Annotated in this window: 81 protein-coding genes and 3 pseudogenes (1 of these 84 running past the window's edge); 34 read left to right on the top strand and 50 right to left on the bottom strand. The window is 66.0% G+C overall.

Annotation, left to right across the window (positions count from 1 at the left end; all coding sequences use genetic code 11):
• Positions 1 to 1,623: the end of a protein kinase gene (locus tag ACFQ9R_RS08275; RefSeq protein ID WP_378989650.1), read on the top strand. Its footprint begins 1,680 nt before the window's first position; 1,623 of the gene's 3,303 nt are visible here — the last part of the coding sequence; its start codon lies beyond the left edge, outside the window; the stop codon is at positions 1,621 to 1,623.
• A gap of 187 nt (positions 1,624 to 1,810) precedes the next feature.
• Here ACFQ9R_RS08275 and ACFQ9R_RS08270 read toward each other — a convergent pair whose 3' ends face one another.
• Complete coding sequence (locus ACFQ9R_RS08270) at positions 1,811 to 2,440, bottom strand: TetR/AcrR family transcriptional regulator (protein ID WP_378989648.1); 630 nt, start codon at positions 2,438 to 2,440, stop codon at positions 1,811 to 1,813.
• Between the two features lie 203 nt (positions 2,441 to 2,643).
• Here ACFQ9R_RS08270 and ACFQ9R_RS08265 point away from each other — a divergent pair, with 203 nt between their 5' ends.
• On the top strand, positions 2,644 to 4,209 hold the full coding sequence (locus tag ACFQ9R_RS08265) for an FAD-dependent monooxygenase (RefSeq protein WP_378989647.1): 1,566 nt from the start codon (positions 2,644 to 2,646) through the stop codon (positions 4,207 to 4,209).
• A 101-nt stretch (positions 4,210 to 4,310) separates the two neighbouring features.
• Here the strand turns inward: ACFQ9R_RS08265 and ACFQ9R_RS08260 are convergent, their stop codons facing one another.
• Complete coding sequence (locus tag ACFQ9R_RS08260) at positions 4,311 to 4,721, bottom strand: MarR family winged helix-turn-helix transcriptional regulator (protein WP_378989646.1); 411 nt, start codon at positions 4,719 to 4,721, stop codon at positions 4,311 to 4,313.
• A 77-nt stretch (positions 4,722 to 4,798) separates the two neighbouring features.
• Here ACFQ9R_RS08260 and ACFQ9R_RS08255 point away from each other — a divergent pair, with 77 nt between their 5' ends.
• Positions 4,799 to 6,619, top strand: a complete 1,821-nt coding sequence (locus ACFQ9R_RS08255; protein ID WP_378989644.1) for an ABC transporter ATP-binding protein — start codon at positions 4,799 to 4,801, stop codon at positions 6,617 to 6,619.
• Between the two features lie 87 nt (positions 6,620 to 6,706).
• Here ACFQ9R_RS08255 and ACFQ9R_RS08250 read toward each other — a convergent pair whose 3' ends face one another.
• The 5 genes from ACFQ9R_RS08250 to ACFQ9R_RS08230 all read right to left on the bottom strand — a co-directional run bounded on the left by ACFQ9R_RS08250 (position 6,707) and on the right by ACFQ9R_RS08230 (position 14,771).
• Positions 6,707 to 7,783, bottom strand: coding sequence for a family 2 encapsulin nanocompartment cargo protein polyprenyl transferase (locus tag ACFQ9R_RS08250; RefSeq protein ID WP_378989642.1), 1,077 nt, complete (start codon positions 7,781 to 7,783; stop codon positions 6,707 to 6,709).
• Complete coding sequence (locus ACFQ9R_RS08245) at positions 7,780 to 9,171, bottom strand: family 2B encapsulin nanocompartment shell protein (RefSeq protein WP_378989641.1); 1,392 nt, start codon at positions 9,169 to 9,171, stop codon at positions 7,780 to 7,782. Before ACFQ9R_RS08245 ends, ACFQ9R_RS08250 begins: the two co-directional genes overlap by 4 nt.
• Positions 9,168 to 11,453, bottom strand: coding sequence for a germacradienol/geosmin synthase (locus ACFQ9R_RS08240; RefSeq protein ID WP_378989640.1), 2,286 nt, complete (start codon positions 11,451 to 11,453; stop codon positions 9,168 to 9,170). Before ACFQ9R_RS08240 ends, ACFQ9R_RS08245 begins: the two co-directional genes overlap by 4 nt.
• Before the next feature lie 4 nt (positions 11,454 to 11,457).
• Positions 11,458 to 12,879 carry a family 2B encapsulin nanocompartment shell protein gene (locus tag ACFQ9R_RS08235; protein WP_378989639.1) on the bottom strand — a complete coding sequence of 474 codons (1,422 nt, stop codon included), beginning with the start codon at positions 12,877 to 12,879 and terminating at the stop codon, positions 11,458 to 11,460.
• Positions 12,880 to 14,018: 1,139 nt separating this feature from the next.
• Entirely contained in the window at positions 14,019 to 14,771 is a 753-nt protein-coding gene (locus tag ACFQ9R_RS08230) for a hypothetical protein (protein ID WP_378989638.1), read from the bottom strand.
• Between the two features lie 638 nt (positions 14,772 to 15,409).
• Between ACFQ9R_RS08230 and ACFQ9R_RS08225 the strand changes: the two genes are divergently transcribed.
• Complete coding sequence (locus ACFQ9R_RS08225) at positions 15,410 to 16,366, top strand: helix-turn-helix domain-containing protein (protein ID WP_378989637.1); 957 nt, start codon at positions 15,410 to 15,412, stop codon at positions 16,364 to 16,366.
• A gap of 77 nt (positions 16,367 to 16,443) precedes the next feature.
• Here ACFQ9R_RS08225 and ACFQ9R_RS08220 read toward each other — a convergent pair whose 3' ends face one another.
• Positions 16,444 to 17,580, bottom strand: coding sequence for an acyl-CoA dehydrogenase family protein (locus ACFQ9R_RS08220; protein WP_378989636.1), 1,137 nt, complete (start codon positions 17,578 to 17,580; stop codon positions 16,444 to 16,446).
• Positions 17,581 to 18,189: 609 nt separating this feature from the next.
• Positions 18,190 to 18,861, bottom strand: coding sequence for a TetR/AcrR family transcriptional regulator (locus ACFQ9R_RS08215; RefSeq protein WP_378989634.1), 672 nt, complete (start codon positions 18,859 to 18,861; stop codon positions 18,190 to 18,192).
• Positions 18,862 to 18,983: 122 nt separating this feature from the next.
• On the opposite strand from ACFQ9R_RS08215, the gene ACFQ9R_RS08210 reads away from it, so the two are divergent.
• The 4 genes from ACFQ9R_RS08210 to ACFQ9R_RS08195 all read left to right on the top strand — a co-directional run bounded on the left by ACFQ9R_RS08210 (position 18,984) and on the right by ACFQ9R_RS08195 (position 23,787).
• The gene (locus ACFQ9R_RS08210; RefSeq protein ID WP_378989633.1) at positions 18,984 to 19,595 is read left to right on the top strand and encodes a malonic semialdehyde reductase; all 612 of its coding nucleotides are present in this window, start codon (positions 18,984 to 18,986) and stop codon (positions 19,593 to 19,595) included.
• Between the two features lie 69 nt (positions 19,596 to 19,664).
• A complete protein-coding gene (locus ACFQ9R_RS08205) occupies positions 19,665 to 22,430 on the top strand; it encodes an AMP-binding protein (protein WP_378989632.1) in 2,766 nt (921 codons plus the stop codon).
• An 11-nt stretch (positions 22,431 to 22,441) separates the two neighbouring features.
• Positions 22,442 to 23,377, top strand: coding sequence for an NAD-dependent epimerase/dehydratase family protein (locus ACFQ9R_RS08200; protein WP_378989631.1), 936 nt, complete (start codon positions 22,442 to 22,444; stop codon positions 23,375 to 23,377).
• A complete protein-coding gene (locus ACFQ9R_RS08195; protein ID WP_378989629.1) occupies positions 23,374 to 23,787 on the top strand; it encodes a nuclear transport factor 2 family protein in 414 nt (137 codons plus the stop codon). Before ACFQ9R_RS08200 ends, ACFQ9R_RS08195 begins: the two co-directional genes overlap by 4 nt.
• Positions 23,788 to 23,835: 48 nt before the next feature.
• On the opposite strand, the gene ACFQ9R_RS08190 is transcribed toward ACFQ9R_RS08195, so the two are convergent.
• The gene (locus ACFQ9R_RS08190; protein WP_378989628.1) at positions 23,836 to 24,870 is read right to left on the bottom strand and encodes an alpha/beta hydrolase family protein; all 1,035 of its coding nucleotides are present in this window, start codon (positions 24,868 to 24,870) and stop codon (positions 23,836 to 23,838) included.
• A gap of 439 nt (positions 24,871 to 25,309) precedes the next feature.
• Between ACFQ9R_RS08190 and ACFQ9R_RS08185 the strand changes: the two genes are divergently transcribed.
• Entirely contained in the window at positions 25,310 to 25,765 is a 456-nt protein-coding gene (locus ACFQ9R_RS08185; RefSeq protein ID WP_378989627.1) for an NUDIX hydrolase, read from the top strand.
• A 137-nt stretch (positions 25,766 to 25,902) separates the two neighbouring features.
• Here the strand turns inward: ACFQ9R_RS08185 and ACFQ9R_RS08180 are convergent, their stop codons facing one another.
• From ACFQ9R_RS08180 to ACFQ9R_RS08160, 5 genes are all read right to left on the bottom strand, one after another.
• Positions 25,903 to 27,807: an alkyl/aryl-sulfatase gene (locus ACFQ9R_RS08180; RefSeq protein WP_378989626.1), complete on the bottom strand. Its 1,905-nt coding sequence runs from the start codon at positions 27,805 to 27,807 to the stop codon at positions 25,903 to 25,905.
• 101 nt (positions 27,808 to 27,908) lie between these two features.
• Complete coding sequence (locus ACFQ9R_RS08175; RefSeq protein ID WP_378989625.1) at positions 27,909 to 29,351, bottom strand: NAD-dependent succinate-semialdehyde dehydrogenase; 1,443 nt, start codon at positions 29,349 to 29,351, stop codon at positions 27,909 to 27,911.
• The gene (locus ACFQ9R_RS08170) at positions 29,348 to 30,472 is read right to left on the bottom strand and encodes an alcohol dehydrogenase catalytic domain-containing protein (protein WP_378989624.1); all 1,125 of its coding nucleotides are present in this window, start codon (positions 30,470 to 30,472) and stop codon (positions 29,348 to 29,350) included. Before ACFQ9R_RS08170 ends, ACFQ9R_RS08175 begins: the two co-directional genes overlap by 4 nt.
• Positions 30,472 to 31,599: an acyl-CoA dehydrogenase family protein gene (locus ACFQ9R_RS08165; RefSeq protein ID WP_378989623.1), complete on the bottom strand. Its 1,128-nt coding sequence runs from the start codon at positions 31,597 to 31,599 to the stop codon at positions 30,472 to 30,474. Before ACFQ9R_RS08165 ends, ACFQ9R_RS08170 begins: the two co-directional genes overlap by 1 nt.
• Positions 31,600 to 31,608: 9 nt before the next feature.
• The gene (locus ACFQ9R_RS08160) at positions 31,609 to 32,772 is read right to left on the bottom strand and encodes an acyl-CoA dehydrogenase family protein (protein ID WP_378989622.1); all 1,164 of its coding nucleotides are present in this window, start codon (positions 32,770 to 32,772) and stop codon (positions 31,609 to 31,611) included.
• Positions 32,773 to 32,829: 57 nt separating this feature from the next.
• Between ACFQ9R_RS08160 and ACFQ9R_RS08155 the strand changes: the two genes are divergently transcribed.
• A complete protein-coding gene (locus ACFQ9R_RS08155) occupies positions 32,830 to 33,429 on the top strand; it encodes a TetR/AcrR family transcriptional regulator (RefSeq protein WP_378989621.1) in 600 nt (199 codons plus the stop codon).
• On the opposite strand, the gene ACFQ9R_RS08150 is transcribed toward ACFQ9R_RS08155, so the two are convergent.
• Together ACFQ9R_RS08150 and ACFQ9R_RS08145 are read right to left on the bottom strand one after the other, a co-directional pair.
• Positions 33,426 to 34,010 (bottom strand): QsdR family transcriptional regulator, encoded by a 585-nt coding sequence (locus ACFQ9R_RS08150; protein ID WP_378989620.1) that lies wholly within the window; start codon positions 34,008 to 34,010, stop codon positions 33,426 to 33,428. The two genes, ACFQ9R_RS08155 and ACFQ9R_RS08150, sit on opposite strands and share 4 nt — an antisense overlap.
• A gap of 31 nt (positions 34,011 to 34,041) precedes the next feature.
• Complete coding sequence (locus tag ACFQ9R_RS08145) at positions 34,042 to 34,494, bottom strand: MarR family winged helix-turn-helix transcriptional regulator (RefSeq protein WP_378989619.1); 453 nt, start codon at positions 34,492 to 34,494, stop codon at positions 34,042 to 34,044.
• A 62-nt stretch (positions 34,495 to 34,556) separates the two neighbouring features.
• Between ACFQ9R_RS08145 and ACFQ9R_RS08140 the strand changes: the two genes are divergently transcribed.
• Positions 34,557 to 34,925 (top strand): VOC family protein, encoded by a 369-nt coding sequence (locus ACFQ9R_RS08140; RefSeq protein ID WP_378989618.1) that lies wholly within the window; start codon positions 34,557 to 34,559, stop codon positions 34,923 to 34,925.
• A 51-nt stretch (positions 34,926 to 34,976) separates the two neighbouring features.
• Here the strand turns inward: ACFQ9R_RS08140 and ACFQ9R_RS08135 are convergent, their stop codons facing one another.
• A complete protein-coding gene (locus ACFQ9R_RS08135) occupies positions 34,977 to 36,194 on the bottom strand; it encodes a TerD family protein (protein WP_378989617.1) in 1,218 nt (405 codons plus the stop codon).
• Positions 36,195 to 36,321: 127 nt separating this feature from the next.
• Between ACFQ9R_RS08135 and ACFQ9R_RS08130 the strand changes: the two genes are divergently transcribed.
• The gene (locus ACFQ9R_RS08130; RefSeq protein ID WP_378989616.1) at positions 36,322 to 37,119 is read left to right on the top strand and encodes an EI24 domain-containing protein; all 798 of its coding nucleotides are present in this window, start codon (positions 36,322 to 36,324) and stop codon (positions 37,117 to 37,119) included.
• Positions 37,120 to 37,165: 46 nt separating this feature from the next.
• Here ACFQ9R_RS08130 and ACFQ9R_RS08125 read toward each other — a convergent pair whose 3' ends face one another.
• The 3 genes from ACFQ9R_RS08125 to ACFQ9R_RS08115 form a co-directional block, all read right to left on the bottom strand.
• A complete protein-coding gene (locus tag ACFQ9R_RS08125) occupies positions 37,166 to 37,816 on the bottom strand; it encodes a zinc ribbon domain-containing protein (RefSeq protein ID WP_378989615.1) in 651 nt (216 codons plus the stop codon).
• 99 nt (positions 37,817 to 37,915) lie between these two features.
• Complete coding sequence (locus ACFQ9R_RS08120) at positions 37,916 to 38,359, bottom strand: RDD family protein (RefSeq protein ID WP_378989614.1); 444 nt, start codon at positions 38,357 to 38,359, stop codon at positions 37,916 to 37,918.
• 150 nt (positions 38,360 to 38,509) lie between these two features.
• Positions 38,510 to 39,130 carry a hypothetical protein gene (locus ACFQ9R_RS08115; RefSeq protein ID WP_378989613.1) on the bottom strand — a complete coding sequence of 207 codons (621 nt, stop codon included), beginning with the start codon at positions 39,128 to 39,130 and terminating at the stop codon, positions 38,510 to 38,512.
• A 299-nt stretch (positions 39,131 to 39,429) separates the two neighbouring features.
• On the opposite strand from ACFQ9R_RS08115, the gene ACFQ9R_RS08110 reads away from it, so the two are divergent.
• Complete coding sequence (locus tag ACFQ9R_RS08110) at positions 39,430 to 40,041, top strand: hypothetical protein (protein WP_378989612.1); 612 nt, start codon at positions 39,430 to 39,432, stop codon at positions 40,039 to 40,041.
• Between the two features lie 333 nt (positions 40,042 to 40,374).
• On the opposite strand, the gene ACFQ9R_RS08105 is transcribed toward ACFQ9R_RS08110, so the two are convergent.
• Both ACFQ9R_RS08105 and ACFQ9R_RS08100 read right to left on the bottom strand, forming a co-directional pair.
• The gene (locus ACFQ9R_RS08105; RefSeq protein ID WP_378989611.1) at positions 40,375 to 40,935 is read right to left on the bottom strand and encodes a hypothetical protein; all 561 of its coding nucleotides are present in this window, start codon (positions 40,933 to 40,935) and stop codon (positions 40,375 to 40,377) included.
• A 143-nt stretch (positions 40,936 to 41,078) separates the two neighbouring features.
• Positions 41,079 to 41,669, bottom strand: coding sequence for a hypothetical protein (locus ACFQ9R_RS08100; protein ID WP_378989610.1), 591 nt, complete (start codon positions 41,667 to 41,669; stop codon positions 41,079 to 41,081).
• Between the two features lie 280 nt (positions 41,670 to 41,949).
• On the opposite strand from ACFQ9R_RS08100, the gene ACFQ9R_RS08095 reads away from it, so the two are divergent.
• Complete coding sequence (locus ACFQ9R_RS08095; RefSeq protein ID WP_378989609.1) at positions 41,950 to 44,061, top strand: acyltransferase family protein; 2,112 nt, start codon at positions 41,950 to 41,952, stop codon at positions 44,059 to 44,061.
• A gap of 86 nt (positions 44,062 to 44,147) precedes the next feature.
• Complete coding sequence (locus tag ACFQ9R_RS08090) at positions 44,148 to 45,059, top strand: alpha/beta hydrolase family protein (protein WP_378989607.1); 912 nt, start codon at positions 44,148 to 44,150, stop codon at positions 45,057 to 45,059.
• A gap of 44 nt (positions 45,060 to 45,103) precedes the next feature.
• On the opposite strand, the gene ACFQ9R_RS08085 is transcribed toward ACFQ9R_RS08090, so the two are convergent.
• On the bottom strand, positions 45,104 to 46,012 hold the full coding sequence (locus ACFQ9R_RS08085; protein WP_378989606.1) for a hypothetical protein: 909 nt from the start codon (positions 46,010 to 46,012) through the stop codon (positions 45,104 to 45,106).
• Between the two features lie 246 nt (positions 46,013 to 46,258).
• Between ACFQ9R_RS08085 and ACFQ9R_RS08080 the strand changes: the two genes are divergently transcribed.
• Positions 46,259 to 46,918, top strand: coding sequence for a hypothetical protein (locus ACFQ9R_RS08080; protein ID WP_378989605.1), 660 nt, complete (start codon positions 46,259 to 46,261; stop codon positions 46,916 to 46,918).
• A gap of 54 nt (positions 46,919 to 46,972) precedes the next feature.
• Here ACFQ9R_RS08080 and ACFQ9R_RS08075 read toward each other — a convergent pair whose 3' ends face one another.
• Positions 46,973 to 47,539: a TetR/AcrR family transcriptional regulator gene (locus ACFQ9R_RS08075; RefSeq protein ID WP_378989604.1), complete on the bottom strand. Its 567-nt coding sequence runs from the start codon at positions 47,537 to 47,539 to the stop codon at positions 46,973 to 46,975.
• A gap of 84 nt (positions 47,540 to 47,623) precedes the next feature.
• Between ACFQ9R_RS08075 and ACFQ9R_RS08070 the strand changes: the two genes are divergently transcribed.
• From ACFQ9R_RS08070 to ACFQ9R_RS08060, 3 genes are all read left to right on the top strand, one after another.
• Complete coding sequence (locus ACFQ9R_RS08070; RefSeq protein ID WP_378989603.1) at positions 47,624 to 48,193, top strand: hypothetical protein; 570 nt, start codon at positions 47,624 to 47,626, stop codon at positions 48,191 to 48,193.
• A gap of 33 nt (positions 48,194 to 48,226) precedes the next feature.
• Positions 48,227 to 49,024 carry an SDR family NAD(P)-dependent oxidoreductase gene (locus ACFQ9R_RS08065; protein WP_378989602.1) on the top strand — a complete coding sequence of 266 codons (798 nt, stop codon included), beginning with the start codon at positions 48,227 to 48,229 and terminating at the stop codon, positions 49,022 to 49,024.
• Between the two features lie 258 nt (positions 49,025 to 49,282).
• Positions 49,283 to 49,780, top strand: coding sequence for a DUF6764 family protein (locus tag ACFQ9R_RS08060; RefSeq protein ID WP_378989601.1), 498 nt, complete (start codon positions 49,283 to 49,285; stop codon positions 49,778 to 49,780).
• Positions 49,781 to 49,904: 124 nt separating this feature from the next.
• Here the strand turns inward: ACFQ9R_RS08060 and ACFQ9R_RS08055 are convergent, their stop codons facing one another.
• Both ACFQ9R_RS08055 and ACFQ9R_RS08050 read right to left on the bottom strand, forming a co-directional pair.
• Positions 49,905 to 50,840 carry an NADP-dependent oxidoreductase gene (locus tag ACFQ9R_RS08055; RefSeq protein ID WP_378989600.1) on the bottom strand — a complete coding sequence of 312 codons (936 nt, stop codon included), beginning with the start codon at positions 50,838 to 50,840 and terminating at the stop codon, positions 49,905 to 49,907.
• 76 nt (positions 50,841 to 50,916) lie between these two features.
• On the bottom strand, positions 50,917 to 51,798 hold the full coding sequence (locus ACFQ9R_RS08050; RefSeq protein ID WP_378989599.1) for a DODA-type extradiol aromatic ring-opening family dioxygenase: 882 nt from the start codon (positions 51,796 to 51,798) through the stop codon (positions 50,917 to 50,919).
• A gap of 119 nt (positions 51,799 to 51,917) precedes the next feature.
• Between ACFQ9R_RS08050 and ACFQ9R_RS08045 the strand changes: the two genes are divergently transcribed.
• From ACFQ9R_RS08045 to ACFQ9R_RS08025, 5 genes are all read left to right on the top strand, one after another.
• A complete protein-coding gene (locus tag ACFQ9R_RS08045; protein WP_378989598.1) occupies positions 51,918 to 52,391 on the top strand; it encodes a MarR family winged helix-turn-helix transcriptional regulator in 474 nt (157 codons plus the stop codon).
• Positions 52,392 to 52,648: 257 nt separating this feature from the next.
• The gene (locus ACFQ9R_RS08040) at positions 52,649 to 53,524 is read left to right on the top strand and encodes an LLM class F420-dependent oxidoreductase (protein ID WP_378989597.1); all 876 of its coding nucleotides are present in this window, start codon (positions 52,649 to 52,651) and stop codon (positions 53,522 to 53,524) included.
• Positions 53,525 to 53,731: 207 nt separating this feature from the next.
• Positions 53,732 to 54,892, top strand: coding sequence for an LLM class flavin-dependent oxidoreductase (locus ACFQ9R_RS08035; protein ID WP_378989596.1), 1,161 nt, complete (start codon positions 53,732 to 53,734; stop codon positions 54,890 to 54,892).
• 60 nt (positions 54,893 to 54,952) lie between these two features.
• The gene (locus tag ACFQ9R_RS08030) at positions 54,953 to 56,158 is read left to right on the top strand and encodes a cytochrome P450 (protein WP_378989595.1); all 1,206 of its coding nucleotides are present in this window, start codon (positions 54,953 to 54,955) and stop codon (positions 56,156 to 56,158) included.
• A 66-nt stretch (positions 56,159 to 56,224) separates the two neighbouring features.
• Complete coding sequence (locus ACFQ9R_RS08025) at positions 56,225 to 56,674, top strand: nuclear transport factor 2 family protein (RefSeq protein ID WP_378989592.1); 450 nt, start codon at positions 56,225 to 56,227, stop codon at positions 56,672 to 56,674.
• Between the two features lie 51 nt (positions 56,675 to 56,725).
• Here ACFQ9R_RS08025 and nocL read toward each other — a convergent pair whose 3' ends face one another.
• From nocL to ACFQ9R_RS08010, 3 genes are read right to left on the bottom strand one after another with little or no spacing between them, the layout of a single operon-like run.
• Positions 56,726 to 57,886, bottom strand: a complete 1,161-nt coding sequence (gene nocL, locus ACFQ9R_RS08020; protein WP_378989591.1) for a 3-methyl-2-indolic acid synthase — start codon at positions 57,884 to 57,886, stop codon at positions 56,726 to 56,728.
• Between the two features lie 44 nt (positions 57,887 to 57,930).
• Positions 57,931 to 58,974, bottom strand: a complete 1,044-nt coding sequence (locus ACFQ9R_RS08015) for a polyprenyl synthetase family protein (protein WP_378989590.1) — start codon at positions 58,972 to 58,974, stop codon at positions 57,931 to 57,933.
• A 14-nt stretch (positions 58,975 to 58,988) separates the two neighbouring features.
• On the bottom strand, positions 58,989 to 61,076 hold the full coding sequence (locus ACFQ9R_RS08010) for an amino acid adenylation domain-containing protein (RefSeq protein ID WP_378989589.1): 2,088 nt from the start codon (positions 61,074 to 61,076) through the stop codon (positions 58,989 to 58,991).
• 459 nt (positions 61,077 to 61,535) lie between these two features.
• Between ACFQ9R_RS08010 and ACFQ9R_RS08005 the strand changes: the two genes are divergently transcribed.
• Entirely contained in the window at positions 61,536 to 61,853 is a 318-nt protein-coding gene (locus tag ACFQ9R_RS08005; protein WP_378989587.1) for an acyl carrier protein, read from the top strand.
• A gap of 153 nt (positions 61,854 to 62,006) precedes the next feature.
• On the opposite strand, the gene ACFQ9R_RS08000 is transcribed toward ACFQ9R_RS08005, so the two are convergent.
• Positions 62,007 to 62,135, bottom strand: coding sequence for a hypothetical protein (locus ACFQ9R_RS08000; RefSeq protein ID WP_378989586.1), 129 nt, complete (start codon positions 62,133 to 62,135; stop codon positions 62,007 to 62,009).
• Between the two features lies 1 nt (position 62,136).
• Here ACFQ9R_RS08000 and ACFQ9R_RS07995 point away from each other — a divergent pair, with 1 nt between their 5' ends.
• A complete protein-coding gene (locus ACFQ9R_RS07995) occupies positions 62,137 to 63,087 on the top strand; it encodes a cytochrome P450 (protein ID WP_378989585.1) in 951 nt (316 codons plus the stop codon).
• Here ACFQ9R_RS07995 and ACFQ9R_RS07990 read toward each other — a convergent pair.
• The 3 genes from ACFQ9R_RS07990 to ACFQ9R_RS07980 all read right to left on the bottom strand — a co-directional run bounded on the left by ACFQ9R_RS07990 (position 63,022) and on the right by ACFQ9R_RS07980 (position 66,025).
• Positions 63,022 to 63,816 (bottom strand): thioesterase II family protein, encoded by a 795-nt coding sequence (locus tag ACFQ9R_RS07990; protein WP_378989583.1) that lies wholly within the window; start codon positions 63,814 to 63,816, stop codon positions 63,022 to 63,024. The two genes, ACFQ9R_RS07995 and ACFQ9R_RS07990, sit on opposite strands and share 66 nt — an antisense overlap.
• The gene (locus ACFQ9R_RS07985) at positions 63,813 to 64,874 is read right to left on the bottom strand and encodes a cytochrome P450 (protein ID WP_378989582.1); all 1,062 of its coding nucleotides are present in this window, start codon (positions 64,872 to 64,874) and stop codon (positions 63,813 to 63,815) included. Before ACFQ9R_RS07985 ends, ACFQ9R_RS07990 begins: the two co-directional genes overlap by 4 nt.
• 176 nt (positions 64,875 to 65,050) lie before the next feature.
• Positions 65,051 to 66,025, bottom strand: a complete 975-nt coding sequence (locus ACFQ9R_RS07980; protein WP_378990004.1) for an alpha/beta fold hydrolase — start codon at positions 66,023 to 66,025, stop codon at positions 65,051 to 65,053.
• A gap of 307 nt (positions 66,026 to 66,332) precedes the next feature.
• Between ACFQ9R_RS07980 and ACFQ9R_RS07975 the strand changes: the two are divergent.
• The 3 genes and pseudogenes from ACFQ9R_RS07975 to ACFQ9R_RS07965 form a co-directional block, all read left to right on the top strand.
• Positions 66,333 to 66,530 (top strand): annotated as a pseudogene (locus tag ACFQ9R_RS07975) (acyl carrier protein); the annotation flags it as partial.
• Positions 66,531 to 66,638: 108 nt separating this feature from the next.
• Positions 66,639 to 68,393, top strand: coding sequence for an AMP-binding protein (locus ACFQ9R_RS07970; RefSeq protein ID WP_378990003.1), 1,755 nt, complete (start codon positions 66,639 to 66,641; stop codon positions 68,391 to 68,393).
• Between the two features lie 13 nt (positions 68,394 to 68,406).
• On the top strand, positions 68,407 to 69,792 hold the full coding sequence (locus ACFQ9R_RS07965) for a hypothetical protein (RefSeq protein ID WP_378989581.1): 1,386 nt from the start codon (positions 68,407 to 68,409) through the stop codon (positions 69,790 to 69,792).
• On the opposite strand, the gene ACFQ9R_RS07960 is transcribed toward ACFQ9R_RS07965, so the two are convergent.
• Positions 69,776 to 70,819, bottom strand: coding sequence for a UbiA family prenyltransferase (locus tag ACFQ9R_RS07960; protein ID WP_378989580.1), 1,044 nt, complete (start codon positions 70,817 to 70,819; stop codon positions 69,776 to 69,778). The genes ACFQ9R_RS07965 and ACFQ9R_RS07960 overlap by 17 nt on opposite strands.
• Positions 70,786 to 71,898 carry a prenyltransferase/squalene oxidase repeat-containing protein gene (locus ACFQ9R_RS07955; RefSeq protein ID WP_378989579.1) on the bottom strand — a complete coding sequence of 371 codons (1,113 nt, stop codon included), beginning with the start codon at positions 71,896 to 71,898 and terminating at the stop codon, positions 70,786 to 70,788. Before ACFQ9R_RS07955 ends, ACFQ9R_RS07960 begins: the two co-directional genes overlap by 34 nt.
• A 306-nt stretch (positions 71,899 to 72,204) precedes the next feature.
• Between ACFQ9R_RS07955 and ACFQ9R_RS07950 the strand changes: the two genes are divergently transcribed.
• Both ACFQ9R_RS07950 and ACFQ9R_RS07945 read left to right on the top strand, forming a co-directional pair.
• On the top strand, positions 72,205 to 74,040 hold the full coding sequence (locus ACFQ9R_RS07950) for a 2-isopropylmalate synthase (protein ID WP_378989578.1): 1,836 nt from the start codon (positions 72,205 to 72,207) through the stop codon (positions 74,038 to 74,040).
• Between the two features lie 32 nt (positions 74,041 to 74,072).
• Complete coding sequence (locus tag ACFQ9R_RS07945) at positions 74,073 to 75,662, top strand: amino acid adenylation domain-containing protein (protein ID WP_378989577.1); 1,590 nt, start codon at positions 74,073 to 74,075, stop codon at positions 75,660 to 75,662.
• 8 nt (positions 75,663 to 75,670) lie between these two features.
• On the opposite strand, the pseudogene ACFQ9R_RS07940 reads toward ACFQ9R_RS07945, so the two are convergent.
• The 7 genes and pseudogenes from ACFQ9R_RS07940 to ACFQ9R_RS07910 all read right to left on the bottom strand — a co-directional run.
• Positions 75,671 to 78,592, bottom strand: a pseudogene (locus ACFQ9R_RS07940) (SDR family NAD(P)-dependent oxidoreductase); the annotation flags it as partial.
• Between the two features lie 180 nt (positions 78,593 to 78,772).
• Positions 78,773 to 85,027: pseudogene (locus ACFQ9R_RS07935) on the bottom strand (beta-ketoacyl synthase N-terminal-like domain-containing protein); the annotation flags it as partial.
• A gap of 71 nt (positions 85,028 to 85,098) precedes the next feature.
• Positions 85,099 to 85,482, bottom strand: coding sequence for an acyl carrier protein (locus ACFQ9R_RS07930; RefSeq protein WP_378989576.1), 384 nt, complete (start codon positions 85,480 to 85,482; stop codon positions 85,099 to 85,101).
• 38 nt (positions 85,483 to 85,520) lie between these two features.
• The gene (locus ACFQ9R_RS07925; RefSeq protein WP_378989575.1) at positions 85,521 to 87,815 is read right to left on the bottom strand and encodes a type I polyketide synthase; all 2,295 of its coding nucleotides are present in this window, start codon (positions 87,813 to 87,815) and stop codon (positions 85,521 to 85,523) included.
• Positions 87,816 to 87,833: 18 nt separating this feature from the next.
• Positions 87,834 to 92,951 (bottom strand): SDR family NAD(P)-dependent oxidoreductase, encoded by a 5,118-nt coding sequence (locus ACFQ9R_RS07920; RefSeq protein ID WP_378989574.1) that lies wholly within the window; start codon positions 92,949 to 92,951, stop codon positions 87,834 to 87,836.
• A gap of 22 nt (positions 92,952 to 92,973) precedes the next feature.
• On the bottom strand, positions 92,974 to 97,434 hold the full coding sequence (locus tag ACFQ9R_RS07915) for a type I polyketide synthase (protein WP_378989573.1): 4,461 nt from the start codon (positions 97,432 to 97,434) through the stop codon (positions 92,974 to 92,976).
• Positions 97,435 to 97,440: 6 nt separating this feature from the next.
• On the bottom strand, positions 97,441 to 102,888 hold the full coding sequence (locus ACFQ9R_RS07910; RefSeq protein WP_378989572.1) for a type I polyketide synthase: 5,448 nt from the start codon (positions 102,886 to 102,888) through the stop codon (positions 97,441 to 97,443).
• Between the two features lie 597 nt (positions 102,889 to 103,485).
• Between ACFQ9R_RS07910 and ACFQ9R_RS07905 the strand changes: the two genes are divergently transcribed.
• The 3 genes from ACFQ9R_RS07905 (at position 103,486) to ACFQ9R_RS07895 (ending at position 107,379) form a co-directional block, all read left to right on the top strand.
• Positions 103,486 to 104,148 carry a class I SAM-dependent methyltransferase gene (locus tag ACFQ9R_RS07905; protein ID WP_378989570.1) on the top strand — a complete coding sequence of 221 codons (663 nt, stop codon included), beginning with the start codon at positions 103,486 to 103,488 and terminating at the stop codon, positions 104,146 to 104,148.
• 46 nt (positions 104,149 to 104,194) lie between these two features.
• Positions 104,195 to 106,411, top strand: coding sequence for an MMPL family transporter (locus ACFQ9R_RS07900; RefSeq protein WP_378989569.1), 2,217 nt, complete (start codon positions 104,195 to 104,197; stop codon positions 106,409 to 106,411).
• Positions 106,412 to 106,980: 569 nt separating this feature from the next.
• The gene (locus tag ACFQ9R_RS07895) at positions 106,981 to 107,379 is read left to right on the top strand and encodes a hypothetical protein (RefSeq protein ID WP_378989567.1); all 399 of its coding nucleotides are present in this window, start codon (positions 106,981 to 106,983) and stop codon (positions 107,377 to 107,379) included.
• Between the two features lie 225 nt (positions 107,380 to 107,604).
• Here ACFQ9R_RS07895 and ACFQ9R_RS07890 read toward each other — a convergent pair whose 3' ends face one another.
• The 7 genes from ACFQ9R_RS07890 to ACFQ9R_RS07860 form a co-directional block, all read right to left on the bottom strand.
• Entirely contained in the window at positions 107,605 to 108,873 is a 1,269-nt protein-coding gene (locus ACFQ9R_RS07890; RefSeq protein ID WP_378989566.1) for a cytochrome P450, read from the bottom strand.
• A gap of 16 nt (positions 108,874 to 108,889) precedes the next feature.
• The gene (locus tag ACFQ9R_RS07885) at positions 108,890 to 110,014 is read right to left on the bottom strand and encodes a hypothetical protein (protein WP_378989565.1); all 1,125 of its coding nucleotides are present in this window, start codon (positions 110,012 to 110,014) and stop codon (positions 108,890 to 108,892) included.
• Positions 110,011 to 110,790, bottom strand: a complete 780-nt coding sequence (locus tag ACFQ9R_RS07880; protein ID WP_378989564.1) for an acetoacetate decarboxylase family protein — start codon at positions 110,788 to 110,790, stop codon at positions 110,011 to 110,013. Before ACFQ9R_RS07880 ends, ACFQ9R_RS07885 begins: the two co-directional genes overlap by 4 nt.
• 1 nt (position 110,791) lies before the next feature.
• Complete coding sequence (locus ACFQ9R_RS07875; RefSeq protein WP_378989563.1) at positions 110,792 to 111,592, bottom strand: SDR family NAD(P)-dependent oxidoreductase; 801 nt, start codon at positions 111,590 to 111,592, stop codon at positions 110,792 to 110,794.
• A 17-nt stretch (positions 111,593 to 111,609) separates the two neighbouring features.
• Positions 111,610 to 112,854 (bottom strand): NADH:flavin oxidoreductase/NADH oxidase family protein, encoded by a 1,245-nt coding sequence (locus tag ACFQ9R_RS07870; protein ID WP_378989562.1) that lies wholly within the window; start codon positions 112,852 to 112,854, stop codon positions 111,610 to 111,612.
• 30 nt (positions 112,855 to 112,884) lie between these two features.
• Positions 112,885 to 114,276: a flavin-containing monooxygenase gene (locus ACFQ9R_RS07865; RefSeq protein WP_378989561.1), complete on the bottom strand. Its 1,392-nt coding sequence runs from the start codon at positions 114,274 to 114,276 to the stop codon at positions 112,885 to 112,887.
• A gap of 249 nt (positions 114,277 to 114,525) precedes the next feature.
• Positions 114,526 to 115,116 carry a TetR/AcrR family transcriptional regulator gene (locus ACFQ9R_RS07860; protein WP_378989560.1) on the bottom strand — a complete coding sequence of 197 codons (591 nt, stop codon included), beginning with the start codon at positions 115,114 to 115,116 and terminating at the stop codon, positions 114,526 to 114,528.
• Positions 115,117 to 115,343: the final 227 nt, after the last annotated feature.

The following is a 115,343-nucleotide window of genomic DNA, read 5'->3' as shown; positions in this document are numbered from 1 at the left end:
CACTTGCTCGACAGCCTCGCCGCGCACCCCGACATCGGGGCGTTCCTGGCCGAGAACGTACTCGGCGCACTGGATCCGGACACCCTCGAATTCCTCATGACGACCTCGATCTGCGAGCGGATCTGCGGCGGACTGGCCACCGCCCTGACCGGCCGCACCGACGCCGCCGACCTCCTCGCCGATCTCGCCGACCGCGGTTTGTTCCTGCTGCCCACCGGCCCCGACCACCACTGGTACCGCTACCACCAGTTGTTCGCTGGTTATCTGTGCCGCAGGCTCGCCCAGGACCGCCCGGGCGAGATCGCGGGTCTGCGGCTGCGAGCCGCCGACTGGTTCGCGCACCATCACCTGCTCAACGACGCGGTCGACCAAGCGCTGGCCGCGCAGAACCCCGAACGCGCGGCCGATCTCGTCGAACAGGGCGCGGGTTACCTGCTGGAGCTGTCGAAAATGGTGATGCTGCAGGGCATTCTGGCAAAACTACCCGCCAGGGTGTGCCGGGCGAGGCCCCGTATCCAGCTGTTCGGCGTCTGGGTCAACCTGGTGCTGCGCAGACCCGCGGCCACCGCGTCCTCCCTCGCCCGCTTCGAGACCGCGCTGGCCGCGGCCCCACCCGCCGAGCCCGAGCGCACCGATCTGCGCGCGGAAGCGGACGTGGCGATCAGCGTCCGGGAGATGTTCGGTGACCGCGTATCCGAGCTCGACGGTCTGATCGGTGACGCGCTGGCCCGGCCCGACGACTTCTCCCCGAGGATCCCCGGAGTGGCGGCCAATATCGCCAGCTTCGCGGCGATCCAGCGCTTCGACTTCGCCGAGGCGCGCCGGTGGCAGCTCTGGGCAGCGCCGTATCACGAGGCGACCGGCCCGTTCCTGTCGGTGTACGGGCGCTGTTTCGCGGGTGTGGCCGCCCGCGAACAGCTCGACATCATCGGCGCCGACGACCTGTTCACGACCGCGCTCGACACCGCACGCACGACCATGGGCGCCGCCGCCCACGCGACTCGCCTCGCGTGCGCTTTGCTGGGCGAATTACGTTATGAGACCGGTGACTTCGATATCGCGGCGGATCTACTGGAGCAGAGCAGGGAACTGTCCGCCGAAGGCGGCGGCGGAGTGGACATCATGCTCGCCACCTACGCGACCGGTGCGCGGGTACGAGCCCTGCGCGGCGACCGGGACGGCGCGCTGGAACTCCTCGACGAGGGCATGTCCCACGCCGAACTCTTGGATCTGCCGCGCCTGGCCGCCCGGGTCCGCAACGAGCGGGTGCGTCTCGGCGTCGAACTCGATCCCACCGTGGCGGCGGCGCTGACGAGCGCGCGCACGATCCGGCGTGACAACGGAACCGCCACTACCATCGATGAATTCGATGAGGACTCCGCGATCCGAGTGTTGCTGGCGACGGGTCGGCCCCGGTCGGCGATCGAGCGCGCCGAGAACTTGGTCGCCGGGATAGATGTGCAGCGCAGGCCGCTGGCCGCGCTGCGTGCCGGGTTCCTGCTCGGCAGCGCCCTGCGCCGGGCCGACCGCGCGAGCGATGCCGATCGCATCCTCACACCGCTGATCCGCCGATGCGATCACCTCGGCCTGGTCCGCCTGCCAGCCGACGCGATGGCGACCTAGAGTTTTGCCCTGCTGCCCAGTTCAGGATCGATTTCTTTGCGCGACAAATCGACTCGGTAAACCATGACCGGGTAGTGCGGGTGGAGATCCGGGATGGGTCGGTGCCGGATGTTGCCGGCCCGCCATCGCAGCAGTCCGGTATCGGCGCAGATCAGGCCGCGGGCACGGGTTTCGCGGTGCACGAATGTCAGCGGTGTGGTCGTTTCTCGGCGGCATCGAGTGCGGGGGCGAGTGGTGCGAGTCCGGCGCGGAGCAGCTCCGGTAACGCGCCGGATGGCACGACGAGTCCACTGCTCACGGGGGCCGGTTGGAGCCATCGTTCGAGGGTGACGCGAACCGCGGCGGTCACGCTGGCCGCGAGCACGCGGGCGGTGTGCGGGTCGATGTCGCCGAGGCGGGCCGCGATCGCGTCGGCGAGAGGATGTTCCATCGCGGTGGAGGTATGGACGAAGGCGTCACGCAGCGCGGGATGGCCGGCGATCAGGAGCAGCGCGTCACGACCCGATTCGTCCTGAGCGGTGTACTGATCCACGATCGCGTCGATGACGGCGTCGGCGAGCCGGGCGGCGGGCCGAGCTGCCACTGCCGCCGCGACCCGTGTTTCCCGTTCCGTGGTGATGGCAGCGACGATCGCCTGTTCTCGACTGGAGAAGTAGTTGTTGTAGGTCCTGGGTGAGACGCCGGCGGCCTCGGCGATGTCGTCCACGCGCACGTTGTCCGGCCCGCGCTCGAGCGCCAGCCGAAGTGCCGCCTCGCACAGCGCCTCCCGGGTGGCCCGCTTCTTCTGCTCGCGCAACCCTGCCCGTCGTGTCGTCACCGCTTCAGTATTCCATCGACTTTGCGCACACGCAAAATTGCGTGCACGCACTTTTGTCCTCTAGTCTGGCCTCCTCATCCCCGACCGACAGGAACCAGGTCGATGAGAGGCAGGGGCGGCACGATCTCCCGTGCGCGCGTCGACCTGGACGAAGTCGAGCGCGAGCTGCGCGTCTTTCCATCCCGATGAAGGAGAAATCACCGATGACCGTCGACGTTGTGATCAGCGGAGCCGGCCCGAACGGGCTGATGCTGGCCTGCGAGCTGAGCCTGGCCGGGATCCGGCCGATCGTGCTGGAGCGCCTACCCGAACCGAGCGAGGAACCGAAAGCCAACGGGCTGCTCGGCCAGGTCGTGCAACTGGTCGACAGGCGGGGTTTGTACGAGCGGCTCAGCGGCAGCCCGGCGCCGCCGCAACCGAACTCCACCTACTTCATGTTCGCCGCGATGGCCCTGGACCTGAGCCTGCTCGACGACAGCCCGGTCTTCGGGCTGGCGGCGCCGCAGCACCACATCGCACAGGTCCTGGAACAGCGTGCTGTCGAACTCGGCGCGGCGATCCGGCGCGGACACGAGGTCGTCGGCCTGGCACAAGACGACGACATGGTCACCGTAGACGTCGCGGGCCCGGACGGAACCTACCGCCTGCGGGCCCGCTATCTCGTCGGCGCGGACGGGGCGCACAGCGTCACCCGCACGCTGTCCGGCATCGGATTCCCCGGTGTCACCTACGACCGCGCGACCAGCCGGGCGGCGCACGCCACCGTCCCGGCCGACTGGGTGGACCCCACAACCGGCGTCCTGACTGTGCCCGGCTACGGGTCCGTCCAACCATTCCTGCCACTGCGCACCGAGCACGGGGGGTTCTCCTACGCGCCGTTCCCCGGTCATTCGCCGCTCATCAGCACCATCGAGTGGGACCAGCCCGAGACCGACGCTCCCATGAGCCTCGACGAGCTTCGGGCCAGCGTCGACCGTGTGCTCGCCGCCGACATCCCACTCGGTGCGCCCTCCGGCCAGGAACCGCACGTGCTGCGCCGGCTCAGCGGTGGCAACACCCGAATCGCCGACCGATTCCGAGACCGCCGCGTGTTCCTGATCGGCGACGCCGCCCACATCTACACTGCAGGAGGCGGCCCTGGGCTCAATCTCGGCCTGCAGGACGCGGCCAACCTCGGCTGGAAACTCGCCGCCGACATCCGCGGCAACGCCCCGACCGACCTACTCGACAGCTACGAGGCCGAACGTTGGCAAGCCGCCTCCCGCATGGTCACCTACGCCCAAGCACAATCCGCGCTGATCGCCCCGGGCAGCGACGTCACCGCCCTGCGCGAACTGTTCACCGAACTACTACGCGACCAGGACACCGTGCAGCGTCTCGCCGCCCTCACCGCGGGCGCCGACATTCGCTACGACACGGGCGGACCCGATACCCACCCGCTCATCGGCCGGTTCGCGCCGGACATGGAATTGACCACCCCGAACGGGACCGTCCGGCTGGCCGAGCTGACCAGGACTGCACGGCCACTGCTGCTCGACCTGACCGGGAACACGGGGTTGGCGGAAACGCTGCCCGAGTGGCACGACCAACTCGACATCGTCACCGCACGCCCCCAACCCGGATTGCCCACCGCCCTGCTCCTGCGCCCGGACTGCTATGTCGCATGGGCAACCGCATCCCCGTGCCCGGACAGCGCGGACCGACAGGCGCTCCGCACGGCACTGCAGCGCTGTTTCCGCCCCACGAACCCGCCGGCATCTGACCGTTGACGGGTCGATAGTCCCTCATCCGTCACGACGACATGAAATCACCGGTAGGTCAACACCGCTCGACGTTCCGCGCTCAGCGCCGGATCGGGTGGATCTGCTCCTCACCCCCCGGCGACGAGCTTGCCGAGAATGTCGCGCAGCGAAGCGCGCTCATCGTCGGTGAGTCGTCCGAAGAAATCGTCGGCGTCCTTCGTCCGGGCGGCGGTCAAGGTTGCGAGAGTCCGCTTGCCCAGCGCGGTCACCGCCACGAGAATCGCGCGGCGGTCGGTCGGGTCGGGCCGTCGCGTGACCAGATCAGCTTCCTCGAGCGCGTCCACCACTTCCGTGGCCGACCGGGCGCTGATCCGCAACGCGTCCGCGATGGCCGACAGCCGGAGACCGTCGTGCTCGCCGGCCACGCGGAGCGCGCGGGCCTGGTGTGGCGTCAGACCCATCGGCGCGTACGCCGCCGACCAGCGCCGACGGAGCGTCCTGGCGACCTGCATCAGGAGATCGCTCTCGTTGTCGGGCATAAACCCGCCTCTCGCTTTGTTTCCCCTACCAGATAGTGAGGTAACCTCAGCATAAACACAACCCAAGGGGGTTGCAGATGGAAGTGAAAGTCTCCGCCGGCGGCGGCCGCGCCCGCCGACCCGACCCGGCCGATCGCGCACAACTGCGCGAGTCCCCCGTGTCCCTGCGCCGGATCGCCGCGCTCTTCGCGCCGTACCGGCTTCAGCTCACCCTGCTGACCGTCCTGATCGTGGCGGGTTCGACGATCGGCCTCGCCTCGCCGTTCCTGCTGCGACTGGTGATCGATGACGCGCTCCCCCAGCAGAACGTCCCACTCCTGCTCTGGGCCGTGGGCGGCATGCTCGCCGTCACCGTGCTCACCGCCGTGCTCGGCGTAGGCCAGACACTCATCTCCACCACGGTCGGGCAGCAGGTGATGCATGTCCTGCGTGCCGACGTGTTCCGCCACCTACAGCGGCAGTCGCTGGCGTTCTTCACCCGCACCCGTAGCGGTGAGGTCCAGTCGCGCCTGATCAACGATGTCGGCGGCATGCAATCCGTGGTCACCAGCACCGCGACCGCCATCGCGAGCAATGTCACCACCGTGGTCGGCACCGCCGTCGCGATGGCCGTGCTGTCGTGGCGGTTGTCGCTGCTGTCGCTGGTGGTGCTGCCGCCGGCAATCTGGCTGACCCGGCGCGTAGCGCTGCTGCGACGCGACATCACCGCCCAGCGCCAACGTCACCTCGCCGATCTACACGGCCAGGTCGAGGAAGGACTCTCGGTGAGCGGCGTCCAGCTGGGCAAGACCCTCGGCACCGGTCCTCTCGCGTCCGCGCAGTTCGAGCAGACCTCGCATGACCTGGTCGGCCTCGAAGTGCGCTCACAGCTCGCGGGCCGCTGGCGGATGGCCACTATGAGCATCCTCTTCGCGGCCATCCCGGCGCTGCTCTACCTCGCCGCCGGTCTTCCGGCGACCAGCAGCGGCATGACGATCGGCACCCTGGTCGCCTTCACCACGTTGCAGGCAGGGTTGTTCAGGCCGCTGATGGCTCTGCTCAATGTGGGTGTCGAAGTCACCAGCTCGATGGCCTTGTTCAGCCGGATCTTCGGCTACCTGGACCTTCCGGTCGAGATCGATGAACCCACCCAGCCGGTCGACCTCGACCCACGCGATGTCGTGGGCGAAGTCCGGTTCGAGCATGTCAGCTTCCGCTACGACGCCGCGGGCCCCGATGTGCTCGATGACGTCTCGCTCGTCGTACCTCCCGGGTCGACGCTCGCTCTGGTCGGCGAGACCGGTTCCGGCAAGACCACCCTCGCCTCGCTCGTCGCGCGACTGCACGACGCGACCGGTGGCCGGGTGACCATCGACGGCGTCGACGTCCGTGACCTGGAGCTCGGCACCCTCGCTCGCATCGTCGGCGTGGTGTCGCAGGAGTCGTACCTGCTGCACACGACCATTCGTGAGAACCTTCGCTATGCCAAGCCCGGTGCGACCGATGCGGAGATCGAGCGCGCGGCCCGTGCCGCCCAGATCCACGAGCTGATCGCCTCACTGCCCCAGGGCTACGACACTGTGGTCGGGTCGCGCGGTCATCGGTTCTCCGGCGGTGAGAAGCAGCGGATCGCGCTGGCGCGCACCCTGTTGCGCGACCCGCGTGTGCTGGTACTCGACGAGGCGACGAGCGCCCTCGACAACGAGACCGAGCGTGCGGTGCAGGCAGCCATCGACGTGGTCGCCCAGGGCCGCACGGTCATCACGATCGCGCACCGGCTGAGCACCATCCGCGATGCCGACCAGATCGCGGTCCTGCACCATGGCCGGGTCGCCGAGCGTGGAAACCATCGGTCCCTGGTCGACGACGGAGGACGCTATGCCCGGCTCAACGGCGCCGCCGACGTCGTGGCGGCCTGATCGGTGCTGTGCCGTGGAATCTCGAATCAGCCTCCGCCCGATCGGGACCGTGGCCGCGATCGGGCGGTGACATGAGAAGCACTCGGCTCAGCAGTCTCGGTTCGCGGCCAGCGCCGCGAGCAGGTCCAGGTCGGCCAGAGCTTCGGCGTTCGCCCCGACCTCGCTGATCGTCGACATGGCTTCCTCGTACAGTTGCCTGGCCTGCAGCCGACTCCATTCCCGCCCGCCTGCGGCTTCGACCAGCTCGGCGGCACGGACCAATTCGGCGTCGTCGAGCGGCTTCTCACGGAGATAGAGGTCGGCGAGGGCGCCCGCTTCCGGGGTGTTCGAGCGCAGTGCGAACACCACCGGCAACGACTTCTTGCGGCTGCGCAGGTCGGAGAACACCGATTTGCCGGTGACGCTGGGGTCGCCCCAGATGCCGAGCAGGTCGTCGGTGTGCTGGAAGGCACGGCCCAAGCGCCTGCCGAAGTCTTGCAGCCGCAACAGCTCACCGGAGTCCGCGTTTGCGAACAGGCCCCCGAGTGCGGCCGAACACCCGAACAGCGCCCCGGTCTTCTGGTCGACCATGGTGAAGCACTCCTCGAGCTCGACATCGGTGCGCCGCTCGAATCCAAGGTCCGCGCACTGCCCCTCGACGAGGTGCAGCACCGAGCGGCTCATCAGATTCGTCGCTTCGACGATCGGTGTGTCCGGCTCCGCGGCGAGCAGGGAATACGCCTGGGCCACCAGCGCGTCGCCGGCGAGGATGGCAGGCCCGATCCCGAACGCGGTCCACGCCGTCGGCCGGTGCCGTCGGGTGGTGTCTCGGTCCATCACGTCGTCGTGCAGCAACGAGAAGTTGTGCACCAGTTCGACCGCGACGGCCGCGCGCACGGCATCTCCCACGTCGCCGCCGGTCAACCGCGCGGCCGAGAGAACCAGGGCGGGGCGAATGGCCTTGCCGCCGTCGTGACGTTCCGGTCGCCCGGTCTTGTCCCACCAGCCGAAGTGGTAGCCAACGATCGTGCGGACCGTGGCAGGCATCATCTGCACGGTGGCATGCAGGGTGGCCGCGCAGGTCTCCCGACATTGATCGAGGACGTCGGCGGCCGTGCGCGAGCTGTGCGCAACAGCGGGTGTGGGCACCGGGATCGGTGTGGTCGCGACATCCGGGGTGCTCATCGATTCACCTGCACTTCGGTCAGCGCGCCGAGTGCGTCCGGAACGAGCACTGCCGCAGCATGATTGGCGCTGATGAGGTAGGAGGCGATGGCGCGGTCGTCGATGCCGGTGAAGCGGACGTTGACGCCCGGCTCGACTTCGTCGGGCAGACCGGTCTGGCGCAGGCCGATCACCCCGTCATCCGATTCACCGGTCCGCATCGCCAAGATCGTGCTGGTTCCGCTCGGTGAGATCGGGATCTTGTCCGAGGGCAGCAGCGGCACATTGCGCCACGCGTGCACCCGTCTTCCCTCGATTTCGGTGTGATCGGGATAGACGCCCTGGGCTGTACATTCGTGGCCGAACTGGGCGATGACGCGGGGGTGGGCGAGGAAGAACGCGGTCTTGCGACGGCGGGCCAGCAAGCGATCGAGGTCCTCGGGTGTCGGGCGGCCGGTGGCCGAACACAACCGCTGACTCGGGTCGACGTTGTGCAGCAGACCGTAGTCGTGGTGGGTCAGCAGGTCGCGTTCCTGGCGTTCCCGCAACGCCGCGATCGACAGGCGCAGCTGCTGGTCGAGCTGGTTCATCGGCTTGTTGTAGAGGTCGGTGACCCGGGTGTGCACGCGCAGCAGCAGTTGCGCGATGCTGAGCTCGAGTTCGCGTGGTTGCTGGTCGTAGTCGACGTAGGTCCCGGGCAGCGTCGGCTCACCCTGCTGGCCCGACAGCAGTCCGATCGCCGCCTGACCGTATTTGTCGGCACCGCTTCGTTCGGCGGCGACCGCGGCGCCGAGGCCGGCGACATGGGCGGCGAGGCGCGGTTCACGGGCACACAGGGCGTCGAACACGGCGCGCGGCAACGCCAGAACCGTGCAGGCGGTGTTCGCGGTCGCCGTGTGCTCCCAAATAGCCTGCCCGCCAAGGAGTGTGGAGGCACCGAGATGGCTGCCGTCGTCGAGCACGTCCAGCTGTACCTGCTGACCGTAGTCGCCGGGGCCGGAGAGCACGACCCGGCCGTGGGCGAGCACATAGGCCGCGTCGATTTCGTTGCCGAACTCGCAGATCGTCTCCCCCGCCGCGAACTCCTGCTGGGTGAACAGGTGGGCGATCTCGCGCAATGTGTCGTCGTCGTCGAAATCGCGCAGCGCTCGCAATTCGCGCAGTTCGGCGGGGACCACCTGGTACCGGCCGTTGGCCAGCGTGCAGGTGACGTAGCCGTCCCCGACGGTGTAGGTCAGGCGCCGGTTGACCCGGTAGGTTCCGCCGTCGACCTCGACCCAGGGCAGCATGCGCAGGAGCCAGCGGGACGTGATCCCCTGCATCTGCGGAACAGATTTGGTGGTGGTCGACAGTGTGCGGGCGGCGGCGACACCGAGCGCTGTCGGTGGGTTCTGGGCGGTGCTGGTCACAAGGAGGTCCTTCCCGGCGAGGTGGCATGGGTGGCGACGGATCCGACTCGGGGTCGAACCCGGGCGGCGGCGGTGCCGATGCCCGAGGGTCCCCACGTGTGGACCGGGCGGGCGGCGGTTCGCGGTTGCTGGCCGACCGGGCGGCGCAAGTTCTCGGGGCGGTAGCGGCTGGTGCCGCGATGCCAGTGCAGGATGCCCGCGATCCAATCACGCAGTTCGTCGATGTAGCTGGTCAGCGCCGCGCGAGCGGTGTCGTCGAGCCGGTGGTGTTCGAACAGGACGGGCAATTCGTCGTCGACGAGTCGCTGGAACTGCCGCATTCTGGCCCGCATCAGGTCATCGACGACGGTGGCGGCGACGTCGCGGTCGCAATCGAAGAACGACTCGACCACCAGAATCGCGTTGTGCAGTTCGGATTCGTATTCGATTTCCTTTTGGTAGGAGTAGAAGTCGTTGATCAAACAGCCGTAGTCCTGTGCGGCGTGTTCGATGCCGCGCATGGTGGTGGATTCGAACACCGCATCGGGGATCAGACCGCCGCGGGCGATCTTCGACAGGGCGATCGTCAGATCCGAGCCGAAGGTGCGGCGGCGCATCTCCAGGTAGTCGACGGGATCGGGGACGCGATGCTGGATGTGGTTGGCCAGCTCCCACAACCAGCTTTCGGTCATGGATTCCACCGCTTGCCGGAAGGTGCGCCGAGCCGTCGGCGACATCGGCCCCGCCGTGCGCGACCACAGGTCCACCAACGACCGTTCCAGCGGGTTGACCGGTGTATCAACAGGTTTCAGGTCCAGCGGCATGAACGTCGACAGTCTGGCATTGCAGGCTTTCGCGCCGGCCATCGCGGCGGAGCCCTGGGTGGGAGGGAAGACAGTAGGAAAATAGTCGTCGCCCCAGGTCCCCCAGGTGAGCCATTCGGCCGACAGCGTGAGCACGTCGACATCGGCGTCGGGGTCCAAACCAGCTGAGCACAGCGCGAAATCGAATCCGGCCGTATCCTCGCGAGTCCACAGCTGCCGCCCACCGAGCTCTGGCAGCGGATCGTGGAATCCGACCTGTTGCGCCCAGTCGATACTGGCCGAGCGTGCCACGGGCAGGTGCGGTGACAGACTCAACTCGAACGGCACGTCGAAGTCCGGCAGCGGCAATTGCCCGGTGCGGCGCAACGGAGTCCGGGTGTGGCTGCGCGCGCCGCCCGGCCCGGCGAGACCTTTCCAGAACCCGGGTCTGGCCAGTTCGGTGCCGATTCCCGCGGGACCGAACGACATCGGTCCCGTCGCCGCGGAGCCGTTCATGTACCGATTGGACCGCAGGTGCCATTCGTGGCCACCGGACTGCCAGTCCTGCAGACCGTGCGCGTACGACAGCGCAGCCGCGCACTGCACCGCGTCCAGCCCGTGCTCGTCGAACAGCAGCGGCAGCTCGGTGAGCACGGTGTTCTCGAACTGGTGGATCCGCGAGGTGAGCTGGTCGTTGACGATGTCGGCGGCCTGCTGTGGCGAACAGTCGAAGAACCGCTCTACCACCAGGACTCCGTTGTTCACCTCGCCTTCTTCCTCGGTCTCGCGCTGATACGAGAAGATGTCGTTGCGTAAGTGCACGGCATCGGAGAACGTGTCCTTGAGCACGCGCATCGGCCGGGTGCCGACGATGGCTTCGGGAATTTCGACGCCGCGGGCGTACTCCACCAGATCGGCCGACCACGGTGCGCCGCCGACCCTGCGACGCATCTCGATGTAGTCGATGGGGTTGGGAATCCGGGCGGTATTGATATTGCCGATCTCCCAGACACAGTCGAGCAGCAGGTTCCGGGTGCTTTCGCGGAACCGTTCGCGCCAGCATTCCGACATCGACGACACCGTCCGGGTCCAGAGGTCGGCGAGACCGCGTTCGTCGGGGTTGGTCGGCTCGGGCATCGCGGCACCGTCGGGCGGCATGAACGTGGCCAGACGGTCGAGATACCGCCGTGCACCGTCCATGTCACCGGTGCGTTTGAACGCGTCGAGGAAGTGGTCGTCGAAATAGAAGACCCAGGTGTACCAGTCGGTGACGGTGTCGAGCACCGGTGCGCCGGCTTCTGGATGCGTGTAGGCGCACAGACCGGCGTAGTCCATGCCGTCGAAACTCGGCTCGTCCCACACCACATCGCCACCGACGGTGTCGCCGAGCATTCCCATCTCGTAGGCCCACTGTTTGGTATGTGCCCGTGCTTGTTCCACGTGCGCGTTCAGCCGCGCGGGATGAGCGACGTAGAACTCGGGCAGCTCGAAGGGCTGCACGATGTCAGCCCTCGGCGCCGAGCTGCACGTTCTCGAGGATCGCGAGGGCATCGGGCACCAGCACCGCACCCGAGTAGTAGGTGCTGACCAGGTAGGAGATGATCGCTTTGTCGTCGATGCCCATGAAGCGCACGTTCAGTCCGGGCTCGTACTCGTCGGGAATTCCGGTCTGGCGCAAGCCGATCACGCCCTGTGACGATTCACCGGTGCGCATCAGCATGATCGAGGTGGTACGGCCGGCCGAGGTGCCGATCTTGTTGCACGGCAGGATCGGTACCCCGCGCCACGAGGGCACCCGATGTCCGTTCAGCTCAGTGCTCGTCGGATAGATGCCGCGGCGGTTGCATTCGGCGCCGAAGGCGGCGATGGCCTTCGGATTGGCCAGGAAGAACGCGGGCTCCTTCCAGACCAGGGCGAGCAATTCGTCCATGTCGTCCGGTGTCGGAGCCCCGGTGCGAGTACTGATCCGCTGCTGCGGTGCGGCATTGTGCAGCAATCCGAAGTCTCGGTTGTTGACCATCTCGTCTTCCTGCCGCTCGCGCAGGGCTTCGATGGTCAGCCGCAGCTGCTGTTCGATCTGGTCCATCGGCTTGTTGTAGAGGTCAGCGACGCGGCTGTGGACCCGCAGCACGGTCTGGGCGATGCTCAACTCGTATTCACGCGGGGACAGGTCGTAATCGACGAAGGTGCCCTGCAACTGCGGTTCGCCCTCGTGACCGGAGGCGAGCTCGATCGAACTCTCGCCGTAGGGGTTGGCCCGCTCGTCGGTGACGGCGCCGTCGAGCTGGGCCGCCCGCACGTGTTCGCGCAATCCTTCGATCCGTGCGCTGACCTCGGCCAGCGCACGGTCGGTGAGGACCAGGCAGGTACACGCGGTCACCGCTTTGACGGTGAAGTCCCACGGCTGCGCGTCGGCGCCGAGGATTCGTTCACCGATGAACCGGCCGTCGGTCATGATCTCGAGGACGGTCGACTCCCCGTAGGCACCGGTGCCGAGCTTGTCGGCCTTGCCGTGGGCGAGGACCACCAGCTCTTCGGCCGGTCGGCCTGCTTCGGCGATGATGTCGCCGGGCGCGTACTGGCGTTCGACAAAGGAGTCCGCCACCGTCTGCAGGGCGGCATCGTCGGTGTAGTCACGCAGATAGCGCAGTTCACGCAGGTCGGGTGCGAGGACCCGCGCCTGGCCCGCGGTGTCGTAGCAGGTGATCAAACCGTCGCCGACGGTGTAGGTGAGGCGGCGGTTGACGCGGTACACACCACCGTCGGCCTGCACCCAGGGCAGCAGTTTCAGCAGCCACCGCGAGGTGATGCCTTGCATCTGCGGCACGGATTTGGTGGTGGTTGCGAGGTTGCGCGCGGCGACGGTGCTGAGGCTCAGCTGGGCGGCGGCGATGGTTCCAGAGAATGGTTCAGCCAGTTCAGTCATGAGTTCTTCCTGCTTCGAGAGACATGGGAGAAACGAGATGACACACCACGGGGAGTGAACGAATCAGTTATCCACCGGCTATCGATTGTGGCAGAAGCGACTGTAGCGGATCGTGCGCGATCTACGGAGCAAAATGGCTCGAAATCTGTTGTGCGAGAAGTGCTTTCGTAGCTCCTTCACGATTCTCGCGCGTACCCGTAGCCAGGTTGGATCAGCCCTCGTGGCATTGCCACGAGGACGCTGCATGTCTACTTCAGTGACTCATGAGCGCCTCATCGCCGCCCTCCCCGCACCCGCGCTTCCGATGACCAGCAGCAGGGCGGTGAGCGCCCAGCGTCGCTGTTCGACCGCCACCGGCTGGGCAACCACCGCCTCCGGCTCCTTCTCCGGCGGCGAGACAAACCTCACCGGCGTGGGGACCGGGACGGGTGGACTCGGCGGCGGTTCCACGGGTGACGGAATCGGGGCCGGCGGGGGGCTGACCGACACGCTCGGCGGTGGCGGAGGAGGTTCCGGTGGAGGTGACGGTTCAGGGATAGGCGGCACAGTCGGCTGCGGGGCCGGGACCGAGGGAGGTGGCGGTGGTACAGGCAGCGGCTTCGGCGGCGCGGGAGCAGGTAACGGGAACGGCGGAGGTGCCGGAGCAGGCAACGGGAGCGGACGCGGGGCCTGCGGAACCGGCGCTTCCCGTCCATCGAACGGGCGGGCCGGAGCGGGCAATTCCAGACCACCGCGAGGCGGTACCGGCACCTGAACAGTCGGCCGCTCGAACGAAGGAACGGCCGGCTTCTCGAACGGCCTTCTCGGCGTGGTCGTCTCCGGTAGATCGGGCCGGTCGCCCTGACCGGGGAGCCTGGGTTCCACGAACGGCCGCCGGGTGACCTCCGGTTCCTCGTACCACGGCACCGACCGAGGAAGCTGGCCGGTCGTCGCGAGAGGCGGCGGTACGCGTAGCGTCTCCGCGGGTTCCGGTGGGGCGGTGATCAACGTCCCGATTCGCGGCATGTTTCGCGGTACGACGACGCTCGGTGGCTCGATCGACGGTGATACCGGACCTGGAACCGCACCGACCGATCCGGGCGCGAACAGGCCCACCCCCGCCAGTGCGGCAGCCCAGATCCCTCTCCGCACAGTCTTTTTCACCTCAGTTGCACCAGCACGGCATCGAAGGCCGTCGGTGCGACAGCCGCCGCTCTGCCATAGGGGTTCTGTAGCTCGAAGATGGTGAAGATCATGAACGTCACCACCGCCGCGAAGCTGGCCACCACCACGATGTGAATGCGCGCGCTGGTGCCCGAGAACAGCAGTGACAAACCCACCGACAGAATCGCGCCGAGCGCCAGCGCCAGCCACATCATCGGCGACAGCGCGCTGCCCGCGGCCTCGATCCTGGCTTGCCTTGCCTCGTAGACCTCCCACAGCCGATCGGCTGCCGCGATCTGACGCGAACGTTGCCATTCGTCGGTGGCGGGACTGGCCGCAATGCTGGTACGCACCGCCGACAACTGGTTCCACGCCCTGTCATCGACACTCCCACCGGAGCTCATGGCGGGCCATTCGACCTCGATCACCTGGCCGGTATAGGAGTGAACAGCCCTGGTGACGGTGCTGCGGGCCGGCTCGGACAACGCGTCGCCCGCCCACTGCAAGGCGAGCAGCCGGTCTGCCTCGTCCGATGCCGCCTTCGCCGCACCGGCGTTGGTGTCGAGCACGCCGATGAGCAGGAACGACGCGAGCACCACCTGCAGTCCGCCGACGAGCGTGAACACCTGCCCCACCGACTCGTTGGTGGCCTCTCCGTCGCGCCCCTTGCCGCGCCTGCGCAGCAGGTAGGCGGCGGTTCCGGCCAGTCCTGCGGCGACGATCACCCACAGCAGTGCTTCCCACAGCATGTCTCAGTAGTCCTTTGTCGTCGAGGTGAGCGAGGAATGCGCGCGAGCAGGGAGGACACGATGAGGAATCCTGCGACCGTTGAACGCGGAATAGCAAGGGAGCCAACGGTGTCGAGGTTAGGCCGCAGGCAGGAGTGCCGCAATAACCAGGCAAACCATCGACGAGCGCCCCCGATGGCTACCGGATGACCGAAATCGGCAGGCGGGAACCGCCTTCGAGGCAGTCGAGAGCACGGCCCGCGCAACCCGTCCTGGCACGACATCCCGGCGAACCTGGCACGGAATGCGAGTGTCGTCCACGAGGTGACACCGAGATCCGATAGACCGTACTATGTCAGCGAATTACGCTGTTATCCTTGGTTTTTCGAGAGCAACTCCCATTGTCGACAGGTGCAGGCAACCGGCGACGGATCCGCGTCCTACCCGTTTCCGGCGACCGCGCACCCCCAGCGCGGAGGTGGAATATGCACAGCGAGGCGGACGCGGACAGGATCGAGACCGGAGGGCGAACCGAGCGCGGCGAGCAGCACTCCGACCGAACGGAGGCCTTTCCGAGGGTCACAGTGCCAGAGAAGTCCGTTTTGTTCGAATTGGGGCAATCGGCGAGCGAATTGATTCGACCGGCAACTGTGTGCCCCTTGGAGCGACCGGGCCCCGCCGCCGACCAGGGTGTGGCCCTCCGCGGGACGCCCGATTTGCAGCGGGTGGCGTTCGGCTGCCGCCTGCGCGCCCGGGAGGATTTCGCTGCCACGCTGTGGACCTCGAGCACCGGGTCGGTGCTGGTCGCCCGGCTGCGATCCTCGGACATCACCGCCGAGCGCGGCGCCGGCGTCGGCGACGACCACTACAGCCAATACCTGCAACTGGGTTTGGTGCTGGCCGGGCGGGCCACGCTCGAGCAACGAGGCCACCGATCGACCGCGGTGGCCGGTGAGGCTTTCGCGGTGTGCCTCGACAGCCCGTTCCGGTCGACCCTCGCGCGCTGCGAGGCTCCGGCCACCGATGTGCTGTACCTCTACCTACCGGTCGATTCGCTGACCGCGTGGGGACTGGACGCGGCCGCGGCAGGCGGCTGGTCCTGGCCGCTGTCGCGCGCGGCGGTGTCGGCCTTGATGTTCGGCCGTGATATCGCCTGTGGTGCAACAAGTCCCGACCATCTGCGAATTGTGGCTCGCATCGACGAGATCTTGTTCCGGGCGGCGATAGTCGCGCTGCTCGAACGCGATCTCACGGATGCGACGAGGGAGCTGACAACCGAGGATGTGCTGCGTCGCCGCGCGGCCGACTTCATCGACCGGAATTTCGCGGACCCGGCAGTGAATCCCGATGCGGTCGCGGTCCGGCTGCACGTGAGCAGGCGGACCCTGTTCCGGGCGTTCGAACTCCAGGGCCTGTCCGTGGGGCGGCTCATCCGCACCCGCAGGCTGGCTGCCGCGGCGAGCGCGCTCAGCGATGACACCCGTGGCCTGCGCGACATTGCCGACAGCTGCGGTTTCCGCACGGTCGATCAACTCTCCCGAGCATTCCGCGCCAAGTACGGGGTCACCCCGGCCGCCTACCGCGCCGCGCGGCGCAAGGACGCCATGGCCGGATAGTGACTCCGGTAGCTCCACGTCCGACGACGGCTGTGGCACCTGAAGTATTGGAAGACAACCGATCTCGACCGAGGTGATCAAGAGCTCGGCGGCGGCACATCGGCGCCGAGCACCTCCCGGCCGATCTCACCGGCCAGCACCTCGGTCGAGTACGCCATGAGCTGCCCCGCTTCGGCGTCGCGCAGGTGCCGCTGAATGGGCGACTGACGCAGATACCCCGATGCTCCACCCACGCGCACACCCAACTGGGCGACGTCCACTGCCACCTTGTTCGCGAGATACTTCGCCCGCGACAGGGTGGAGAAGAAGGCGGGGCTCGCGCTGTCGGCCTCGCGCAGACCCTGGTCGTAGAGGGCGTGGGCGGCAGCGAGGCGTACCTGTACGTCGGCGACCTCGTGCTGCACCCACTGTTGCTCGGCCAGCGGATTGCCCAGGATCATCCGCGACCGGGCGTGCGCGACCAACGCGGCGAGCGCCGCGTCGGCGATGCCGAGGGAGATGGCGGGCAACCCGGCCGGGATCACCGCGAAATCACCCGGTCCCGGTGCACGACCACGGTATTCGGCGCGCAACACGGTGTTGTCGAAGGCCAGCAGTTGACTGCGGGTCGCGCGCAAACCGAGGGTGTCCCAGATCGGGATGATCGATACGGACTCGTCCGGTACCACCCCGAAGAACGTCGGTGCCCCCGAAACCAGCGCGTTCACGAGCAGGTAGTCCGCGATCTCGCTACCGGAGACGAACCGTTTCGCGCCGGTGAGCGACCAGCCGCCCACCACGGGTTCGGCCACCTGCTGTGGTTGCAGAAACCGGTTCCCGCTGCCCGGCTCGGACAACGCGTTGGCGAACCGTTTACCCGCGAGGAACTCCTCGGCGAAGAACGACCCCGCCGAATCCCCGGTCAACTCGGCCAGTGCGACGCCCGCACCAGCGTGCATCACCCAGATCGTCGCGATGGACGGATCGGCCTTCGCCAGAATCCGCACCACTGTCCCGAACGACTGATAGCTCGATCCGAGCCCACCCAGCCGCCGAGGCAACACCGCCCGATCAACCCCGGCATCGTGCAGTGCGGTCAGCTCGGCGACCGGAATCTCGGCCCGCTCGTCATAGCCGGCCGCGTCGGCGGCAAACCCCACCGCCAGTTCGGCCACCCGATCCAGGATCTCCTGTTCGCCCACCCCTCGCGACGACCCGACCTGCGCGCTGCTCACGAATTACCCTCCGCTCACAAGGAATTCGATCGCCGCTATACCTGCGGAGATCATCCGACCAGAATACGCAGCGCGCCGGGCTGGAAGAAGCCGCCGAAGGCATGTCCACGACCGTCCTCAACACCTCCGGTCGGCGCGAAGTGCCACGACGATGGGATTCTTGTCCAGTGTCAGATCAGAACGTGTCGGTGGACCGGAGTCCCATGGGAAAATGGGCACAACAATCGACGATCCGATAGCTCAGCTGCTCGGGCAAACGGCGATGGTCGCTGTCATGCTGTCTCTCTGATCGGATGGATTCCCTCCGACCTCCCTATGATCTGCGATCGCGCAGTAATCACTGACGCCCTCGGCGTTCGCAAGGCGGTGCGGCTCGCCTCGACCGGTTGACCGGTCGAGGCGAGCCTTCCCCGTGCACCCACGCGCCGCCGCCACGTCGCGGGGGCAGGATCCATCCTAGGCGCTGTAGCCTCTCGCACAGCGATGCCGCGCCCATTCCCGATCGCTCCGGGGATCGAATCCCCTGCGCACCTCAATGGCAAGTGACACAAGCCCTTTGCCTACATTCCGCACAACCGGGACCGCGATCTCGACAAAAGTCACGGTCCATCAGTCGGGATCCGCGGCCGGGCGGTAGGCGCGGACGACGAGGTGGGCGGCCTCGGTGCAGATCGTTGCGGCGTCGGCGGCACGCAGTGGGATCGTGCCGTACATCGAGGCGTGCAGACCCTGTTGGACGAGCAGTGAGACGAACTGCCGGGCGGCGGTCGACGAATCGTCGACATCGAGCTCACCTCGTTCACTGCGGCGACGCAGCAGGTCGGCGATCTGCGTGACGAGCTGTTTCGGTTCGCCGTCCGCGCAGGCAGGGCGCAGCGACGGGATGCGGGCGACCTCGCTGATGACCAGGCGGCGCAGCGCGGAGGCGCGCTCGTCGAGCAGGACGCGCAGGACGAGGTGGCCGATCTCGACGAGAGCGGTGGTGGCATCGAGATCGTCGGCCTGATCCGCGCCGGTGATGTCTGTGCCGAAGTTCGCGGCGACACGGCTGCGTTCGTCGTCCACGGCGGCCAGGAACAGGGTCTGTTTGTCGCCGAAGTGGTTGTAGGCGGTTTGTTTCGCCACGCCGGCCCGTTCAGCGATCACGTCGAGGGTCGCCCGCTCGTAGCCGTCTCGCAGGAACGTATCGATCGCGGCATCGAGGATTGCTCGACGTTTACCCGGGTCGCCGCCGGGTGGGCGGCCACCGGATCCACTCGAGCGTATGGCCGATGTCGACATGTCCGTCTGCGCCTTTCATGGTGAGTGACCCGCGTCACCAACAGTACGGGTGGACGAGTCAGTCTATCTACTATTTACTGGACTGGACCGACTAGTCTAATCAACTCACCCTGGAGGGTTTCATGGCGGCGACGGTATCGACCGAGCAGCTGGCACTGGACGCGGAAGCGCAGGACTTGTTGTTCCGCACCGCCCGCACGGCCAACACCTTCACCGACGAGCCGGTGACCGACGAACAGTTCCGCGCCATCTACGAACTCGTGAAATTCGGGCCGACCTCCATGAACCAGCAACCCCTTCGCGGCGTCCTCGTGCGCTCCTACCAGGCGAGGTCACGCCTGGTCGAGGCCATGACAGATCGCAACAAGGACAAGACCGCGCAGGCGCCACTGGCAGTCGTGCTCGGGGCCGACCTCGATTTCCACGACGAGCTGCCCAAACTGGTTCCCTTCATGGAGAACCCGCAGAACGTCTTCGCCGACCCGGCGGTGCGCGAGAAGTCGGCCACGTTCAACGCGGCGTTGCAGCTGGCGTACCTGATCATCGGAATCCGGGCCGCGGGTCTCGCGGCAGGCCCGATGGTCGGATTCGACGCCGACGCCATCGCCCGGGAGTTCTTCCCCGACGGCAGGCACGCACCGCTGTGCGTCATCAACATCGGCAAGCCAGGCCCGGACGCCTGGATGGGCCGCCTTCCCCGGCTGGAGTACGACGAGGTCTTCGGCACTGCCTGAACATCGCGGTTCGCCGCACGTCTGATCAGTGGTTAGGTGAAAATGACTGCTACATCGATTCTTTCGACGGTGCCTGTACCGCATGCGGTACGCGACGCCGAGTCGGTACCACAAATTCTCCTGCACGCCGCGCGCCATCATCCGACCAGCGGCACGACCTATTTGCAACGCACCGCCGACGCACCCGCGGTTCGGGTCCATCGTTCCCATCCACAACTGCTCGACGACGCCTTGCGGCTGACCGGCGCACTGCGCGACCAAGGGCTGCGACCACAGTCGAAAGTCGTTCTCCTGCTCGATGATCACGAAGACTTCGTCACCGTGCTGTGGGCTTGTTTCCTCGGCGGGTTCGTCCCGTGTCCCATGGTCGCCCAGCCCGCCGACCCGACGCGCTGGGCGAGCGCACTGCGCCATGTCGACGAACTGCTCGAAGGCCCACTGGTGGTGACATCGCTCGCGATGCGCGACACCATGCCCGCCGTGTCAGGACTGGCGCCGGTGACGGTGGAATTCCTGCGGACGGGCGAACACCCACCGTTTGTGCACCACGCGAGCAGCGACGACCTCGCGCTGCTGGTCCTCACCTCCGGATCCACCGGAAACGCCAAAGCGGTGTCACTCACCCATGCCAACCTGCTCAGCTCCATGGCCGGCAAGTCGGCGGTGCAGCACCTCACCCCGGCCGATACCACCTTCAACTGGATCTCGTTCGATCACGTCGCGGCGCTGCTGGAAACACATCTGCTTCCGCTGTATTCCGGAGCGCAGCAGATCCATGCTCCGAGCGAGATCGTCGCCGACGACCCGATGCAGTTCCTGCGGATCATCTCCCGCCACCGGGTGACCATGACCTTCACACCGAATTTCCTACTGGGCCAGTTGAATTCGTTGTTCGAACCAGAAAGCGACAGCGACCTGCTCGATCTGACCTGCCTGCGCCACATCGTGAGCGGTGGCGAAGCCAATGTGGTCGCGACGGGTCAGACGTTCTTGCAGACCTTCGCCGCCTGCGGCCTGCACGACGCCGCGTTGTGGCCCGCGTTCGGGATGACCGAGACCTGCGCGGGCAGCATCTACAATCGCGATTTCCCCAGTGCCGACACCGGGCAGGAGTTCGCCGCTGTCGGGCATCCGGTGCCCCGATTGCAGCTGCGGGTCGCCGACGACGAAGACCTGTCACTACCCGACGGTGCGACCGGCGAGGTGCAACTGCTCGGCCCGATGGTCACTCACGGCTACTTCAACAATGCGGACGCCACCCGCGAGGCTTTCACCGCCGACGGCTGGTTCCGCACGGGCGATCTCGGGCGGCTGGCCGACGGCAGGCTCACGCTCGTCGGGCGCAGCAAGGACAGCATCATCGTCAACGGCGTCAACTATTTCAGCCACGAGATCGAAACGGCGATCGAGGAACTCGACGGCATCTCCCCCGGCTATGTCGCCGCGTTCCCGACGCGGCGCCCCGGCAGCGACACCGAACAGCTCGTGATCGCCATCCACGCCGAGACCGGGGCCGACGAAGCCGGTCTGCATCGCCTGCTGACCGCGGTGCGTTCCACGGTCGTGTTGCTGTGCGGGTTCCGGCCCGGATTCATCCTGCCGCTGGACAAGGCGGACTTTCCCAAGACGAGTCTGGGTAAGACCTTGCGGCCACGCATGCGGCAACGGCTCGAATCGGGTGGCTACGACCAGGTCATCGCCGACACCGCGGCTGTCACAACCCGTCAGCTCGGCGGATATTCGGCACCGGAGGGCAACACCGAGTCGATCCTGACCGGTGTCTACGCGGAGCTGTTCGATCTTCCGGTCACCGAAATCAGTGTCACGGCCAGCTTTTTCGATCTGGGTGGCACCTCGCTCGACATCCTTCGATTGCAGCAGCAGATCGCGCGCCGCTTCGAGGTGGCGACCCTGCCGATCATCGCCATCCTGACCGCCCCGTCGGTGCGGGAGCTGGCCGCCATCGTCGACGGCGGCGGCGACGGACCGCGCCGATACGATCCGATCGTGGCGTTGCAGACCAGTGGCGACAAAACGCCGCTGTTCTGTGTCCACCCCGGCGTCGGCGAAGTCCTGGTCTTCGTCAACCTGGCGAAGTACTTCGTCGGCGATCGGCCGTTCTACGCGCTGCGCGCCCGCGGATTCAACAGCGGTGAGGAGCCGTTCCACACCTTCGACGAGATGGTCGATGTCTATCTCGATGCCATCCGCCGACGGCAACCGCACGGACCGTATGCCCTCGCCGGTTACTCCTTCGGTGCCGCGGTGGCTTTCGAGATCGCCAAGCGACTCGAGGCCGAGGGTGAGCGGGTCGATTTCCTCGGCAGCTTCAACCTGCCACCGCATATCAAGTACCGGATGGACGAGCTGGACTTCACCGAGACCGCGGCGAATCTGGCGATGTTCCTCGACCTGATCAGCAAGCGGCAGGCCGCCGAATTGCCCGCCGAGCTGCGCGCACTGCCCAAGAGCCGGCAGCTCGCACGCCTGATCGAGCTCGCCCCACCCGAACGGATCGCCGAACTCGATCTGGACCTGACGAAGTTCACGGCATGGGCCGAGCTCGCCGACGGTCTCACCGGCCTGGGCCGCACGTATTCGCCCAGTGGTGCCGTGCGCTCGATGAGCGTGTTCTGCGCGGTTCCCCTGCGCGGCACCAAACAAGACTGGATCGACAACGAACTCAGCCGGTGGGACGAGTTCACCACTGAACCCAACCGCTACATCGACGTCCCCGGCGAGCACTACACGCTGATGGGGCCACGGCACGTCACCGCGTTCCAGTCCGTTCTGCGCAAGGAACTCGACCGGGCACTCGCCGACGCCGACCGATAGGGAGAAACACGTTGCACGGCAAGAAGATTCTGATCACCGGCGGGACCGGGCAGGTCGCCAGACCTGTCGCCGAGGCGCTCGCCGCAGACAACGAGGTCTGGTGTCTCGGCCGCTTCGGGACACCGGGTGTCGAAGCCGAACTGCGCGAGGTCGGTGTGATCACTCGTCAGTGGGACATGAACGACACCACCACCGCGGGCTACGAACACCTGCCCACCGATTTCACCCACGTACTGCACTCCGCGGTCCATCGCGGTGACGGCAGCGATTTCGAGGACGCGCTCGGCATCAACGCCACCGCCTGTGCGCGGCTCATGACACACTGCCGCACCGCCGAGTCGTTCCTGTTCGTCTCGACCGGCGCGCTCTACAAACGGCAGACCCTCGACCACGCCTATCGCGAATCCGACCCGATCGACGGCGTCGCCGACTGGCTGCCCACCTACCCGGTCGGCAAGATCGCCGCCGAAGGCACCGTGCGGGCGATGGCCAACGTGCTCGAACTGCCGACCACGATCGCCCGGCTCAACATCGCCTACGGTCCCGGCGGATACGGCGGTGTGCCGATGCTGTATTTCCAGCGGATGCTGGCCGGGGAACCGATTCCGGTTCCGCTGGAGGGGCAGAACTGGTGTTCGCTGCTCTACACCGACGACCTCGTCGCCCATGTTCCCGACCTGTGGAACGCGGCGTCGGTGCCGGCCAGGCTCGTCAACTGGGGTGGTGACGAATCGGTGGGTATCACCGACTGTGTGCGATACCTCGAAGAGCTCAGCGGTATCGAGGCGAAACTCGTCCCCGCCGAGGTCACCCGTGAGACCTACCAGTTCGATCCCGAACTGCGCCGGTCCCTCACCGGCCCGTGCACGGTCGACTGGCGCGACGGCATTCGTCGCACACTCGCCGCGCACCACCCGGCGCACGTGCGTCAGGTGACGCCGTCATGAGCCGCGCACAGGTGACGACGCCGAACATCGAGGCCATCCGCACGTCCTACGACGGTTTCGCCACGCGCGATGTCGGCAAGATCCTGTCCGTCCTGCACGACGACGTGGAATGGGTCCACCCGGACGGCATGCACAAGTACGGCCTCGGCGGAACCAAGATCGGACACGACGGAATCAAGCAGTTCCTCGCCCATGTTCCGTCGGTACTCGGCGGCATGGCGCTCGATCCGGTCGAGTTCATCGAACAGAACGACCGCGTCATCGTCATGGGCACCCGCCGGGTCACCGCCCGCAGCGGGACGATCACCACCCTGCCGTTCCTGCATTCCTGGACCATGCGCCACGGCAAAGCCACCCGGATGGAAGACATCTTCGACACCGTGGCCTTCCACGCCGCCATCGAAAGCTGACACCGACCGCGCCGTGGGCTGCCCACGGCGCGGTCACGGCACGTGTAGCTATCGAGGTCCAGCGACTTCGGGTTGATCCAAGTTGTCGATCGCCTCGACGACGCCGCCAGCGCTGCGGCCGAACACTGCGTCGAAGAATGTGCGTAGCGAGGTGCGCTGCAGGTCGATGGATCGTTGTGGGTCGATCCCACCGACCGCCTTCGCTGTTGTGGTGGCGGGCAGTAGTCCTGCGGCGGTGAGTTGGGGCAGGATCGTTTGCTGATCGCTGAAGGACATGTGCTCGGTGTCCGCGACGCGCTGGGGAATCTTCACCCCGGAGTTGTTGGGCCAGTTCGGTTCCCAGCCTGCGTTTCCGTACCACGGCGAGGCGCCGCTGGCGAGCATCAGCACTGGCTGGGCTGTCCCGTCTGTAGCGACCGAGCCCAGAATCGGCCCGTCGAAGTTGACACCGGCGCGAATCCTGGGTTCGTCGTGCAGCGACTGCACTGTGGTCGATCCGCCGAGCGAATGCCCGAACATTCCGACATTGGACAGGTCGAGTCGCTCGGTCAGCCCGACGGGCAACCTTGCTGCCGACTGCCGGTCGGTCGTCGCAGCGGCGAGTTCGTCGAGGACGAAACGAGTGTCGGCCACCCGAGTGGGGACCAGAAGATCTCGCAGGACTTCCTGGGGCGAATCGAGAGGAACGACCGTGTGCTCGACCCGGCCATCAGGGAAGTGGACGGCGAAGGCCTCATGAGTGTGGTTGATCGCGGCAACGACGTAGCCGTGGCTGGCGAGATCCTCGGCTTGCGCGGTGCTCCAGCCGGTGGCGTCACCCATGCCGGGAGAGTTCAGCAGGACCGGGAACGGCCCACCAGCTTCGCGAGCCGGTCGGTTCGGGTAGCTGTGGCTCGGCCCCAGGGACCATCGAGCTTCGGGCACCCCGAGGCCGGCGAGGTAGGCCTCCTGTGCTGAGCGGCCGCCGGGCGCCATCCACGCCGCCGCGACCGCGTCACCGGCGGGCTGCGCCGGGTACCAGATCTGTACGAGGAGTTCGCGCGTGGCACCGGTCCAGGGATCGGCGCGGCGAGAGTCGCTCACGTGGAGTTCGGTGACGCCGACTGTGTTCGGCCCGGTCGGCGCCGGCAGTGACACCACGACAGGTGCGCCCGGCGCCACCGGTGGTATGGCGCAGGATGGCACGACGGCAGTGGCGGCCGCTGTGCACAGTGCCACTGCAATGGTCGCGAGACCTCGGGAACCTTTGCCTGTCAATACAACCCCCACCCCTGGATCCGGTATCGGTGCCCACCTTATTGGACACAGGCCCCCATGTGGCTCCCCGAAAGTCCCTCGCCCGCTCGACTGTTTCCAGCATCGACCGGACAGCGGTCAATTGTCCAGTTTCGCTGCAGCAGTGGCCAACTCAAGCTACCCTCCGGTTCGCCTCCATCTGCGGCGTCCGGCAAGTACCGTAATAGTCGGCTGTGTTCGTCGAACCCGGCCGTTGGTATCGAGTGGGTGTAGGAGTGAAGAGTCGGTGAGTCCTACGGTATCTGAGTCGGAGTTCGAAGATCTGTCCCGCCGGGCCGCGATCGACGGCACCGCACCGAGAGTCGGCGCGATCATCGATCGTGGCGGGCAGATACTACTTCTCGAGCGCCACGACACCGGTCCGATCAAGGCACCCTTGAAGCTGCCCGGTGCGACGGTGATGCCGGGAGAATCCCTCGCAGCGGCGGTCGCCCGCGGCGTGCTCGAGGAAACTGGGCTGATGGTCACCGGCATCCGCCACCACGTCGGGGATTTCGACTACCTGTCCCCCGACGCACACCCGGTTCGCCGTCTGCATTTCGCCGTCGATGTCGCCGCGACACACCCGATCCACCTCACCGCGCACGCCCGCTACATCTGGGCACCACTCGATGGTGAGCTGCCGGTGACATCGTCGATCCGCGGCATCCTCGATACCTACCGCAACCTCGTCCTCGGATGAAATCCAGGTCTCGGCGTCACTGAACGAGGTCCGGGAATTCGTCGCCCCCGGTCCGGTGGTGCCGACTCATCGACACCACCGGCAGCCGACTCCAGCAGCTCAGGGTCGGTACCAGTTCGCGGACCTCTCACGGCGGATCAGGGGGTGACGATCGGGAAAGCCGGATCGAACTCGTCGAGGAGCGTGCCGAAGGTGCTGAGGACCGCCGGATCGCCCGTGATCGTGATCTTGCCGCTGTCGGCGAGGGGGACCGCAGTCTCCGGCTTCAACAGTGTCGAGACCAGGAACGGCTTCGGTCCGGACACTGCTACCTGTGGGTTGTCGGACTTGCCTCGGCGTGCGTTGAGCACGCCGCGGCGAACCCACATCGTCCATTGCTCACCGGCATCGGTGAAGTCCAGATCGAGGCGCAGGTCCACCTCGGCGGCACGTTCGCCGATGATGTGCACCGCGACGAAGTCGAACAGGATGTCGATGGGCATGGCCAAGATGGTGTCCTGGCTGGCGACCACATACGGCGGTGGCTGAGTACCCTCACGCAGTTCGAGTGCGGCCGAGAGGAAGATCCCGCGCCACTGCGGACCCTCTGCCTGATAGCCCATCTGCTCGTAGGCGTCGGCTTGCAGGTCTTTGGCTCGCTGGTTGTCGGGCTGGGCGAACACCAATTTGTGCAGGATCTCGGCCGCCCAGCGGTAGTCGGCCGTCGCGATCGCGCGCTCGCCCTCGGCGAGAATGTTATCGGCGCCGGCGAATTCGACGAACCGAGTTGCCGCGTCCACGGGCGTGTGGGGGTGCAGCGAGACCGGATCGCCGTCCCACATTCCGAGTTCCTTGGTGTACACCGCGCGCACGTCGTGGTGCAGGGTGCCGTGGTAGCCGCGGTTGGCCCAGTTCCGGCCCAGCTCGTCGGGCAGTTCGATCACCTCGGCGGCCTCGAGCGGGGTGTAGCCCTTGTTGGCCAACCGCAGGGCCTGGTCGTGAATGAACTTGTAGGTGTCGCGCTGAGATTCCAGCAGGGTGGTGACGTTCTCGTTGCCCCAGACCGGCCAGGTGTGAGGGCCGTAGTGGACCTCGACGTCGTCGCCCCACCGCTCCAAGGTCTCGTCGAGATAGCGGGCGAAGTTTCGGGCGTCGCGGGTGCGGGCGCCGCGCAGCGTCTGGATGTTGTGCAGGGCATGGTTGGCATTCTCGGCGCAGGTCAATGCCTTCAACTGCGGAATCCAGATGTGCATCTCCTCCGGCGCCTCGGTGTCGGGGGTGTAGAGGAATTCGAACTCGACGCCCGCGATCTCGCGCCGCTGCCCGGATTCGGTGATGAGGTCGGTGGGTGAGATGTAGGAGATCGACGGCCCGTTCGTCGACGCGATGCCGATACCGCAGGTGACGAACCCACGTTCACCGGGCGGCAGCAGCGCGCCGAAAGCGTAGAAGCTTCTGCGCGCCATGGCATTACCGGCGACGACGTTCTCCCCGATCGCGAACTTGTCGAACTGCAGACCCGGGGCGATGATCGGCACTTTGCCCGACGCCACATCCTCTGCCGAGACCACCCCCTTCACACCGCCGTAGTGGTCGACATGGGTATGGGTGTAGATCACCGCCGCGACGGGTTTGTCGGTGACGTGTTCACGAATGAGGTCCATGCCCTGCCGCGCGGATTCGACACCGGCCATGCAGTCGATGACGATGATGCCGTCCTCGCCCTCGATCACCGTCAGGTTCGCGATGTCGTTGTCTCTGACCTGGTAGACACCCTTGGTCACCTCGAACAGCCCGCCCATGCTGATGAGCTGCGATTGCCGCCACAGGCTGGGGTTCACCGAGTCCGGGACCGGCGGGTCACCACGGAGGTAGTCGAACTCGGTGGGATCGAAGACCACCTGGTGGGGATCGGCGTCGGAGTAGACGGTGCCCGGAAGTGGAGCGATGAGCCCTCGCTGCGCATCGGCGAAGTCGGCCCGGTTCTCCAGGTCGTAGAGCTGCGTCGCGGCGTGGTTGATATCCGTTGTCGCGGCGCTCGCGGGCTTCGGCTTCTCGCACATGCAGCGCTCCTGTCGGGGTCCGGGAATCGTCGGGATCGACGATCGTCCGGCACCGCCGAGATCGCATCACACGAATTGGGTGAACCTCACCGATCGGCACGTCACCGGTCGATGGCCAGGTACTGCAGTTCCTGGTACTCCTCCAGCCCGGTGCTGCCACCCTCCCGTCCCAGGCCGGAGGACTTCATTCCACCGAAGGGCGCGGCCGGGTCGGAGATTGCGCCAGTGTTCACACCGACCATGCCGGTCTGCAGGCTCTCGGCGAATTCGAGGGTGTCGCTGAGGTTTTCGCCGAAGACGTACCCGGCCAGGCCAGAGTCGGTGTCGTTGGCCAGTTGCAGGGCCTCGGCCGGGTCTGTGAAGGTGCGGATCGCGGCGACGGGGCCGAATACCTCCGAATTCCAGAGCCGGGTTCGGGTGTCGACGTCTGTCAGGACCGCCGGTTGCACGAAGTAACCGGATCCTGCGGTGTCGGTTCCGACGGTGTGCAGGTGTGCGCCCCGGCTGACCGCTTCGTCGACGAGCGCGGTGATCCGCTGTACCGCCGCGTCGTCGATCACGGGTCCGATGCGGGTGGCTCGGTCGAGGCCGTCGCCCACCGGCAGCGCGGAAACGGCGGCGAGGAACCGGTCGGTGAACTCCGCTGCCCGCGATTCGTGGACCAGAAAGCGGTCGGCGGCGACACAGGTCTGGCCCGCATTGCGCAGTTTGGCGAGCACCGCGCCGTCGACGGCCTTGTCCAGGTCGGCGGACTCCAGGACGACGAAGGCAGCGTTGCCGCCGAGCTCCATCGAAACCCGCAGGACTCCTTGCGCGGCTTGGGTCAGCAGGGTGCGGCCGACGGCGGTGGAGCCGGTGAAGGTGAGCTTGCGCAGCCGCCGGTCGGTGAGAATCCGCGCCGACACCAGCGGCGCGCGCGAGGTGGTGACACAGTTGACGACCCCTGGTGGCACGCCTGCCTTCGCCAGGATCTGCATGAATGCCACTGCGGTGAGCGGGGTTTGGGGCGCGGGCTTGAGAACAACAGTGCAGCCGGCGGCGAGGGCGGGGGCCACCTTGCGGGTGACCATGGCCAGGGGGAAATTCCACGGTGTGATCGCGAAAACCGGGCCCACCGGCTGTGTGCGGACAGCGATGCGGCGGCCACCACTCGGTGCGCGGAAGTACGCTCCGCTGCCACGGGTGGCTTCCTCGGCGAACCAGCGCAGGAATTCGGCGCCGTAGGCGACTTCGCCGCGTGCCTCGGCGAGCGGTTTGCCCATTTCCAGGCTGATCGTGTGGGCGATGCGCTCGGTGTCGGCATGCAGCAGGTGGAACGCGCGCAGCAGGATGTCGCTGCGGTGGCGCGGATCGGTCGCCGCCCAGTCGTCCTGGGCGGCGACCGCGGCGTCCAACGCGGCCGAGGCAGTCCGGTCGTCACCATCGGCGACGGTGGCGACCTCTTCGCCGGTGGCGGGGTTGCGCACCGGCATCGTCGCCGCGCTGTGCACCCAGTCGCCGCCGATGAACTGGGCGACCGGGAGGTCGGAAAGGGTGGATGTCATCGTGGCTCCATGTCGGGTTCGAAGACGATCACCTGACGCACCGCCGCGCCGTCGGCGAGTTGATCCATCGCCTCGTTGAGGTCGTCGAGGCCGATGCGGGCGGAGATCAGTTTCTCGACCGGCAGCCTGCCCGCCCGCCACATCTGCTCGTAGCGCGGGATATCGCGCGCCGGCACCGCGGAGCCGAGGTAGCTACCGACCACGGTGCGGGCTTCCGCGGTGAACATCAGGGGTGACAGTGTCACAGTGGCCGACGGGGCGGGCAGACCGACGGTGACGGTGGTTCCACCGGGAGCGGTGGCCAGAAAGGCGGTTTCGAACGCGGCGGGGTGACCAGCGCACTCGATCACGTAGCGCGCCCGGATCCCCTGTGCCGCAACCTGTTCGGGTGTGCAGGTTTCGGTCGCACCGAGGTCGCGGGCGGCCGCGAGCTTGGCGGGCAGACGGTCGACCGCCACGATGCGCCGCACCCCGATCGCGGAGGCGGTGAGCAACGCGGCCATGCCGACGCCGCCCAGCCCCACCACCATCAGGTCGTCCTCCGGTCCCGGGTCGGCGACATTGAGCACGGCGCCGCCGCCGGTCAGGACGGCGCACCCCAACAGTGCCGCGACCTCGGGCGGCACGTCGCGGCCGACCGCGACGACCGAGGCCTGGTCGATCACCGCGTGCGTGGCGAACCCGGAGACGCCGAGGTGATGACGCACGGGCCTGCCGGCCCTGGTCAGTCTGCCGGGGTGGTGCAGGAGCTCGCCTGCCGTGTTCGACCGGGTTCCTTCGGTGCAGGGCAGCTCACCGCCGCGGGCACACGCCGCACAGCGCTCGCACCGCGGCAGGAACGACATCACCACCCGGTCACCCACTGTCAGATCGTCGACCTGGTCGCCGAGTGCCACCACGATGCCCGCCGCCTCGTGGCCGAGCAGCATGGGCAGCGGCCGCGCCCGATTGCCGTCGACCACACTGAGATCGGAATGGCACACACCGGCCGCTTCGATCCTGACAAGTACCTCGGTGGGGCCCGGCGCGTCGAGTTCGAGGTCGTAGACCCCGATCGGGCGCGACGACGCGAACGGCCGCGGCCGGTCGGGGTGGTCGAGAACCGCGCCACGGATACGCATCAGATCTTCGCTTTCCGGTGCTCGCCCAGCGGACCGGACAGGTAGCGCAGGTGATCGTTCGTGTCGCCCAGGGTGTGTTCGATGGTGGTGAGCCGGGCGGTGTAGTGCCCGACCGGGTATTCGGCGGTCATGCCGATTCCGCCGTGCAGCTGTATGGCCTCCTGGCCGATGTGTTTGCCGGAGAGGTCGATTCGCCGTTTCGCACGGGAAGCCACCGTCGGATCGATGACGCCGTCTGCCAAGGACATCGCCGCGTACAGGTTCATGCTGCGGGCCAGTTCCAGCGCGACGTACATGTCCGCCGCCCGGTGGGTGAGAGCCTGGAAGGTGCGCAGCGCGACACCGAACTGCTTGCGGGTCTTCAGATACTCGGTGGTGAGTCGCAACGCCTCGGCCATCGCACCGACCGCTTCGGCGCCCAGTGCGGCCTGCGTCGTGATCACGGCTTCGTCGATGATCGCACCGGCGTCGAGGTCGGCGCCGAGCAACTCGGCGGGCGCACCACGGAATTCGATCTCGGCGCCACTACCTCCGTCGTAGGTGCGGTAGGCGGTGCGCACGACCGCCGTCTCCTCGGCATCGACCAGGAACAACGCGGTCTCGCCGGTGGGTACCACGGCCGAGACGATCAACCGGTCGGCCCGATCTCCCGAGGGCACAGGACTTTTGCGACCGGTCAGCGTCCACCGGTCACCGTTGGCGACGGCCAGGGTTTCCGAACGCGTGTCCGGCCAGCGGACGCCGGGCTCGGCGTGGGCGAAGGCGAACAGCTGCTCGCCGTCGACGATTCCGGGCAGCAGAAACGCACGCTGGTCTGCCGTGCCCGCCCGGCCGATCACGAGGGCGGGGAGCAGGGCGCAGTCGAAGATCGGTTCCGGCGCCAGGGTGCGGCCGATTTCCTCCAGCGCGAGCATCGTTTCGATCGGGCCGCCGCCGACGCCGCCGTCCTCGACGGACACGGTCAGCCCGAGCAGACCGACCTCGGCGAAGTCCGCCCACACCTTCGGATCCCAGCCGGGAACATCGGCGATCACCTCCGCGCGGCGTCCGGGAGTGTAATGGCGGGTCAGCACGCTGCGCACCGTGTCGCGCAGCAGGGTCTGCTCAGGGGTGAAGGTGAAATCCATGGCGGTTACTCACAGTCCGAGGATCGTCGAGGCAATGATGGTGCGCTGCACTTCGTTCGATCCTCCGTAGATGGAAGTCTTGCGGTAGTTCAGGTATCCGGCGATGGTGCGACGCGCCCAGTCGTCGGTCTCCCCCACCCGGGCGACGGCAGCGGGGCCCGCGATATCGACGAGCAGTTCGGTGACGGCCTGCTGCAGTTCGGTGCCGCGCAGTTTGAGGATCGACGAGACGGGGTTGGGAGCGCCGCCACTCGAACTCGCCGCGACCCGCAGCTGCACCAGCTCGAGTGCCAGCAGCTCGTTGTCGAGATCGGCGATCCGGGCGGCGAAGGTCGCGTCGTCGAGGAGCGTGCCGGTGCCGAGCCTGGTCTGGGCGGCGTATTCCTTCGCCAGCTCCAGGCGGACCTCGGTCTGCCCGACCGCGGCAATGCCGGTGCGTTCGTTGCCGAGCAGGAATTTGGCGTAGGCCCAGCCGTGGTTCTCCTGGCCGACCAGCTGATCGGCCGGGACGCGTACGTTCTCCAAGAACACCTCGTTGACCTCGAAGCCGCCGTCGATCAGCTCGATCGGCCGCACGGTCACGCCGGGGGTGTCCATGGCAAACAGCAGCATCGAGATGCCAGCCTGTTTCTTGGGCGCGGTGGGATCGGTGCGGACCAGGCAGAACATCCAGTCCGCGCTCTGCGCGGCGGTGGTCCAGGTCTTCTGCCCGTTGACCACGTAGTGATCACCGTCGGGCACCGCGACGGTGCGCAGCGAGGCCAGGTCGGAGCCGGCGTCGGGCTCGGAAAAGCCCTGGCACCACCAGATGTCGAGATTCGCCGTCGCGGGCAGGAATCGGGCCTTGAGCTCGGGCGAGCCGAACTCGGCGAGTACCGGGCCGATCATGTTCGTGTTGAAGGTGAGTGGCTCGGGCACCGAGGCGAGCTGCATTTCGTGATGCCAGATGTGGTGCTGCACGGCCGACCAGTCCCGGCCACCCCACTCGACGGGCCAGTGGGGCACTGCCAGCCCGGCGGCGTTGAGGATGCGCTGAGTGGTGACGAAGTCGTCTTTGCTCAGCTCGTGCATGTGTCGGTTCCGCCCGCGGATGTCCGCGGGAATTTCACGGCGGAAGAAGGCTCGCAGCTCGTCGCGGAAGGCGAGCTCGTCCTCGGTGAAGGCCAGTTGCATGGTCCAGTATGTTACATAGAGTTCTGCGTGTATCAAATGGAGGTAGGGACCCGGCACATGAGCACTTCCTTCGCAACGTCTCGATCCAGCAGCGTGCAGCGCGGTCGGCTCATCACCGCCGCGCGGACGACGTTCACCGCGCACGGCTATCACGGCACCACGATGGACACCGTGAGCGCCGTCGCCGACGTCACCAAACCCGTTCTCTACCGCCACTTCTCCACCAAGAGCGAGCTCTATCTCGCGGTGATCCTGGAGTATCTGGACGACGTCACGGACAGGCTGCGCAACGCCCACGACGCGGCGACCTCAGACGTCGACCAGGTGCGGCACTGCGTGACGGTCCTCTTCGATCTCGTCGAGTCCGGCCCGCATTCCACATCCGAGCTGGTTTTCGGTGCAGGGGCAGTCGGCGACCACACCGTCGAGTCCCGAATCGCCAGGGCACTGGCGGATTTCGTCGACACGCTGGCCACTCACCTGCACCCGCACGTAAATCGGTCGCAGCGCACCCGCCTCCTCGCCGCCGGACTCATCGGCGCGACCCTGGCGGCGGCACACGAATGGCACCGCCTGCGGCAACCGATATCGCGACAGGCGGCGCTGGACACCCTTGCCGCGTGGTACTGCTCGCGCCTGCGCGACAGTGGCGACTAAGCCCGAAGCAGGGCAGCCTGGACGCGACTCAGCCGCTCCACGTCACCCTGGAATCCGGCCACCGCGTCGTTGTACAGGAACGCCTCCCACAGCCGGACCAAGGCATACGCGAGAGTGGCGCGATCGATCGGCGGCTGATAGCCCTGCTCCTCGGCGCGTTCGAGCAGACCTTCCACGATCGAGACCGCCGCCGGGTGCACCACCCCGTCGCTGCGGGTGATCACGCGCAGTGCCGACGTGGATTCCTGATCGAAGTAGGTGCGCAGCGAACCGTCTTCGACCAGCCAGTGAATGGCGCGGTCGAGGATCTCCACGAGCCGTTCCCCGCCGGTGGCGGTGCTGCGCCGTTCGGCGTAGGCGACCATGCGCTCGAGCTGGCGCGCCAAAGCGGCCCCGAGCAGCCCGTCCCGGGAACCGAACCACCGGTAGATACTGGTGCGACCCAGACCGAGTTGGGCGGCAATGGCATTCGCGTCGACTCGATTGCCCGCCAGGAAGACCTGCACGGCAGCATCCAGCACGTCGTCACGGCTCGCCGCGGCCGGGCGGCCGGGAGCTCGGGTTCCTTCGGTGCGTGCCACGCCGACAGCATAGAGCGCGCCGGGGAACGGACTATGCGCCGTCGCTGTCATCGCGCAGAGAACCGATCATGCTCCGCAGGATCCGGAACGCGCCCGACTGCTCGGCCTCGGTCATGCCGGCCAGCATTCTGACCTCGACGGACCGGACCGCCACGGTGGCCTGCTCGAGACTCCGTCGTCCGCGAGGTGTGAGCCGCGTGGGAAGAACCTTCCCGACGGGCGCCGCCGCGGGCCTGGTCACATAGCCGTCTCGTTCCAGGGTCTGGAGCAGCACGTTCATCGTCTGCCGGGTGACGAACGCGCCCCGCGCGAGCTCGGAGTTCGACAAGCCCGGTCGCTGAGCCAGCAGCTCGAGGCAGGAGTAGTGCGTCACGCTCATCCCGAGCGGGCGCAGCACTTCCTCCATGGCGATGCGGAGCGCGCTCGACGCCTCTTTCAGCAGGTAGCCCAGTGACGTCCCCAGATCTACGCCGTCTTGACTCATGTCAGTATTCTGACATAGATTGGTTCGTGTCAGGATACTGACACGACTAGAAGGAGTTCATCATGCCCGCCACCGGCCCCGACTTCCTCTCCCTGCAAACACGCGACCTCGACGCTTCCCAAGCGTTCTACGAGCAGTACCTCGGCCTCGTCCGCTCACCGACCGGTCCTCCGCACGCCGTCGTCTTCGAGACGAAACCGATCGCGTTCGCCCTGCGCGACATCGTTCCCGGCACCGATCTCGCCGCCGTTTCCCAGCCCGGCATCGGTGTCGCGATCTGGCTCCACGCCACAGATGTCCAGGCCGTTCACGATGCTCTCGCCGCCGACGGTCACACCATCGTCGCCGCACCGATCGACGGCCCCTTCGGCCGAACCTTCACCTTCGCCGACCCCGACGGCTATCACGTCACTCTCCACGACCGCACGTGACGGCCGGCCGATCACCGGCTCCCGCGGCCCTTGTCGACCCCAGCAGCTAGGTCATCCTCGTGTGACGAATCGCCCGAGCAGGGGCACCGCCTCACCGGGATGCTTGGCATCGAAGCCCTCGCCGAGGGCTTGCAGCTGCCAGTGTCCGTCGCCGCGAAAGACCTTCGCCATGGCCATCGCGGTGCACCGCATCCCACCGGTCAGCGAGTATCGGGCCAGTTCGGTGTCGGTCGTGTTGTCCACCAAGCGACAGAAGGCGTTGACGACCTTCTCGAAAGTATGTCCCTGGTACGAGGTCACGATGAACAGCAACGTGGTGACGTGAGCCGGGACGCGGGTCAGATCGACCAGGATCACCTCGTCGTCGCCCTCCCCCTCACCGGTGAGGTTGTCACCCTGGTGCCGGATCGAGCCGTCTTTGGACACGAGCTGCCCGTAATAGGCGACGTCGACCAGATTTCGGTCGGCGAACATCGCCACCCAGGCGTCGAGGTCGATCTCGATCGCACGGCGCCCGAACAGCCCGCCGCGCCGGATCGGATCCCAGCCCAACCCCATCCGAATGAAGGTCAACGCGACGCCACCGTCTTTGCGCAGCGTGACCCGCTGCCCTTTCGCCAGGCTGACGGGTCGATTCTTCGACAGCCTGACCTCACCGGCGGCGACCGGTGGCGTCGCGCGCGGCGGTGGCGGGTGACCGGCAGTCGCCGGAAGCGGCGGCGGATAGCTCGGGACCGGTGTGGCGGGGCGGGCCGGCGGCGGAGGGTCATCGACCGCGACGCCGTGGTCGGTGACCAAGGCGGCGAATCCGCCCGCGTATCCCTGTCCGACCGCGCGAACCTTCCAACTGCCCTGGCGACGGTAGAACTCGACCGCGATCACGATGGACTCGGTCGTCAACCCGTCGATCCGGTACTCGTGCAACCGAATGCCGGATGCGTCTGTCACGAACACCGACGGGGCCGCAATCCGTCCGAACGTGGCACGCGCGTCGTCGAGGGTGATCACCACCCGGATCTGGGCGACATCGGCCGGGACCTGATCCAGCGAAACCGTCAACCCTGACGGTCGCCCCGACGAGGTCGGCTGCAGGCGAACGCCGGGCCCTGTCGGCTGGTTGTAGAAGACGAAGTCCGCGTCCGAGCGAACCTTGCCCGCGTCGGTGACCAGTAGCGCCGACAGGTCCGCGGCCGCATCGATCTGCACCGCGACCACGACATCGTGGACGGTCAGCGGGCTGTTCTGCCCTTTCGACAGACTCGTCGACACCGTTGCGCCTCTCACCCCCGAGGAATGCTTGGTTCCACTGTACGAGAAATCATTTCGTACCAGGGCGTGAAAGCTCAACGCCCACAACACCACAGAGGGGTCGATCGATCGCGGATAGGCTACGGCCATGCATGAACTGGGGACAGGGTTCGGTTACTTGTGGAGCGGGCAGCGGTGGGTCGCGAGCCACGGTCGCTGGTTCGGCTTCGGGCTGTTGCCCGGCCTGGTCACGTTGATCCTCTACGTCGCGGTGTTCACCGCTGCGGCGTTCGGTGTCGGGGATTTCACCGCATGGATGTCGCCGTTCGCCGACGACTGGAACTCGCCGTGGCGCGGGCTGTTTCGTGGGTTGCTGGGCGTGGTGTTGTTCGGGTTCGGTGCCCTGGTCGCGGTCGTGGCGTTCACCGCGATCACCTTGGTGATCGGGCAGCCGTTCTACGAGCGACTGCCCGAGCAGGTCGACAGGTCGGAGTCGGCGGACGGCACCGCGCCGGAATCGGGCAACGGGTTCGGGCGGGATCTGTGGATATCGACCCGCGACAGTGTTCGCCTGCTGATCAGAGTGCTGGTCTGGGCTGTGCTGTTGTTCGTTCTCGGGTTCATCCCCGTCCTCGGCCAAACCGTCGTTCCGGTGATCGGGATCGGCGTGACCGCCTTCTTCCTCGCCCAAGAACTCACCGCGGTGGCATGGCAGCGTCGCGGCGTCGAATTGCGCGAACAACTGTCCGTCTTGCGCGGACGACGCATGCTCGCCTGGGGCTTCGGTGTTCCGCTCGCCCTAGTCTTCCTGATCCCGTTCGTGGCCGTGCTGCTGATGCCCGGCGCCGTCGCGGGTGCGACGCTGCTGGTGCGCAGCCTCGGCGAGGAGAACCGACCGGAGGGTAAACCACTGGTCAGCGAAGCGATGACGACACCGCCCCGATAACCGAGGGCGCTCATGCCGATGTCGTGAGCGCCCCCGATCGCCGCGCCTATCTGGCGCGACCGCAGTTCGAGCAGAACAGCGCGCCTGGACCTACAGGGGAACCGCAACCTTGGCAATCGATGCGGATGTCGAGTGCACTGCCACAGGATGGACAGAACCGGCCGCCGTCGGTGGTGGCGGCGCAGGTGGGGCAGGCGACGCGCGCGGGAGTACCGAGGTCGTGTTGTCCCGACCACTCCTGACGCTGAGCCGCCTGGTGGATCTGCGCGCCGCGGGCGGCTGCCTGCGCTTGCGCGATCTGGTGCCCCACCTGCGGCGAGCAGTTGGTGCACTGTCCGACATGGTCGTTCCAGCAGATCCGCGCACACGTCCACGAACCACAGCCCGCACACAGACGGAACTCGCGCGCTACCTCGTCGACAGCCTTGGCGAACGCAGCGTCCTTGGTGCTCGACGCGGAGCCGCCCCAACTGTTGGAGTAGCTGTCCGCGGCCGAAGATACTTTGTGGAGGAGAGGGATTCGGTCCCCGAGCAGATCACGCATCGAGCGCAGCACACCGCGACCCCGAGACAGGTAGTTCTGCTGGAACGCTGACCGGTGGACGGTGGTGCAGCGTTCGCAACGGAACTCCCACTGGAAACCGTTGTCGTTGGACTGGTCGGAACAGTTGCTGGTGAAGACCACCGGTACGGCCATGTGTGTTCGGTTCCTCTTCCGGCGCAGGAGTTTCGGCGTTCGCCGATTCCTTATCGCCGGGGGCCGCGAAGAACGCAACACAACCGCACCACGGCCGGATCAGTCCTTGACCACTTGGGTGCCACCCGCGAACTTGTCGTGCCAGCCCTGTTTGCTCGGGCTCGAACTCACCGTCACCGCGATGCCGATGGCCGCGACGAACCACAGCAGCCCGCCCAGCCAGGGAATCAGGTTCAGCAGCATGTAGGCGTTGCGTTTGGCCGATTCGACGAGATCGGGCTTGACCGCTCCGCCCGCGCCGTTCACGTGCAGACCGAGCAGCTTCTTGCCCGGGGTCGATCCGGTCGCCACTTCGAAGACGACGAAGTACAGGAACCCGAATCCGGCGCCGGGCAGGATCGCGATCCAGCTGGGGAGATCGGTGACTCGCTCGAGGATCCAGAACAGCACGGCGCCGACGATTCCGGCGATGATCCAGTCGATGAACCTGGCCCCTGCCCGACGTCCGATTCCAGCGGGAGTGATGCCGACTGCGTTGGTCATGGTTCCTCCTCGAATACACCAGTCACGGTGGTACACCGAGGATCTCACACACAGCGAATGGGCAGGAGCCGGTCAGTCGGATCGAGGCCACATCGAGTGCGGAGACGACCGCCGCGACCATCGGCACGGCAGACTGACGATCCCGGCGGGTCAGCGGGTGCTGACGCAGACCACGTAGCGGCGCTGGTCGTAGACGACACCGCGGTCGCCGATCGTGCAGACGTTCACATCCGTGGTGTCATGCCGGATCTCGAGGACGCGGACCCGACCGGGGATGTCGGCGGCGCAGTCCACGTGCCTCGCCGCGTCCCCCGCCATGTCGAGGCACTCCCCGACGGTCCAGTCGATGTCCAGGCAGAGGGTTTGGTCCACGCCGCCGGGCAGTGTCCGAGGTTGGGCGCGGTCGACGTCGCCCGGGCAGTGCCCGCCCACCGACGCCAATTCCGTCACCTTGTAGCGGGAGTTGATGTCGCCGCACGAGACCTGGCGAATATCGTCCGGACTCGCATTCAAATCCACACAATCGCCGGCACGCAGTTCCACCCAGGGAATCCGCGTCGCGGATTTGGTCAAAGTCGACACGACGCTGCCAGAAACATCGGTAATAGTTCCCAGCGGTTGAGTTGCCGAAACCTCGCTCGGCAAAGTTTTTTCAGCGGAGGCATTCTCAGGCCCGTCGGGCTCCTCGGCTGCGAACCCCACGACGACCGAAAGCGCCAGGTAGAACGCACTTGCCAGGGCAAACACCGCCCCTATGGACACGCCGAGCATGGCTAGGTTTCTTCGACGTGCCATCTGTGTTGTCCTACTCATCCGCTGGACATCCCCGACCGACGTCCCACTCGCCTGACAGTTCTTACACGGCACACACGAACGTGTCGAATTGTGAATCTGCGTCTTTTAACAATGCTAAACACTGGTCCACCGCCCAATTCGACACGGTTCACCGACAGCCGGAAAAGGATGCTATTGTCTGCCCGATCTCACTGGCGGACAACACGGTTCGTGCCCCGAGCAGCGGCACGCCGTTTTGCCGCGCAAACTTTCGTGATGCGTAAAGGAATTCCCTGATGAAACTCGGTTACTTCCCTGCTGCCACGCTCCTGGTCGGCGCCGCCGTCTGGATCACCGCGGGGACCGCCGCCGCACAGCCGGTCGCACCGCCGCGCCCTGAGGTCACCACAGCCGGGGTCGACCAGTCCGTGCACTACGAGGCCACCCTCACCGAGTTCTCCCGGGTGCTGACCACCACCGTCGCCGGCGGCACCTTCACCACCACCGACGACAACACCGCGGTCACCCTCGTCGCCGACTCCGGCGCCGTCGTCACCCGCATCCCGCTCACCTACCAGATCTCCGGCAAGGAGATGCGGGTAGCGCAAACGATCTCCGACAACGGCCATCACCTCGTCCTCGCCCCGCAGGCGAGCGCCACCGGAATCGGCGAGATGCAGGCCATCAGCCCCATGTCCCAGCTGACCAACGAGATCAACCGCAACGTGGTCGGCGTCGTCGCGGGCGGCATCCTCGGCGGCCTCATCGGCACGGTCCTCGGCTTCGGCTTCCTCAGCATCATCACCGGCCCCGTCGGCCTGGTCCTGGGCGCCATCGCCGGCGGCTACGCCATGGGCGGCCAGCCCTTCCTCGACGCCGTCACCGCCGCCGTCAGCGGCCAGCCCTGATCTACCGACGCTCCCGGCCGCGGTATCCCGCGGCCGGGCGTTCTGACCAGCCGAGTCGTTGTGGTCAGGTACCCGGTCAACGGATAGCCGGGTACTGACCAGAGCGCCAATCGGACAGGCGTAGACGGATCGCGTCGACCATCGGGAGCGCGTCGGTGTCCGCACAGGTGACTTACCTACGCCACCGTGCTGGAGAGCGACCCAAACGGGTGGCGGACCCGGGTACTGGACGCCGTGCGTTGGTCTTTGGCTTGTTCCGGGATTGGGTACACACAGCCGTGTCGTCTGTCGCCAACCCGAACGGGCTGCCGTTCACGCACAGAGGCTCACAGATCAAGGGTGAGTCGAGGGAAAGTCGATAGCAACTATGCATTCACCGTTGTAACCGTCGAGGTCGTCGGCCAGCCAGCTTTCATCGGGCCGGATCTTGTGAAACCGGAACGTACCGTTGGTTTCGTTGGTCGCGATGATGCATCGCAGCGGAATCGACGCGTCTAGTTCACCAGCCAGTCGCCCGACCTCCCGCGCCAGTGCGATCCCCTGCCGAAGCAGGGTTCGCTGCGCGTCGACGCTGACGATCGGCCCTTCGGCGTACGTAGCCTCAACGGGCACAAAGTCTTCGAGATGGAAGCTGGTATGAGTACATTCCCAGCCGGTCAGATCGACGGCCTGCCCCGGCGCGTTGTCAGCGTGCGCGGGAACCGGACCCCAGCACACCACCTCGCCGCGGCATTCGATCCCACCGTCCACCCTCTTCCGCAGACCGGCCGCCAAGCCCTCCTCTGGGTCCAGGCCGCCGAATCCGCCCCGAACACCGAGCACCCTCGTCGCTCGGTCGTTCATCATCACCGTAAGCACAACCAAAGCTATCGCTCTGACCGACGCCGACGGCACGCCGCCGAACGTAGTGCTGGACGGTAACCCGTCGCACGAAGCCAGCGACGTTCCGAGTCGACTCAACAAGATTGGTAGACCACCGCTGCGCGGAGATGACGCTGTGGCCGAACTCGCGCGCCGACTGGCAGTTCGGCCGGACATCAGCTCTCGAACTGGCCCCGGATGTGCGCGAATTCGCGCGTCGCGTCAGCTAGTGAGGCGCCCACCCATACGATCTTGCCGAAACTGTTGTCGGCCACCCACGAGCACAGGGCCGTCGCGCCCTGAACGGTTTCGGCAGTGGCGCACTGGGCGATACCGCCCAACGGGCCCGCGTCGACCCTCGTCACGTCTCGGGGCGTGGTGCCGAGCGTGTCGGTCAACAGCCGGTCGAGGTTGGTCTCGGGGTTCTTCAAAGACGCGGCCACCACATGGACCATCAGCTCGGGCTGCTCGCTGGAGGCGCCGTAAGCGGCGACCACCGAATCGACGTCCGCACCGTAGGTGCTCTTGACAGTCGCGGCCTCGCGCTGAATTTCGGGACCGGCGAGGCGCGGAAGACCCTGCAGGGCATCGGGTTCGGTCAACCGTACCGAATCGCTCTCGATACCGAACAGCGGTTTCAGGTGCTGGAGGCCACCGCCGGCCAACGTCAACCCGATCACCGCGCCGACCGCGCTCGCGATGACGATCCACCGATTCCGGCGGACCCAGGAGTGTTGATCGGGTGTCGTTCGGTCAGTGGTGTCCATGGACGTCCCTTCATGACGACGGCACCCAGACCATAACTGCCCGAGTGGAATTCAGATCATGTTTACCGAACCACTATCCGTTCGGCGACCTACCGCCACCACGATCGCCGCGAATATCGACGCCCGATGGCATGGCCCCCGGCTCAAAGCCAGCGCCGGCGAATGGACCTGGCGGTTTCGTCCGTGGTAGGAGAGTTGTCATGTCCTCGTCATCGTCCGTTCTCCGGAGAACCGGCTCGCCTGTACCCGATGTGAGCTCCGCGGGGCGGTGTCAGGGGCTGTGACCGATGTTGACGCCGATTCGACCGAGCAGACTCGTCTCGGCACGGCAACGCGAACCAACCGTGAGTTGGAGTACCGCTTCGATCTGGACGGGTTGCGGGGTCTCGCGATCGCGTTGGTCGTCGTCTTTCATGTGTGGTTCGGTCGTGTTTCCGGGGGTGTAGACGTCTTCCTGGTGCTTTCGGGGTTCTTCTTCACGGGCTTGCTGCTGCGCCGAGCGGAGTCGCCGGAGCCGTTCTGGGCTTGGTCGGTCGTGCGCCGCACTCTGCGGCGGCTCGTCCCGGCCATGACGGTCGTGTTGGCGGCGGTTGTCGTCGCGACGGTGGTGTTGCTGCCGTATACGCAATGGTCGACGGCGGCGGCGCAGGTTCTGTCCTCGCTGTTCTACTACCAGAACTGGCAGCTCGCCCTGACCTGGTCGGACTACCTGGCCGCCGATCCTTCGGTCAGTCCGCTGCAACATCTGTGGTCGATGTCGGTGCAGGGGCAGTTCTATCTGGCCGCACTGCTGACGGTCGCGGCTGTCGCCTGGTTGTGCGCGCGGCTCTCACGACCTGGTCGGATTCGCGCGACCATCGGCGCTGTCGTGGTCGCGGTGTCGGTGGCCTCGTTCGTCTACGCGGCCTACGGCGTCGCCACGAACCAGGGGTGGAACTACTACGACAGCTTCGCCCGTGGGTGGGAGTTGCTGGCCGGCGCCGGGCTCGCCGTCGTCGCGCCGACGCTCATGTTGCGGCGGCAGGTGCGCGTCGCGCTGTCGGTGTTCGGTGTTCTCGGTGTCGTGCTGTGCGGGTGGCTCATCATCGACGGCGCCAACCGGTTCCCCGGCCCCGCGGCCCTGCTCCCTGTCTGCGCGACGGCTGCGGTGATCCTCTCGGTGACCCAGCTGCGGTTCGCCGACTGGCCGTTGCCGAACCGGCTACTGGCGCATCCGGCCATGCGGTGGCTCGGCGATATCGCCTATCCCCTGTACCTGTGGCACTGGCCGATCCTGATCTTCTTCCTCACCGAACGCGGGAACACCCACGCCGGTCTCGTGGGCGGCACCGGGGTGATCGGGCTGTCTGTTGTGCTGGCCTGGATGACACACCGCTGGATCGAACAGCCACTGCGGCAGCGCACTTCACCAGCCGACAGCAACGATGCCGGGGACGCACGATCGCGGCACCTCGCCGCGTCCGCGGTCGCGGTGTTGCTGGCGGCGACCATCACCGTCACCGCCGGTTGGCAGTTCGCAGTGGTCCAGGTCAAGCCACCGGTCGCGGCCGGGGAGCTCGACCCGGCACTGTACCCGGGTGCGGAGGCGCTGGCCTCCGGCGCTGCGACACCCGACGAGCCGATGCGACCCACCGTCTTCGCCGCGCCCACCGAAGTCCCCCCGCCCACGGCGGACGGATGTATCGCGGACTGGGACACCCGCGACGTCGTCACCTGCACCTATGGCGACCCGGATGCTGATCGAACACTGGCACTGGTCGGGAGCTCCCATGCCGAACACTGGCTGCCCGCGCTCCAGGTGCTCGCCACCGAACACTCGTTCCGCATCCAGGTGTACTTGAAGATGGGCTGCCCGCTCACGCTCGCCGACGACGCCACCTACAAGGGCGAGCCCATCCCGGACTGCCGGGACTGGTCGGCCGAAGTGATCGACCGCCTCGATGCCGACCGCCCCGACTGGGTGTTCACCACCGGTACCCGGCCCCGCGACGAGGGCGGCGACGAGACGCCCGCCGACTATCTCCACGTCTGGGCGGCACTGTCGGACCGCGGTCTCAACGTGGTCGCCATCCGCGACACCCCCTGGCTGCGCCGCGGAACCGTCCGATACAAGGCCACCGATTGCTTGGCAGGCGGCGGGAACCGAACCAGCTGCGGCATGCGCCGCGAGGACGCGCTCGACCCGGTCAACCCAGGACTGGAACCGGCCTCGGCGTTTCCCAGTGTCTTCCCGATCGACCTGACAGACGCGGTCTGCGAACCCACGCTCTGCGCGGTGGCCGAAGGCAACATCCTGATCTATCACGACGAACACCACCTGACCGCGAGCTACTCCCGATCCCTGGCCGGACCACTCGGACGGGAGCTGCAACCGATACTCGGGTGGTGGTGAGGAACGCCGCTGGATCCGACCGCCCCATCTCGTCGCTGACCGACAGCGGGAACGATACGGAGCAGATATCGAGAGGAGATCTACCAATGGCACACGGAGGCAAGCGTCGCATTGCCGGTCTCGGTGTGCTCGCGGTGGTCATCCTCGCCCTGGGATATCGCGCCACGGATCTGTCGGTACCGGCCGAGACGATCGCTGTGGAAGCATCGGCGATTCCGCCATCCCCGATGCGCATCAACTACGGAAACTCACCGGAGACATTCGGCGACCTCTATCTGCCACCGGCATCGAACACGCGACTGCCCGTGGTGGTGCTGATCCACGGCGGCGGATGGGCGCAGAACCGGACCCTCGCGCAATTCGACGCCCATGCCCGTGCGCTGGCAGGCGACGGCGTCGCCGTGTGGAACATCGAGTATCGCCGAGTGAACGGCGGCGGCGGATGGCCGGTCACACTCACCGATGTCGACGACGCCGTCGACGCGCTGGCGAACATCGTCGCACCACGCCTCGGTAACCTGCTCGACCTACAGCGGGTTCACCTCGCCGGACACTCGGCAGGCGGCCACCTCGCCGCCTGGACCGCCGGACACCGATCGGCCGAACCACCGAGACATCCCGCGATTCGCATCCGCAGTCTCACCCTCATGGCGGCGGTACTCGACTTGGATCTGGCCGTCACCGAGAGCCAGGATTCGTTCGTCCCGAAGCTCCTCGGCGGTACGCCGACGGAGGTACCCGACCGCTACCGCAACGCCTCCCCCATTCACCGCCTCCCGGCGAACGACACGCGCATCACCGCAATACACGGCGAGAACGACCGAGTTGTGGCGCCGCTACAAAGTCACCGCTACGTCGAAGCTGTCACTCACGCCGGCGGCATCGCCGACCTACGAATCCTGCGCGGTACCGGACACGGTGAATTCGCCGACGCCGAGTCTGCTGCATGGAACACAGCGCGCGACATCATCATCGGCTACGTCGGCACCATCAACTGACGCTCCGCTCGCACGACCGCCGGCACACCGTGGTGCTGACCACGTCACTCGAAGTAGACCGCATAGTCGCCGAAAGGGACCTGGCCGGTCGGGCTCGCTGTGATGGCGTCGGCGACCTGCGGGGGTATGGGAGCCCAGTAGGCCGGCATCTCGGCCGCCAGGGCCGGGTTCAAGATGTAGATCAGCGCGAAGTTCACAATCCACAGCGGCGGGGCCATCGACATGCCGACCTCGGAGCTCACGCCCCCCTTGGTGTTGGTCACCAGCTGCGCCGCGCCCGAAATCTGTTGTGCCGCGAAGCCGTAGGCAGCTTGCACCGTGTAGGCCGACCGGTAGAGCGCGACCAGAGTGCGCAACGCGCCGTTGTCGCGCAACCACGTTCCGACGTAACCGCCGGGCGCGAGCAAGGTGTTCACCTGCCTGGTCGGCGCGTCCACGTTGGCCGGGCTCTCCAACAGCCCACCGGGGTTCACGTACAGTCCGTAGCTGGCCAGCACCGAGGGCGTGCGCTGCCCGTTGACCTCGGAATAGAGAGGGCGGCCGACCGTATTGGTGAGGATCTCGACGCAGGCGACGATCACCTCGGCCGCCTCGCGGCTGCCGCCGACGCCGCCGCCGGTGCTGAGGTCACGATATTGCTGCTCGGTCAGCGCGTCGGCTCTGTCGAGACCCACCTGACCGGCGATCGTGTCGGCCAATGCCTGACCGAGCGGCTGGTTGAGCTGCTCCGGACTCGTCATCAGCGGTGGTGCGACGTGTTCGTAGGCGGGCGCACCGGCGAAGGGGATCGCGAATCCGGTGTCGGAGGTGTTTGCCATGGGTTGCCCTGAGACGGTCTGGGTAGCCGTCAAGGAGAGCAGGCACGCACCGATCAGTGCCAGAACCGAGATGACTCCGCGGCGGGCGGACGATCCGCGCCGATGCCCCGGGCTCGCTATCCGCGTGTTACCCATCGTCGACCTCTCAGAGCATTGTCGTAGGAGGTGGAACCCATTTCCAAGTCAGTCAAAGCCGTGTCCGGCGCCCCTGTCAAGCCCCGCGCCGCGCCGCGAAGGACGCGCGCGCGTCCCCCTGATCGGATCGACGGACCAGCTCACTCACTCACGGAAATATGCCGTTGCGGATAAATTGCCGTTGAGACTGCTGGTGCTCGTTCGCTGCAGCCCTCCGCGGAAATTGAACATCGGTACTGTGCGTGCATGAAGCACGAGCCGTCCGGTTACGAACTCTCGTTGGCGCGCATCGCTCCCGTGCGGCGCTGGGACGATCGGGACAGGGCGCTGCACAGCAATTCCCCGATTGTCGACCGCTCGACTGCGGCGTTTCGAGAGGCCTACTACGCCGAGGACTCCCGGCGTGCGCGGCGAGCCCACGAGGAATTCGATGCGCGGAGTTGGGAATTCGTCATCGATCCGGCAATCGACGAGTGGGCGCGAGCATGGGTCGTCGGCGCACCGGCGGCGTTGCAGCTACGCCAGTCGACGTTTCCGGACTGGGCCGACCTGCTCGGTTTCCGCACCCCCGACTTCGAGATCGAATCGGCACTGGAAGCACTGATCAACCGTGCGGCGGCCAGCGGTCTGGTGCGCTCTCCCCACCCGGGCGTTCTCGCTACGGCCTACTCCAGTCGTCATCCGTACACCGAACTCACCGACGGAGTGGGCTATGGCTTCTATCCGGCGGACACCGAAGAACTGATCGTCCACGGGTCGGCCGCAGTGCGATACGAAGACTTCGACAGCAGGCCTGAACACGGTCCGGGTGCCGTCGTTGCCGCGATCCGATTGGTGATGGATACCTTCCAACAGCCTCGTCCTGGGCATATGCAGCCTGGGAGATTTTGGCAGCCTCCGGGTTGAGCAGGTCGGGGGGCACAAGATCCGTTCGTAACACCCGATCTCGACGACTGCGGGTCAGCTTGTCCCGGTTCGGCTGGGGGCGGCGGTGAGGCTGTGGACGAGCAGGTCGATGACGGCTCGCTTGCCCGCGTCGTCGCGCTGATGGGTCAGTAGGCCTTCGATGACGAAGGTCCCGATGGCGGTCATGGCGGCGAGGTCGGCCTCGGCGGCGCCTGCCCTGCGGAGGTCGTCGGCGAACAGGGCGTCAGCCAGCTGGTGGAACCCGGCGTGCCAGGTGCCGATGGCGGGAGAGGCCGGGGCGCGGGTGTGCACGGTGTTGACGAGCCCGTGTAGCCGTTCCAGCTGGTCGACCACCCACAGCAGCCGGTCGTTGAGCGGCAGGCCGTCGACCGACGCATAGGTCGCGAGCGCTTCGGCCAGGAGGCGATCCAGAACGGCGATGAGCAGCTCGTCCTTGTCCCGGAAGTACCAGTAGACCGTATTGACGGTGACTCCTGCGCTCTTGGCGATCTGCCCCATGGGCGCCGACTCGTAGCCGTCGTCGATGAACAGGCGCTGCGCGGCAGCGATGATCTCCGCGCGCTTCTCCTCGCGATCCTGCGGGCGTCGATTCCTGGGCACCCCATCACTTTATCTTGAATGGTCCTCAAGAACGCGCTACCTTCTTGAGGACCATTCAAGAAGTCGAGAGAAGTGGAGTTCCCTGTGGGCACCGAAGCCGTGACCGCGGAGCTGCGCCGCCTGAACACCAGCGGCCTGCTTGCCCTGTTCACCACCCTCGAAGCCCCCACGATCAGCGAGATCGACGGTGAATACACCGCCGCCCTGCTGGCGCAGCCGAACCTGTTCGCCGTGGCGACCGGAAAGGTGGCCGTGGCCAACCCGCTCGGTCCATGGCTGTGCAAGGCATTCCAGCCCGTCGACGAGAACAGCGGGCGCGGCTACAACACTTTCAGCGAGTTCGGCCGGGTCCGGCAGCGCTACCCGATGCGCACACTGTTGGCGCCGTCCCGCTACGACGGCGCTGCGGCCTACACGCTCATCTATCGCGCCTACACCTCGATGTGCGGGTCGCTCCATATGGTGGACGAGGTGCGGCGTGCCGCGCCCGGCGTCTACCTGGGCATCGGCACCTGGGGATTCACCGACGCTCAGCGGCGCGTACCCCGCCCCTTCCTGCTGACCGGTCCGGTCGGCTCCTACCGCGGCGACATCGGCAAAGCCCGCCATGACTTCACACCCGGTCCTCGCGAGCTGCCCGGCCCACCCGCCTGAACACCGCCCACCCCCATCCGAAACGAAGGACCCATGACCACCTCCCCCCGCACCGCCCTGATCACCGGCGCGTCCGCCGGCATCGGCGCGGCGTTTGCCCACCACCTGGCCGCCAGCGGCTACCAGCTGCTGCTCGTCGCCCGCCGCGCCGACCGGCTACAGGAGCTCGCCACGCAGCTGACCGAACGTCACGAGGTGCGCTGCGAGGTGTTCGCCGCCGATCTCACCGACCCCGCCGCACCCGCCGCGATCCTCGACTACGCCGCCCAGCAGGGCTTGGACGTCGACGTCCTGATCAACAACGCGGGTCTGTCGGGCAAGACCGCGTTCGCCGACACCCCATGGGACGCCCTGGCCGCGGAGATCCAGCTGATGGTGACCGCCCCGACCGAACTCGCTCACCTGGTCATCCCCGGCATGAAGGAGCGCCGCTGGGGCCGGATCATCAACCTGTCCTCGGTCGCGGCGTTCGCCCCGCCCGGCGCCGGCCTGCTCTATACCGGCATCAAGTCCTACGTCCTCAACACTTCGCAAGCCCTCGACATGGAACTCGAGCCCCACGGCATCCATGTCACCGCGCTGTGCCCCGGCTTCACCCGCACCGAATTCCACGACGTCATGGGCACTCGCGACGCAGCCGACCAGCTACCCCGGATCCTCTGGCAGCAGCCCGAAGCTGTCGTCACCGAAGGCTGGGCCGCGGTGATGAAAGGCAAACCCGTGTGCATCCCGGGCATCGTCAACAAGATTTCCGCCGTCGCCATGAAGCCCCTGCCCATCCGACTGGGCTACCTCGCCGGAAAGACCCTCAACCCCTTCAAGAACGACTGAGCCCTCGCTCGCTCGTCGTGTTCAGCGGCGGCGTGGCCGCCCGGCCGATCTCGGAGCCCACCTGTACGGGCACCTCCACGCTGCCGCAGCCTGCTCAACGGTCTCGCCCGTCCTGCGAACGTAAAAGTAGCCGAGTGCATCGAATTTGCATCATTAGGTGCGTAAGCTGAAGGTTGTCCAACTCAGATTTCAGCTCGACCGGGCAGCCTCGCGGGTTGCCGGGTACGAGCGACACGATCGAGAGCGAGGGTGACCCCGATGTTCAGCTTCACTGCTAGGCGCGCCGCGGCCCTATTGGTAGGTGCGGGTGCGGTTTCACTGTCGGCTCTGGTCGGCGGCCCGACAGCGAATGCCGCGCCGGTCGCGGCCTGTCCGGCCCCCGGCGCTACCACGGCCCAGGCGGGCGAGGAGGGTGCGTCCTGCGCCGCGGAAAGCGAGGCCATGGGGGCGGCCGCGGCATACGGACTCGACGGCAACGCCGACGCCGACGCCGCCCCCACCAGCCTGTCGCTCGCGATCGCGGCGAACGGCGGCGAGGCCGCCTCGGCCTCGCAGTATCTGTCCGGACCGGCCGCGATCGCGGTGGGGCCGGGTGCACTGGCGGTTGTCACCGGCGTGCGGCCGGGACTGTCCATCGGCATCGCCGGACCCGGAGCCACGGTGACTGTCACCGGGACCTCGACACCCACCTGTGCGGGCGGGCCCGGATTCGCAGGTGACTTCCAGACCCTGCAGGGATGCGTGTCGATGGGCTGACGCCCCGATCGGCAAGACCCTAAACGATCTTGCATTCCACCTGACCGACGGCGAGCTCGCCCGACCCTCGATGCGGAGGCGCTTCCCGCTCGAGCGGGAAACGCCTTACCTCGGTCGGGTGCGATCAGGGGGCGAGCACGACGGTCTTCCCGGTCAGTCGACCGGCGCCCGCGTCCGCGTGTACCTCGGCCAGCTCTGCGACCGGGCGACGGTCGGCGACGTGGAGGCGGAGCTTGCCGGCGTCCACTTTGGCGACCAGCTCGCCCAGTTGGGCCCCGTCGCTACGGACCCAGAGACTCTCGCTGCGGACCCCGCGGGCGGTGTCTTCGGGAATGGGGCCTGCCGAGCTGACAGCGATCCCGCCGTCGGCGACATAGTTCGTCAACTGTGCGAGGTCCTCGGGGGAAACACGCACATGGTTCACCACCACCTGGAACGGACCACCCACCGCGTCCGGACCATCGGCAAGGCTGAGCGGGCCTTCGACCCGGACTGCGCCGTAGCCGCCGAGCCGGTCCGCGTGCTCCGGCGCGTCCACCGCGGTTACCCGCGCTCCCGCATCGACAGCGAGCTGCACCACCAGGCTGCCCACCGCACCCCCCGCCCCGTTGACCAGGACCGTCTGACCCGGCTTCAGCTCGGCTAGCTCGAACGCCAACTGCCAGGCGGCGAGGCCGGTCAGCGGCAGCGCCGCGGCGTCCGCCAACTCGATCGACTGCGGTGCCGCGGCCAGGGACTCGGCGGGAACCAGCGCGAATTCGGCTGCGCCGCCCGCGGAGTCGAGGGGCAACATCGCCACGACCCGGTCACCGACCGCCAGGCCCGTCACATCCGCGCCGAGTTCGACGACGGTGCCCGCCAGGTCGATGCCCGGCACATACGGCAGCACGATCGGGAGCATCTGCGCCAGATGCCCGGCGCGGATGTGATCGTCGACCGGGTTGAACGAAGTAGCGACGACCTGGACGAGTACCTGCCCCGGCGCGGGGACAGGACGTTCGATGTCTTCGTAGCGCAGGACTTCGCTGGCGCCGAACTCGTGGAAACGGATTGCCTTCATGGAACTGTCCTCCAGGGTGTGCGATCTCGTCGCCGCGGGATGAGGCGATCGAGCGGGAAGGGAAAGCCGAACCGGCTCAGGTCAGTTGGACCGAGCGGATGGAATTGCCCATGACCAGGCGGTCGATGGCGCTCACCGCACTGGCGGGGTCCGCAGCGGCACCGACAGTGAGCAGCAGCGGAACGAAGTGTTCGGCCGTCGGGTGGGCAACCGCGGCCCCGGGCGCCTTCCTCCGGTGATCAGCCAGCGCATCGACATCGCCGCGGGCCAGAGCATCGACCGCCCACTCATCGAAAGCTGCTGTCTCGGCGACGAGCTCAGGATGGCGGAAGACGGCGAAGCTGTGTGTCATGAAGCCCGAGCCGAGCACGAGGATGCCTTCTTCGCGTAGGGGCCGCAGACGTGCGCCGAGTTCGAGGAGCACGCGGGGATCGAGGCCGGGCAGCGAGAGCTGTACGACCGGGACATCGGCAGCGGGGTACATGGCCATGAGCGGGATGAAGGCGCCGTGGTCCAAGCCGCGGTCAGCGAATTCGTGCACGGGCGCGGGGCCCAGCAGACCGGCGATTCGGCGGGCGAGGTCGGTGGCGTCCGGGGTCGCGTAGGGAAGGGTCTTGTAGTGGGGGTCGAAGCCGCTGAAGTCGTAGTAGAGCGGAGTGCCTGCCACGGCCGCGGTGACCGCGGCTGGTGCTTGTTCCCAGTGGGCCGAAACAACAACGATGCCACGGGGTTTGGGCATCGACTGAGCCCAGGCGAAGAGGTCGCCGAGCCACTGCGGATCGTCGAGGGTGAACGGGGCACCGTGGCTGACGAACAGGCTCGGCAGCGGCCCGTCGGCCGGACTCCACAGGAGTTGTTCGCGCGCCTGTGGCATAACACGGGCGAGCAGCTCCGTGTAGGCGGCAGCAGGCTTGCCCGAAGCTCGGCCGTTCGCGGAGAGGCGGCGGCTGGTTGTCATCAATATCAGCTCCTTAAGTTGCCCTGGAAAGTATTTTCACTTGCCTAGGCAAGTACCAACGTAGCGCACGATTACTTGCCCAGGCAAGTACGTGTTTCCTGGGCAAGTACGATGAGCGCATGAACACCCCGTCACCCTGGCTCGATGAGGACCAACAGGAGCTGTGGCAGGCGCTCCTCACGGTCGTCACCGCCCTCCCCGCAGCTCTCGACCGTCAGCTACAGCGCGACGCGGGCATCTCCAACTTCGAGTACGGGGTGCTGGCCAGGCTGTCGATGGCCGACGACGACACGATGCGCCTGAGCGACCTCGCCCGGGTCTGCGACAGCACCCAGCCCCGGCTGTCGAAAGCCATGGACCGCTTCGAAGCCCGCGACTGGGTCACCCGCCGACCCGACCCCAGCGACGGCCGATACACCTTCGCCACCCTCACCGACGGCGGCCGCCGCAAACTCGCCGACAGCGCCCCGGAGCACGTGGCGCAGGTGAAGCGGCTCGTGTTCGATCCGCTGACCACCGCTCAGCGCCGCAACCTCGGGACCGCGCTCACCCGCATCGCCGCCACCGTGCGCGGGGAACTCGAACGAGGCTGAGCCGCCTGGGGCCTCCCTCCCCCGCATCAACCCGCGACATCCCGAAGCAGACCGACGCCGAAGACCCGGGCCGCGGCTGCTCAGACGATCGCGGCCGAGACCCTCGATGAAATCGCCGACAGGAGAACCGTTTCCGGGCCATGCCGCGAACCGATCACCTACCAGGGGCGACCTCCTGTTCAGCTGAGCGCACGAAAGATCGAGGCTAGGCTTCGGTCACGACGGCACGATGTGATCGATCAGCAGGAAGAAAAATCATGAAATTCGGTATTCTCTTCGCGAACACGGGGACGATGGGTGAGCCGGCAGCTGCGGCCGACCTTGCGAAGACGGCCGAGGGGTTGGGGTTCGAATCCTTGTGGGCCAGTCAGCACGTTGTCATTCCCTCCGGCTATACGTCACCCTGTCCATATACTCAGAACGGTCGAATGCCCGGCGGCGATGATATGTCGATCCCGGATCCGCTGGTATGGCTCGGCTATATCGCGGCGGCTACGGACACCATACGACTGGCCACCGGCACGATGATCGCTCCCCTGCTGAATCCAGTTGTACTGGCCAAGCAACTCGCCACGCTCGACCACCTCAGTGGCGGACGGGTCGAGTTCGGCATCGGACTGGGCTGGCTGAAGGAGGAGTTCGAAGCCGTCGGCGTACCCTTCGAGGATCGTGGTGCGCGCGCGGACGAATACATTTCAGCCATTCGAGCACTGTGGACACAGCCGGTCGCAAGCTATCACGGCAAGTACGTCGATTTCGACAAATGTATCCTGCGCCCACAGCCTGCCCAGAAGTCGATACCCGTTCATATCGGCGGCAATTCCGTTGCCTCGGCCAGGCGGGCGGGGAGTTATGGCGACGGATTCTTTCCGATGACCAGGGAAGCCGACACCCTGAAGTCCCTGCTGATCGAGATGAGAAATGCCGCGGTAGCGGCAGACAGGGATCTGGACGATATCGAGGTCACCGTCAGCACAACCCTCATCGGAAAGAACTCCCTTGCAGAACTGGACACTCTGCGCAGCCTCGGCGTAAGTCGGGTATTAGTTCCCGCAGGGCTGTTCTGGGGCGACCCGGCAGCGGCGATGCAGCGGTACCAGACGGATGTCATGGCTCCCTTCAACGGCCGTTGACGCGTCCTCCGCCTATCGAGATCGCTTGGGCCACCGCACATCCGCACGTTCGGATCTAGGCGTACGAGCAAGCCGATCACCAGGGTCGACGGCCGCAGAGACATACACCCACGGGCCCACCTACCGCCGGAACGTCGACTCGAACCATGGCGGCGGGCCGACCAGCGCGCTACGATTCAGGAAATCACGTCAAGGGGAGGATTCATCATGGCTCGGCTTCGGTTCGGGTACTTCATCGCACCTTTTCATCGCGCGGGTACGAACCCGACACTTGCGCTACAGCGCGACCTCGATTTCATCGAACATATCGACGCACTCGGCTACGACGAGGCGTGGCTGGGCGAGCATCACTCGGCGGGGAGCGAAATAATCGGTTCGCCGGAGATCTTCATCGCCGCTGCTGCACAACGAGCCAAGAGAATCCGATTCGCCACCGGCGTCATCTCCCTCTCGTACCACAACCCATTGTGGGTCGCCGACCGGCTGATGCTGCTCGACCATCTCACACACGGCCGGTTGATCGGCGGGTTCGGTCCGGGTTCACTTCCGACAGATGCCGGAATGATCGGTTTGAGCCAAACGGATACGCGCGAACTCCTCGAGACGAATCTCGACATCGTCGTCCGTCTACTGGCCGGCGAAACCGTCAGCGCCAAAACGCCGACACACGAATTGTGCGACGCCCGATTGCAGCTGGCCCCCTATTCCGATGGCGGGATACCGCTGGCCGTCGCCGCAGTCTCCTCCCCCACCGGCGCGCGGCTGGCCGGAAAGCACGGGATCGGCCTGATCTCCATCGGCTCGACGCTGACACTGGAAAGCTTCAACGCCCTCCAGTACCACTGGGATATCGCCGAGAAACAGGCCGCAGCCTTCGGCACCCGGGTCGATCGAAAGAATTGGGCGCTGGCCGGGCCGTTCCATATCGCCGAGACCGACGAGCAGGCCCGCGAGGACGTCAAGTTCGGCATCGAGTCGTGGTTCCGCTATTTTCAGAAGGTGGCTGCCTTCCCCCACCTCACGGTGCCGGGGGAGAAACTCGACGAGATGATCGACATCATCAACAACCTCGGGGTGGGCGTCATCGGCACGCCGGAGCGCGCTCGGGCACAGGTTCAGCGACTGTGGGACCAGTCCGGTGGGTTCGGCTGCATGCTGCAGATGGCTCACGAATGGGCGAATCCCGCGGCCACCAAGCGCTCGGCTGAGCTCTTCGCCGACGAGGTGATGCCGCACTTCCAGGGCCAATCGCAGCCGACACTGGATGCTGCTGCCCGGGCGGCACAGGTGCGAGACGAACTCGCCCAGCAGCACCAGGAGGTCATCGATCAGATGACGAAGAAGTACCACGACGAAGCCGCTTCGTAGCCGGTCCGGTACACGACGGGTCACAGCAATCCTCTTGCAATGCGCGAAAGAAGGCCACAGGTGCCGCCTGAAGAAATAGAATTCGACCCTTTCTCGGAAGACTATTTCAACGGACCGTTCGAGACGTATCGCCGGTTGCGTGAAGACGCCCCGGTCTACTACAACGAGAAGTATGACTTCTATGCTTTGAGCCGCCATGTCGATGTCGCGGCCGGGCACAAGAATTTCGAGACGTATTCTTCGGCTGAGGGCGTAGACCTCGGAACCGTGCAATCGGGGGAACCCCCCATGCACAAGTCGATCATCACCATGGATCCGCCCGAGCATCGCCATATGCGCGGCCTCGTCAACAAGGTGTTCACCCCGCGTGCGATCGAGGAACTGCGCCCCTTGGCCACGGACTTGATCGATCGACATCTCCACGCCGCAGATCCTGCGAAATTCGATGTCGTTCAAGACTTCTCGGCGCTGTTCCCCATCGAGGTCATCACGACGATGCTGGGTGTCCCCGACGAGCGTCGTGGGCAGATTCGGCTGTGGCTCGACGACTTCCTGCACCGCGAGCCCGGCGCGGTGAAGATCTCGCAAGCCGGCCTCCAGGCAGCCCTGCAGATGCTGGTCGTCTACTACCAGGTGGTGAAGGAGCGCAGGGCCCGGCCGCGGAACGACATGATCAGCGATTTGGTGTCGGCTACGGTGCAGCGCGAAAACGGTGAGGTCACCGGCCTGGACAACACCGAAATCGCCCAGTTCGCCCTCGTTCTGGGCGGAGCGGGCGCGGTGACCGTGACGCGACTGGTGGCCAGCATGGTGGTGTTGTTCGCGCAGCACCCCGAACAGTGGGAGAAATTGCAGGCCGATCGCAGCAAGATCCCCGCGGCGGTCGAAGAGGTGCTCCGCTACGAATCACCGACTCAATACAACGTGCGTCGCTCACGCGAGGACGTCACGCTGCACGGCGTCACCATTCCCGCCGGAAAGCCGGTGTTCTTGCTGGTCGGCGCCGCCAATCGCGATCCCGACGCCTGGAAGGAGCCCGACGTCTTCGACATCGATCGCGACCGCACCCAGGCCCTGAATCTCGGATTCGGCTTCGGCATTCACACATGTCTGGGGGCGGCGCTGGCACGGATGGAAAGCGCTATCGCCTTGCAGAGATTGCTCGACTTCATGCCACGGTACGAGGTCGATTGGGATGGCTGCCAGCGAGTGAACATGCAGAATCTCGCGGGCTGGAACAATGTCCCGGTGCGCGTACTTCCGTAGATCCCGATCACCGACGCCGACCGCACGTCGGCGTGTCCACCCGCAAGCGAGTGAGGAGAAGTGCGAATGACGTCGAGCGAAGCCGGCTCCGAAGAACTTGTCGAACGATTCCTGGAGATTATCGCCGACCACGACTACGAAACGTTCGGTGAGCTGCTGACGGATGACTGCGAGTTCACTCTCGTCCCGATCGGTCACACATGGAAGGGCCGGGAGGACGTCATCGGGGCGCTCACTGTCTCGGGCGGAACCGATTCGCACGACGGCGAGCCCACGGTGCGGATCACCAGCTGGTTCAGAAACGACGATCATGTCGTGGTCGAGTACGAGCGCAAGGCCGTTGTCCGTGGCGTCCGGCTGAACATCGACGGCTACTGCTGGATAGCACATATTCGCGACGGTCGTATCGATTCGATTCGCGAGTACATCAACCCGAGCAATCCGGGAATCGCCCTGCTCCTGAGCCTCGTCTTGAGGGCTTATCCGCGCCTCACCCGTCGCAAATCGAAGAAATAGCGCACGCTGGACGGGGGCTCCGCCTAGGCGGAGCCCCCGTCCAGGCGCACGTCAGCGCGGTTCAGGGGCGAAGTTCTGCACGGCACGCCCGGTGTCGGTTATCTGTTTCAAGATCGTCGACGGCCGAGCCAGGTCCGCGACCAAGAACTGCGAGGAGTTCTCCTCGTTCACGATGTCGTCGCCACGCCGATAGGGCGCAACGTCCGGACTGCCGGGACTGATGACGCCACACAGGTCGATGACGCTGTCCCGGAGTGCTTTTCCCTCCCGGTTGGTCAAGACCAGTCGCTGGTCCGGGCAGACGAAGGCGATCGCCGCCATCAGCCGAATATATGCCTGGTCGTCGACCTTTGTCCGGTTGCTCGATGCCATCGCGGGCCGGAGACGCGGCAGCGAGATATCGACGATCCCGCCGCGGCGGGCGAGATATGTCGCGTGGGAAACGAGTGCGATCATTTCCGATTCGATATCGTGCAGGCCGATCAAGGCACCCGGGTTCACATACTTGAACCCCGCGTCCAACCACCGGTCGAAGGACTGGATCCGCCGATCGTAGTCCGCTTTCGGGGCGCCGTCCTTACCTCCCATGAAGCGCTCGTAAGTATGGCGGTCGTACGTCTCCTGAAAGACACACATAGTCGCCGGTTCATCGCGGTCGATCCATTCACCGAGCGTTTCGATCTCGGCTGTGGTCATGCTGCCGATATTGAAATAGACGCGCTGAAACCCCATATCGAATGCCGTCCGAATCGCCCAGCCTATCCGAAAAGCGTTGACGAGCCGAGTGTATTCGTCTTCGTACTCGCCGGTCAGGAATCCGACGCCGGCCACACCCTCGTGTTCGAGCAGGATACGCAGCTGGTCCTCGATCTCGCGCTTCCCTGCGAGCTTCCGGATCATCCGCGTGTTGCTCTTCTTCATGCCACACATCTTGCATTCGGAATCACAGTGGTTCGTCGTGTACAGCGGAACGAACGTATGCAGCCGCGGTGACCGCTGGGCGATCCGCCGCTCGGCCGCGGTTCTCAATTCCTCTGTAGAGACGGAGGTGTCGCGAGTCAACGCCAGAGCCACCACAGCAGGGTCGTCGGGAAGATCGGCATCAATCTCGAGCCCCAATATTCCCCGCACGTCGATGTTCTTCGCCTTTTCCGCCGATCGGCTGAGCTCTGGAAGGTTGAATCTCCGGCCGATCTGAATATCGACAGTCATATATCTCCCCAATTCTGAATTCGTGATCGATCTCGAGTCCTACATCAATACGAGCGGCCGACCGTGAACTCCCCCACTCCCGACAACAACCGCCATGCGTCGGTATCGGTGTCCAGGACGGCGAGCGCGGCGAGCGCCAGCTGATGGTGTCGGCCTGCACATCGTTCGGTCCACTGCCTGCCCCCACAGTGCTCGATCAGGTGGATCGCCCGGGCGACTTGCGCCTGCGTGAGGTCGGTGGAGTTGTTCATCAAGGTGCGTAGCTCTGCGGCCTCCACCCCGCTCTGCCTCATCGCGGCGGAGAGCGGCATGGTCAGCTTCCGGCGGCGCACGTCGCCGCCGACATCCTTACCGGTGACAGCGGGATCGCCCCAGGTGCCGAGAATGTCGTCGATCGCCTGGAATGCGATACCCAGATACGTCCCGAAGTCCCGGAGCGCCGCTACCACGTCGGGTGCCCCGCCGCCGAGTAGCGCCCCGATCGAGGTCGAGCAGCCGATCAAGGCTGCGGTCTTCTTCTCCGACATCGCCAGAACGTCATCGACGCCCACATCGCGCCGCACCTGATAGGACAGATCGACCGCCTGGCCCTCGATCATTGTCGATGTCGCCGTCGCCAGCGCGAGGGCAGCTTCCGAGTTGCCGGTTCCGCCGAGGACGTCGAGGGCGCGCATCAGCAGGGCATCACCCGCCACGATGGTGGGTCCGACGCCGAACACAGTCCACGCGGCCGGCATATGCCGGCGTTCCCGGTCCAGGTCGACGATGTCGTCGTGCAGAAGCGAGAAATTGTGGACGAGCTCGACCGCCACCGCGCCGGGAACGGCGATTTCCGGCGTCGCACCCACCGCCTCGGCGGACAAGAGTGCCAGGCAGCCGCGGAGGCATTTGCCTGCGTCACCGTTCGCGGGTCTTCCGTCGGGATCTGTCCAGCCCAGGTGATAGGTGATGATCGGTCTGATCTCGTCGCTCAATTCCGCGACGGCCCGGCGCATACCGTCGTGGAGCAAAGCGCGGCGGTCGGCCAGTGCGGCGTGCAGGTCGGGCGCACGCGAGATCTGCGTGCCGGAGAAGGGAGTGGCGTTCATACGTATCAGTCCGATCAGATCGACAAACCCGACAGGCGCAGGCCGACCGACGGAGTCAGCGCTGTGCGATCGACCTTTCCCGAGGGCGATCTCGGTAATGTGTCCAGGATCCGGAATTGCGCCGGGAGCATGTAGTGCGGCAGCTGCGCCGACAGTTCGGAGCGCAATCCGCTGGCCGACAGCTCGGCGCCGTCCTCCGGAACCAGATAGGCGATCAGGCGCCCACCCGTGGTCGTCGCCTGCAGCGTCACTGCGCACTCCAGAATGTCCGGCCTGGCCGACAACAGCGCCTCGATCTCACCGGGCTCGACGCGGAATCCCCGAATCTTGATCTGCTGGTCGGCGCGACCGATGAACTCCAGCATTCCGTCGGCGCGATATCGAACGAGGTCCCGGGTGCGGCAGACGATCGCGTCCGGCTCCTCTGGCACCGGACTCGGAACGAAGCGTTCGCTGTTCAGCTCGGGCCGGTCGAGGTAGCCGGCCGCGATTCCGATTCCCGCCACGTACAGTTCACCCACCACACCGCGGGGGACGGGCTCGCCTGCCTCGTCCAGCACGTATACGCGAACGTTGGTGATCGGCTTTCCGATCGGCGGCGGACTGTCCCGCTCCGCCCCGGCAACGGTGGCCGAGGTGACGCGCACGCCTGCCGCGGCGTCGAAGGTCGAGGCCACGAGCGTCGTCTCCGTCGAGCCATAGCTCACCACAACCTCGAACGGCAGGTCGGCCCGCGGCCAGCGGCGGACTTGTTCACCGGCGACCACCATGTAGCGCAGCGCGCAAACGTCCGGCCAATCCAGCGACCACACACGTTCGGCGGCCGAACTCACCAGCAATGTGTGCGTTATCGCGTTCTCGATCAGCCAGTCCCGCAACCGTTTCGGATCCCTCGCGGCGTCGGTGGGTGCTGTGTACACGGTCGTGCCGTTGGCCAGGAAGGGGATCCACTCCATGAGCCCGACGGAGAATCCGGGCGAGGAGATCCAGGTGGCGCGGTCGGCGCGAGTGATGCCACAGGCGCGCTCGGTCCAGGCGATCATGTTGGACATCGCACCGTGCCGTTCCAGGACGGCCTTCGGTTTCCCGGTGGACCCCGAGGTGTAGAACACATGACAGATATCGTCCGGCTCCGGATTCAGCGGCGGAGCGCAATCCGCGGCCGAGCCGATGGTGGCGGCGTCGCCGTCGAGGCAGATGATCCTCAATCCGTGGACACCCGCCAACTGTGGTGTCATGGCGTCCGCGGTGACAACGGCCGTCGCCCCGGAGTCGTCGAGCATGAACGCGGTGCGTGAGTGTGGGTTCGCCGGATCCAGGGGTACCGCGGACGCGCCGCTGCGCAGAATCGCGAGCAGGCTGATGACGTTCGCCGCGGAACGCTCGAGCAGGATCGCCACTCGATCGCCCGGCCGAACACCTACGGCCCCAAGATGATTGGCGAGGCGATTGGCAGCCCGGTCGAGTTCGCCGAACGTCACGGTTCCTGTCGGGTCGACGACTGCCGGGCGCCCTGGGTCGGCGACGGCGAGCTCGGCGATCCTCCCCTGCAGCGTCCGGAACGGATCGTCGGGAGCAGCGGTGGCATTCCACTCGACGAGAAGGGTCTCGCGCTCTCGTGGGGCCAGGATCGGCAATCCGCTCACCGGGCGATCCGAATCCGCGAGCACGGCGGCGGCGAGCGTCGCGAAATGGCCCGCGATCAGCTCCGCGTCGGCGATGGAGCACCGCTCGGCGTGGTAGACGAGTGCACCGCGATCGATGACCACGGTGAGGTCGGCGATGTCCGTGACACCGGAATCGGATACGTCGCATGACGATCCGAACGCCGCGGTGAAGGGTACGCGCTCCGCGTTTCGCGCGTCGGGCTGGACCAGCTCGAGGAGGCTCTCGGCCGGTATGGGACCGAGAAGTTCCGGCACCTGGCCGGATTCGGCGGTAAGTCTGCCGACCAGCTCGCGGAAGGCCGGCGAGCCGGCCAGGTCGATGCGATGTGCCAGCAGACCCTGCGCCGTTGCCTCGGCAACAAGGAAATCCGTCTCGCCGGTATACCTGTGAACGAGGGCCGCAAACAATGCCAGCCAGACAGGCCGATAAGACACCCCCATGTCAATTGCGAGATCCCGGATCGAGTCATCGGAAATATCCGGAATGGGCACCGTGGCACATACATTGTTCGGGGCAGAAGTTCGCCTCGATCCGTGCGCGCGATCGCCTGGTAACGCGAAGCTGAACGGACTGTCCGCAACATATCGCCGCCATCGATCGATGGACATGATCGTGGCCGAATCGTCAGTTATGCCATTCACCGAACCACCTCCCCCTTCGACCCGAATACTAGCGGAACAGAACCGATTTCATCAACGAATCCGCCCAACGAACATCGTCACACCAGGTCGCGACCGGTACCGGCGAACGACTCACCGAAGGCGGCAAGAACCGACTGTTGACAACCCCGACCCAGCTGTAGTCCTATGCAATAGCGACTGATCGGGGGGACCGGAGCACCCGGCATCCAGCTATTACACTGCAACAATTCGGGAAGAAACGGCGGAAGCATTGTGCGGGTTAATTACAGACCGTGGAATCGTCTTTCACGACCGACAGCCGATGATGACGGCACGGCGAACAAGGGAAGAACTCGAGACGTCGAAAGATTCGTCGGGCAATTCATATCCCGGCTGATCGGCGAAGAACTGGACGACAACTACGCGAGTCTGGCACTGGTGAATCTGGGGCTGGACTCCGTCGGCGCGATCGATTTGGGTGCGGCCATCGATCAGGAATATGGCGCCGAAATCGAGCCGGCAGACATCAAACTCACGATGACGGTCGCACAGTTGGCGAAACTGATCCAACGACGCGTAGGCGGGGAGTAGACGGATGAAGCACGAGCGGTCACAGTCCACACCGATCGAATTGGGCGACGAGTACTACCGGAATCCACATGCCGCCTACGACAGGCTGCGCGACCTGGGGCCGGTACATTTCGTCAGGTTTCCCGACGGCCGCACCGGCTGGCTGGTCACCGGCTACGAGTCCGCGAAGGCAGCCTTCGCCGACACCACCATCAGCAAGGTGATCCAGTCTCCGGGTGCCCGGGCAGCACTCACCGACCACGGCGGCGACCAGCGAGTCAAGAGCGGTTTGTTCAGTGACATGATGGTCTTCTACGATCCGCCGCAACACACTCGGCTACGCAACCTCCTCACTGGGGCGTTCGCCGGACCGGCTGTCCGAAATCTGGCCCCGAGCGTCGAGAAGATCGCCGATTCCCTCCTCGCCGACATGGCCGCGGATTCGCGCGAGATTCACGACCTACTCGATTCCTACGCAATCCCCCTACCGACAATGGTCATATCATCCCTGCTCGGAGTGCCGCGCGGAGATCGCGACAAATTCCGCGCGTGGACGACCATCATCTTCTCCGGCGAGCATTCCACCGGGGACAAATTCGCGATCATGCAGGAGTTCGTCGTCTACATCAAGCAGCTGATCGAGACGAAGATCTCCGCTCCGGGGACCGATCTGCTGTCGGAACTCGTCGCGGCCAGGAATGACGATGATCGGCTGACCGATCGGGAACTGGTCAGCATGGTGTTCATGCTCCTTGTCGCGGGGTTCGAGACGACAGCACACCTTATCGGCAACTCCATCGCAATCTTGCTCGCCGATGCCGATGTCCATCGGTCGTTGTGTGCCGACCCGGGTCGCATACCGGACTTTGTCGAAGAGGTTCTGCGCTATGAATCGTCGGCCTGCGAAGCTACATTCCGATATACGACCGTCCCTATCACCCTGGGCGGCATCGAGATCCCCGCTGGGGAACTCGTCATGGTGTCGATGGCTGCCGCCGATCGTGACCCACAGCGATTCCAGGATCCCCAACGCTTCGATATGAACCGCGCGCACAATAATCACATCGCCTTCGGGTACGGCATCCACAAATGTGTCGGTGCGCAATTGGCGCGCATGGAGGCGGTCATCGCGATCACGTTTCTACTGGACCGGTTTCCCGACATTCGACTCGCCGTCGGCGCGACCCTGTCATGGCGACGAAGCCTCCTCGTCCGCGGGCTGACAAACCTGCCACTCGTCCTTTCCCCAGGCTGATACCGCCCGCAACAGCGAGTCCGGCGCGCTCAAGACGTCATAATGACCGCCGGACAGCTCGATCATCCGGCAGGTATCGCTGTACCGCAGCCATCCGTCGAGTTGGTAACGCTCGATCTCGGCATCGCGGTCCCAATGTATTGCTGTGATCCCGCACCCGAGGCGGACCGGCGGGAACCGCCGGTATCCGCGAGTTGCCGCGAGGTCATTGCGCAATACCGTCAGCGCGGCATCCACCAGCGCCGGGCGGGCTACCGCGCCGCGGCTGCGAATAACCTCCGACAGTTCGGCGCGGAGCCCGTCTTCGTCCAGATCGAGCAGGCGATCGAACGGGCAATCATGGGGAGCCACCTGACCCGAGACGAACAACATTTTCGGTGACGGCAGACCGAGCTCCTCGATCCTGACCACGGTTTCGAATGCCGGTAGCGCCCCGGAGCAATGGCCGAAAACAGCGAAAGGCACCGTCAGCCAGGGCTTCAGCGCCTCGGTGAGGTCTACCGCGAGTTGCTCGTAGGAACCGAAGTGCTGGTCACCGATCCGATTCTCCCTGCCGGGCAGCTGAATCGGGCAGATCTCGATACCTCCGATGCGCCGCGGCCATTGCGCGAACATCGAGGCGCCGACCCCCGAATAGGGAAGGCAGAACAGTCGTGCCTTCGCCGCCGGATCCGGCGGGCGCAGCAACCAGCGCGCCCCGCCGGCGACTTTCGGAGTCGAACGCGTCACGCTTCGTCCCGCCTAGGAGTCCGGACCCGGAGGTGCGTTATGCCGTTGATGAAGGAGGACCGGAGCCGTCGCGGTTCGCCGACGACTTCGACGGACTCGAATCGGCGCAGGAACTGTTCGCACACGATGCGAAACGTCAGCCGGGCGAGCGGCGCGCCGATGCAATAGTGCGGGCCGTATCCGAACGCGATGTGGCGGTTCGGGCGCCGGGCGATATCGAAGGCGTGCGAGTTGGAGAACACCGTCTCGTCGCGGTTGGCGGACCCGATCCAGGCCACGACCGGCTCCCCGGTCGCTACGGTCCCGCCGCTCAGTTGCGTCGGTCGTGTCGCATAGCGCATGAAGTTGCTCGCTGCCGACGTCCAGCGAATCCCCTCCTCGACCAGACCGGGGACGAGTGCCGGGTCATCGTGGGCCGCTTGCCATGCGTCGGGGTTTCGCGCCAATGCGAGGACTGCACCGGAAACGGTATGCGGCGTCGTGGCGTTGGCGCCCAGCAGCAGGCTGTAAGTGTTGTACATGACCTCGACGTCCGACAGCGGCTGGGCGCCTGCCTGTATCGACATGAGATGGCCGAGTAGGTCGTCGTGTCCGACACTCGCGCGCCGACACCGGATGAGCTCGGTGAAGTAGGAGAAGATCTGATGGTGCGCGACGGTCAGCGTCGCGGTTCGGGCACCGATCGCGAAATTCGGGTCCTCGGGTGCCGCGGCCATGGCAGCCAGGCGGATCAGGTCGTCCCAGTCCGATTCCGGTACGCCGAGTAGCCGGCCTGCGACCACCATCGGCAGCCGGAGCGCGCGCTCGGCAAGGTCCCATGGTCGGTCGTGGGGCACGTCGGCGAAAACGCGGTCGACGGCGTACCGGATCTCGGATTCCATCGCGTTCGTCGCCCCCGCGCTCAGCCGCTTGGCGAGCGGTCGACGCACCTCGGTGTGGCGGGGCGGGTCGCAGGAGGTCATGAGCAGGCCGGACGCGATGTCGTCGTGTCCGAGTTGCGTGATGACGGTGCCGCGTTCGGAGGTGAATGCGTCATGGTCGCCGAGCACCCTGCACACGTCGTCATATCGTGTGACGGAGCAGAACGAACGCCCCGGGGCATACTCCTGTCGGTGCAGCCGGGCGTGCTCCCTCATGTACGTCCATACGGCATGCGGGTCACCGGCGTGAAAGCCGGCATCGAGGAGGTCGACTGCGGCGAGGCCGGCCCCGTCACGAATGACACCGGCGGGCATCACGGTGTGCCGATCGTCTGATGGATCCTCGCGGCCAGCGCCGCCGGCGTCGGTTGCAGGTAGAACTCGACGGGTGAGATCTCGACATGGTGCCTGCGGTCGATGTCGTCGAGGATCTTCATGCCGACGAGCGAGTGTCCGCCCAGACTGAAGAAATCGTCGTCCACGCCTATTCCGGAGATTCCGAGGTGCTCTGCCCAGATGTCGACCACGTCCTGCTCCGTCGAGGTGAGTGGCGGTCGTGTCGCGAGACGGCTGACAACGGCGGCGACAACATCAGCCTCCTCGGCGACGAGGTAGTGATGCCCGCCAGGAAACGTTCGGACCTCGATGTCTTTTGTCGTGGCCGCGGTCCACGCATGAAGATCGGCCACGGGGCAGGTCTGATCCTCTTGTCCGCCCAAGGCGACGAAGGCCGCCTGTAGGGGCGTCAGCGTTGTTGGACGATAGGCATCGAGCAGCCGCAGATCCGAGCGCAGTGGCGGGAGGATGAGGGGCCACAGTTTCGGGTTGCGGTAGACGTCGTCGTCTCCACCGCCGAGCCGCCGCATCGCGGCGACAAGATCTTCGTCGTCGAGGCGATGGTCGTCTTCGCCATGGCGCTGATGCGGTGCGGTTCGTCCCGACACGAAGACGGTGTCGACGATGAATCCGAGATCGCGCTCGAGTCGCAGGGCCACCTCGTAGGCGATCGCGGATCCCATGCTGTGCCCGAACATCGCCATCGGAAGGTCGGTCAGCTCGGTCAGCTCGGATGCCAGCGCGTCGGCCATCGCGTCCATGTCCTCGAGACATCGCTCGGCGATGCGATCCTGTCGGCCCGGATACTGAACGACGATGGTCTCGACGCCGGCGGGCATTCTCCGCGGCCACCCTCTGAAGGCGTGAGAAGTACCGCCCGCGTGCGGAAAACAGATCAGGCGCTCTGTCGGTGCGCCATGGGGCGCGCAGTAGCGCCTGAGCCAGGTCTCCATGCTGTGCTCACCCTTCTTCCCGGGCGCGGACAGCCGCTCGCTGCCGTGCGCACCGACCACCGAAACAAGGATCGCCATGGCTTGTCGACATCATCGAGAATCCCCCCTCATGATCGCCCCCGACACCCGAATGCTAGCGCCCCGGAACGACTTTCATCAACGGTTCACCAGAATGAACATCGTCGCGCCAGGTCGGGACCGGTGCCGGCACCCGACCGAACGGCCGACCGGTGCGAGCTGTTGACAACCCCGACCCCGAGGACAGACCATATCGCTGGACACACCTTGCTCCTCGGTCATAAGGAAAGTGCCGTTGATTACAGAGGCCGTACGCGGTATCTGGGCTCGCGAGCTGGGGTTCACCGAATTCTCCGACGATGACGACTTCTTCGTTCTCGGCGGCGATTCGCTGACCATGGCCAGGATCCAGGAAGCTTTCATCGATCATTTCGACATAGAGGTACCGATGGACGAATTGTTCCGGCGGGCGACCGTCCGATCGATAAGCGCGCACCTGACTTCGCTACACCTGTACGCGCAGGTGAATTATCGCCTCGCCGAGACCCTTCGGGCCACCGACGAACAGTTCGCCTCGTCCGCACCGTCGGCAGAGGTGAGTGCGGCCGCCGGTGATCCGAGCTCGAGCGCCGCGCAGATGATCGAGGTATACCTCCGCGGCTACGCGGACCGCCCCGCCTTGGGGCACCGACGATCCGACTCGTTCGATGTCATCACTTATCGGCAATTTCATTCTTTGATCAACTGTCTACGAGCCCGGTGGTCCGCTCCGGACGGTGGCGAATTGACCGCAGGCGATTTCGTCGCCACGCTCGGATTCACCAGTGCCGACTATGCCGTCGTCGATCTGGCATGCACACTCTCCGGACTTGTCACGGTGCCGTTGCACAATACGTTCGACGCTCATCAGATCGTTCCGATCCTTCGGGAGACAGCACCCAGATTGCTCGCGGTCAGCGTTGAATCCCTGCCCGTGGCGATCGCGGCACTCGCCGAGGATTCGGCGGTAGAGCGTGTCGTCGTCTTCGACTACGTCCCGGACGACGACAAGCATCGGTCATTGCTCGGACGTGCTCGAACACGCCTGTCCGCGGTACGGCCGGAGCTGACGCTGACCTCACTACCGGACGAGATCGCCGCCGGGAAGAAGCACGCGCCACCGCCGGTGTATGTGCCCGAAGACGAAGACACCTTGGCCACGATCATCTACACCTCCGGAAGCACCGGCACGCCGAAGGGTGCGATGTTTCCGACGAGCTGGATCAAACACTACTGGCAACGATCCGTCGGCCGCCCGGACCCGACCGTCCCCGCCCTGCATCTGCAGAATCTGCCACTGAGCTTTCTCGGCGGGCGGCAATGGCTGGCATCGACCCTGTCCAACGGTGGCACAGGGTATTTCACCGCTGGTAGCGACAATTCCACGTTCCTGGAGGATCTCACGCTGGTACGTCCGACAGAATTGGTGATGGTCCCCAAGCTGTGCGGCGAAATCTTCCGGCTGTTCCAGAGCGAGGAGAGCCGGCTCCTGGAACTCGGAATCGACCAGGCGGCTGCGACCGCGGCGGCGATGCAGACGATCCGTGTCGATGTACTCGGGGGCCGCGTTGTCACAGCATGCTGTGGGGGCGCGCCGCTTTCGACAACGATCCGGGACTTCGTACAGTCGTGCCTCGGAATCCAGGTCGTCGACGGTTACGGGTCGACGGAAGCCGGGACCACGGTGACGGAGAACGGCTGGATACTGCAGCCGCCGGTGGTCGACTACAAGCTCGTCGACGTACCGGAGAGCGGCTACACGAATGCGGATCGACCGCATCCCCGCGGCGAACTGTACATAAAGTCCATCTGCGCTTTCAGCGGATACTACAAGCGCCCGGAGGACACTGCCGACGTTTTCGACGCCGATGGCTTCTACAAGACGGGCGATATCATGGCAGAAGTGGCGCCCGGCCGCCTCTCCTACATCGATCGTGCGTCGAATATCCTCAAGCTCGCGGCCGTGGGTTTCGTGTCGGTGTCCAAGCTGGAGGCGATGTACTCCGGCACTCCCGAATTACGCCAGATCTACATCTACGGCAACAGCGCACAGCCGTTCTTGCTCGCAGTGGTCGTGCCGAATCAGGATCTCGTCGACCCCGAGAACGGCAAGGAAAAGCTCTCTGCCGCACTCCGGCAAGTCGCAACGGACAATGCACTCGCCTCCTACGAAATTCCTCGTGATTTCATCGTCGAGCAGCAGGAGTTCACCCGAACGAACGGACTGCTGTCGAGTTCGGGGAAACTGCTGCGCCCGGCTCTGAAGGAACGGTACGAGAGTCGTCTCGAGTCTTTGTACAACGATCTGTGAGGGGTACATGTTCATGGAAATCCAGGAGAATTCCGCGGGTACCCGCGCGTCCGATACTCCCCAGGTGGTCCGGCCACTGGGGCCGTCCGAGCGCTGGCTCTGGATCATCGACCAGATTTCACCGATGAACGCGGTCGTCTGGGTGCATCTGCGCGGCCGGATGGAACACCAGCAGCTCGCCCTGGCCGCCGAGGCTGTGGTCGCGGAACATCCTCTGCTGAGAGTCCACGTCGAGACCGAGCCCGACGGCACGAATCCGCGGTTCGTGCCGACGGCCGATCCGCGCATCCCGATCCGGACCGTTCACGTGGCGGCAGACGACGCGCAGGCGGCCGACGCCGAGGTCGACACGGTGCAGTTGTCCGAGCGCATCGATTGGCGAACCGGCCCGCTGGCCCGAATCGTCGACATCGTCCGGGGCGGTGGCACACCGGACGAGTCGCACGACCTGATTCTGACAGCGGCGCATCTCATCACCGATGGCATGGGCATGACGTCGTTGTTGCGGCGCCTTCTCGAACACGCCGCGCAGTCGACCACAGACGATGCTTCGCCGAGAACGGCCGTACGGTCGCGCAGCCCCCTTCCGGTTCCGGAAGACCTGCTGCCTCGCCGACTACGAAGCATCGCCCGGGCGAAGGCCGTCTCGCGCGTGGATCGGGCGATCACAGCGCTGAGCAAACCGCAGTCGCTCGAACCCGAGGCCACAGTGCCTCCGAAAGAGCGCCGCACGCGGTTCATCCGGCGGATACTGCCGGCCGCGGACCTCAGCGGCCTCCTCGCGCGCTGTCGGCACGAAGGCGTCACCCTGCACGCTGCCCTGACCTCCGCCACGGCACGGGCGGTGGGGGCCGAGATCACCCCCGCCGGAGCCGGCAGGGTATCGGTCATATCGGCGATCAGCTTGCGGCACGAATTGGTGCCACGCGTCGACAACCGGGAACTCGGTTCGTACGCGAGCGGAGTGGTCGCGCATGTCGCCGCCGATCCCGCGGCCGACTTCTGGATCGCGGCGCGCAAGTTCGATCGCGATCTGGCGAGACGGCTGCGGTTCGGGCAGCATCTGTCGGCTTTCGCCGCCTTGGCCTTCATGGCTCCGCCGTCGGTCGAGTCCAGCGGGCCGCTCATCGATCTCATCGACCACAAGACGTCGCGGGGCATCGCCATCTCGAACTTCGGTCGGTTGAACATGCCCGGCAGAATCGGTGAGTGGGATGTCACCGGCGTTCAGGCGGCCGCCGGAATATCGTGTCTCAGCTGCCTGCGTTCGGTTGTGACGATCAGTGGTGGGGATCTGTACTGGAACTTCACCTTCATCGAAGGACTCATGTCGGCGGAGCGAGCCGGCCGGATCGCCGATAGGGCGGTGGCCGCGCTGACCGTCAGCCCGGTCCGGTAGGTGACGTCGCCCGCGCCGGGTGATTCGCGCCGAATTCGTGCTTTTCTCGCATGATGCGATGCAAGACCACAGCAGACAGAATCGAAACAAGCAATACCGGCACCACCGCTCCCAGATCGACCGCGTACGTCGCGAATCCCGCAGTGAGGACGAGTCGTTCGATATTCAGCATCGCGTGCGCTCGTAATGCCTGAATTCTCTGGGAGTGATCGGAACGACTCAGCAGGCGGAACGCGTACCAGCCGAGCATCGCGGAAAGGATGAGCGACGCGACGTACGCGCCGTTGTTCTTCCCCAGAAACCACGGTACGACCATCGCTGCGGCAATCGCCGCAGCGTATAAGGAACGGGCAAGTGCGACAGTGAATGTCGTCCCGCGAACCGCGGCGACGGTATCGTAACCGCCCGCTCGATCTCCCTCGGCATCTCGCAGCGTACCGACCAGGTTGGAACTGATGTCGTGGCAGCAGAATACGAACGCCGATACCAGCAGGGTCCACGTCGCCCAGGAGTGGACGGCCATCGCACCGTAGAACAGTCCGAAAGCTCCCAACGAGCCGCGCACAGCGTTACCTGAGAACCCTCGAGCCTTGAATCTCGCGCTATAGCCGAAGATTCCCACTATTATCGCCGCGGACACGGGAACCGTGCGCCAGTCGATCGCGATGCCGATCCCGATGAGCAAACCGAAACACACCATTGCGGAGACGGCCGCCTCGGTGGGTGTCAGCCGTCCGGAAGGTATCGGCCGGTGCGGCTTCGCGATCGCATCGAGATCGCGATCGAGTAGATCTCCGAGATAGTGTGCGCCGAGCCAGCCGGCGGACAGCCCGACACACGACATCGCGACCTTCCAGCCGTCGCTGTCAGAACCAGTCGAACCGACTCCGGCCAGCGCGAGCATTACCGGATACGCCAGCGTGTAGGGCCGCCACGTTTCCCAGTGCGCGGTCAGGTGAGTACGAAACCGACGCCGGTTCTCCGCCACAACGATCACAAGGAGGGGCGGGTGTCGATCCGGCGCCACGCCGAGCTCGCCTTCACCACGAACGCCGCAGTCAAGGTGGAGCTCGCGAAGGGAGTCATCGTCGGCGGCTTGCCGACCTCGTCCAAGATCCAGTACAGCGAGCCGGCCGGCCACAGCCGATCCACACCGCGAGAACCGGCGAGGTAGTCGGCCGCCCGGGCGGACCGCTCGAGGTCTTCGCTGTTCAGCAGATCCGGGACGGTGGCCAATGCCAGCAAGGCCAGCGCCGTACTCTGCGGGTCGCTACCCGCGGAACGGCGGCCCCAGCCACCATCCGGATGCTGGGTCGCTCGCAGCAGATTCACCGCGGACAGCACAGCCGGCGAATCCGGCCGCACCGCCGACAGCAGCCGCAGGCCCGCGTAGATGGCGTAGAACCGCCCGCAGTAGAAGGGGCTTGCCCAGCCCCCGTCGTGCCGCTGCACCTGTTCCAAGTGGTCGATTCCGCGCGCTATCGGACCGGCGAACCGATCCGGATCGCTCAGGTGCAGGGCGAACAACAGGCTGGGGAATACATCGGCGTCACCGGAGTCCTCCCACAGGCAATTCGTCCAAGGTTCGGGAAGTCGCCCGTCGGCGGTCCGTTCGAAGTCGGGCACCAACCATGTGCGGACCACGCCGTTCGGCCCGACGCAGTGGTCCAGCGCGAATTCCAGTGCGGGGATGCAATATTTCTCGACATCCGCTCGCAGTCCCGCCTGCGACAGAGCGATGGTGATGCAGGAGAGAGTGTCGGCGTCCGGCGGGAATTCCGGCAGGTCGGGGAAGTAGTTCCAGCCACGCCCGTCACCCCGTCGCCGGTTCAGCAGATAATCGAGTTCACCTTCGATCAGCGGTTTCGCCTGATCGCCGAGAAGCTCGGCACAATCTGTCAATACGTCGACGATAAGTGCGCGCTGGAACAGATCACCTTGCTGTTCTTCGGTATCCGATCTAAGACCGAGTTCGCGCGGTACTCGCAGCGTGTCGGTGAGATCTGTCGGCCCACCGCTGATCTGAGTGGCCAGGTGGACGATACCCGGCCACGCGATATTCTCCCAAACTGTGGCCTCGACACTGAGGTCGGTCTTTTCTCCCATGGCAGTCTCCCATCTGAACCATGCCATTTCGGTAAGCCGCTCGACGATATACAGCGGCAGCTTCCCGCCTGTCGACATTTACCGAGAGGCGCGGAATCGATGGCGCTCGAATACGAATTCCATGACGCTTCCCCCTCGCGGTGCACCTTCGTGCAACTAACAGGCGATCGTGTAGTCGGATCGAGCCCGTGACCCCCGGTCAACCGAATACTAGCGTGCCCGTTCCCCCGAGCGCCAGGGTTTGTCGAATGTTCCAGCAGTTGTCACTCATCGCCGATTGCCTTGCAGCACTTGACAACCTGTGCAATGCTGGAGCGATATGCGACGGGGGTGCACATGACGACAACCAGTGGCGACTTGCCACATCTTCGGCTTGCCTCGCCGACGCCTGCAACTCAGCCGTTCCGGAATCAACAGGTCGACTCGCCGATGCCGTTCGGCAGATATGTTCGCGCGGCACACCCGACACAATTGAGAGATGAGCCGGCGGGACGATTGTGGCCGACTCGAACGATAGACAATGCTCCGCTGTGGAGTTCGGTGGACTTGCGCGACGGTAACCAGGCATTGGCACATCCGATGGACCTGCACCGCAAAGCGAAGATGTTCGATCTTCTCGTCGGTATCGGATTCAAAGACATCGAGGTCGGCTATCCGTCGGCGAGCCAGGCCGATTTCGATTTCGTCCGCAGCATTATCGACGGAGACCGGATTCCCGACGATGTGACGATAAGCGTATTCACTCCGGCCAGGCCGGAGCTGATCGATCGGACGTTCGAAGCTGTTCGTGGCGCGGATCGCGCGGTTGTGCACCTGTGCCATGCGACAGCGTGCCTCTGGCGCGAGGTCGTGTTCGGCATGTCGATGAACGACGTCCGGCGAATGGCCGACGGCGCCGCCGAACACATGATGCGATGTGCCGACACGTTCGACCCGTCACGGTTCCTGTTCGAGTACTCACCGGAGACCTTCAACATCACCGAGCCCGAGTTCACGCTGGAGCTCGCCAACTCCGTGGCGGCCATCTGCGGCGCGCGACCCGATCGGCCGCTGATTCTGAACCTCCCCACGACAGTCGAGACGGATACGCCGAACGTGTTCGCCGACCAGGTCGAATGGATGGACCGGAATCTCGAGGATCGCGCATCGATAATCCTGTCGGTGCATCCGCACAACGACCGCGGGACCGCCGTCGCGTCGGCGGAACTCGCGTTGCTGAGCGGTGCGGACCGTGTCGAGGGCACGTTGTTCGGTAACGGTGAGCGGACCGGCAACGTCTGCCTGGCCACGTTGGCACTCAATCTGTTCAGCCGCGGAATCGACCCGAAACTCGACTTCTCGAACATCGATGACATACGGGCGACTGTCGAGTACTGCAACCAGATGCCGGTCCACCCGCGCCACCCCTACGTCGGCGAACTCGTCTACACGGCCTTCTCCGGCACCCATCAGGATGCGATCGCCAAGGGCATGGCGGCCCTGCAACAGCGCGCCGCCGATACGGACCGGGACGTGCGTTCCCTGGCGTGGGAGGTTCCCTACCTACCGATCGACCCGAAAGATGTGGGGCGTAGCTACGAGTCGATCGTCCGGCTCAACAGTCAGTCCGGCAAGGGCGGCATCGCCCACGTACTCGAGACTCGGCACGGCCTCCACCTGCCCAAGGCGCTTCGTCGCCATTTCGCCGATACCGTTCAGCTGCTGGTGGACGCCAGTGGGACCGAACTCGACCCGGATCGACTCTGGGACGTATTCCGCGCGGCATACGTCGAAGTGGAAGCGCCCCTGCTGTTCGAGCACTGCAGGAGGGAGAACAGCGGCCCCGGGATCTCCGTCATCGTTACGGTCACCGAGGACGGCAGGCTGATCGAATTCCACGGATCCGGTGCGGACCCGAGCTCCGCTCTCGTCGACGGAATGCGTCGAGCGGGGCATGACATCGACGTTGTCGACGTGACTCGTCAAGCACCGGCAGATCGGAGCTGTCCGCACGGCAACCCCGTCTACTGCGAACTGATCGTCGACCAGGTGCGGTCCTTCGGGGTCGGTCTGGACGATTCGACGACGGCGGCGGAAGTGCGCGCCATCATCAACGCGGTGAACAAGGTTCGCGGCGGGGTATCCGCAGAGCCGATTCACTGATCGCATCGCCATCACGATCGAGGACACCCTGTATGACTCTGCCCGGACACACCCTCGCGCTCCCCGACCGCCCACTTGTCCACCTCGAATTCGAACGCCACGCCGCTGCCGCTGCCGATCGAGTCGCTGTGACATGCGGCCCTGTCGTCCGGTCCTACGGTGAGCTCAACGCCCGGGCGAATCAGCTCGCGCATCATCTGCGGTCGAAATCGGTCGGGCCCGGTTCCCTGGTCGGCCTCTGCCTGGATCGGACTCCGTGCCTGATCGAGGCGATTCTCGGGGTACTCAAGGCCGGTGCCGCCTATGTACCACTCGACACCTCGTACCCGCCGGACCGGTTGCGACTGATGCTGGCGCAGCTGCCCGACATGGCCATGGTCATCGGCTCGGCCGAGACCGAGGCAATGCTCGGCCCCAGCCGCCCCGAGACGATCCTGCTCTCCGACGAGGGGCGCGATCAGGCGATCCGCGATGCACCGGTGAGTAATCCGCAGTCGGCGGTGACGCCGGAGGACCTGTGCTATGTCGTCTTCACCTCGGGCTCGACGGGGACTCCGAAGGCGACCGCGGTGCGCCATAGCGGCTGGTACAACCTGTTGAACTGGCTCGTCCTCGAATACGGTCTGGACCAGCTCTCGTCGAGTCTCGTGGTGAGCTCGTTCGGGTTCGACATCACGCAACGCAGCATCATGACACCGCTGTTCTCGGGCGCTGCCGTGCACCTGCTCGGCAGCCGCAGCTTCGACCTTTCGCTCGCCTACCGCTTGCTCGGTGAGCGTGACGTGCGAACCCTGCACTGCGCCCCGAGCACGCTCTACCTGCTGGTCGACCGGGAGATGAAGCGCGGTGGCACGGCACTGACACAGGTGGGATACGTGTTCATCGGTGGCGAAGCGCTGTCCTCCACACGGGTGTCGACGTGGGCGACGCGGCCTGGGAACACCTGCGTCCTGCTGCACCAGTACGGCGTTGCGGAGTGCACCGACGTCGCCACCTCCCACCCGATGACCGACTACCCGGGCTACGCCGCCGCGGGTGTCACGCCGGCCGGAAAGCCGGTGTACAACACCACGATCCACCTGCTCGGCGAGCACCTGGACGAGGTGGGGCCCGGTGAGGTCGGGGAGATCTGCATCTCCGGGGCAAGTGTCGGCGCCGGCTATATCAACCCGTCGGAAGAGGGGTCGGCTCGGTTCACGAAGATCGAGCGGAACGGGCTGCTGATTCCGGTGTACCGCACCGGCGACCGGGGCTATGTGACGCCAGGCGGCGAGCTCGTCCTGGTCGGCCGCATGGACTCGCAGGTGAAGATCCGCGGTCATCGGATCGATCTGGGAGAGGTCGACCAAGCCGTGCGGCGCAACGGTGCGGTCAACGACGCGGCGGTCGTCGCGGTGGCCGACGACGCCGACGATCTGCAACTGATCGCCTTCGTGATTCCGACGGCCGACGCACTCGACAAGCCTCGACTGCGCAAGGAGTTGCTCGCAGTGCTACCGCACGCGATGGTCCCCGCCGAATTCGTCGAAGTAACGGCATTTCCACTCAATCCGAACGGCAAAGTCGACCGCAAGGCCCTAGCCGCTCACGGTGTATCTCGTAGCAGCTCCTCTCCGGCATAGCGAACGGCGGGCCCGGACGGCGCCTGCTCCAGGATCACGTGCGCGTTGGTACCGCTGAGTCCGAATGACGACACACCGGCACGCCGGGGACGATCGGCGGCCGGCCATTCCCGAGCCTCGGTGAGCAGGCTCACCGCGCCGGCCTCCCAGTCGACGTGGCGGCTCGGCTTGTCCACATGCAGTGTCGCGGGCAGCACGCCGCGCCGGAGGGCCTCCACCATCTTGATGACGCCCGCCAGCCCGGAAGCAGCCTGGGTGTGGCCGATATTCGACTTCACCGAGCCCAGCCACAACGGTCGATCCACGGGGCGATCCTGCCCGTAGCCGGCCAGCAGCGCCTGCGCCTCGATCGGATCGCCTAGCGTGGTGCCGGTGCCGTGCGCCTCGACCGCGTCGATCTCGTTCGGCGCCAAGCCGGCATCGGCCAGGGCCGCGCGGATGACCGCCTGCTGCGCCGGGCCGTTCGGTGCGGTGAGGCCGTTGCTGGCACCGTCCTGATTGACCGCCGAGCCGGCCACCACCGCCAACACGGGATGACCCAACCGCTCCGCGTCCGAAAGGCGCTCCAACACAACAACACCCACGCCTTCGGAGAATCCGGTGCCGTCGGCCGCATCCGAGAACGCTTTGCATCGGCCGTCCGGCGCGAGCCCCCGCTTGCGCGAGAATCCGATGAACACCCCCGGCGACGCCATGATCGTGGCGCCGCAGGCCAACGCCATCGAGCATTCACCTGACCGGAGTGCCTGTGCGGCCAGATGGAGTGAGACCAGCGACGACGAGCACGCTGTATCGACTGTCAACGCGGGGCCCTCCAGCCCGAGGAAATAGGCGATCCGACCGGAGCCCAAGCTGAGTGTGGAGCTCTCGCCCAGATACGCCTCGGCTTCGGGCGGCGCGTTGTTCAGCAGGCGGGCCGCATAGTCCGCGTAGGTGATGCCGGCATATACCCCGGTCGCGCTGCCCCGCAGTGATTCCGGGTCGATCCCGGCACGCTCCAGCGCTTCCCACGACACCTCGAGCAGCAACCGCTGCTGCGGATCCATCGCCAGCGCCTCCCGCGGGCTGATCCGGAAGAAGTCGGCGTCGAACCCGGCCACGCTGTCGAGGAAGCCACCGGCGCGAGCGTAGGTCGTACCGGTGTGATCGGGATCCGGATGATAGAGATCGGCCAGGTTCCACCCGCGGTCTTCGGGGAATGCGCTGAGCACATCGCGCCCCTGGGTAACTATCTCCCACAGTTCGTCGGCGGAATCCGCCCCGCCGGGATACCGGCAACTGCTGCCCACGATGACAATCGGATCATCGCGGTCCGGCCGAACCATCCGGCTCGCCGACGGAGGCGTCGAGGGCCGCGGCGCGATCTCGGCCGTCAGGTGACGGGCCAGTGCCGCCGGAGTCGGGTAGTCGAACACCGCGGTCACCAGCAGCCGGACGCCTGTTGCCCGCTGGAGCCGGTTGCGGAATTCCACCGCGCTGAGTGAATCGAACCCGAGCTCTGTGAACGAACGATCGACGTGCACCGACCGCTGCTCGGACCCGAGCACGGCACTGGCGTGTTCGACGATCGACGCCAGCATCTGCTGTTCCCGTTCGGCGGCGGTGGCGCCGGTGGACACGGCACCGGCGGTCGGTCGCTCCACGTGAGCCGCTCGCCGGGTGGGCACCAGGGCGCGGACCAGCGCTGGGACATCGTCGAGCGCCGCGAGGGCGGCGGTGTCGATCCGCGCGGTCACCACGACTGCGCGCGTGGCAGCCATCGCCGTATCGAACAGTCGCAAGCCCTCCTCGGCGGACAGCGCGACCATGCCGCTTCGACTCAGCCGGGCCCTGTCCCGATCGTCGAGGTGACCGGTCATCTCGCTCGCCTGGTCCCACTGCCCCCAGGCCATCGAGATCGCGGGCAGACCCCGATGCCTCCGATGCTGCGCCAACGCGTCCAGAAAGACGTTCGCAGCCGCGTAGTTCGCCTGACCGTGCGTGCCCACCACACCCGCCATCGAGGAGAACAACACGAATGCGGCCGGATCCGCGCCGAGGGTGAGCTCGTGCAAGTGCCACGCGGCGTCTACCTTCGGCCGCATCACCGTGTCCAGCCCCGCCGGGGTCACCGCATCGAACACGGCATCGTCGAGGACTCCGGCCGCGTGAATCACGGCCGTCAACGGGTGCTGCGCCGGGATTCCCGCCAAGACGGCCGCCAGGGCGTCCCGATCGGCGACGTCACAGGCGACCAGGGTGACACTGGCACCCAGCGCCCTCAATTCCTCGGTGACGGCCTCCGCGGCTGCCGCCGCCTGTCCTCGCCTACTGATGAGCAGCAGATTCCTGGCACCGTATTCGGACACCATGTGCCGGGCCAGCAGCGTGCCGAGCATTCCGGTCCCGCCGGTGATCAGGACCGTTCCGTCCGGGTCGATCGGCCGGGGCACCGTCAGTACGAGCTTTCCGACGTGCCTCGCCTGCGCCATGAACCGATACGCCGCGGGCGCTTCACGCAGATCCCAGGTGCGAATCGGCAACGGCGCCAACGCACCCGAGTCGAACAGCGCGACGATCTCACACAACATCTGCTGCAGCCGATCCGGATCGGCCCGGGTCAGATCGAACGCGCGATAGCGGACTCCGGCGTATGTGGCTGCCACATGTTCGGGATCGCGAAGATCGGCCTTGCCCATTTCGATGAATGTGCCGCCGGGCGCCATCAGCCGCAACGACGCGTCCAGCAGGTCACCCGTGAGTGAATTGAGCACGGCATCCGCTCCGGCGGAACCGAACTGCGCGCGGCACCGGTCCTCGAATTCGAGAGTGCGTGACGAGGCGATGTGCTCGTCGTCGAATCCCATGTCCCGCAACGTGGCCCACTTGCCGGGGCTGGCGGTGGCGAAGACCTCCAGCCCCCGATGCCGCGCCAGCGCGACCGCGGCCATCCCGACACCGCCGGTCGCGGCGTGCACGAGAATGCGCATCCCCGCGCGGAGGTCCGCGAGTTCGGTCAAGGCGTAGTGGGCGGTGAGGAAGGCCGCCGGAATCGCGGCGGCCTGGGCGAAGGTCAGCCCGGCGGGAATCGGCACCACCGTACGGCGATCGGCCACCGCCACCGAACCGGCGCCGGCGAACAATCCCATCACCCGTTCTCCGGGCGCGAGATCGGTCACCTCCTCCCCCACCTCGAGGACCACGCCCGAGCCTTCGGCACCCACCGCGATGCCCGGGTCGGGGTAGGTGCCGAGCGCGATCAGCACATCGCGGAAGTTCATACCGTTGGCACGCACACCCAGGCGCACCTCGCGTGGACCGAGCCGCCGATCCGCTGCCGGCCACGGCCGCAAGGCCAGGTTGTCCGCGTCCAGCGTGCCGGTACCGAGGGTGACCAGTCCCCAGGCGGCGCTCCCGGCGGGCGCGCTGAGGGTGGACTGTCCGTTGTCCCTGATCAGCCGGGGTGCCAGTACCGCACCGTCACGCCATGCCACCTGTGGCTCGTCGACCGCCAGCGCCGCGGACACCGCGGTGTCGACCTGTGTCCAATCCTCGACATCGACCAGCACGATCTGCCCGGGATTCTCCGTCTGGGCCGAGCGCAGCAATCCCCACACCGGCGCGCGGCTCAGATCGACCACGTCCTCGCCGTGGACCGACACCGCCCGGCACGTCACCACCACGAGCGGGGCATCCGGGCCGGTCGACAGCCACCGCCGCACCCGTTCGAGCACCGTGGCGACCGCGGTCCGCGTCGATGCCGCCAGGTCGGCCGGGACACCGTGCGGCGCGTCGGGCGGTCGCACCGTCAAGACCGTCCGCGCCACGGTTTCGGTGCGCCCCGGCGACGGAAGCGGCACCCATTCGACCGCGAATTGCGATCCCGGTCCGGAGACGGTCGATGTGAACTGCGACAACGACATGTCCCGCACCGCAAGAGATTCGATCGAGGCCACCGGCGCGCCCGAGGGATCGGCCATCCGCACCCGCACCTGCCGGTCTCCGCTGCGGGTCAGCTGCACCCGCAGCGCGGTCGCGCCGACCGCGTGTATCGACACCCCGGACCAGGAGAAGGGCAGCAGCACGAACCCGTCCGCCGGCTCTAACCCGGCCAACGCGATGACCTGCACCGCCGCGTCCCACAGCGCAGGGTGGAGCGCGTACGGGCCGACGTCCTCCGGCTCCGGCAACACCACCTCCGCGAACACCTCGTCCGCGCCGCGCCGCCACGCCGCGCGCACACCCTGGAACGCCGGACCGTACTCGTATCCCCGCTCGGCGAGGTCAGCGTAGAAACACCCGATATCGGACTCGACCACGCGCGCCGGCGGCCACTGGGCCAGTTCGGGCATCGTCGGCGCCGAGGTCTGTGGCGACAACTCCCCGGACGCATGGCACACCCAGGGTCGCTCGCCGTCCTCTGTCCTGCCCTCCTCGCGCGAGTACACCGACACCGCACGCATCCCACCCTGCTGCGGACCGCCGACCACGACCCGCAGGTACGCGCCTCCCACAGCGGGCACCACCAACGGCGCGTGCAGCACGAGTTCGGCGACTACCGGACAGCCCACCTCGTCACCTGCTCGCACGGCCAGCTCCACGAGGGCCGCACCGGGCATCAGGACCGAGCCACCCACGGTGTGATCACGAAGCCAGCCAGCCGACGCCATGGCCACCCTGCCTGCCACCACCACACCACCGGAATCCGGCTGCGCCACCACCACATCCAGGAGCGGGTGACCGATCGTGGACAGCCCCGACCTGCTCGTGCCGATTCCCTTCGGCTCGGTCCAGTACGACTGCGGATCCCAGGCATACGTGGGCAGATCGGCGCGGCCGGACGCGGGCATCAGAGGTGTCCAGTCCAGCCCGAAACCGCCGACGTACAGCTGCGCCACCGCGCGATCGTGACAACGTGGACCGCTTTCGCCTCGGCGCAGGGAGCCGACCGCGACGACCGCGCGATCACACTCCGCGGCAACGGTTTCGACGGCCGTGGTCAAGCTCGGATGCGGGCTCGCCTCGACGAAGAATCGGTAGCCGTCGCCGATCATCCGCTCGATCGTGTCGGCGAAACGGACCGGCTCGCGCAGATTGCGATACCAGTAGTCCGGCGCCAGCGGCTCGGCGGGCAGTGGCTCCGCGGAGACCGTCGAGTACCAGGTGATCGAGGCCGGAAGGGCAACGATCCCCGCCAGCTCGGCAGCCAGTGGCTCCCGCAGCGGGTCCATGTCCGAGCAGTGCGATGCGTAGTTCACCGCCAGCAGACGGCAGAAGACGTTCTCCTGCTCCAGTTCGGCCAGCAGGGCCGTCACGGCCTCGCGGTCACCGGTCAGCACGGTGGAGGCGCCACTGTTCACCGCGGCCACCGACACCCCGCCACCCAGCCTCGCTTCCAGTGCCGCGGCAGGCAATCCGACCGCCGCCATCGCACCACCGCTGACGGTCGACAAGGCCCGGCTGCGCCGGGTGATCACGGCTGCCGCGGCCGCCAGCCCGATGGCACCGCCGACATAGGCCGCGGCGATCTCACCCTGGCTGTGGCCTACCACCGCGTCCGGCAGCACGCCGGCCGCCTGCCACATCGCGGCCAGCGACACCATCACCGCGAACAGCATCGGCTGCACGACATCATCGTCACGCAGCGGGGGCGCGTCCGCATCACCACACAGCACACCCACCGCCGACCAGCCGGTGTGGGGGCGCAACGCTTCGTCGCAACGTGTGAATTCGGCTCGGAACACTGGGGATTGCGACCACAGATCCCGGCCCATCCGCAGCCACTGGGATCCTTGCCCAGGAAATACGAACGCCACCTTGCCCGAGATCACCGCGTCCTCGGGCCCCACCGTGTTCGGCGCGGGCTCGCCCAGCGAGACTGCCCGAAGTCCCTCGAGCAACTCCGCACGATCGGCGGCCACGACCACTGCCCGGCGCTCGAAGTGCGTGCGGTGCAGGGCAAGTGATCGCGCCACCGACGGCAGAGCGAGGCCCGGATCCGATTCCACCAGGCCGATCAGGCGCTCGAGCTGACCGCGCAGTGCGGCATCACTGCGGGCCGAGAGGGGGAACAAGGTCGCGCTGCCCGCGCCGTCCGGTTCGACAGCCGCGGGTGGCGCCTCCTCGAGGACGACATGCGCGTTGGTGCCGCTGATCCCGAACGAGCTCACCCCGGCCCGCCGCGGCCGGCTACCGCGAAGCCACCGCGCGGGCCGATTCTGCACCGCGACACCGCTCGTCTCCCAGTCGATCCGCTCGGTCGGATGCTCGGCGTGCAGCGAAGCAGGAACTGTCTCGTGCCGCAGCGCGAGCACGGTCTTGATCACGCCGACGATCCCGGCCGCTGCCTGGCTGTGCCCGAGGTTGGACTTCGCCGAACCCACCCCCATCGGACGCCCCGGTTCGCGACCCGGACCGAATACCCTTGCCAACGCCCGCATTTCGATCGGATCGCCGAGGGTGGTGCCGGTGCCGTGCGCCTCCACGTAGTCGATGTCGGCCGCGTGCAGACCCGCCGCGGCCAGCGCCGCGCGCATGACCCGTTCCTGCGCGATACCGTTCGGAGCGGTCAGGCCCTGGCTACGACCGTCCGAGTTGACTGCCGACCCCCGAAGCACCGCCAGCACCGGATCGCCGTCGCGCACGGCGTCGTCCAGGCGCTTGAGCATCACCACGCCGCAACCTTCGCCCCACACCATGCCGTCGGCGTCGGCGGAGAACGGCCTGCACACCCCAGACGGCGACATCGCTCGCAGCCTGCTGAACTCAACGTGGGTCTCGGGGCCCACCAACACCGTGGCCCCACCCGCGAGGGCCTGATCACATTCACCCGCCCGCAGTGCCTGCGCGGCCAGATGCAGCGCCACCAGCGACGACGAACACGCCGTGTCGATGGTCACCGCCGGGCCGTGCAGGCCCAGCTGGTAGGCGATCCGGCCGGCCGCGACACTGGTCGCCGAACCGGTGCCCACATAACCGTCGAGCTGAGCCAGCGCCGCGCCGACGAGGTAGGTGCTGCTGTAGAGCCCGAGATACACCCCGGTCGACGTACCGCTCAATGCGCGAGGATCACACCCGGACCGTTCGATCGCCTCCCAGCTGGTCTGCAACAGCAGCCGCTGCTGCGGGTCCATCGCCGCGGCTTCCCGCGGCGTGATGCCGAAGAAGGCGGCGTCGAACTCGGCGATCCGCTCGAGAAATCCGCCCCGCAGTGTGTATGCCGTGCCCGCGACGTCGGGGTCCGGATGGTACAGCCCGTCGAGGTTCCATCGACCCGACGGCACCTCGCCGACTACGTCTGTCCCGTCGGCCAGCAGCTTCCAGAATGCTTCCGGATCGTCTGCTCCGCCGGGCAATCGGCATGCCATCCCCACAATCGCCACGGCACTGTCGCCGGTGTCGGGCTGTTCGTCGGCTCGTGGTGTGGCCGCCTCAGCGAGGACGGTGCCGAGGGCGGTGATAGTCGGATGTTCGAAGATCACACTCGGATCGACATCCCGGCCGATGCTTTCGGCCAAACTCGCCGTGAGCCGGACCAAACTGCTGGAGCCCAAACCGAATTCGGCCAGCGGACGATCGACGTCGATCCGGTCCTGGTGCAGGCCGGTCTCCTGCGCCACCGCGGCGATCAGCCACGCCTCGATCTGCGCCGCCGAAGCCGTGTCGGCGATGCGTCGAGTCTCCAGGTTCTCCGCTGCCGCAGCGCCTGCCGGAACCTCGACCGTGTCCAGTTCGCCGTCGAGATAGGCTGTGCGGCAAGCCCGGCGCTGGACCTTGCCGCTACTCGTCTTCAAGATCGTTCGCGGGCGGATCAGCACGACATCGTGGATGGCGATGGCGTGTTCGGTAGCAACGGCGCCGCGGACAGCTGCCCGGATGTAGTCCAGCTCGTCCGCCTCGGTCGCCGCCACTTCGACGACCAGTACCAGCTGCTCCCCGACATCGCCCGTGTCCACGGGGAACGCCGCGACGCAGCCCGGACGCACCGAGCCGTGCGCGGATTCGGCCGTCAACTCGATGTCCTGCGGGTAGTGGTTCTTGCCGTCGATGATCAGCAGATCCTTGCTCCGCCCCGCGACGAACAATTCGCCCGCGGAAAGGAATCCGAGATCGCCGGTCCGCAGAAAACGACCCCGACCGTCGACGAGGACGCCGCCGAACACCTCGGCCGTCTTGTCCTCGTCGTTCAGATACCCTGCCGCCACACTGTCGCCGGACACCCAGATCTCGCCGACTTCGCCGTCGCGGCACTCCACGCCTCGCTCGGGATCCACGATCGCGAGCGTGACACCTCGGGGCGGGTAACCCACCCCGACCACCTCACGTGACCGGGCGGGGTCGGCATCGGTGGAATGTTTCACCACTGTCGGTGCGCGATCGACCGGAGCGCCCGTCACGAGCAGCGTGGCCTCGGCCAAGCCGTAGACCGGCTGGAATGTCTCCGGCCGAAACCCCGACGGTGCGAACGCGTCCGCGAATCGGCGCAGTGTGCCTGCGCGCACCGGCTCCGCCCCGTTGAACGCCACCCGCCATCGGCTCAGGTCCAGCTGTTCTGCCAGTTCGGCGGTGACTCGCCGTGCGGCCAGTTCGTAGCCGAAGTTGGGACCGCCGCTGGTGTGCGCCCGAAAGTGCGATACCGCGTGCAGCCACCGCTCCGGCTTCTGCAGAAAGTGCAACGGAGAGAACAGAACTGCATCGACCCCCAGATACACCGTCTGCAACACCGGCCCGATCAGCCCCATGTCGTGATACACCGGCAACCAGCTGACGAACAACGAACCGTTCCACGACGCCACCCGCTCGGGGGTGTGGTCCATGGCCTCGGCGATCGCCTGCTGATTGTGCAGGAGGTTGCGGTGGGTGACGACGACGCCTCGCGGTGCACTCGTAGAGCCCGACGTGTACTGCAGAAAGGCGACCGTTTCCGGGCCCACCCCGGGATCGGACCAGGTCGACGCGATATCGCCGGGAACTTCGTCGGTCGCGATCCATCGCAGCCTCGCCAGTTCCGGCACCTGCTCGACCACCGCGCCGAGCGCATCGATGACCGATCGGGTGGTCAGCACCACCTGGATGTCGGCGTCCGCGATGACCTGACGCAACCGGCGCAACGCCCGATCGACCTCGTGCCGCTGTGGCAACGGCACCGGCACCGCCACCACGGCACCGGCAAGGCAGCCGAAGAAGCCCGAGAGGAACTCGATCCCCGGTGGGTACAGCAACAACGCCCGCCGATGCGCGAAACCCTCGGCCTGCAACCGTGCCCCGATCGCCATGGCCCGGCGTTCCAGGTCGGCGTAGGTCAGTTCATCGATGTCACCGCCGATGTCGCCCGTTTTCAGGAATCGGAAGGCGAGACCAGATCCTTGCTCCGCCTTCCGCAGCATCAACAGATCCAAAAACGAACCGAACATATGCGCACCCATTCAAATCAAGCTGCGAAAAGAGTTCGCAGTACTCACTCGGTCTCCCCGTGACCATCTCCGCCGGCATCCTCATCCAGCAGTCGGAGCAGTTGCTCTATGTCTTCCAAACTTTCCCCGGCATCCTCGTCCCCGGGATCCGATGCTTCGGTCATCTCGGTCGAGTCACCGTCGCTGATCTCACTGAACAGGTGACGGGCCAGCAGATCGATTGTCGGATAGTCGAAGACGACTCCGGCCGATACCGCGACGCCGAGCCATCGACTCAGCTCATCCGACATCCGCACGCCTTGCAGCGACGTCAATCCCAGCTCCGCGAACGGCACGGTGGTATCGATCTCCGCGCGTGGTACCGCCAGCTTCTCCGCGAGTGCACCGATGAACCAGGAACGGATTTCTCGCTCACCGGGAATATTCACCGGCCGCGAACCGGACGAGGCGCCCGACGAGTCATGACTCACTTGGATTCCTCATTTCCGAGGGCGATGCCACGCCAATAGCGTTGCCGCTGAAATGCATACGTGGGCAATGCCACCGTGCCCCGCCGTCCGAAGACGGCTCCCCAGTCGACCCGGATCCCTCGAATCCAGCCGCCCGCGACGCCCCGAAGAAGCGCATGCGGTGCGTCGAATCCGATCTCGATGAGGGTGGCTCCCGGACGTGCCAGCACGTCGCGCGCCGGCTCCGGGGTGTACAAGGAGCCGAACGGCCCGGCCGGTTCGCCCGAGGCCGCGAACGATATCGACGGCTCCGCGAGAGCGAAATCGGCCAGTGCCGTGGGCAATTCGTCCGCGGTCGCCAGCGTGCAGGCATCCTTGAACGACAAAACACCAGCGACATGAGCAGCGGTGATCTCACCCAGCGAACTGCCCATCACACAATCCGGCCGCACACCCCAGGATTCCAGCAACCGGACCAGGGCAACCTCCACCGTGAACGGCGCCGCCGGCTGTTCACCGAACTCAGCAGTGACAGCGTCGAACGCGGCGGCGAAAACCGGAAATTCCTCGTACAGCAGCTGTCCCGCACCGGTATCCCGTCCAGCGAAGTGGAAGGTCGTCGTCGCGTCGACTGCCGTTCGGCCGGTGAGAAGCCCCGTCACGGTGGAACCTTCGGCCAATGCCGTCAGTCCGTCAACGAGTTCTTTCCTGTCCCTGCCGAGGACAACGGCCCGGTAGTCGAACGCCGATCGTGTCGTCGCCAGCGAATAACCGATATCGACCGGATCCAACTCCGGGTGCCGCTGCACATGAGCGAGCAGCTTCGCCGACTGCGCCATCAGGGCCGCGTCACTCTTGGCCGAAATCACCCACGGAATCACCGAGAGCACGGCCGAATCTGTCGCGTCGACAGGAACGCCCGAGGGAACCTGCTCGAGAATCACATGCGCGTTGGTGCCGCTGATTCCGTAGGACGATACTGCGGCCCGGCGCGGCCAATCATTGTCCGGCCACGACTGTGTCTCGGTAACCACGTGCACGCCCCCGGTCGACCAGTCCACATGGGGGCTGGGTTCATCGACATGCAGCGTCGACGGCACTGTCTCGCAGCGCATCGCCTCCACCATCTTGATCACCCCCGCGATCCCGGAAGCGAGCTGTGTGTGGCCCATGTTCGACTTGATCGATCCCAGCAGCAACGGCCGATCCTGCTGCCTGCTCTGTCCGTAGGTCGCCAGCAATGCCTGTGCCTCGATCAGGTCCCCCAGCTCGGTACCGGTCCCGTGTCCTTCCACCACATCCACTTCGGCGGCCGGCACCCCGGCGTTGGCCAGCGCCGCGCGGATCACCTGCTGCTGAGCCAGGCCGTTCGGCGCCATGAACCCGTTCGAGGCACCATCCTGATTGACCGCCGAACCACGCACCACCGCCAGCACCTCGTGCCCGAGCCGCCGTGCCTGCGACAAGCGCTCCAGCACCAGCATTCCCACGCCTTCGGCGAAAATCGTCCCGTCGGCGCCCGCCGCGAACGATTTCACCCGCCCGTCTGCGGCCACTCCGAGACCGCCCTCGAACAGCGCGAAGACTCCCGGCGTCGCGAGGACCGAACCGCCCCCGGCCAGCGCCATCGCGCATTCGCCCGAACGCAGGGCCTGCACGGCCGTATGCACGGCCACCAAACCTGACGAACACGCGGTATCCAGGCTTATCGCAGGCCCTTTCAGGCCCAGGACGTACGAGATCCGCCCCGAGGCCAGCGCCGCGACACTTCCGGTCAGATAAGCCGTCGAGTCGGTATCGGCGTACTCCCCCTGCGCCTCCAGGGATCCATAGCCTTGGTCATTGCCCGCGCCGACATAGACGCCGGTGTCGCTGCCGTGCAACGTCCGTGGATCGATCCTGGCGCATTCGACAGCCTCCCACGCCGCTTCCAGCACCAGGCGCTGTTGTGGATCCATCGCCGACGCCTCGGGTGGCGTGATCCCGAAGAATTCGGCATCGAACTCGCCAGGCGCGGTGAGGAATCCGCCGGAACGACTCCGGATCTTGTCGAAATCTATGGGCCCGAGACCATGTCGGACAAGGTTGTCCCACCCGCGATCCGTCGGCCAATCCGTGATGACATCGCGACCGTTCAGAACGGTCTCCCACAGGTCCTGAGGTGATTCGATGCCACCTGGATAGCGGCAGGACATGCCGATGATCGCGATCGGCTCGCGCGACTTCGCCTCGATGTCCCGCAAGCGCTGGCGAGCCTTCTGCAGGTCCTTGACGGCCTTCTTCAGATAGTCCCGGAGCTCGTCCTCCCTCACTGCGAAAGACCTCTCAACTCAGTTGAACGTCGGATCGGAACGGTCCAGATACTCGAATATGGCGTCGTCTTCATCAAAATCTATGTCCTCTTCCGGATCGACCTCACGACTCACAACGACGCTCTCCGGCAATGTCGCCCTGACTCTCCTGGCCATTTCCTCCATACGATCCGCGAAGATCCGGAGGTCTTGATCTTCGAGATCCCCGAGTAGCGAGGTCTCGGCGAGTGAGTCGATCTGACCGAGTATTCGTCTTGCCGGGTTGTCGTCGGGCGCGAGATGCTCGCCGATGTAGCGAGCCAATGCCGAGGGAGTCGGATAGTCGAAGACGGCGGTCGCCGACAGCTTCACACCGGTCGCGGACTGCACTCGATTGCGGAACTCGACCGCGCCGAGCGAGTCGAATCCCAGGTCGGCGAAGGCGGAGTCGGCGGGGATGTCGTCGGGAGAGCCGTGCCCGAGCACAGTGGCCGCGTGCGAGCGGATCGCGTCGAGGAACAGTCGTTCCTTGTCGGCGCGGCTGAGCCCGGCCGATTCAGCCAGCAGCTTCGAGACGGTACCCGAATCGCTGTCGGAAGCTCGTCTGGTTACCCGGACCAGTCCGCGCAGCAGCGGCGGAATGTCGTCCACGTCGACAATCCGCCGGCGAATCGCCTCCAGTTCCATGGGGGCAGGCACGGTCGACGGCAGACCCGTGGCCATCGCCGCATCGAACAGGGCCATGCCCTTGGCGTCCGAAATCGGCGCGAAACCGCCACGCCGCAATCGCTCGAGATCCGCGTCCCGCAGGTGCCCGGTCATCCCGGTGGGCCGCTCCCAGACGCCCCAGGCCATGGCGGTCGCCGGCAAGCCGAGCCGCTGGCGGTGGTGCGCCAAGCCGTCCAGAAAGGCGTTCGCCGCCGCGTAATTCGCTTGGCCGGGACTGCCGAGCACCCCCGCCACCGAGGAGTACATGACGAACGCGTCCAACGGCAGATCGCGAGTCGCCTCGTGCAGATTCCACGTGGCATCCACCTTGGGCAGCAGCGCCCGCTCGACATGCCCCGGCGTCTGCGACGAGAAGACCGCGTCGTCCACCACACCCGCTACCTGAACGACTGCCGTCAGCGGGTGCGACCGATCGATACCCGCCACCAGTGATCGGACCGCGGCAGGGTTCGCCATGTCGCAGGCGACCACCTCGACCCGCGCGCCCAGTTCCGACAATCGCGAAGCCAATTCGCCGACCCCCAGGGCGGCAGGCCCGCGGCGTGAAGTCAGCACCAGATGGCGCACACCGCACTCGGCCACCAAATGTTCGGCCAGCCTGCCTCCGAGACCACCGGTGCCACCGGATATGAGCACGGTCCCCTCGGGGTTGCGGCTCCTCGGTATCGACAGGACGTTCTTTCCGACGTGTCTGGCCTGACTCAGGAACCGGCATGCCTCCGGCGCCTGACGCACATCCCACACCGTGACCGGCACCGGCCGCAACGCACCGGTGTCGAACAGGTCGGCCACCTCGACCAAGATTTCGTGAATCCGGTCGGCGCCCGCCTCTGGCAGCATGAACGCGCGGTATTCGACGCCGGGATACCGCGCGGTGATCTGCTCCGCCTCGCGGATATCGGTGACGCCCATTTCGATGAATCGGCCACCGCGTGACAGCAGTTCCAGCGAGGCGTCGATCTTGTCGCCGGTCAGCGAATTGAGAACCACGTCGACTCCCGAGCCGCCGGTGTTCCGGAGGAATTCGGCGGAGAAATCGGTGCTCCGGGTATCGCCGATCCGATCGTCGGAAAATCCCGCGGCACGCAGGGCATCCCATTTCGGAACGCTCGCCGTCACGTAGAGATCCAGTCCCCAATGGCGCGCCAGCTGCACAGCGGCCATACCGACACCGCCGGTCGCCGAATGCACCAACACCGACTCGCCCGGCGACGCCTGCGCCAGATCCCGCAGCGCGTAGACCGCGGTCGCGAACACGACGGGCACTCCGGCCGCTTCTTCGAACGTCAGCACTTCGGGAAGACGAACCATCATCCGCTGATCCGCCACCACCGTCGACCCGATCCCCGCGAAGATGCCCATCACCCGATCGCCGGGCGTCAGATCCACCACATCGTCGGCCACCTCGAGCACCACACCGGCACCCTCGCTGCCGACCGGGGTGTCCGCAATCGGGTACATCTCCAACGCGATCAGCACATCACGGAAATTCAGGCCGACCGCACGCAAGCCGACCCGAACCTCACCCGCCCGCAACGACGCAGGCGACGAATCATGGGAAGCGGCGATCATGTTGTCGCCGTGCAACGTCCCTCGCCCTCGCGTCACCAGCTGCCAATCGCCGCCGGCGGTGACAAGCTCCGCGGAGCCGAGGACATCTGCGCCGACTCGTACCAGCCGTGGCACGAGTACCTCCCCGTCCCGCACGGCACTCTGATGTTCGCCGCCATGCGAGATCGCGGCGACGACCCCGGTGCGGTATTCCGCAGGATCCCCGACATCGACCAGGACGATCCGTCCGGGGTTCTCGTTCTGGGCACTGCGGACCAGCCCCCACACGGCGGCGCCCACCAGATCATCGACATCCTCGACGCGATGCGTCGCGACCGCACCCGAGGTGACCACGACGGCCGGCGGCGAATCCACCGCCTGCGAGTTCTGCAACAGCGCCAGGACGTCGGTCACACCGGTGCGCACCTGTCGGGCGCCCTCCGCACCGATCTCGGCGAAGAAGCACCGCGCCACCAGGTATTCCCGGCCGTGGACTACGCACCGCTCCAACGGCAGGCCGGTCTCGTCGGCAACGGTCGTCCACTCACCCTGCGGCACAACGGCTTCCTTGGACGGAGCCGCCAACCAGTTGGTCGTGAACAGTGCGTCACCGACCGAAAAGCGCTGCGCCGCCGCACCGAACGAGGCGGGTGAAACATCTCGAACCGTCAGCGCTCCCACCCGCGCCACCGGTCCCCCCGCCGGATCGGACAACTCGATCTCGACACGATCGGAACCCACGACCCGCAGTCGAACCCGCAGATCGGTGGCGCCGACAGCCGACAGCGAAACGTCCTCCCAGGAGAACGGCAGGCGGACATCTCCGGCGGCGGTTCCGGCACCGAGCGCACCCGTGACCAGCAGCGCGTGCAGTGCGGAATCCAGCAATGCCGGATGAATGCCGAACCCTTCCACCTCCGCCCGCGCATGCTCCGGCATGCTCACCTCGGCAAACGTCTCGTCCCCACGACGCCACACCGACCGGAGACCCCGGAAGACCGATCCGTATTCGTACCCCGCCTCGGCCAGATCTTCGTACACCTCACCCAGCGGGACCGCCGACGCACCAGCGGGTGGCCACTGCGCCGAATCGCCCGAACTTCCGAAACCCTTACTCTCCGAACGCAATACGCCCGTCGCGTGGCACACCCATGGCGCACCCGAGCCGTGGCCGGGGACCTGGGGGCGGGAGAACACCGTCACCGACCGCTGCCCGGACCCCGTCGGCTCGTCGACGGCGACCTGCAGCTCGACCGCGCCCGAGTCCGGCACCACCAAGGGCGCCTGCAAGATCAGCTCCTCCACTACCGGAGCCTGCACCACACTGCCTGCGTGCAGCGCCAACTCCACGAACGCCGTCCCCGGCAGCAAGATCGCACCACCCACCCGATGGTCGGCCAGCCACGGATGCGTCTGCAACCCCAACCGCCCCGACAGCAACACCCCGCTACCGGCGGCCAGATCGACCACCGCACCCAACATCGGATGACCCGCCGCGGATAGACCGGCCGCGCCGACATCTGTAGTCGTACTCTCGTTCAGCCAGAACGACTTTCGCTGAAAGGCGTACGTCGGCAGGTCGACCCGCCCGGCACCGGTCCCCGCGAAGACAGCCGACCAATCCACACCGACACCGACCACATACGCCTCCGCCACACCGGTGACGAAGGCCGTGTCGGCGTCACGGTTCAGCCGGAGAATCGACGTGACGACCTGCGGTGGCGTGGCGTCGCCCGCAGCCGCGAGACTTTCCCGCGTCATCACGGAAAGCGCGGTGCCGGGGCCGATTTCGAGGAAACTGCCGGCGTTGCCACCTCGGCCCAGGTATTGGGCGCCCGACATGAATCGGACGGGGTCGCGCAGATGCCGAACCCAGTAGTCCGGTGAACCGAGCTGGGTGGGGTCCGCGGGCTTTCCGGTGAGGTTGGAAACGACTTCGATGCCGGGCGCGTGAAAATCGAGGCCGCGGCAGACCGCGGCGAAGTCGGCCAGGACGGGGTCCATTCGCCGGGAATGGAAGGCGTGGCTGGTCCGTAGTCGCTTCGTCTGTTTTCCGGCGGCTGCCAGCGCCTCTTCGAATTCTCCGACCGCGTCGTCGTCGCCGGAGACGACCACCGAGGTGGGTGCGTTCACCGCCGCTATGCCGAGCCTGTCTCCGTAATCCGCCAGCAAGGGTGCCACGAAATCCTCCGCCGCCGATACCGACATCATCGAACCGCCGGCGGGCAGGGATTGCATGAGCCGACCGCGTGCGGCTACCAGGGTGCAGGCATCCTTCAGCGGCAGGACACCGGCGATATGGGCGGCGGTGATCTCGCCCAGCGAATGCCCCATCGCACAGTCCGGCCGCACATTCCAGGAATCGAGCAGCCGGAAGAGCGCCACCTCCACCGCGAACAGTGCGGCCTGCGTATACACGGTCTGATGCAGCAACTCGGCGGTGCCGGAGCCGGGGTCGGCGAAGATCACCTCGCGCAGCGAAGTCTCGAGTTCTCCGTCGAACTCGGCACAGATGGCGTCGAACGCCGTGGTATAGACCGGATACCGATCCCAGAGCAGGCGCCCCATACCCGACGATTGGCTGCCCTGGCCCGGGAACAGAAAAACGGTCTTGGCCCCGACCGTCGTACGGCCGGTCACGAGTCCGGGCGCGGTGGCGTCCTGGGCCAAGGCCGTGAGTCCGGCGACGAGTTCGTCCTTGTCCCTGCCCAGAACGACAGCCCGGTGATCGAACGTGGATCGCGTCGTCACCAGCGAATAGCCGATATCGACCGGGTCCAGCCCGGGGTGTCGCTCCACGTGAGCCAGCAGTTTCGCGGCCTGCGCGGTCAACGCGGCAGCACTCTTGGCCGAAATCACCCACGGAACGACCGGCACCGCAACACGGTCGGGCCCGCCCCTATTCGCCATCGACACCCGGCCGACCCTCCCCGACCAACTCCAGGAAAATCGACACCCAATCCTGGAGCAGCGACCTTGCCTCCGCTGCGTCGATCCGGGCGGCGTGGTAGATCACCCGGAACGAGATCTCGGCGCCGGGAATCACCATCACCCAGAGCGGGACGTTCGATCGGAGGTGAACGTCGACATCCTCGAACGACACATCGGCGAAGCCGACGTCCAGACCTTCGTATGCGTGGACCGCGACCGACACCGCGGTCTCGAACAGTGGACGCCCCGCGGGCACGCCCGACCACTGCGCCAGGTCAGGCGGTGCGACATGCTCGAAACTCCTGAGCGAGGTGACATGGGACTGGAGTTGTCGCAGCAATTCTCCGGTGGGAACCGACGGATCGAAGTGAACGCGCAGCGGGACCACGTTCGAGAACGCACCGACGATCTGCTCCATGCCGACCGAGGGACCGAACCTCCCGGATACGGCCGCGCCGATGGTGACGTCCGATTCGCCGCTGTGCCGCTCGACGACGCCTGCCCACGCCCCGTAGGCCGCGGTCGCCAAAGTTACGCGCTGAGCACGCAGGCTTTCGGTGACGTGTGCCGTCTGCGCGGCGGTGAGTCCGACGGCGACAACCGGCTGCGCGTCTCCCTCCCCGGAGGCTGCGGGGGCTTCCGCGGGACGAATCTCCTTCAGCGCGTTGGACCTCATGCCGTTCAGCTCGGCGCGCCAGAACTCCTCGGCGGAATCGCCGTCGAGTTCGTGAACCCACGAAATGTAGTCCCGGAACGGCCGAGCGGCCTTCGGCGCGCTCAGTCTTCCCGCCTTCAGACCTTGGTATCGGGCGGCGGTTTCCGCGACGACCATGGCGAAAGATGTGCCGTCGAGGAGCATCCGATGATGCGTCCACACGATTCGGTGGCGGTCCTCGGATACCTTGACGATCGTGATCCGAACGAGGGGCGCCGAGGCGAGGTCGAAGCCCTGCCCCCGATCCCGGGCAATGAATTCGCTCTCGCGCTTCCCCCCATCGTGGCTGTCCGATGCCGTCACGTCTTCGACGACGAACGGAATTGTCGCGCTGCGGCGAACCACCTGAACAGGCTCGGCATCCCCGTTCCACGCAATCGACGTTCTCAAGGCAGGGTGCCGGTCGACCACCCGCTGTGTCGCATCGCGAAACAGTTCGACGTCGAGTGGGCCGACCAACGTCGCCACCAACTGTTCGAGGAAGACACCGGCGCCCCCGTCTGCGAGCACGTATCGCAGCGTGTCCTTCTGTACCGGAGACAGCGGATAGATATCTTCGATCTCGCTGACGGGCACGGGTGTTCCCGGTCGATGTCCGCTCAGCTGACCGGCGATCCCGGTGAGTTCGCGGTCGGTGAACTTCGCCGGTGTGCCTGTGTCGGCGACCGAATCCGCCGCTTGCGCATCGGGTGTGGCCGCGCTCTCGCTGCCCTCACTCGACAACGACCGCTCGTACACGGCCCGCGCCAGCAATCGGATCGTCTGATTCTCCAACAGATCCTGTGGTTCGATATCCGCCCCGGACTCCAGCGCTCGTCGGACGAATCCAACGGCCATGAGCGAATCGACGCCGAGATCGAAGAAGTTCGTGTCGAGATCGAGGTGGTCTACACCGATCACTTCGTTCGCGATCTCGCTGAGCATGATCTCGATCGCCCGGACGCCGCCCACGTCTTCGGCGTTCTCGCTCGGGGCCGAGACCCGTCCGGACACGTCCCGCTTCGGTTCGGTGGCGTCGGCTCCTCCTGAGTCGCCGGTGACAACGTGGGCGGCGTCGATCCAATAGCGGTCACGTGCGAACGGATACGCCGGCAACGAAGCCCAGCGCGGAGCGGCGCCCGAATACCGCGGGGACCAATCGATACCCACTCCGGCAGTCCACAGCAGGCCGAGTGCGCCGAGGAAGACGTCGTGATCGTTCGCGTTCTCCGACGGTCGGCGCATGAGGCGCACAACGTGATTGTCCTCGGTCCAGCTCTGGTGCCGCTTCACGGATGCGCTCAGCGATCCGCCGGGTCCGACCTCCACGAACACGTAGCCTGCCGTGTCCAGGGCATGTTCGATATTGTCCTTGAACCGGACGGTAGCGCGGATACTCTGCGCCCACGTGGCCGGATCGGTCGCTTCCACCGCTGACATCCACGAACCGGATCTGTTCGACAACAACGGGATCTTCGGTTCGGCGAGCGGCAGGTCCCGGAGTGCATCGTGGAACTTCGGCACCACTGGCTCCATCAGGCCCGAATGGAATGCGTGCGAGACATCCAATCGGCGGGTCAGAATTCCCCGGCCCGCCGACCAGCGTTCGAACTCCTCGATGCGCGGAGTCGACCCCGATACCACGCATTGGTGCGGGTCGTTGATCGCGGCGACATCCAGCTCCGGCCCCAGCCCGTCCTCGATCCCGCCGACCGCAGACGCGACAGCGAGCATCGCGCCCATCGGCGCGGCATGCATCAGCTCAGCGCGCGCGACCACAGCCCGGATCGCCGTGCCGAGATCGAAGACACCGGCTACCGTGCCTGCCACATATTCACCGATGCTGTGCCCGACCAACGCCGCGGGCCGGACGCCGTACGACTCCAGGAGCTTCGCCAAGGCGTACTCGACGCTGAAGATCGCCGGCTGCGCGTAGCAGGTCCGGTTCAATTGCGTGGTGTCCGAGCCGAATACCGCCGAGCGAATATCGCGACCCGACAGTCTGTGGAACTCGTCGACACAACGGTTGAAGGTCTCGGCGAAAACCGGCTCCGATTCCACCAGGTCCCGGGCCATCCCCAGGTGCTGAGTTCCTTGGCCGGGGAACAGGAAGGCAACCGCTGCGTCCGGGTCGAGCACGATCTTGGGCTCGTTTCCGCGACCGGCCAAGGCCTGCGTCGCCGAAGCCCGGTCGTTCACCATGGTGGCTACTCGCACCTGATGGGGCTTTCGTCCCTTGTCGAGGGTGTACGCCACATCGAGAAGGTCGAGTTCCGGGCTCGAATTCAGGTGCGCGGCCAGGCGCCCTTGTGATTCCACGAGGGCCTCATGGGTGTGCGCCGACAGCAACAGCACCTGCGGCCCGGAACGGGACGGCGCAGCGGCGACGACGGGGGCCTCCTGCACCACGACGTGCGCGTTCGTTCCGCCCACTCCGAACGAACTCACGCCGGCGTATCGAAGGCCGTCCCAATCCCACGGGCGATACTCTGTCGGTGCCACGAAAGGACTGCGATCGAGCCGCAGTTCGGGATTGGGCTTTTCGAAATGCAGCGTCGGCGGAATCGCTCGGTTCTTCAGGCACAGTACGGTCTTGATCAGACCGACTACACCCGATGCCACCTCGAGGTGTCCGATATTGGACTTGACGGAGCCTATATAGCATGGCGCCGACCGCTGTTTCCTCGATATCTCGAAAGCCCGGCGCAGTGCGTCCAGCTCGATGGGGTCTCCCAGCGGCGTCCCGGTGCCGTGGGCTTCGATATAGCTGATATCGGACGAGTCGACACCGGCGACAGCCTGTGCTTCGGCGATGACGTCCGCCTGGGCCGCGACATTGGGCGCTGTGAACGCCATCTTCCGGGACCCGTCGTTGTTGACGGCGGAACCGGCGATCACCGCGTGGACGGTGTCATTCGCCGCCAGCGCGTCCTCGAGCCTCTTCAGAACCACGATGCCTGCACCGCTACCGAAGACGGTACCGTCGGCCCTGGCATCGAAGGGCCGGCAATGTCCGCTCGCCGATGCCATGGATCCCGGTTCGTAGAAGTATCCGACGTGGTGCGGTATCCGAAGCGATACGGCGCCCGCGAGCGCCATGTCACATTCGTTCGACAGCAGGCTCTGACACGCCATGTGCACAGCCACCAGGGAAGAGGAGCACGCCGTCTGCACGGTCAGGCTGGGGCCTCGGAGATTGAACTGGTGGGACAGCCTGGTTGCCAGATAGTCCTTGTCGTTGTGAATCAACAGGTTGAGCAGCTCTGCGTTCGCTCCCTGAGCGATCGATTCGCGCAGGTCACCGTGCGAAAGGAGGTTGTGCAGCAGGTAACCGCTGGCCGCGCTGCTGCCGAACACTCCTATCGCGCCGTCGTACCGGTACGGATCACAGCAGGCGTCCTCGAGCGCCTTCCAGGCCGTCTGCAAGAACATCCGGTGTTGCGGATCCATGATCCGTGCCGCTCGCGGCGTGAACCCGAAGAATTCGGCATCGAACTTGTCGATGTCTGCCAGAATCGGGGCACGCCGCACATAATTCGGACGTTTGAACACCGCTTCCGGAACTCCCGACCCGATCAGCGTATCGTCGGAGATATCGATAATGGATTCGCGACCATGACGAAGATTTTCCCAAAATTCTTCCACTGACTCGGCGCCGGGAAATTTCCCGGCGATACCGACGATCGCAATCGAGTTCTCGATACCGGAATCGGCCGCTACTGTCACCTTACTCACGCAATCCTATTCTCCGCCGCGCGACCGTCGTGCCCGTGCGCTTCGGCGAGCGTGCGCACGTGCTATCGGCCGATTATGTGTTTCGTCGTTCTCATTCGAATGCTCGGACAGGCTCAACCCGAGCTGACCGGCGATGTCCTGTACCAGATCATGCAATGATGCGCCCTGCAACAGCAGTCCAACCGACGGTTCCACCCCGAAATCCCTTCGGCACGCATTCTTGATACGTATCGCCATCAGCGAATCCATTCCCACCGAAAACAGTGAAGCACTCGCATCGAGTCCGACCGACGACGTCGCGCCGACTATGGCGTTCAGACGGGAGGCCAATCGTTCCGCTATTGCCTTGCGCGCCTCGTCGGGGCCCATTTTCCGCAGACCGTCCGGGCCGATCCATTCTTCCGATACGTCCGCATGATCGAATTCTTGGATCACCTCCCCGAAATAGGCCAGCTGTTTCAGCTCCGGAAGATCCCGCGCACGATCCAGCCGCAGCCGCGCGACTCCGATACGCGCCGGGTTGTGGGCCAGCAGCGTTCCGAACGCCTCGACACCTTCCGCCGGAGTGAGCGGGTCGACTACAGGAAGCACTACCGACGTCGCCAATCCGACACCCGACCATTGGCCCCAATTGATCACCGATGCCGGTGCGCCCTGCGCGCGGCGCCATCGAACGAAAGCGTCGAGCCACGCGTTCGCCCCGGCATAGGCTGCCTGGCCGGGCGATCCGAGCATCGCGGCCATCGATGAGAAGGCGATCCACCAATCCATGTCCCGGCCGACGGTGGCGTGGTGCAGGGCCACCGCACCGGCCACTTTCGGTCGCCACACCTTCGTCAAGCTCTCGTCGTCCAGCGAGAGGAATATTCCGTCGTCGAGCACGCCGGCAGCGTGAATCAGACCCCGCAACGGCCGACCGGTCTGCTCGGCGGCCGCGACGAGTCTGTCCGCGGTCGTGGCGGCCGAAACGTCGCCGAGTTCGACGACCACTTCGGCGCTGCCGCCGAACTCCGCCAGCAGCGCCGCTACTTCGTCGGATGGCGCGGACCGGCCGTTGAGAACCACGCGGCCAGCACCCTGTTCCACCAGCCATCGCGCGATGCTGAGTCCCAGCCCGCCGAGGCCGCCGGTGATGATGTACGAGCCGTCGGTTCGCACCGTATTGCCCGGAACGTCTGAGCCGAGTTGCGCTCTCGCGAGTGTTTCCACATATCTGAGACCGCGACGCAGGGCGACCGTATCGTCTCCGGCGCTTGCCCTCAGTTCGGACAACAGTTCCGCGGCACCGTCGGCACCGGGGTCGAGATCGATGAGCGTCGCGTGCAATTCCGGATGCTCGAACGCGAGCGTCCGGATCACCCCGCGCAGTGCCCCGACCCCGGGGTCGCCGACTTCGTCATCGTGAACAGCAAGGCCGCCCCGAGCCACCAGCCACAGACGTGGCGATTGCTCGGCGGGGTGCTGAACGATCGTCCGAACAATGGACGACAAGTGCCGCAGCCACCCCTGTGCGCTCGCGATTCCCACCGCGGTGGCTGCCTCCCGCAGCCCGGCGGGATCGAGGAAGATCACTATCCCGGCCGGGGAAGTGCCTTCACCCTCCCCGGCCGACTCGTATGCCGCGAGCAATGATCGCTCGTCCGCGAGCGTAGCGGGGAGAACCCGCCCCTGATTCTCGCCGATCGCGGCGGCGACGGCCGACGCGGACGATGACCAGTTGTCGCCGTCGGTCACCAGGATCCAGCTGCTCCCATCGAACGAACTCGCCGGTGCCGTCGGTGGTTTCGCTGTCCATCGGGTGTCGAAGACCTTGTGCCCGATCGGAAGATCCAGCCTCCGGGAGGTCACTTTCCTCAAGGAGATACCGGTGAATTCCGCCACCGACCGGCCGGCCTCGTTCACGAGCTGGACCGATGCCTGGACACTGCGATCCACATCGTCGGACTGCCGTAGCCGTACGCGGCAGCCGACTGCGTGGCCGATCGGTTCGAAGATCCGGAAAGACTCGATCGATCGCGGCAGATAGGTGGCGTCCGCAGACAGCGTCGAAGAGGTGTCACTCAGCGCGGCGCCGATGCTCTGCAGGGCAGCGTCGAGGATGACCGGATGCGCCGTGAATCGAAGGTTCTGCGGAGCGGAGGCCGGGAGTTCGATCATGGTGGAAGCCTTTCCCCCGCCATGCCGTTCGATCCTGGTCAACGCCGCGAAAGCCGGCCCGTGTAGTTGGCCGGATTGCCTCAACAGGGCATAGAGCGCCGACACCGGCACCGTCTTCGTGGAAGTCCCCGGCTCGCCGCCCATATCGACGGGAGCCCGGTCGCGATCGCCGGTCACATCATCGACGCGACTCACCACTGCCCCGGCGTGCCGGAGCCAGTCGCCGTCAACCGACTGCGAGAAGATCTCGATCTCGGCCGTTCGATCAGCAGCCCGCCAGGTCAGGTGCGTGGTCAGGGTCAAGTGCTGGTCGAGCACGAGCATGGTGTCGACGGTGAAATCGTGCAGCTCCAGTTGTTCGGATCCGAGACCGAATACGTCACCGGCAGCACCCAGACACATATCGACGAACACCGCGGCCGGCATCACCGGCATTCCGTGCACCCGGTGATCGTTCAGCCACGGATGCCGTTCGGTACCGGCATCGACACTCCAGACGTGGGTGCCGGTGCGCGGGACACCAACGTTTCGGCCGAGCAGTGGGTGACCGCCGGTATCCACGACGGGCGCTCGATCGGCCGTCCAGAAGTTCTGATGTGCCCACGGCGCGGCCGGGACATCGACGAATCGACCTGTGTCGGGCCCGAGTTCGCCGAATGCCGGCTCGAGCGCGGACAAGACGCGCTCGAGTTGAGAACGAAACTCCTCGGTTTCATCCTGATCGCGCTTCATGGAGTAATTCACCATGAACTCTTCTCCCGCCAGCACCGACTCGAGCGTGTCGGTGACCGGTGAGGCGAGCAGCGGATGCGGAGACATCTCGGTGAAGAGCCGATACCCGTCGGCAGCCGCGGCCGACACGGCTCGGTGGAACTGCACGGGCCGGCGCAGGTTGTCGACCCAGTACTGGGGATCGAACAGCGGCGTCTCCAGCGGGTCGGCCGAGGTCGCAGAGTAGTACCCGCCTTCCGGCTCTTGTCTTTTCGCCACCCCCGCGAGGCGCTGGCGCAGATCGCCGAGCAGATTGTCCACCTGGGGGCTGTGGCTCGCCACATCACATTTGATGGACCAGACCGGAATCGACTCCTTCTCGGCCCGCGCCATCAGGTCGGCCAGCTCGGTTTCGTCGCCGGAGACGATCGTCTGGCTCGGTGCCGCGAGCACGGCGATATCCAGGCCGCGGTATCCGCGGATCAGTGCGGCGCAGTCGGCCGAGCTGAGCGACAGCATCGCCATCGCGCCTCGGCCCGCGTTTCGCTGCAGCAGCAGGGAGCGACGACAGATGACGCGCACCCCGGTCTGTACGTCGATAGCGCCAACAACGACCGCCGCGGCGATCTCCCCCATGGAATGACCGATTACGGCGCCGGGTGTGACCCCGTACGAACGCCAGAGCGCCGCGAGTGCGACCTGAATACCGAACAGTGCGGGTTGAATTTGCGAGATTCCGCTGAATTCTTCGCCGCGGCTCAGCATGTCACGAAGATCGAAATCCACTTCGGCGGCGATCAGCGAACTCACCCGCGAGATTTCCGCGGCGAAGACGGGCTCGTCCGCCATCAGCCGCTGACCCATCCCGGCCCACTGCGATCCCTGGCCCGAGAACAACCACACCGGCCGCAGCCCGCTCCGGAACCGTCGATGCACCACGGCGCCATCGGCTTCCGGCCGGGACAGTTGCCGAAGCCTGCGGGTAATCGTGGCCCGGTCCCGGCCTGCCACCACAGCTTGATGCCGATAGCTCGCCCGTGTCCGGTTGACGGTGTGGGCGATATCGTCGATCGAAACCTTCGCCCCGTCGCCTGCCATCCAGTTTGCGAGGGCATCGGCCTCGGCGGCAATCCGTTCCGGCGTCTTCCCCGTCAGGCGCAATGCCGTGACGGGACGTTCCAGCACCGCTGTCAGCGGCACTTCCGGTGCCTGTTCCACGATCACGTGCGCATTGGTGCCGGAAATGCCGAAGGACGACACCCCGGCACGACGCGGGTGATCGGCGACCGGCCATTTCGTGCAATCGGTCGGAACGAAATAGCGCGATCCCGACGCGTCTATCTGCGGATTCCACTCGTTGAAATGATTGTTGGGCGGAATCGCGTCGTTGTAGAGCGCCAGACTCGCCTTGATCAGCCCGGCCACCCCGGCCGCTGCCTCGAGATGACCCAGGTTCGTCTTCACCGCACCCAGCGCGCAACTGATACCCGCGGCGCCGTAGGACCGACGTATCGCATCGAACTCGATGGGATCGCCGAGCGGCGTTCCAGTGCCGTGTGTTTCGATCAAACCCACAGTCCCCGGCGGGACATCGGCCGATGCCAGTGCCTGACGGATCAGATCGGCTTGCGCAGCCCTGCTCGGGGCAGTGAGCCCGTTCGTCGGTCCGTCGTGGTTCACCGCCGATCCGCGGATGACGGAAATGATGCGATTGTTGTCGCGCACCGCATCGGACAGGCGTTTGAGCACGACGACACCGCAACCCTCGCTCCGGACGAATCCGTCGGCTTCGCTGTCGAACGCCCGGCACCTGCCCGTCGGCGACAAGGCAGACCATCGCGACATCGCCAGCCCCGCGTAGGGCGCCAGATTCAGCTGCACCCCACCGGCGAGGGCCAGGTCGCTTTCGCCCGACCGCAGGCTCTGACACGCGAGGTGGATGGCGACCAGCGAAGAAGAGCAGGCCGTATCGACCGTGAAAGACGGCCCGTGTAGACCCAGCAGATACGAGATACGCCCGGCGGCGGTGCTGTGGGTGTTTCCGGTAGCCATATGCGCGACCGGCTCACTGCGCCGCTCGATATTGACGATCGTATAATCCCAGCTCGTCATCCCGACAATCACAGCGGTCCGGCTGTTGCCGAGAGCGTCGGAGCGAATTCCGGAATTCTGAATCGACTCCCAAGCGACTTCGAGAAGTACCCGCTGTTGCGGATCCATGGCCGTAGCCTCGGCGCTGGATATACCGAAAAATTCAGCGTCGAACCCAGCGGGATCATCGATGAATCCGCCCCAGTTCATCGAACTGCTCTCGGGAATTCCCGGATGCCGTTCGTACTGCTCGCGAATATTCCAGCGCCCCGCCGGCACTTCGGTGATCGCATCCCGTTTTTCCATCAGGGAATCCCAGTAACTACCGGAATCGGTGATGCGCCCGGGGAACCTGCAACCAACGCCGATGAGCGCTACAGCGTCCGTTTCCGCCGACGTGGATACGTTCACATCCTCGGCAGCGAGCGCACGGCGTAGCGCAGCCTTGGTTGCCGGAGAAAGCTTTTTTAACAGCGATTCCGCGCCGGGCTGCATCAGTGGGCTACACCGGCATCGATCTTTGGATTAGAATCGTTGAACATAGTCATCCCCTCCGAGCCATGAATTGCACTTCTCCCGCGTGACTTCGACGCTCCTCGCCCCGAGTCCCCTTACTTTGGAAGCTACCAGCTACGTAGGACCGGAGCTTCTCCGCCTAATGTGAGATAAGTCACACTCGCTTGAGGTGATGGTGGCCTCCGTGAAGCCTGGGGAGCAATTCGTCCACTCGGATCGGCAGGGGGCCGCCATACCTGGCGCAGGTTTATTTCAGCATGTCAGCATGCATCTTCAGAGGTCAGACCAGTCCAGCAGCGACGTGGCGGCCCCGGACTGCAGGCCGCCGGTCCGGCCGCCGGCGAGCGCGACCCGGGAGCATGTGGTTACGACCACCAATACCCTTGCACCCCATCGCAATTGGCTTTCCGCGCGGCACCTTCGCAAGCATCCCGCAATCCACGTGATCGCCCTGGACCGACCCGCGCACCCCTCGAACCCAACATATCGGCGGACATACGTTTTGCGCATGAACGGCCGGATCACGAAGCCACTCATATCAGTGCGATACGCCGAAGAAAAGGATGGTAAAGAACAATGACGATCGTCACCCAGAAATGGCGTAAAGGCACACCCATCACTTCAGGATGGGATTACACGGTGAAGCATCCGATCGTTGCGATGGTCTACACATACGTCGCATTCGGATCCGATTACCGGCGTTTCTATGCCGACCTGAAAGACGTGCGCGGTCTGGTCGACGGCGCCGAGGTCCTCGATATTCCGTGCGGCGGCGGTGCGGTATTCCCGCAACTGGCCGGCACCACACCGAAGCGATACATCGGCGCCGACGTCTCCCCGGCGATGCTCACGCTCGCCGCCAAAGAAGCAGAGAAATCCGCAATCGGGAACCTCGAGTTGGTCGAACGCGACGTGGTGACACTTCCCTACGATTCGGAATTCGACCTCTGCCTGAGTTACATGGGCCTGCATTGCATGCCCGATCCGGCGGGTGCGATAGCCGCTGTCGGGCGCGCGCTACGCCCGGGCGGTGTATTGCGCGGAAGTACGGTTCTCACCGGTAAGGGCCGGAAGAACGATCTCTTCGTGTCACTGTGGCAACGGCGCGGGATCTTCGCCGATGTCTACCCGGAGAACGAGCTTCGTCAATGGCTTCAAGCGGCCGGCCTCGATCAGATCACCATCAATTGTTCGGGCGCGATCGCATATTTCTCGGCAACCAAGCCGGGGCGCGACTGATCATATAGCCGTCCGCCGATAGCTCCCGCCCCGAGAGGACCCCGCATTGTTTCACCGGATCACACAACTGGCTGTCGCCGCACCACGACGAGTCGTCGCCGTCACGATGGCGCTCTTTGTCGGCGCGGCGATATTCGGCATCCCGGCGGTGGGGAGCCTGTCGGCGGGCGGCTTCAATGATCCGGAGTCGGATTCGGCCAGGGCGACCCGGCTACTGACGGACAAGTTCGGCGTCAGCGATCAGCAGTTGCTGATCGTGGTGACCGCCCCCGACGGTGCCCGCAGTGAACAAGGTCGACAGGTCGCCATCGATGTCGTCGACCATATGAAACGGTCGCCGCACGTCATGGACCTGTCGTCGGCGTGGACCTCGCCCGAGCAGGCAGCGGCGGCCATGGTCAGCAAAGACGGCAGGTCCGGGCTGATCGTGGCCAATCTCGCGGGCTCGGAGAACGACGCGGAGCACTACGCGAAGACCCTGTCCGACGAAGTGGCGCGCGACAGGGGCGACGTCACCGTGCGCGCCGGCGGCACGCCACTGGCCTACGCGCAAGTCAACGAGCAGAGCCAGCACGACCTGCTTCTGATGGAGGCCATCGCGATTCCGCTGAGCTTCGTTGCGCTGGTGTGGGTGTTCGGCGGGCTGTTGGCGGCGGCCTTGCCGGTCGCCGTCGGATTGATCGCCATCGTCGGTTCGTTGTCGGTGCTCAGGCTGATCACCTTCGGCACCGAGGTGTCGACCTTTGCTCTCAACCTGGCGACCGCGCTGGGATTCGCCCTGGCGATCGACTACACCTTGCTGATCATCAGTCGCTACCGCGACGAAGTGGCCGACGGCGCCACCGGCAACGCCGCGCTGTTCCGGACCATGGCCACCGCGGGCCGCACCGTGGCGTTCTCCGCGATCACCGTCGCACTGTCCATGTCGGTGCTGGCGGTGTTCCCGATGTATTTCCTGAGGTCGTTCGCGTACGCGGGCGTGTCCATCGTCGCCTTCGCGGCGATTGCGGCGATCGTAGTGTCACCGGCGGTCATCGTCCTGCTGGGGCACAGACTGGATGCCCTGGATGTGCGGCGCCTGGCTCGCCGCCTGCTGGGCAGACCCGATCCCGTGCCCACACCGATCGAGCAGTCGTTCTGGTACCGCTCGACCAAGCGCGTCATGCGCCACGCCATACCGATCGGTCTGGCTGTGATCGCACTCCTATTGCTGCTCGGATCTCCCGCCATCGGCATGAAATGGGGATTCTCGGACGACCGCCTGCTCCCGGATTCCATGTCGGCACATCAGGTGGGTGACCAGTTACGCAGCGAGTTCGCCATCGATCCCGCGGCGTCGATCCCCATCGTCATCCCTGACGCGGCCGGCCTGGAACAGGCCGACCTGGAGCGTTACGCCGCAAACCTCTCTCTCGTGCCCGACGTCGCCGCGGTGGCCGCCCCGACCGGCTCGTTCGCGGGCGGCATGAAAGTGGGGCCACCGGCCGATCTGGCCGGCTTGGCCGAGGGCAGCGGGTTTCTCACGGTCTTCAGCACCGCACCGATGAGCACTGACGCCTCCGACACACAGCTGGACAGGATTCACGATGTGGCGGGCCCGGCGGGCCGATCGGTACAGATATCCGGACTCGCGCAAATCAACCGTGACAGCGTGGATGCCATCACCTCACGGTTGCCGCTGGTGCTCGGGTTGATCGCCGGCCTCACCTTCGCACTGCTCTTCCTGCTCACCGGAAGTGTCGTGCTCCCGGTGAAGGCGTTGATCCTCAACGTGTTGTCACTGACGGCGACGTTCGGCGCGCTCGTATGGATCTTCCAAGACGGCAACCTCGGAGCCCTGGGAACCACGCCCACCGGAACCCTGGTCGCCAGCATGCCGGTGATGTTGTTCTGCATCGCATTCGGCCTATCGATGGACTATGAGGTGTTCTTGGTCTCGCGGTTCCGCGAACATTGGGAGACCTCCGACCACAGCACTCAGGCCAACGACGAGGGCGTGGCGCTGGGCGTAGCCCGAACCGGACGGGTGATCACCGCCGCCGCGCTGCTCATGGCGATCTCATTCGGCGCGCTGACAGCCTCGCAAGTGCCATTCATGAGGATGTTCGGCCTCGGGCTCACCCTGGCGGTGCTGATGGATGCGACACTTATACGCACTGTGCTGGTGCCTGCGGCGATGCACGTGATGGGCCGCGCCAATTGGTGGGCTCCGAAACCCCTTGCCGCACTGCATGATCGAATCGGAATCAGCGAATCTCGCTAGACGTACCGGATTCGCTGCCGGTGTCACCACGTGATGCCGTCTCGGTTTCGGCGTAACACGCCGGTCCGGCGGCGAGCCGATCCAGTGTGCCCGGATGTGCTAGTCCTACCGGGGTTTCGGCGAGCTTCGTACCGAGCAGTGGATCTGCTCGTGAAGATGTACTCACAACCCACCCGGTCGAACGCTACCCGAGACGCGAGCACGTCCCCGATGCTGACACGGCTCCCCGACCACTCTTTTTAGAGGGACTTTCTACTCTATTTGCCTATCGGTAACTGTGATGAGGTTGGGCCCGTCGAACGCTCCACCCCGCAGACAGTGAGGTGTTCAGGTGATGATTGCCCCTCGAGTTGCGTGTGCCGCCCACCCGGACATCGGCGACAGCGCAGCCGATATCACCACCAGTCGCGCCGTGCGCTACTTCGCCGATGCGACCACTGCGTCCTATGTCCGCGGGCGGACTCGATAGCTCATCGCGCCAGATCGTTCCAGCCTGGTGCGATCTCGCCATCACCTTCCCATCCGTGCCGTGCCCGCAGACATGGCTTCGACCGAAGGCAGGACATCCGATGCACAAACAGATCTCGGACCCGGCCGGTGCGCGCCGGTTCACTCGCGCCTCGGCAGACATCGGGTTCGCCCGTCGGCGCCGGCGTCCGGCCGTCAGGACCGCTATCGGCTATGTGCGTGCCGACCTGACCGGTCCGAGCCGACCGCAGTGCGAATCACTGATCCGTACCACCGCGACCGATCTCGGCTACGAGCTCCTCGGGACTCTGATACTCACGGCGACACCGTTGGCCCGATTACAGTTCCTCGTCACCGAGCTCGCCGTCGATGTGGTGTTGTGCCCCACGTTCATCCACCTCGATGGCCAGGTGCCCGCCGACCTGCTGACCGTCACCGATGTGATCGTCATCGACCCGCCCATCACCTACTGCCGCCGGGACCCCCAGCTCCTGGACTGAGCAATTCCGGGTCGATCCCGGGGCTGCACCGTGCCGGCGCGGAAGTCATCGAGCGGGCGCCTCTGCGCTATCCGGTTCAGCGTCGAGGCGGCCGGACTCACAGAGCCTCACCTCGGTTCGTTGCCGAGGTGAGGCTCTGGTCTGCTACATGGCCCGTTCCGCCGGCTGAACGAGGACTGGACCGATTGGGTCCCGCCCGGGTCACTCAGGACCACACGCATCCGGTCACGCGGCGTTCGCGGAAGCGATCGAGGCGAAGGTGACTGGCATCGCCGCCGGTCCACGCAAGGTGACGTGCTCGCGGTAGCTCGGTGGATCGCTGACCAGGCGGGGGTCGATGACCCGGCGGGCGAAGCAGTTGATGGCGACGGTGGCTTCGAGCCGAGCCAGCGGGGCACCGAGGCAGAAGTGCTGGCCGAGACCGAAGGCGAGATGACGATTCGCACGGGCGGGGTCGAATCGATCGGGGTCGGCGAACACCGCCGGATCGCGGTTGGCCGCAGCGAGGAGCATGACGATGAAGTCACCGGCCGCGATGGTGATATCCGGGAGCTGGATGGCCTCGCGGGCGATGCGGGGAACCAGCTGGACCGGCGGGTCGTAGCGCAGGCTCTCCTCGACCACTGATGTGACGAAAGGCGGTGCTACGCGCAGGATCTGGCGATGGAGGCGATGAGAAAGCAGAGCCAGAACGGTGTTGGAGATGAGATTGACCGTGGTTTCGTGTCCAGCGATCAGCAGGAGCGCGCAGGTGGTGATGAGTTCGTCGTGGCTCAGGGCCTGGCCTGAGTCCTCGGCGACGATCAGGGCGGACACCAGATCGTCACCCGGTCGGGTGCGGCGGTGGCGCACGAGCTGTTCGAAGTAATCGTGCAGCGCGTTGTTATCGCTGACCAGTGCCGCGGGGTCGGGGCGGCCGGTGGTGGCGGTGGCCGACACCGGGTCGAGAGCGCGTGCCAGTCCAGTCGACCACCCTCGAATCAGGGGTTCGTCATCGAGTGGGACACCGAGTAGTTCGCAGATCACTGTGACCGGCAGCGGGCCGGCGAGATCGGCGACGATATCGAGTTGCCCGCGCTCGGCCGCGCGGTCCAGAGCCGCGTCGGCGATGGCGGTGATCCGTGGCTCCATCCGGCGCACGACGGCGGGAGTGAAGGTCGCGGCGACCAGACGACGCAGGCGGGCGTGATCCGGGTTGTCGCGGAACAGCATGGGGGCGATGCCGGTGAGTTCGCCGGCGAGGTCTCCGGCGAGGTCGTGAACGGGGGTGGGTCCCAAAGGAATCGAGGCGTAGTGGCGTTCGACGCTGCTCGCCTTGTCGCGCAATACCGTTGCGCAGTCCTGATACGAGGACAACACCACTACCGGTGCCCCGCCGAGCCGGACAGGTCCGTGCTCGCGGATGCGGTGGTAGAGCGGGTACGGGTCTGCGCGGTGTGCGGGATCGAGCAGCTGAGCGAAAAGTCCGAGGTTGCGCGCGGGTGTGGTGGTCATGATGCCGCCGAGTGGGTCAGCCGTGCCGGATGGCGCGGTGGGTGAAGGTGGGTGCGGTGCCGGGATTGAGCAGTGCGCCGGTCAGCTCGCTGGACGGGAAGAATTGCAGGAAGCGTGAATCCTGCTGGGACACATCGACGATGGTCTTCTCGATGACCAGCGAGTTGTACTGCTCGTACGCGGTTTCGATGGTGTTGGCGTTCAGCACCACCTCGTGTCCCCAGGATTTCGCGGCCTTCGCCAGACCCGGAATTCGAGACTGGTCCGGCGTGAGACATTCCGTGGCGATGGCGTTTTCGCTGATCGCCCAGATGCCGGTGTCGGTATTGAGCACCAGCGACTGGTTACCCATGGCGTGGCCCGGCGTGGTGATCAGCGCGACACCGGGGCCGAGCAGGACACTGCCGTCGAGCGGCAGGATCTTCTCGGGTGGCAGGTCGACGAAGGTGCTCGGCTGATACCAGGGCCGCTGGAACGGGTGCAGGTCGGCCATGGCCTCGAGCTCGTCACGCTGAGCCAGCAGCTTCGCATTCGGGAAAGCCGCTACCACAGGTTGATTCGGGCTGATGTCGGGTTGCGGCGAGGTGGTACCCAGCCAGCGCCGCACATCCTGGGTGTGCAGGTGGTCGAAGGCGAGGTAGTCGACCTCGGCCGGGTCGACTCCGGCGCGGCGGCAGGCAGTCAGCACATCGGTGTGCTCATGGACGAACACGCCTCGTACCGGTCCTGGTGCCAATCGCTTCATGTCATCGAAATACGGTGTGTAGGAGTCGAGTTCATGATCGCTCGGCTCGAACAGCAACGTGCGCGGGGTGCCGTCGGTCTCGGTCCAGCGCACGATCAGCAAGCGGTTGCTGATGGTGACGAACGGTGTGGGACTGATCGCGGCGCGGAACAGACCGTAGCGGGTCGGATACGGCAGCGATATCAGATCGTGGGTCCGCACCGAGTCCGGTCGCCCGGTGGCGGCGAACTCGCGACGGAAATTCAGTGCGGCCGTGCGGCATGCGCGCAGTCGTGGACCGAAACCGCCCGGTGCGGTGAGTGCCTTGTCGAAGGTATCGATGCGGGGGAACGGCGCGGTGACGGCCGGTCGCGGGATGGCGAGCGGTTCGGTGATGAGTCGATCGGCGATGCTCATAGGACTCGAGGCCGCATCCGGCTCGCTGTGAACAGCGGGGTGAGCGGTCGCAGCGGTATCGGTGGCACCCACACACCGAGCAGATCGACGCGGTGCAGCCGCGCTTGGATCACCCGCCCGATCCCCATCTGGTCGAGTGGATCGCGTTCGGAACCGTGTACGTCCAGGCTGAAGTCCTCGATCTGGCGCACCTCGATCACCCGCTCGCGGGGCGTGAAGCCCACCACGAAGGCGGGAAACAGCCCGGTGAGGCCGACGACATTGCGGTGCGGGCGGCCCAGAATCGGTGGCGGATCGGCGATGACCGCGCCGAGCCTGCCACCCATGGTGAGCAGCTTGTTGCCGCGGCGCGACGCCTCGGCGCGGATCTCGGTGTCGGTGACTGTCCAGTCGACCTCACCGAGCTTCTTCGGATAGCCGAGCAGTTCGCGCCCCATGATCAAGGCGACATCGTCGTCGAGAATCATCCACGGGCAGTGGATTCCGGTGCCCCGCACCGTCTTGATGTGCACGAACAACCCCGCCTCGTGGTATCCCGGCGACTCGAAGTTGTTGTCCGGGAAGCACGCGGTGAACAGATCCGCGCGCGCCGGTTCGGTCAACCGCACGCCGGCCGGGAGCCACCTCTTCATCGCAGCGGGGTCGATGTCGACGGTGGCGCTGAAGTAGTGGGCGTCGCGGTAGAGGCTGCGGCGCGGATCGCCGATCGCCAGTGCGCGGCGCATATCCGCCCGGAAAGATCGGCCCTCCGTCCGGTCGGCAGGTTCCCAACCCATGTCACTTGACCCTTCGGTAGATGGTGCGCAGGATCGGCCCGACCAACCCGCGCGGGGTGTACTGGCCGCCGACGGTCTGTACCTTGGCGAAGATGCCGGGGACTACACGGCGGCGACCGCCTGCCATGCCCGCGATCGCATCGTTCGCAGCCTGTTCGGCGCTGACCCACAGCGGGCCCGGCACCATCCGGTCCAGGTTCGGAACCTCAGCCACCTCGGCGTATTCGGTCCGCACCGGCCCCGGCGCGAGCAAGGTGCACTGCACGCCGGTGCCGGCCAATTCACCGTGCAGCGATTCGGCGAAGGTGTTGGCGAAGGCCTTGCTGGCGGCGTAGGTGGCATTGTTCGGGCCGGGCTGGTTGCCCGCGGTGGATCCGGTGATCAGGATCGCGCCCGCGCGGCGGGCGAGCATGCCGGGCAGTACAGCGAGCGTGAGGTCGTGGACGGCAACGGTATTGAGCTCCACCTGTTGGCGTTCCCTGGCCGGGTTCGCGGTCGCGAGCGTGCCGTAGGTGGCGAAACCGGCGTTGTTGCACAGGACGGCGATCTCGCGGGTGGCGAGTTCCTCGCACAGTTTCGCGCGCTCGTCGCGGTCGGACAGGTCGACGGCGCGGACCTCGGCTTCGACGCGGTGACGTTCGGCAAGCCGATGGGCCAACTCGTGCAACCGGTCTTCGCGGCGTGCCACCAGGATCAACGAGTATCCGCGACCGGCCAGGCCGTCGGCGAGGGCTTCGCCGATCCCGGAGGAGGCTCCGGTGACGACGGCCCGCAGGGCGGGAGTGGGAGTGGGCAGGCTCATGAGTTGCTCCTCGGTGATCAGAATTGGGTGAGCGCGCGGGCGGTCACGGTGGTCCCGGCGGCGACCAGAGTCCGGATCGCGCCCGGTCCGCTCACCTGACGCTCGCCGGCCGCGATGCGCCGGAAATTCGCCGCGTGCCAGGCCAATTGGAGGTAGGAGTTGACCGGCGTCGCGCCCTTGATCGGGATGCGCGGCGCCGTGGGCAGCGTCTGCGGCTCCTGCGTACCGGCCAGCAGTTCGGCCGCGATATCGGGGCGCACCGCGAACGGGCGGCCGAGCCCGATCACATCGACCGCGCCCTGTGCCAGCACGTCGTTCATGAATTCGAGGGTGCGAACACCGCCGGTGAGCATGAGCGGCATCGCCGATTCGGCGCGCAGATTCTCGGCGTAGCGCAGGAAGTAGGCCTCGCGCGCACGGGTGCTGTCCTGCACCACGCCGGTCATCGCCGGCGCTTCGTAGTTGCCGCCGGAGACCTCCAGCAGATCGATCCCGAGCTGCTCGAGGGCAAGTGCGATATCGAGCGATTCGCGCTCGTCCAGTCCCCCGCTCTGGAAGTCGGCGGAGTTGAGCTTCACCGAGAGCAGTGCGCGTGGCCCGATGGCTGCGCGCACGTCGGCGACGATGTCGAGTAGCAGCCGACGACGATTCGCCGGGCTGCCGCCGTATCGGTCGGTTCGCTGGTTGGCGATGGGAGAGAGGAACTGCGAGAGCAGATATCCGTGCGCGGCATGCACCTGCACACCGGCGAAACCGGCCTCGACCGCCAATTCCGCGGAGCGTACGAAGCGACGTCGCAGGTCGGCGATGTCGTCGAGCGGCAACGCGCGCGGCTTGCGCAGGTTGTAGCCGATCGTCCCCGGACGCAATGCCGAAGGGCCCACCGGAAGCCGGTTCAGCGGGCCGATCGCGACTCGGCCGGGATGGTTGATCTGCATGACCATCACGGCACCTTCCCGCGACCCCGCGCGCGCCCAGTTGCCGACGGCTTCGAAGTGGCGATCGTCTTCGAGTGTCACATTGCGGGGTTCGACATAGGCGCGGCGATCGATCATCACGTTGCCGGTGATCAACAGACCCGCGCCGCCGCGACCCCACGCACTGTAGAGACGGGTCAGCGTCTGGCTGGGCGCACCGTTGATCTCGCCGAGCTGTTCACTCATCGCGGCCTTGGCGATGCGGTTGGGCAAAGTCACCCCGCACGGCAGGGTCAAGGGGCTACCGACGGCGATCGTCCGGGGTGCACGATTCTTGGGAGGCATGGAAGGGGCTCCTGTGTAGTGGGTTGGGAGTCAAGCGATCCGACGGGCGACGGCGAGGACTGGGCTCACCACGATGCGGGTCAGCCTGCGTGGCGCAACCGGCACGGGTTCTGGGCTCGCAGGTTCCGTCGCCGTCGTGACGGGACTGCGCAACAGCAGGATCCGCAATGTGAACAGCTGGGTGAGCACGCGCACCAGCCATCGGCCGCGCAGCACCTCCCAGCGCAATTCCGGTCCACCGGCGAGGATTTCACCGGAGGGTTCGGAGACGATCGAGTAGAGATCGCCGAGCGGGGTGCGTACTTGCTGTTGCAGCAACGCGGCCTCGGCGAGTAGCCGGGAGCTGTTCATCAACAACATGCCCGCGCCGGAACGCGGCGCGACCAGTCCGGCGAAGGAGAGGTTGGCCAGGCCGGGCGCGAAAGTGTGCGACACCAGCCGCGGCTGCCCGTTCTCCCAGGTGAGCAGCCCTTCGCGCAGGAACGGAAAGGTCGTCCTGAAACCGGTGGCCCAGACGATGGTGTCGTACTCCCCGCTGGTGCCGTCGACGAAATGCACTGTGTGCCCGTCCAAGCGCGCGATCTCGGGACGGACCGCGATCCGGCCGTGCTTGAGGAAATACGGCAGTTGCTGGTTGACCACCAGATCCTGGTCGAAGATGCGGTGCTTCGGCTTCTCCAGCCCGAACTGGTGAAAGCTACCCATCCCCACTGCGACGATCGACCGGAAGACGGCCTCCTGCAGTAGTTTCGGCACCGGAACCGAGCCGATGTCGAACTTGCTGCTCGGCACGCCGAGCACATACTTCGGGATGAACCAGTAGCTGCGGCGAAGAGAGATCTCCGACGTACCGAAATTCAGTGCGGCTTCCACCGCCAGATCGCATCCGGAGTTACCGGCGCCGACGACCAGGACCCGCGTGCCGTCGAGGTCGGCGGGGCGCTTGTAGTTTTTGGAGTGGATCTGCTTGCCGGTGAATTCGCCGGGATACGTCGGGATGTTGGTGTCCCAGTAGTGCCCGTTGGCGACGACGACGCCGGTGTACTCACGTGCCTCACCGCTCGCGAATTCGACTCGCCATCCCGCCATCCCGGTGTCATCGAGCGGCGCGACGTCGGTGACCTGAGAGTCGAACTCGATGCGCCGATCGAGCCCGAATGCGGCAGCGAAGGAATGCAGATAGTCGCGCATCTGCCCGGCACTGGGGAAATCCGGATAGTCGTCCGGCATCGGATAGTCGGGGTACTCGGTGACCGCTTTGGCGCTGATCAGGTGGGTGGAGTCGTACACCCCGTGCGACCAGTTGCCACCGATCGCGGCGGTCGCCTCGATGTGGTCGTAGTCGAGACCGAGGTCGGTATAGGCCTTGGCCACGGCCAGACCGGTGTATCCCGCTCCGATGATGCAGTACCGGCGCGTCATGGCGACCTCCCATCAAAAGCTACAGTCTTTGTAGCTACATTGAGTGTAGTATTTGCTACCTGGCGGTGCCCTGTCAAGCACGAGTCGGTTTTCGGGCCTCACGCGGGGCGTACACCGGGAAGTCGATGAACACGACGGCAAGGCATGCCGAGGTCGCCGCTCGATAACGGCGATCTTCGGCCGGTAAACAGCAGCGCCTAGAGAAGGCGGCGAAACATCGACGGCCGCGAGGGTGTCGACCCGGCTCGATCAGGCAGAGGTATGAAACGCAGGCAGAGCGGGAATGAGCTGTGCGGCGTAGTCACGAATGCGCTGCGGCGGGAACGCATCGGGTTCCGCCAGAACGAGTCGGCCCGCTTCCCAGAACAGCGCGTACACGAGACGGGCAGTGAGTTCGACATCGACCGAGACAAGCTGTCCGGACGGCGCCGCCGCGCGCACATACGCGGTCAGCGCCTCGGTGAACGCTCGGCGTCCGCGTTCGAGACGGCGGCGGAAGGCGGGAGTGCTGGAGTCGGCGAGCTGGAATGCCGCCCGCCATCTATCGGGCGCGGCCTGCACCGCGTCGAGGAAATGCTCGAGGCTGTCCGCCATTGCCTGGGTCGGATCGGTCGTCATCATCGGGACTACGGTGGCCATCTGCGCTACCGCCGCGGCCTCCTCCCGGTCGAGGCAGGCCAGCAGCAGCTGGTCGGAGTCGTCGAAATGGCCGTAGACGACCGGGCGACTCACACCGGCCTCCTTCGCGACAGTGTCGATGGACACCTTGTGCACGCCCTGCCCGACAATGACCCGCAAAACCGCGTCCAACAGTTGCTCCCGGCGCTGCTCAGGAGCCATTCGCGGGGCATATGCTGCCCTGCTCTGCCGTTCGGCCACGATCGCGTACCACCCTCTCCGCGCCGAGTGAGTCCAGCGACAGCGCAGAGGAAAATTCTACACACGCTGTAGCTGCACTAGATGCAGCAATAGGAATTCGCTCCCACGCCCCCAGAGCACCGGCTCACCGCGGCGCTCGGAACACGAGCGACCATCGCGACGCCGGGCACCGAGGGCACCTCAGCCGG

The sequence above is a fragment of the Nocardia sp. NPDC056541 genome (genome assembly GCF_042794235.1).
Classification (GTDB): domain Bacteria; phylum Actinomycetota; class Actinomycetes; order Mycobacteriales; family Mycobacteriaceae; genus Nocardia.
This window is presented reverse-complemented; position numbering and strand designations above follow the sequence as displayed.

Bases quoted from the DNA above. Each gene is read 5' to 3' on its own strand.
- ACFQ9R_RS08175 (WP_378989625.1), bottom strand. From the start codon at position 29,351: ATGACATCCACCCTTTCCGACCTCCCGGTCGCCCAGTTCATCGGCGGC.
- ACFQ9R_RS08195 (WP_378989629.1), top strand. From the start codon at position 23,374: ATGAGCCGCGCACAGGTGACGACGCCGAACATCGAGGCCATCCGCACG.
- ACFQ9R_RS07980 (WP_378990004.1), bottom strand. From the start codon at position 66,025: ATGGAGACCTGGCTCAGGCGCTACTGCGCGCCCCATGGCGCACCGACA.
- ACFQ9R_RS08130 (WP_378989616.1), top strand. From the start codon at position 36,322: ATGCATGAACTGGGGACAGGGTTCGGTTACTTGTGGAGCGGGCAGCGG.
- ACFQ9R_RS07875 (WP_378989563.1), bottom strand. From the start codon at position 111,592: ATGAGCCTGCCCACTCCCACTCCCGCCCTGCGGGCCGTCGTCACCGGA.
- ACFQ9R_RS08180 (WP_378989626.1), bottom strand. From the start codon at position 27,807: ATGTGCGAGAAGCCGAAGCCCGCGAGCGCCGCGACAACGGATATCAAC.
- ACFQ9R_RS08065 (WP_378989602.1), top strand. From the start codon at position 48,227: ATGACCACCTCCCCCCGCACCGCCCTGATCACCGGCGCGTCCGCCGGC.
- ACFQ9R_RS07895 (WP_378989567.1), top strand. From the start codon at position 106,981: ATGCACAAACAGATCTCGGACCCGGCCGGTGCGCGCCGGTTCACTCGC.
- ACFQ9R_RS08120 (WP_378989614.1), bottom strand. From the start codon at position 38,359: ATGACCAACGCAGTCGGCATCACTCCCGCTGGAATCGGACGTCGGGCA.
- ACFQ9R_RS08165 (WP_378989623.1), bottom strand. From the start codon at position 31,599: ATGGATTTCACCTTCACCCCTGAGCAGACCCTGCTGCGCGACACGGTG.
- ACFQ9R_RS08215 (WP_378989634.1), bottom strand. From the start codon at position 18,861: ATGTCGACATCGGCCATACGCTCGAGTGGATCCGGTGGCCGCCCACCC.
- ACFQ9R_RS07955 (WP_378989579.1), bottom strand. From the start codon at position 71,898: ATGGGAGAAAAGACCGACCTCAGTGTCGAGGCCACAGTTTGGGAGAAT.
- ACFQ9R_RS08170 (WP_378989624.1), bottom strand. From the start codon at position 30,472: ATGCGTATCCGTGGCGCGGTTCTCGACCACCCCGACCGGCCGCGGCCG.
- ACFQ9R_RS08140 (WP_378989618.1), top strand. From the start codon at position 34,557: ATGCCCGCCACCGGCCCCGACTTCCTCTCCCTGCAAACACGCGACCTC.
- ACFQ9R_RS07860 (WP_378989560.1), bottom strand. From the start codon at position 115,116: ATGGCTCCTGAGCAGCGCCGGGAGCAACTGTTGGACGCGGTTTTGCGG.
- ACFQ9R_RS07880 (WP_378989564.1), bottom strand. From the start codon at position 110,790: ATGGGTTGGGAACCTGCCGACCGGACGGAGGGCCGATCTTTCCGGGCG.
- ACFQ9R_RS08090 (WP_378989607.1), top strand. From the start codon at position 44,148: ATGGCACACGGAGGCAAGCGTCGCATTGCCGGTCTCGGTGTGCTCGCG.
- ACFQ9R_RS08050 (WP_378989599.1), bottom strand. From the start codon at position 51,798: ATGACAACCAGCCGCCGCCTCTCCGCGAACGGCCGAGCTTCGGGCAAG.
- ACFQ9R_RS08015 (WP_378989590.1), bottom strand. From the start codon at position 58,974: ATGAACGCCACTCCCTTCTCCGGCACGCAGATCTCGCGTGCGCCCGAC.
- ACFQ9R_RS07945 (WP_378989577.1), top strand. From the start codon at position 74,073: ATGACTCTGCCCGGACACACCCTCGCGCTCCCCGACCGCCCACTTGTC.
- ACFQ9R_RS08265 (WP_378989647.1), top strand. From the start codon at position 2,644: ATGACCGTCGACGTTGTGATCAGCGGAGCCGGCCCGAACGGGCTGATG.
- ACFQ9R_RS08060 (WP_378989601.1), top strand. From the start codon at position 49,283: ATGTTCAGCTTCACTGCTAGGCGCGCCGCGGCCCTATTGGTAGGTGCG.
- ACFQ9R_RS07950 (WP_378989578.1), top strand. From the start codon at position 72,205: ATGCTGGAGCGATATGCGACGGGGGTGCACATGACGACAACCAGTGGC.
- ACFQ9R_RS08000 (WP_378989586.1), bottom strand. From the start codon at position 62,135: ATGTCACTGAACAAACCGCTCTTGACTCGCTGGTCGCCGCCGTGGTCG.
- ACFQ9R_RS07965 (WP_378989581.1), top strand. From the start codon at position 68,407: ATGGAAATCCAGGAGAATTCCGCGGGTACCCGCGCGTCCGATACTCCC.
- ACFQ9R_RS08035 (WP_378989596.1), top strand. From the start codon at position 53,732: ATGGCTCGGCTTCGGTTCGGGTACTTCATCGCACCTTTTCATCGCGCG.
- ACFQ9R_RS07910 (WP_378989572.1), bottom strand. From the start codon at position 102,888: ATGCAGCCCGGCGCGGAATCGCTGTTAAAAAAGCTTTCTCCGGCAACC.
- ACFQ9R_RS08250 (WP_378989642.1), bottom strand. From the start codon at position 7,783: ATGAGCACCCCGGATGTCGCGACCACACCGATCCCGGTGCCCACACCC.
- ACFQ9R_RS08055 (WP_378989600.1), bottom strand. From the start codon at position 50,840: ATGAAGGCAATCCGTTTCCACGAGTTCGGCGCCAGCGAAGTCCTGCGC.
- ACFQ9R_RS08085 (WP_378989606.1), bottom strand. From the start codon at position 46,012: ATGGGTAACACGCGGATAGCGAGCCCGGGGCATCGGCGCGGATCGTCC.
- ACFQ9R_RS08235 (WP_378989639.1), bottom strand. From the start codon at position 12,879: ATGACTGAACTGGCTGAACCATTCTCTGGAACCATCGCCGCCGCCCAG.
- ACFQ9R_RS08160 (WP_378989622.1), bottom strand. From the start codon at position 32,772: ATGCAACTGGCCTTCACCGAGGACGAGCTCGCCTTCCGCGACGAGCTG.
- ACFQ9R_RS08115 (WP_378989613.1), bottom strand. From the start codon at position 39,130: ATGCTCGGCGTGTCCATAGGGGCGGTGTTTGCCCTGGCAAGTGCGTTC.
- ACFQ9R_RS08255 (WP_378989644.1), top strand. From the start codon at position 4,799: ATGGAAGTGAAAGTCTCCGCCGGCGGCGGCCGCGCCCGCCGACCCGAC.
- ACFQ9R_RS07905 (WP_378989570.1), top strand. From the start codon at position 103,486: ATGACGATCGTCACCCAGAAATGGCGTAAAGGCACACCCATCACTTCA.
- ACFQ9R_RS07885 (WP_378989565.1), bottom strand. From the start codon at position 110,014: ATGAGCATCGCCGATCGACTCATCACCGAACCGCTCGCCATCCCGCGA.
- ACFQ9R_RS07870 (WP_378989562.1), bottom strand. From the start codon at position 112,854: ATGCCTCCCAAGAATCGTGCACCCCGGACGATCGCCGTCGGTAGCCCC.
- ACFQ9R_RS08230 (WP_378989638.1), bottom strand. From the start codon at position 14,771: ATGCTGTGGGAAGCACTGCTGTGGGTGATCGTCGCCGCAGGACTGGCC.
- ACFQ9R_RS08145 (WP_378989619.1), bottom strand. From the start codon at position 34,494: ATGAGTCAAGACGGCGTAGATCTGGGGACGTCACTGGGCTACCTGCTG.
- ACFQ9R_RS08155 (WP_378989621.1), top strand. From the start codon at position 32,830: ATGAGCACTTCCTTCGCAACGTCTCGATCCAGCAGCGTGCAGCGCGGT.
- ACFQ9R_RS08080 (WP_378989605.1), top strand. From the start codon at position 46,259: ATGAAGCACGAGCCGTCCGGTTACGAACTCTCGTTGGCGCGCATCGCT.
- ACFQ9R_RS08045 (WP_378989598.1), top strand. From the start codon at position 51,918: ATGAACACCCCGTCACCCTGGCTCGATGAGGACCAACAGGAGCTGTGG.
- ACFQ9R_RS08040 (WP_378989597.1), top strand. From the start codon at position 52,649: ATGAAATTCGGTATTCTCTTCGCGAACACGGGGACGATGGGTGAGCCG.
- ACFQ9R_RS07865 (WP_378989561.1), bottom strand. From the start codon at position 114,276: ATGACGCGCCGGTACTGCATCATCGGAGCGGGATACACCGGTCTGGCC.
- ACFQ9R_RS08110 (WP_378989612.1), top strand. From the start codon at position 39,430: ATGAAACTCGGTTACTTCCCTGCTGCCACGCTCCTGGTCGGCGCCGCC.
- nocL (WP_378989591.1), bottom strand. From the start codon at position 57,886: ATGACTGTCGATATTCAGATCGGCCGGAGATTCAACCTTCCAGAGCTC.
- ACFQ9R_RS08025 (WP_378989592.1), top strand. From the start codon at position 56,225: ATGACGTCGAGCGAAGCCGGCTCCGAAGAACTTGTCGAACGATTCCTG.
- ACFQ9R_RS08260 (WP_378989646.1), bottom strand. From the start codon at position 4,721: ATGCCCGACAACGAGAGCGATCTCCTGATGCAGGTCGCCAGGACGCTC.
- ACFQ9R_RS08125 (WP_378989615.1), bottom strand. From the start codon at position 37,816: ATGGCCGTACCGGTGGTCTTCACCAGCAACTGTTCCGACCAGTCCAAC.
- ACFQ9R_RS07995 (WP_378989585.1), top strand. From the start codon at position 62,137: ATGGTCTTCTACGATCCGCCGCAACACACTCGGCTACGCAACCTCCTC.
- ACFQ9R_RS08210 (WP_378989633.1), top strand. From the start codon at position 18,984: ATGGCGGCGACGGTATCGACCGAGCAGCTGGCACTGGACGCGGAAGCG.
- ACFQ9R_RS08100 (WP_378989610.1), bottom strand. From the start codon at position 41,669: ATGGACACCACTGACCGAACGACACCCGATCAACACTCCTGGGTCCGC.
- ACFQ9R_RS07890 (WP_378989566.1), bottom strand. From the start codon at position 108,873: ATGACCACCACACCCGCGCGCAACCTCGGACTTTTCGCTCAGCTGCTC.